At 34.9% G+C, this 115343-nt stretch carries 109 protein-coding genes, 9 pseudogenes and 3 other annotated features (1 of these 121 cut by a window edge); of the genes and pseudogenes, 88 read left to right on the forward strand and 30 right to left on the reverse strand.

Going from position 1 to position 115343, the window contains the following annotated elements; genetic code table 11:
- Positions 1-134: 134 nt before the first annotated feature.
- A pseudogene (locus tag ACIQ7L_RS13655) lies at positions 135-275 on the forward strand (NUDIX hydrolase); the annotation flags it as partial.
- 337 nt (positions 276-612) lie between these two features.
- Here the strand turns inward: ACIQ7L_RS13655 and ACIQ7L_RS13660 are convergent.
- Both ACIQ7L_RS13660 and ACIQ7L_RS13665 read right to left on the reverse strand, forming a co-directional pair.
- Positions 613-846, reverse strand: a pseudogene (locus tag ACIQ7L_RS13660) (sunset domain-containing protein); the annotation flags it as partial.
- A gap of 6 nt (positions 847-852) precedes the next feature.
- Positions 853-1053 (reverse strand): hypothetical protein, encoded by a 201-nt coding sequence (locus tag ACIQ7L_RS13665; RefSeq protein ID WP_400569869.1) that lies wholly within the window; start codon positions 1051-1053, stop codon positions 853-855.
- 209 nt (positions 1054-1262) lie between these two features.
- Here ACIQ7L_RS13665 and ACIQ7L_RS13670 point away from each other — a divergent pair, with 209 nt between their 5' ends.
- The 3 genes from ACIQ7L_RS13670 to ACIQ7L_RS13680 all read left to right on the forward strand — a co-directional run bounded on the left by ACIQ7L_RS13670 (position 1263) and on the right by ACIQ7L_RS13680 (position 2269).
- A complete protein-coding gene (locus ACIQ7L_RS13670) occupies positions 1263-1472 on the forward strand; it encodes a hypothetical protein (RefSeq protein WP_400569871.1) in 210 nt (69 codons plus the stop codon).
- A gap of 147 nt (positions 1473-1619) precedes the next feature.
- Positions 1620-1856, forward strand: coding sequence for a DUF3947 family protein (locus ACIQ7L_RS13675; protein ID WP_400569873.1), 237 nt, complete (start codon positions 1620-1622; stop codon positions 1854-1856).
- Positions 1857-2044: 188 nt separating this feature from the next.
- Positions 2045-2269 (forward strand): hypothetical protein, encoded by a 225-nt coding sequence (locus ACIQ7L_RS13680; protein ID WP_400569874.1) that lies wholly within the window; start codon positions 2045-2047, stop codon positions 2267-2269.
- 242 nt (positions 2270-2511) lie between these two features.
- On the opposite strand, the gene ACIQ7L_RS13685 is transcribed toward ACIQ7L_RS13680, so the two are convergent.
- Both ACIQ7L_RS13685 and ACIQ7L_RS13690 read right to left on the reverse strand, forming a co-directional pair.
- Entirely contained in the window at positions 2512-2676 is a 165-nt protein-coding gene (locus ACIQ7L_RS13685) for a hypothetical protein (protein ID WP_400569875.1), read from the reverse strand.
- A 579-nt stretch (positions 2677-3255) separates the two neighbouring features.
- Positions 3256-4014: a hypothetical protein gene (locus tag ACIQ7L_RS13690; protein WP_400570139.1), complete on the reverse strand. Its 759-nt coding sequence runs from the start codon at positions 4012-4014 to the stop codon at positions 3256-3258.
- Positions 4015-4122: 108 nt separating this feature from the next.
- On the opposite strand from ACIQ7L_RS13690, the gene ACIQ7L_RS13695 reads away from it, so the two are divergent.
- The 9 genes from ACIQ7L_RS13695 to argS all read left to right on the forward strand — a co-directional run bounded on the left by ACIQ7L_RS13695 (position 4123) and on the right by argS (position 13121).
- The gene (locus tag ACIQ7L_RS13695; RefSeq protein ID WP_400569877.1) at positions 4123-4770 is read left to right on the forward strand and encodes an HD domain-containing protein; all 648 of its coding nucleotides are present in this window, start codon (positions 4123-4125) and stop codon (positions 4768-4770) included.
- Positions 4767-6659: an ABC-F family ATP-binding cassette domain-containing protein gene (locus ACIQ7L_RS13700; RefSeq protein ID WP_400569879.1), complete on the forward strand. Its 1893-nt coding sequence runs from the start codon at positions 4767-4769 to the stop codon at positions 6657-6659. Before ACIQ7L_RS13695 ends, ACIQ7L_RS13700 begins: the two co-directional genes overlap by 4 nt.
- A gap of 76 nt (positions 6660-6735) precedes the next feature.
- Positions 6736-7467 carry a Bax inhibitor-1/YccA family protein gene (locus ACIQ7L_RS13705; RefSeq protein WP_400569880.1) on the forward strand — a complete coding sequence of 244 codons (732 nt, stop codon included), beginning with the start codon at positions 6736-6738 and terminating at the stop codon, positions 7465-7467.
- A gap of 158 nt (positions 7468-7625) precedes the next feature.
- Positions 7626-7964, forward strand: coding sequence for a single-stranded DNA-binding protein (locus ACIQ7L_RS13710; protein ID WP_097894757.1), 339 nt, complete (start codon positions 7626-7628; stop codon positions 7962-7964).
- Between the two features lie 308 nt (positions 7965-8272).
- Entirely contained in the window at positions 8273-9400 is a 1128-nt protein-coding gene (locus ACIQ7L_RS13715; protein WP_400569882.1) for a conserved virulence factor C family protein, read from the forward strand.
- 4 nt (positions 9401-9404) lie between these two features.
- Positions 9405-9788 (forward strand): thiol-disulfide oxidoreductase DCC family protein, encoded by a 384-nt coding sequence (locus ACIQ7L_RS13720; RefSeq protein WP_400569884.1) that lies wholly within the window; start codon positions 9405-9407, stop codon positions 9786-9788.
- Between the two features lie 83 nt (positions 9789-9871).
- The gene (locus ACIQ7L_RS13725; protein ID WP_335360145.1) at positions 9872-10306 is read left to right on the forward strand and encodes a BrxA/BrxB family bacilliredoxin; all 435 of its coding nucleotides are present in this window, start codon (positions 9872-9874) and stop codon (positions 10304-10306) included.
- A 49-nt stretch (positions 10307-10355) separates the two neighbouring features.
- Complete coding sequence (locus ACIQ7L_RS13730) at positions 10356-11132, forward strand: class I SAM-dependent methyltransferase (RefSeq protein WP_400569886.1); 777 nt, start codon at positions 10356-10358, stop codon at positions 11130-11132.
- A 40-nt stretch (positions 11133-11172) separates the two neighbouring features.
- Positions 11173-11388: a binding site (T-box leader), on the forward strand.
- Positions 11389-11432: 44 nt separating this feature from the next.
- A complete protein-coding gene (gene argS, locus ACIQ7L_RS13735) occupies positions 11433-13121 on the forward strand; it encodes an arginine--tRNA ligase (protein ID WP_400569888.1) in 1689 nt (562 codons plus the stop codon).
- 278 nt (positions 13122-13399) lie between these two features.
- Here the strand turns inward: argS and ACIQ7L_RS13740 are convergent, their stop codons facing one another.
- A complete protein-coding gene (locus ACIQ7L_RS13740; protein ID WP_400569890.1) occupies positions 13400-13591 on the reverse strand; it encodes a hypothetical protein in 192 nt (63 codons plus the stop codon).
- A gap of 283 nt (positions 13592-13874) precedes the next feature.
- Here ACIQ7L_RS13740 and ACIQ7L_RS13745 point away from each other — a divergent pair.
- Positions 13875-14472, forward strand: a pseudogene (locus tag ACIQ7L_RS13745) (class I SAM-dependent methyltransferase); the annotation flags it as partial.
- Between the two features lie 132 nt (positions 14473-14604).
- Here the strand turns inward: ACIQ7L_RS13745 and ACIQ7L_RS13750 are convergent.
- Both ACIQ7L_RS13750 and ACIQ7L_RS13755 read right to left on the reverse strand, forming a co-directional pair.
- Entirely contained in the window at positions 14605-15783 is a 1179-nt protein-coding gene (locus tag ACIQ7L_RS13750) for an MFS transporter (protein ID WP_400569892.1), read from the reverse strand.
- Complete coding sequence (locus ACIQ7L_RS13755; RefSeq protein ID WP_400569894.1) at positions 15773-16348, reverse strand: PadR family transcriptional regulator; 576 nt, start codon at positions 16346-16348, stop codon at positions 15773-15775. Before ACIQ7L_RS13755 ends, ACIQ7L_RS13750 begins: the two co-directional genes overlap by 11 nt.
- Positions 16349-16772: 424 nt before the next feature.
- Positions 16773-17012 (forward strand) — a binding site (T-box leader).
- A 55-nt stretch (positions 17013-17067) separates the two neighbouring features.
- On the opposite strand from ACIQ7L_RS13755, the gene ileS reads away from it, so the two are divergent.
- Together ileS and ACIQ7L_RS13765 are read left to right on the forward strand one after the other, a co-directional pair.
- Complete coding sequence (gene ileS / locus ACIQ7L_RS13760; RefSeq protein WP_400569896.1) at positions 17068-20169, forward strand: isoleucine--tRNA ligase; 3102 nt, start codon at positions 17068-17070, stop codon at positions 20167-20169.
- Positions 20170-20539: 370 nt separating this feature from the next.
- Entirely contained in the window at positions 20540-22522 is a 1983-nt protein-coding gene (locus ACIQ7L_RS13765) for a methyl-accepting chemotaxis protein (RefSeq protein ID WP_400569898.1), read from the forward strand.
- 150 nt (positions 22523-22672) lie between these two features.
- On the opposite strand, the gene ACIQ7L_RS13770 is transcribed toward ACIQ7L_RS13765, so the two are convergent.
- Positions 22673-23152: a cupin domain-containing protein gene (locus ACIQ7L_RS13770; RefSeq protein WP_400569900.1), complete on the reverse strand. Its 480-nt coding sequence runs from the start codon at positions 23150-23152 to the stop codon at positions 22673-22675.
- 272 nt (positions 23153-23424) lie between these two features.
- Positions 23425-23636: a binding site (T-box leader), on the forward strand.
- Between the two features lie 111 nt (positions 23637-23747).
- Between ACIQ7L_RS13770 and aspS the strand changes: the two genes are divergently transcribed.
- The gene (gene aspS / locus ACIQ7L_RS13775) at positions 23748-25046 is read left to right on the forward strand and encodes an aspartate--tRNA(Asn) ligase (RefSeq protein ID WP_400569901.1); all 1299 of its coding nucleotides are present in this window, start codon (positions 23748-23750) and stop codon (positions 25044-25046) included.
- Between the two features lie 316 nt (positions 25047-25362).
- Here aspS and ACIQ7L_RS13780 read toward each other — a convergent pair whose 3' ends face one another.
- The 3 genes from ACIQ7L_RS13780 to ACIQ7L_RS13790 are packed head-to-tail and all read right to left on the reverse strand — an operon-like array spanning position 25363 to position 27937.
- A complete protein-coding gene (locus ACIQ7L_RS13780) occupies positions 25363-26064 on the reverse strand; it encodes a DUF4097 family beta strand repeat-containing protein (RefSeq protein WP_400569903.1) in 702 nt (233 codons plus the stop codon).
- A gap of 30 nt (positions 26065-26094) precedes the next feature.
- Complete coding sequence (locus ACIQ7L_RS13785; RefSeq protein WP_400569904.1) at positions 26095-27027, reverse strand: ABC transporter permease; 933 nt, start codon at positions 27025-27027, stop codon at positions 26095-26097.
- A complete protein-coding gene (locus tag ACIQ7L_RS13790) occupies positions 27005-27937 on the reverse strand; it encodes an ABC transporter ATP-binding protein (RefSeq protein ID WP_400569906.1) in 933 nt (310 codons plus the stop codon). The genes ACIQ7L_RS13785 and ACIQ7L_RS13790 overlap by 23 nt, the downstream gene beginning before the upstream one ends.
- A gap of 171 nt (positions 27938-28108) precedes the next feature.
- Between ACIQ7L_RS13790 and ACIQ7L_RS13795 the strand changes: the two genes are divergently transcribed.
- Together ACIQ7L_RS13795 and ACIQ7L_RS13800 are read left to right on the forward strand one after the other, a co-directional pair.
- Positions 28109-29887 (forward strand): response regulator, encoded by a 1779-nt coding sequence (locus tag ACIQ7L_RS13795; protein WP_400569908.1) that lies wholly within the window; start codon positions 28109-28111, stop codon positions 29885-29887.
- 155 nt (positions 29888-30042) lie between these two features.
- Complete coding sequence (locus ACIQ7L_RS13800) at positions 30043-30957, forward strand: alpha/beta fold hydrolase (RefSeq protein WP_400569910.1); 915 nt, start codon at positions 30043-30045, stop codon at positions 30955-30957.
- A gap of 48 nt (positions 30958-31005) precedes the next feature.
- Here the strand turns inward: ACIQ7L_RS13800 and ACIQ7L_RS13805 are convergent, their stop codons facing one another.
- A complete protein-coding gene (locus tag ACIQ7L_RS13805) occupies positions 31006-31581 on the reverse strand; it encodes a nucleotidyltransferase family protein (protein ID WP_400569912.1) in 576 nt (191 codons plus the stop codon).
- A 62-nt stretch (positions 31582-31643) separates the two neighbouring features.
- Complete coding sequence (locus ACIQ7L_RS13810) at positions 31644-32441, reverse strand: lipid II flippase Amj family protein (RefSeq protein WP_335359757.1); 798 nt, start codon at positions 32439-32441, stop codon at positions 31644-31646.
- Between the two features lie 194 nt (positions 32442-32635).
- On the opposite strand from ACIQ7L_RS13810, the gene ACIQ7L_RS13815 reads away from it, so the two are divergent.
- The 6 genes and pseudogenes from ACIQ7L_RS13815 (at position 32636) to ACIQ7L_RS13840 (ending at position 37758) form a co-directional block, all read left to right on the forward strand.
- Entirely contained in the window at positions 32636-33301 is a 666-nt protein-coding gene (locus ACIQ7L_RS13815) for an HAD family hydrolase (RefSeq protein ID WP_400569914.1), read from the forward strand.
- 229 nt (positions 33302-33530) lie between these two features.
- Positions 33531-34970, forward strand: coding sequence for a GntP family permease (locus tag ACIQ7L_RS13820; RefSeq protein ID WP_400569915.1), 1440 nt, complete (start codon positions 33531-33533; stop codon positions 34968-34970).
- A 118-nt stretch (positions 34971-35088) separates the two neighbouring features.
- Positions 35089-36294, forward strand: coding sequence for an iron-containing alcohol dehydrogenase (locus ACIQ7L_RS13825; RefSeq protein WP_400569917.1), 1206 nt, complete (start codon positions 35089-35091; stop codon positions 36292-36294).
- A gap of 367 nt (positions 36295-36661) precedes the next feature.
- A pseudogene (locus ACIQ7L_RS13830) lies at positions 36662-36754 on the forward strand (aspartate racemase); the annotation flags it as partial.
- 93 nt (positions 36755-36847) lie between these two features.
- Complete coding sequence (locus ACIQ7L_RS13835; protein WP_400569919.1) at positions 36848-37321, forward strand: SAM-dependent methyltransferase; 474 nt, start codon at positions 36848-36850, stop codon at positions 37319-37321.
- Positions 37318-37758, forward strand: coding sequence for a GNAT family N-acetyltransferase (locus ACIQ7L_RS13840; protein WP_400569921.1), 441 nt, complete (start codon positions 37318-37320; stop codon positions 37756-37758). Before ACIQ7L_RS13835 ends, ACIQ7L_RS13840 begins: the two co-directional genes overlap by 4 nt.
- Positions 37759-37810: 52 nt before the next feature.
- On the opposite strand, the gene ACIQ7L_RS13845 is transcribed toward ACIQ7L_RS13840, so the two are convergent.
- Positions 37811-38335 carry an HAD-IIIA family hydrolase gene (locus tag ACIQ7L_RS13845; RefSeq protein WP_400569923.1) on the reverse strand — a complete coding sequence of 175 codons (525 nt, stop codon included), beginning with the start codon at positions 38333-38335 and terminating at the stop codon, positions 37811-37813.
- 26 nt (positions 38336-38361) lie between these two features.
- Positions 38362-38481: pseudogene (locus ACIQ7L_RS13850) on the reverse strand (GNAT family N-acetyltransferase); the annotation flags it as partial.
- Between the two features lie 333 nt (positions 38482-38814).
- Between ACIQ7L_RS13850 and ACIQ7L_RS13855 the strand changes: the two are divergent.
- Together ACIQ7L_RS13855 and ACIQ7L_RS13860 are read left to right on the forward strand one after the other, a co-directional pair.
- On the forward strand, positions 38815-39540 hold the full coding sequence (locus ACIQ7L_RS13855; protein ID WP_400569925.1) for an ABC transporter ATP-binding protein: 726 nt from the start codon (positions 38815-38817) through the stop codon (positions 39538-39540).
- Complete coding sequence (locus tag ACIQ7L_RS13860; protein ID WP_400569927.1) at positions 39518-40732, forward strand: ABC transporter permease; 1215 nt, start codon at positions 39518-39520, stop codon at positions 40730-40732. The genes ACIQ7L_RS13855 and ACIQ7L_RS13860 overlap by 23 nt, the downstream gene beginning before the upstream one ends.
- Here the strand turns inward: ACIQ7L_RS13860 and ACIQ7L_RS13865 are convergent.
- Positions 40710-40865: pseudogene (locus tag ACIQ7L_RS13865) on the reverse strand (IS4 family transposase); the annotation flags it as partial. The gene ACIQ7L_RS13860 and the pseudogene ACIQ7L_RS13865 overlap by 23 nt on opposite strands.
- A 633-nt stretch (positions 40866-41498) precedes the next feature.
- Here ACIQ7L_RS13865 and ACIQ7L_RS13870 point away from each other — a divergent pair.
- From ACIQ7L_RS13870 to ACIQ7L_RS13880, 3 genes and pseudogenes are all read left to right on the forward strand, one after another.
- Complete coding sequence (locus ACIQ7L_RS13870; protein WP_400569929.1) at positions 41499-42083, forward strand: YpjP family protein; 585 nt, start codon at positions 41499-41501, stop codon at positions 42081-42083.
- Between the two features lie 112 nt (positions 42084-42195).
- Positions 42196-42828 (forward strand): HAD family hydrolase, encoded by a 633-nt coding sequence (locus ACIQ7L_RS13875; protein ID WP_400569931.1) that lies wholly within the window; start codon positions 42196-42198, stop codon positions 42826-42828.
- An 85-nt stretch (positions 42829-42913) separates the two neighbouring features.
- Positions 42914-43171 (forward strand): annotated as a pseudogene (locus ACIQ7L_RS13880) (aminoglycoside phosphotransferase family protein); the annotation flags it as partial.
- A gap of 41 nt (positions 43172-43212) precedes the next feature.
- Here the strand turns inward: ACIQ7L_RS13880 and ACIQ7L_RS13885 are convergent.
- Together ACIQ7L_RS13885 and ACIQ7L_RS13890 are read right to left on the reverse strand one after the other, a co-directional pair.
- A complete protein-coding gene (locus ACIQ7L_RS13885; RefSeq protein ID WP_400569932.1) occupies positions 43213-44496 on the reverse strand; it encodes a S41 family peptidase in 1284 nt (427 codons plus the stop codon).
- A 303-nt stretch (positions 44497-44799) separates the two neighbouring features.
- Positions 44800-46257, reverse strand: coding sequence for a serine hydrolase (locus ACIQ7L_RS13890; RefSeq protein WP_400569934.1), 1458 nt, complete (start codon positions 46255-46257; stop codon positions 44800-44802).
- Between the two features lie 183 nt (positions 46258-46440).
- Here ACIQ7L_RS13890 and ACIQ7L_RS13895 point away from each other — a divergent pair, with 183 nt between their 5' ends.
- The 6 genes from ACIQ7L_RS13895 to ACIQ7L_RS13920 all read left to right on the forward strand — a co-directional run bounded on the left by ACIQ7L_RS13895 (position 46441) and on the right by ACIQ7L_RS13920 (position 54488).
- Positions 46441-49038, forward strand: a complete 2598-nt coding sequence (locus tag ACIQ7L_RS13895) for an alpha-L-rhamnosidase (RefSeq protein WP_400569936.1) — start codon at positions 46441-46443, stop codon at positions 49036-49038.
- Between the two features lie 114 nt (positions 49039-49152).
- Positions 49153-50109, forward strand: coding sequence for a thymidylate synthase (locus ACIQ7L_RS13900; RefSeq protein WP_400569938.1), 957 nt, complete (start codon positions 49153-49155; stop codon positions 50107-50109).
- A gap of 20 nt (positions 50110-50129) precedes the next feature.
- Positions 50130-50618 carry a dihydrofolate reductase gene (locus ACIQ7L_RS13905; RefSeq protein WP_400569940.1) on the forward strand — a complete coding sequence of 163 codons (489 nt, stop codon included), beginning with the start codon at positions 50130-50132 and terminating at the stop codon, positions 50616-50618.
- A gap of 178 nt (positions 50619-50796) precedes the next feature.
- Positions 50797-52782, forward strand: a complete 1986-nt coding sequence (locus ACIQ7L_RS13910) for a penicillin-binding transpeptidase domain-containing protein (RefSeq protein ID WP_400569942.1) — start codon at positions 50797-50799, stop codon at positions 52780-52782.
- A 239-nt stretch (positions 52783-53021) separates the two neighbouring features.
- Positions 53022-53657, forward strand: coding sequence for an FMN-dependent NADH-azoreductase (locus ACIQ7L_RS13915; protein ID WP_098198159.1), 636 nt, complete (start codon positions 53022-53024; stop codon positions 53655-53657).
- A gap of 111 nt (positions 53658-53768) precedes the next feature.
- Positions 53769-54488 carry a lysophospholipid acyltransferase family protein gene (locus tag ACIQ7L_RS13920; protein WP_400569944.1) on the forward strand — a complete coding sequence of 240 codons (720 nt, stop codon included), beginning with the start codon at positions 53769-53771 and terminating at the stop codon, positions 54486-54488.
- 41 nt (positions 54489-54529) lie between these two features.
- On the opposite strand, the gene trhA is transcribed toward ACIQ7L_RS13920, so the two are convergent.
- Positions 54530-55186: a PAQR family membrane homeostasis protein TrhA gene (gene trhA / locus ACIQ7L_RS13925; protein WP_097898613.1), complete on the reverse strand. Its 657-nt coding sequence runs from the start codon at positions 55184-55186 to the stop codon at positions 54530-54532.
- A 214-nt stretch (positions 55187-55400) separates the two neighbouring features.
- Here trhA and ACIQ7L_RS13930 point away from each other — a divergent pair, with 214 nt between their 5' ends.
- The 4 genes from ACIQ7L_RS13930 (at position 55401) to ACIQ7L_RS13945 (ending at position 57860) form a co-directional block, all read left to right on the forward strand.
- A complete protein-coding gene (locus tag ACIQ7L_RS13930) occupies positions 55401-55580 on the forward strand; it encodes a twin-arginine translocase TatA/TatE family subunit (RefSeq protein ID WP_097898614.1) in 180 nt (59 codons plus the stop codon).
- 133 nt (positions 55581-55713) lie between these two features.
- Entirely contained in the window at positions 55714-56457 is a 744-nt protein-coding gene (gene tatC, locus ACIQ7L_RS13935) for a twin-arginine translocase subunit TatC (RefSeq protein WP_400570141.1), read from the forward strand.
- 155 nt (positions 56458-56612) lie between these two features.
- The gene (locus ACIQ7L_RS13940; RefSeq protein WP_141523306.1) at positions 56613-56864 is read left to right on the forward strand and encodes a DUF2535 family protein; all 252 of its coding nucleotides are present in this window, start codon (positions 56613-56615) and stop codon (positions 56862-56864) included.
- Positions 56865-57017: 153 nt separating this feature from the next.
- Positions 57018-57860: a DegV family protein gene (locus ACIQ7L_RS13945; RefSeq protein WP_400569947.1), complete on the forward strand. Its 843-nt coding sequence runs from the start codon at positions 57018-57020 to the stop codon at positions 57858-57860.
- Between the two features lie 334 nt (positions 57861-58194).
- Here the strand turns inward: ACIQ7L_RS13945 and ACIQ7L_RS13950 are convergent.
- Positions 58195-58404 (reverse strand): annotated as a pseudogene (locus ACIQ7L_RS13950) (MBL fold metallo-hydrolase); the annotation flags it as partial.
- 515 nt (positions 58405-58919) lie between these two features.
- On the opposite strand from ACIQ7L_RS13950, the gene ACIQ7L_RS13955 reads away from it, so the two are divergent.
- The gene (locus tag ACIQ7L_RS13955) at positions 58920-59507 is read left to right on the forward strand and encodes an SCO family protein (protein ID WP_400569949.1); all 588 of its coding nucleotides are present in this window, start codon (positions 58920-58922) and stop codon (positions 59505-59507) included.
- A gap of 65 nt (positions 59508-59572) precedes the next feature.
- Here ACIQ7L_RS13955 and ACIQ7L_RS13960 read toward each other — a convergent pair whose 3' ends face one another.
- Positions 59573-60040 carry an Hsp20/alpha crystallin family protein gene (locus tag ACIQ7L_RS13960; protein ID WP_400569951.1) on the reverse strand — a complete coding sequence of 156 codons (468 nt, stop codon included), beginning with the start codon at positions 60038-60040 and terminating at the stop codon, positions 59573-59575.
- Positions 60041-60256: 216 nt separating this feature from the next.
- On the opposite strand from ACIQ7L_RS13960, the gene asnB reads away from it, so the two are divergent.
- From asnB to ACIQ7L_RS14020, 12 genes are all read left to right on the forward strand, one after another.
- Positions 60257-62158 carry an asparagine synthase (glutamine-hydrolyzing) gene (gene asnB, locus ACIQ7L_RS13965; protein WP_400569953.1) on the forward strand — a complete coding sequence of 634 codons (1902 nt, stop codon included), beginning with the start codon at positions 60257-60259 and terminating at the stop codon, positions 62156-62158.
- Positions 62159-62251: 93 nt separating this feature from the next.
- Complete coding sequence (locus ACIQ7L_RS13970) at positions 62252-62611, forward strand: GNAT family N-acetyltransferase (protein WP_400569954.1); 360 nt, start codon at positions 62252-62254, stop codon at positions 62609-62611.
- Positions 62612-62649: 38 nt separating this feature from the next.
- Positions 62650-62985: a hypothetical protein gene (locus tag ACIQ7L_RS13975; RefSeq protein ID WP_400569956.1), complete on the forward strand. Its 336-nt coding sequence runs from the start codon at positions 62650-62652 to the stop codon at positions 62983-62985.
- 100 nt (positions 62986-63085) lie between these two features.
- The gene (locus tag ACIQ7L_RS13980) at positions 63086-64075 is read left to right on the forward strand and encodes an N-acetylmuramoyl-L-alanine amidase (protein ID WP_400569957.1); all 990 of its coding nucleotides are present in this window, start codon (positions 63086-63088) and stop codon (positions 64073-64075) included.
- 198 nt (positions 64076-64273) lie between these two features.
- On the forward strand, positions 64274-65152 hold the full coding sequence (dat, locus tag ACIQ7L_RS13985; RefSeq protein ID WP_400570143.1) for a D-amino-acid transaminase: 879 nt from the start codon (positions 64274-64276) through the stop codon (positions 65150-65152).
- Between the two features lie 103 nt (positions 65153-65255).
- The gene (locus tag ACIQ7L_RS13990; RefSeq protein WP_097898623.1) at positions 65256-65903 is read left to right on the forward strand and encodes a nitroreductase family protein; all 648 of its coding nucleotides are present in this window, start codon (positions 65256-65258) and stop codon (positions 65901-65903) included.
- 394 nt (positions 65904-66297) lie between these two features.
- Positions 66298-66780: a hypothetical protein gene (locus tag ACIQ7L_RS13995; RefSeq protein ID WP_400569959.1), complete on the forward strand. Its 483-nt coding sequence runs from the start codon at positions 66298-66300 to the stop codon at positions 66778-66780.
- 239 nt (positions 66781-67019) lie between these two features.
- Positions 67020-67568 (forward strand): cysteine hydrolase family protein, encoded by a 549-nt coding sequence (locus ACIQ7L_RS14000; protein ID WP_097898625.1) that lies wholly within the window; start codon positions 67020-67022, stop codon positions 67566-67568.
- A 187-nt stretch (positions 67569-67755) separates the two neighbouring features.
- Entirely contained in the window at positions 67756-68874 is a 1119-nt protein-coding gene (locus ACIQ7L_RS14005) for a GAF domain-containing sensor histidine kinase (protein ID WP_400570145.1), read from the forward strand.
- A gap of 14 nt (positions 68875-68888) precedes the next feature.
- Positions 68889-69518: a response regulator gene (locus tag ACIQ7L_RS14010; protein WP_400569961.1), complete on the forward strand. Its 630-nt coding sequence runs from the start codon at positions 68889-68891 to the stop codon at positions 69516-69518.
- Between the two features lie 216 nt (positions 69519-69734).
- Positions 69735-70952: a tetratricopeptide repeat-containing glycosyltransferase gene (locus tag ACIQ7L_RS14015; RefSeq protein WP_400569963.1), complete on the forward strand. Its 1218-nt coding sequence runs from the start codon at positions 69735-69737 to the stop codon at positions 70950-70952.
- Between the two features lie 228 nt (positions 70953-71180).
- Positions 71181-71720, forward strand: coding sequence for an NADPH-dependent FMN reductase (locus tag ACIQ7L_RS14020; RefSeq protein WP_400569965.1), 540 nt, complete (start codon positions 71181-71183; stop codon positions 71718-71720).
- Between the two features lie 235 nt (positions 71721-71955).
- Here ACIQ7L_RS14020 and ACIQ7L_RS14025 read toward each other — a convergent pair whose 3' ends face one another.
- The gene (locus ACIQ7L_RS14025) at positions 71956-73431 is read right to left on the reverse strand and encodes a protein adenylyltransferase SelO (protein WP_400569967.1); all 1476 of its coding nucleotides are present in this window, start codon (positions 73429-73431) and stop codon (positions 71956-71958) included.
- 593 nt (positions 73432-74024) lie between these two features.
- Here ACIQ7L_RS14025 and ACIQ7L_RS14030 point away from each other — a divergent pair.
- From ACIQ7L_RS14030 to ACIQ7L_RS14060, 7 genes are all read left to right on the forward strand, one after another.
- Complete coding sequence (locus ACIQ7L_RS14030) at positions 74025-74579, forward strand: YdcF family protein (RefSeq protein WP_400569969.1); 555 nt, start codon at positions 74025-74027, stop codon at positions 74577-74579.
- Between the two features lie 102 nt (positions 74580-74681).
- Positions 74682-75635 (forward strand): ABC transporter ATP-binding protein, encoded by a 954-nt coding sequence (locus ACIQ7L_RS14035; protein ID WP_400570147.1) that lies wholly within the window; start codon positions 74682-74684, stop codon positions 75633-75635.
- 3 nt (positions 75636-75638) lie between these two features.
- Positions 75639-77150, forward strand: a complete 1512-nt coding sequence (locus tag ACIQ7L_RS14040; RefSeq protein WP_400569970.1) for an ABC transporter permease/substrate-binding protein — start codon at positions 75639-75641, stop codon at positions 77148-77150.
- Between the two features lie 217 nt (positions 77151-77367).
- On the forward strand, positions 77368-78795 hold the full coding sequence (arcD, locus tag ACIQ7L_RS14045; RefSeq protein WP_400570149.1) for an arginine-ornithine antiporter: 1428 nt from the start codon (positions 77368-77370) through the stop codon (positions 78793-78795).
- Positions 78796-78891: 96 nt separating this feature from the next.
- Positions 78892-79152 (forward strand): LemA domain protein, encoded by a 261-nt coding sequence (locus ACIQ7L_RS14050; protein WP_400569972.1) that lies wholly within the window; start codon positions 78892-78894, stop codon positions 79150-79152.
- 109 nt (positions 79153-79261) lie between these two features.
- On the forward strand, positions 79262-81076 hold the full coding sequence (locus tag ACIQ7L_RS14055) for an AAA family ATPase (RefSeq protein ID WP_400569974.1): 1815 nt from the start codon (positions 79262-79264) through the stop codon (positions 81074-81076).
- Complete coding sequence (locus ACIQ7L_RS14060; protein ID WP_400569975.1) at positions 81066-82916, forward strand: hypothetical protein; 1851 nt, start codon at positions 81066-81068, stop codon at positions 82914-82916. The genes ACIQ7L_RS14055 and ACIQ7L_RS14060 overlap by 11 nt, the downstream gene beginning before the upstream one ends.
- Before the next feature lie 202 nt (positions 82917-83118).
- On the opposite strand, the gene ACIQ7L_RS14065 is transcribed toward ACIQ7L_RS14060, so the two are convergent.
- The gene (locus tag ACIQ7L_RS14065; protein ID WP_400569977.1) at positions 83119-83823 is read right to left on the reverse strand and encodes a YoaK family protein; all 705 of its coding nucleotides are present in this window, start codon (positions 83821-83823) and stop codon (positions 83119-83121) included.
- 360 nt (positions 83824-84183) lie between these two features.
- On the opposite strand from ACIQ7L_RS14065, the gene ACIQ7L_RS14070 reads away from it, so the two are divergent.
- The gene (locus ACIQ7L_RS14070; protein WP_400569979.1) at positions 84184-84780 is read left to right on the forward strand and encodes a hypothetical protein; all 597 of its coding nucleotides are present in this window, start codon (positions 84184-84186) and stop codon (positions 84778-84780) included.
- A 106-nt stretch (positions 84781-84886) separates the two neighbouring features.
- The gene (hcp, locus tag ACIQ7L_RS14075) at positions 84887-86173 is read left to right on the forward strand and encodes a hydroxylamine reductase (protein WP_400569980.1); all 1287 of its coding nucleotides are present in this window, start codon (positions 84887-84889) and stop codon (positions 86171-86173) included.
- Positions 86174-86282: 109 nt separating this feature from the next.
- On the opposite strand, the gene ACIQ7L_RS14080 is transcribed toward hcp, so the two are convergent.
- Entirely contained in the window at positions 86283-86753 is a 471-nt protein-coding gene (locus tag ACIQ7L_RS14080; RefSeq protein WP_400569982.1) for a chromosome segregation protein, read from the reverse strand.
- 363 nt (positions 86754-87116) lie between these two features.
- On the opposite strand from ACIQ7L_RS14080, the gene ACIQ7L_RS14085 reads away from it, so the two are divergent.
- Complete coding sequence (locus ACIQ7L_RS14085) at positions 87117-88472, forward strand: hemolysin family protein (RefSeq protein WP_400569984.1); 1356 nt, start codon at positions 87117-87119, stop codon at positions 88470-88472.
- A 168-nt stretch (positions 88473-88640) separates the two neighbouring features.
- Positions 88641-90065 (forward strand): aldehyde dehydrogenase family protein, encoded by a 1425-nt coding sequence (locus ACIQ7L_RS14090; RefSeq protein ID WP_400569985.1) that lies wholly within the window; start codon positions 88641-88643, stop codon positions 90063-90065.
- A gap of 67 nt (positions 90066-90132) precedes the next feature.
- On the opposite strand, the gene ACIQ7L_RS14095 is transcribed toward ACIQ7L_RS14090, so the two are convergent.
- On the reverse strand, positions 90133-90525 hold the full coding sequence (locus tag ACIQ7L_RS14095; RefSeq protein WP_097898643.1) for a YueI family protein: 393 nt from the start codon (positions 90523-90525) through the stop codon (positions 90133-90135).
- Between the two features lie 238 nt (positions 90526-90763).
- Here ACIQ7L_RS14095 and ACIQ7L_RS14100 point away from each other — a divergent pair, with 238 nt between their 5' ends.
- Positions 90764-91897, forward strand: a complete 1134-nt coding sequence (locus tag ACIQ7L_RS14100) for a BA2291 family sporulation histidine kinase (RefSeq protein ID WP_400569987.1) — start codon at positions 90764-90766, stop codon at positions 91895-91897.
- A gap of 42 nt (positions 91898-91939) precedes the next feature.
- On the opposite strand, the gene ACIQ7L_RS14105 is transcribed toward ACIQ7L_RS14100, so the two are convergent.
- The gene (locus ACIQ7L_RS14105) at positions 91940-92689 is read right to left on the reverse strand and encodes a DUF4397 domain-containing protein (RefSeq protein ID WP_400569989.1); all 750 of its coding nucleotides are present in this window, start codon (positions 92687-92689) and stop codon (positions 91940-91942) included.
- 297 nt (positions 92690-92986) lie between these two features.
- Here ACIQ7L_RS14105 and ACIQ7L_RS14110 point away from each other — a divergent pair, with 297 nt between their 5' ends.
- From ACIQ7L_RS14110 to ACIQ7L_RS14160, 11 genes are all read left to right on the forward strand, one after another.
- The gene (locus tag ACIQ7L_RS14110; protein WP_097898646.1) at positions 92987-93133 is read left to right on the forward strand and encodes a YjcZ family sporulation protein; all 147 of its coding nucleotides are present in this window, start codon (positions 92987-92989) and stop codon (positions 93131-93133) included.
- 594 nt (positions 93134-93727) lie between these two features.
- Positions 93728-95038: an aspartate aminotransferase family protein gene (locus ACIQ7L_RS14115; protein ID WP_097898647.1), complete on the forward strand. Its 1311-nt coding sequence runs from the start codon at positions 93728-93730 to the stop codon at positions 95036-95038.
- Entirely contained in the window at positions 95035-95733 is a 699-nt protein-coding gene (atoD, locus tag ACIQ7L_RS14120) for an acetate CoA-transferase subunit alpha (RefSeq protein WP_400569992.1), read from the forward strand. The genes ACIQ7L_RS14115 and atoD overlap by 4 nt, the downstream gene beginning before the upstream one ends.
- Positions 95718-96380 (forward strand): CoA transferase subunit B, encoded by a 663-nt coding sequence (locus tag ACIQ7L_RS14125; protein ID WP_400569993.1) that lies wholly within the window; start codon positions 95718-95720, stop codon positions 96378-96380. The genes atoD and ACIQ7L_RS14125 overlap by 16 nt, the downstream gene beginning before the upstream one ends.
- Positions 96381-96396: 16 nt before the next feature.
- Positions 96397-97665, forward strand: a complete 1269-nt coding sequence (locus ACIQ7L_RS14130) for a peptidase (RefSeq protein ID WP_097898650.1) — start codon at positions 96397-96399, stop codon at positions 97663-97665.
- Positions 97662-98516 (forward strand): putative beta-lysine N-acetyltransferase, encoded by an 855-nt coding sequence (gene ablB / locus ACIQ7L_RS14135; RefSeq protein ID WP_400569996.1) that lies wholly within the window; start codon positions 97662-97664, stop codon positions 98514-98516. The genes ACIQ7L_RS14130 and ablB overlap by 4 nt, the downstream gene beginning before the upstream one ends.
- Before the next feature lie 278 nt (positions 98517-98794).
- Complete coding sequence (locus tag ACIQ7L_RS14140) at positions 98795-100177, forward strand: sigma-54 interaction domain-containing protein (protein ID WP_400569998.1); 1383 nt, start codon at positions 98795-98797, stop codon at positions 100175-100177.
- Between the two features lie 212 nt (positions 100178-100389).
- A complete protein-coding gene (gene kamA / locus ACIQ7L_RS14145) occupies positions 100390-101808 on the forward strand; it encodes a lysine 2,3-aminomutase (RefSeq protein ID WP_400570000.1) in 1419 nt (472 codons plus the stop codon).
- The gene (locus tag ACIQ7L_RS14150) at positions 101805-102077 is read left to right on the forward strand and encodes a YokU family protein (RefSeq protein ID WP_017149664.1); all 273 of its coding nucleotides are present in this window, start codon (positions 101805-101807) and stop codon (positions 102075-102077) included. The genes kamA and ACIQ7L_RS14150 overlap by 4 nt, the downstream gene beginning before the upstream one ends.
- 72 nt (positions 102078-102149) lie before the next feature.
- The gene (locus ACIQ7L_RS14155) at positions 102150-102365 is read left to right on the forward strand and encodes a YozE family protein (RefSeq protein ID WP_400570002.1); all 216 of its coding nucleotides are present in this window, start codon (positions 102150-102152) and stop codon (positions 102363-102365) included.
- A 164-nt stretch (positions 102366-102529) separates the two neighbouring features.
- Positions 102530-103192 (forward strand): hypothetical protein, encoded by a 663-nt coding sequence (locus tag ACIQ7L_RS14160; protein ID WP_097898656.1) that lies wholly within the window; start codon positions 102530-102532, stop codon positions 103190-103192.
- Positions 103193-103196: 4 nt separating this feature from the next.
- Here ACIQ7L_RS14160 and ACIQ7L_RS14165 read toward each other — a convergent pair whose 3' ends face one another.
- Positions 103197-103352: a DUF3930 family protein gene (locus tag ACIQ7L_RS14165; protein WP_097898657.1), complete on the reverse strand. Its 156-nt coding sequence runs from the start codon at positions 103350-103352 to the stop codon at positions 103197-103199.
- A gap of 158 nt (positions 103353-103510) precedes the next feature.
- On the opposite strand from ACIQ7L_RS14165, the gene ACIQ7L_RS14170 reads away from it, so the two are divergent.
- The 5 genes from ACIQ7L_RS14170 to ACIQ7L_RS14190 all read left to right on the forward strand — a co-directional run bounded on the left by ACIQ7L_RS14170 (position 103511) and on the right by ACIQ7L_RS14190 (position 106285).
- The gene (locus ACIQ7L_RS14170; RefSeq protein WP_400570004.1) at positions 103511-103690 is read left to right on the forward strand and encodes a YozD family protein; all 180 of its coding nucleotides are present in this window, start codon (positions 103511-103513) and stop codon (positions 103688-103690) included.
- 129 nt (positions 103691-103819) lie between these two features.
- A complete protein-coding gene (locus ACIQ7L_RS14175) occupies positions 103820-104011 on the forward strand; it encodes a hypothetical protein (protein ID WP_335359261.1) in 192 nt (63 codons plus the stop codon).
- Positions 104011-104814, forward strand: a complete 804-nt coding sequence (locus ACIQ7L_RS14180; protein ID WP_400570006.1) for a serine/threonine protein kinase — start codon at positions 104011-104013, stop codon at positions 104812-104814. The genes ACIQ7L_RS14175 and ACIQ7L_RS14180 overlap by 1 nt, the downstream gene beginning before the upstream one ends.
- Positions 104814-105572 carry a sporulation protein gene (locus tag ACIQ7L_RS14185; RefSeq protein WP_400570009.1) on the forward strand — a complete coding sequence of 253 codons (759 nt, stop codon included), beginning with the start codon at positions 104814-104816 and terminating at the stop codon, positions 105570-105572. Before ACIQ7L_RS14180 ends, ACIQ7L_RS14185 begins: the two co-directional genes overlap by 1 nt.
- Positions 105573-105646: 74 nt before the next feature.
- On the forward strand, positions 105647-106285 hold the full coding sequence (locus ACIQ7L_RS14190) for a phosphatase PAP2 family protein (protein ID WP_400570011.1): 639 nt from the start codon (positions 105647-105649) through the stop codon (positions 106283-106285).
- Here the strand turns inward: ACIQ7L_RS14190 and ACIQ7L_RS14195 are convergent.
- From ACIQ7L_RS14195 to ACIQ7L_RS14205, 3 genes and pseudogenes are all read right to left on the reverse strand, one after another.
- Positions 106272-107153 (reverse strand): cation diffusion facilitator family transporter, encoded by an 882-nt coding sequence (locus ACIQ7L_RS14195; protein WP_400570013.1) that lies wholly within the window; start codon positions 107151-107153, stop codon positions 106272-106274. The genes ACIQ7L_RS14190 and ACIQ7L_RS14195 overlap by 14 nt on opposite strands.
- A 212-nt stretch (positions 107154-107365) precedes the next feature.
- Positions 107366-107680 (reverse strand): thioredoxin family protein, encoded by a 315-nt coding sequence (locus tag ACIQ7L_RS14200; RefSeq protein ID WP_400570015.1) that lies wholly within the window; start codon positions 107678-107680, stop codon positions 107366-107368.
- Between the two features lie 79 nt (positions 107681-107759).
- Positions 107760-108127, reverse strand: a pseudogene (locus ACIQ7L_RS14205) (tyrosine-type recombinase/integrase).
- Between the two features lie 353 nt (positions 108128-108480).
- On the opposite strand from ACIQ7L_RS14205, the gene ACIQ7L_RS14210 reads away from it, so the two are divergent.
- The 7 genes from ACIQ7L_RS14210 to essC all read left to right on the forward strand — a co-directional run.
- The gene (locus tag ACIQ7L_RS14210) at positions 108481-109299 is read left to right on the forward strand and encodes a DUF6414 family protein (RefSeq protein ID WP_400570017.1); all 819 of its coding nucleotides are present in this window, start codon (positions 108481-108483) and stop codon (positions 109297-109299) included.
- A gap of 267 nt (positions 109300-109566) precedes the next feature.
- Positions 109567-109788: a hypothetical protein gene (locus ACIQ7L_RS14215; protein WP_400570018.1), complete on the forward strand. Its 222-nt coding sequence runs from the start codon at positions 109567-109569 to the stop codon at positions 109786-109788.
- A gap of 795 nt (positions 109789-110583) precedes the next feature.
- Positions 110584-110922 (forward strand): YmaF family protein, encoded by a 339-nt coding sequence (locus ACIQ7L_RS14220; protein WP_400570020.1) that lies wholly within the window; start codon positions 110584-110586, stop codon positions 110920-110922.
- Positions 110923-111409: 487 nt separating this feature from the next.
- Positions 111410-112174 carry a vWA domain-containing protein gene (locus tag ACIQ7L_RS14225; RefSeq protein ID WP_400570022.1) on the forward strand — a complete coding sequence of 255 codons (765 nt, stop codon included), beginning with the start codon at positions 111410-111412 and terminating at the stop codon, positions 112172-112174.
- An 11-nt stretch (positions 112175-112185) separates the two neighbouring features.
- Positions 112186-112965 (forward strand): protein phosphatase 2C domain-containing protein, encoded by a 780-nt coding sequence (locus ACIQ7L_RS14230; RefSeq protein WP_400570024.1) that lies wholly within the window; start codon positions 112186-112188, stop codon positions 112963-112965.
- A gap of 24 nt (positions 112966-112989) precedes the next feature.
- The gene (locus tag ACIQ7L_RS14235) at positions 112990-113352 is read left to right on the forward strand and encodes a hypothetical protein (RefSeq protein WP_400570026.1); all 363 of its coding nucleotides are present in this window, start codon (positions 112990-112992) and stop codon (positions 113350-113352) included.
- Positions 113353-113382: 30 nt separating this feature from the next.
- Positions 113383-115343, forward strand: the start of a protein-coding gene (gene essC, locus ACIQ7L_RS14240) for a type VII secretion protein EssC (protein ID WP_400570029.1). 2017 nt of this gene lie beyond the right edge of the window; the window shows 1961 of its 3978 coding nt (coding positions 1-1961); the start codon lies at positions 113383-113385; its stop codon lies beyond the right edge, outside the window.

Genomic DNA, 115343 nt, shown 5'->3' on the forward strand with positions numbered 1-115343 from the left:
TTGTTTAGAAAAAAATGCAATTCACTAGAAAATTATATTAATCATGGAATTTAAAGTAAAGGAATAATTTTGTATGTAATTCGAAAAAACTCATTTATGAAATGAGATAGTAGAGTTAATAAATGTTTTTTGAATTAATTACATATCAAGCAAGGCTAGTACCGGGGATACATAGAGCTTTAGAACATACAGAGTTAAAATGGGTTAACGTTAATAATTTAACGGAGCTGAAGTGGGCACCAGCAGATGTACCAACTGTAGAAAAGCTCGTATAAGGGTATTGTTACATATAGGGAAATGAAAAGTACCACCCCTCTTATTCTATAAGGGGGTGGCACTTTTCTATTTTACAAAACAAACCATCTTAAAACTGCTCATTCGCTATTGATTATTCTGAAGCGCTAAAATATAAAGAGCTAATTGAATAAGAAATAAAACTAAAAGAAGATTTATTTAAAAATTTGTAAAAGAAGGTTTATTTATCAGGGGAAATTATGAAACAAAAGTAGTAATGTGAAAGGGATAGATACCATATCATATGCATCCATTGTTTACATATACACATTATAGAAAGGAAAGCTTAGTGAGCTTTCCTTTCTAATGTAACTGATTTTACTTCTTAGATTTCACATAACTAGCGGCTCGAGCATCAGCCTCCGAACAGAACCATACGATATTATCCTTTGTAGGATCATAATATTGACCACCAGGAACATGGTATTTCTTTGAATTGGCATTTCCTTTAATTTGGCCCTTACAAGTAGCGTTGGATTCTTTGTCATCACTAGGATTATTCTGGAAAGATTGGCCATTAGAACCTCCACGATTACCGCTAGATGAGGAAACTGCAATTTACTTTTTGTTCGTTGTTCTACATACGTCTGAAATTGGTAAATCTACGCCATGTAAATCCTTCTTTTTAACATTGGCGTTATTTGAATTATGTACCTCTTGAGATGCTTCTTGCATTTCTTCTTGGGCCTTACTAGGAGTATTCAGTGCATCGGATGGTACGTGATCGAGTTGTTGATTTAATAGATTTTTTGTATCCATATTATTAGCTCCTTTTTGAATTTAAATATAAAACAAAGTATTTATAAAAAGTTACTTAGATATTTTGTATCTTTAAATGGAACCATATACATAAATTATATTGAGAAATTAACTGATTATAAAAATTAATTGTGATGACAAACTTAAAAGAAATAAAAATTATTAGTTCCTTAATAAAATCGTCATTTGGTAGAAAAGAGGTGTTGAAAATGTCTGTAAATGTACATCTGCAAAAAGTAAAAGAAGTGTTTATTAATAACGGTGAATACGATTTCGATAACGAACAAGATGCAGAACGCTACGCAAAAAAATTACTTTGGAGAATTGAATCTTTGTATCAAGAAGAGGATTTTTACAGAGATTACGAAGATTTGTCTGATTTTATTATTAGTCATTATGCTGGTAGTGAAGTGTATTAGTTGTACGAAAATGGCGATTATTTATTAAAAAATCCTTATTTAGTCGAGAGGTAACGAATGAGATAATTCGTTTTGCTTAACACTTTCAAAAATGAATCCCCATAACATATTTTGTAGTAATTTATTATGAAAGTGAGTTGGCCAATAATGTTTTATCCTTATTTTAATAAACAAATGAGAATTCCTGCTGCGTATGGTGCAGGTATAACGTATAGTGGAGCACAAAGTACAATTCAAGCTGTTCAACAAGCGTTACAGGTACAGCAACAAATGCAGCAAAGTATACAACCTTACTATCCAGTGCAATATGATTACCCAATGTACACTACACAGCATGGAATAACTTTTTCAACGATTCCGTATGGAACGGAATATAACTTATAGCAAACTATAACAAAAAAATCATAGTTATTTGATGGGAACTGATTCATAAGTAATGTAACAAAAACGCTATTTGAGTAGAAAGAGATTTAGGAATTACACGGTAAAAAGTTTCATGAATTATCCACTTTAATTCAATATTCATAGTATGGAAGATGGAAGACAAAAATATTTACAGAGGTGAATAAAGAATGCTTCGCAATTATTTTTACAATGAAACGCAAATGCGTCCTTTACCTGCACAAAGTACAATTCAAGCTGTTCATCAGGCTATACAAGCACAGCAACAAGCATTACAAGCACAACAAATGCAACAAAGTTATTATCCATCATATCCATCACAATCGTACTATTCATTACAGTCTTATTATCCATCACAATCGTACTATCCATCACAATCCTATTATCCGATGTAGATTACACAGGATGGAATGTCTTTTTGGTCGTTTCCGTATGAAACTGTATATGTTTTATAGCGAATAATAATAAAACAGAAATAGCTCTTTGATGGGCAATTATTCAAAAAAAATTTAATGAAGGCATTAATTAAGCTTCAGGTTAACAAAAGAGGATCTGCTACGAATAGCAGATCCTCTTCTAAAATGACAAAGAGTAACTCTTACCCCAAGAAATGGGGATAAGATATCCATTATGTAAATTAAATTAAAATATCTGTTATAAACACTATCATTCCTAAAAGAAACAAGAATTCAATTGAAATCGAGATTACATTTTTCTGTGGCCTTTTAAACTCTTTTATTAAAGTGAAAATGGCACCAATTGCTACAAAGGTGAAAACAATGAGATATACCATATCTGGCATTTTAACCACTCCTAATTAATGTTTGACTAAATATATCATATAACGATTTTTAGATATTATAATAATTATTAATGTAAATTAAGGAAAAATTAAGCGGAATGTAAACAAAATAATCCTTTTAAAAGAAAGGAAGAAATATATTTGCAATCATGCACATTATGTGAAAAAGAAATTAGGAAAGGGTGGCGCTGTAAATATGATGATACATATTACTGTAATATGAAATGTGTTGCAGCGTCCATGAAGTCAAGAAGTCATAATAGATTATTGAAAGAACAAACGTTATATTGGATAGTTTGTAAGAATGAAGAAGAAAAATAAATATTAGTGTCCTACTGGAAGAACCAGCGGACATCAAACCATAAAGAGTAGTAACAATATTGCTTTGTGGTTTGGTGTCCGCTTTTTTAATTTCATTTTTGCTCACATTTTGTTCACGAACTATGTAAAAAAGTATGGGAAACTATAAAAATAATTATTGCACTAAAATTCATGATAAAAATTCAAAAGTGCCAAACCCCTTGCCACACAAGGGGTTTGGCACTTTTATAGTTTTTATGTTTTATCAAATGAACCACCTTAAAACTGCTCATTCTTCTCCCAGGACTCTACAATATAATGGGCAATTGTTGGATTAAATCCTTTTCCGACTAAAAACATAATCGCAGCAACTTCTGTCATGGAGTGTTGAGGGGATGTATATTTTGCTTCATTCATACCGTACTCAACCCATGGTTTTACGAAATCTAATATAGGTTTCTTTAAGGATAAAAATTGTGTACCAACAACTTGCTGAATTTGTTGCTCCGTTGGTTCAGTTGGAATTCCTGTAGTAGAACCCGTTGACAAGGTTTGTGGTTGTGTTGAATTTAATGTTGGTGCTGGTGGTGAAACACGCGGGTCGTGGTATGGTTGATACATTTGTGGTGGCTGATATGGAGCTTGCTGAGCTTCTTGAGTCTGTTGAGCTACATATGGATTTTGTTGATATCGAGCTTCTTGAACTTGCTGAGTTACGTATGAGTTCTGTTGGTGCTGAGCTTCTTGAGTCTGCTGAGCTACATATGGATTCTGTTGGCGTTGAGTTTCTGGGACATGCTGAGTTACATATGGATTTTGTTGATACCGAGCTTCTTGAGTTTGCTGAGCTACGTATGGATTTTGTTGGTGCTGAGTTTCTTGAGTTTGCTGGGTTACGTATGGATTTTGTGAATATTGTAATTCTTGATGCTGTGTTTCCTGCTCTTGGTTTTCCGACAGCTGTTCTTGATATTGTTGCTCTTGATCTTGAGGATAGTATGGTTGGTGCGGATAAGACTGTTGATTATTATAGAACATTTTATTTCCTCCTTCGTAAATGTACATACAAAATAGTCTATGGGCGGACAAGAAAATATGTGATGAAAAAATGAGGGCATGTTACAATAAGAAACTGGGTGAAGATAAATGATAAAACAAGAACAAATTCAAAAAACAGTAACTTTTGTCAAAAATATTTTAGAAAAAGATGCGAGTGGGCATGATTGGTATCATATTGAACGTGTACATAAATTAGCAATCGCTTTAGCAAAGCAAGAAGGTGGCAACCTTTTTGTAATCGAGATGGCGGCATTGCTTCACGATGTAGCCGATGAGAAGTTAAATGAGAGTGAAGAAGCTGGGATGAAAAAGGTTTCTAACTGGTTAGAAGAATTGAGTGTTCCGGAAGAAGAAAGTAAACATATCCTTCATATTATTGCAAATATGTCTTATAAGGGTGGACATGGTGGTAAGATAGAAACATTGGAAGGGAAAATTGTTCAGGATGCGGATCGTTTGGACGCGCTTGGGGCAATTGGAATTGCTCGTACATTTGCTTATGGTGGGGCAAAGGGAAGATTAATGTATGATCCAAATGTTCCTACGCGTGAAGCGATGACGAAAGAAGAATATCGAAAAAGTAATGATCCATCTTTAAATCATTTTTATGAAAAACTGTTAAAACTGAAAGATTTAATGAATACAGATGCTGCAAAGCGAGAGGCTGAAGTTCGCCATCGTTATATGGAAGAGTTTATCGGACAATTTATGAAAGAGTGGAATGCACAAATATGAAAATGTTAACAGTAGAAAACGTATCCAAATCATATGGGGATAAACCGTTATTCAATGGATTATCATTTAGCATTGCAGAGGGACAACGCGCAGGGATTATTGGCGTAAACGGGACAGGTAAGTCGACATTATTAAAAATTATTGCAGGAATAGAAATTCCTGATACAGGGGATATGACGCATACGCGTGGATATACAATTAGCTATTTATCACAGCAACCGGACTTTAATGAAGATTTAACAGTACTTGAGCAAGTATTCCATGGTGATACACCTCTTATTCGTCTTCTTCGTGAATATGAACAAGCATTATTAGATATAGAAAAAGATCCAAGCAATGAAAAAGTACAAGAACAATTATTTGCGATGCAGCAGCGTATGGATGCGATGAATGCATGGGAAGCAAACGCGAATGCAAAATCTCTTTTAACGAAATTAGGGATTACAGATTTTACCGCAACAGTTGGAAATTTATCTGGGGGACAAAAGAAACGTATTGCAATGGCACAATGTTTTATTGAAACGCCTGATTTATTAATATTAGATGAGCCAACGAACCACCTTGATCATGAAACGGTAGAATGGTTAGAAGAGTACCTATCACGTTATACGGGAGCGGTTTTACTTGTAACACATGATCGTTATTTCTTAAATCGTGTTACAAATCGTATCTTTGAATTAGATAATGGTAAACTGTATAGCTATGAAGGAAACTATAGTACATTTTTAGAAGCGAAAGCACTTCGTGAAGAACAAGAATTGGCACAAGAATCAAAGCGTCAAAATCTGTATCGTCGTGAACTAGCTTGGATTCGCCGCGGAGCGAAAGCGCGTTCCACAAAACAAAAGGCACGTATTCAGCGTTTTGAAGAGTTAAAGGGACAAGAAGGGCCAGCTGCGAAGCAATCTGTTGATATTGCACTTAGCGGGAGTAGATTAGGAAAGAAAGTACTTGAGTTAAAAGATGTAACGAAAAAATTTGGTGATAAAACGGTACTCCACAATTTTAATCATATCGTGAAACCAGGAGATAGAATTGGAATTATCGGAGCAAACGGTAGCGGAAAATCATCTCTATTAAATATGCTTGCGGGTAAATTATCTCCTGATAGTGGGGAGATTGAAGTGGGGCAAACTGTAAAGATTGCTTATTATACACAAGAAAATGAAGAGATGAACTTAAATCAACGAATGATTGAATACATTAAAGAAGTCGCAGAAGTTATTCATACGACAGATGGAAAAGTAATTGGCGCATCTCAAATGCTTGAACGTTTCTTGTTTGAGCCGCATTCACATGGAACGCCGCTTGCTAAACTATCTGGTGGTGAAAGAAGACGCCTGTATTTATTGCGTATTTTAATGGGGGAACCGAATGTACTTCTATTGGATGAGCCGACGAACGATTTAGACACACAAACATTAACAGTACTAGAAGATTATTTAGAAGATTTCCCAGGTGTCGTTCTTACTGTATCGCATGATCGTTATTTCTTAGATAAAGTAGTTGATGAATTATTTATCTTTGCTGGTGGCGGGGAAGTTCGTGAGTTTTTAGGTAGTTATAGTGATTATTTAGAGATGCAAAAAACAAAAGAAATAATAGAGAAAGCGGAAGTGCAAAAAGAAAAGAAAGTAGAAGAAGTACCAAAGCAACAACGTAAACGTAAACTTTCTTATCATGAGCAACGCGAATGGGAAACAATTGAAGATACGATTGCAGAGCTTGAGGAGAAACTTGAAACAATCGGAGAAGAGCTTGCAAATGTTGGCTCTGATTTTACAAAGGCACAAGAGCTTTCTGAGGCGCAACAGCAAACAGAAGAAGAACTAGAGAAAGCGATGGAACGTTGGAGCGAACTATCTGACATCGTTGAAGGTTTAAAATAAAAACAAGCTACATATATTGAAATATAAAGAGAAAAACTTTACACTTATTGGTAGAATCTATTTTAGGAGGGAAAAAATGAGAACATCTAATCCAATGTTGAACAAAGAGGCATTTCGTAAACAAGGAGCAAGTGCTTCTACGATGACAATTGGCGGAGCAGTAGGAAAAACATTCATTATGCTTGCCTTGCTTCTTGCGACGTCTGTTTATTCATACATACAGATGATGCAAGGGACAATGAAAATGCCAGTATTAATTGGGGCGTTAGTTGTTGCTGCTATTGTCGCATTTGCATCGATATTCTTCCCGCGCATATCACCGATTGGCGCGCCGATTTATGCGGCAGTAGAAGGTGTTGTGCTAGGAAGTATCTCAGCAGTTTATACAATGAAATTTGGGGATACTATCGTTTTAAATGCTGTATTACTAACAATTTCAATTTTATTTGCAATGTTAGTCTTATATGCAACTCGCGTTGTAAAAGTAACTGATAAATTCCGTACAGGTGTAATGGCTGCAACGTTTGGAATTGCGATTATGTACTTAATCGTTTTTCTATTAAACATGTTTGGCGTGACTGTTCCTTATATTCATCAAGGCGGAACAATCGGCATCATTATTAGTGCAGTTGTCATTGTAGTTGCTGCATTAAATCTATTACTAGACTTCGATTTAATCGAAAGTGGTGCACGTAGCGGAGCTCCAAAATATATGGAGTGGTACAGTGCGATGGGATTAATGATGACATTAGTATGGTTATACTTAGAAATTCTTCGTTTTGTTTCTTACTTTACAAAGAATGACTAATTGGAAGAAATCCTGCATGATTGAAACATGCGGGATTTCTTTTTGTATTTTTTTAGATTTAAAGTGATGATTTCTTTTTAGAAATATATCATTTTTCATTTTTTACCTATCTTCTATTTTTTTCTACAATAAAGAAAAAAATACGAGGTGGTATAAATATGATGAATCGTGTTGTATTAATTGGAAGATTGACAAAAGATCCAGAACTATACTACACAAAGCAGGGAATTGCCTACGCACGTATATGTGTTGCGGTAAACAGGGGATTTCGGAATAGCCTAGGGGAGCAGCAGGCTGACTACATTTACTGCGTAGTCTGGAGAAAATCTGCTGAGAATGTATCGGAATATTGTAAAAAAGGATCTTTAGTTGGAATTACAGGCCGGATTCATACGAGTAATTATGATAATGAACAGGGAAGGAGAGTGTATAAGACAGAAGTTGTGATTGAAAGAATTACGTTTTTGGAGCGGAAGAGAGAGGAAGCATCGCAGTAAAACCTATGTATACACATGAAAGAAGTAAACTTGAAAATTTTTATTTTCAATTCTTATTGGATGGTGGCGTATTCGTTTGCAGCGGAATGAATTAGTTATGAAACAGATTCGGAGTGAGAATAGTGTTTCTAATAGTTAAGTCATAATTTTGTTAGCATATTATCAGGAGTATAGGAGTAATACATCATTTTGGGCATTTTGATTAGAATACCATTGTGATTTGTAAAACCAAGCATCACAGTAGGAGTATAATGGTAGAACATGTTACAATACAGCTAAGAACAAGCAATAAAGGAGAGTATATTTACGTGAAGATTAAAGCAATTGAACCAACGCCAAGTCCAAATACAATGAAAGTTATTTTAAATGAAGTATTACCGTCAGGAGCACGTAATAATTATACAAACGAAAATGCAGAACAAGCACCAGAACAAGTGCAGCAAATTTTAAAAATCGAAGGCATTAAAGGCGTGTATCATGTAGCGGATTTTTTAGCAGTTGAACGAAATGCGAAGTATGATTGGAAAGTACTTTTACAGCAAGTTCGTGCTGTGTTTGGAGAAGAAGTAGCAGCAGAAGATGAACAGGAGCAGCTTTCACATTTTGGTGAAGTGAAAGTATTTATTCAAATGTTCTTTACAATTCCAATGCAGGTGAAATTAACAGATGGAACGACGGAAGAACGAGTTGGATTACCAGACCGCTTTAAAGAAGCGATTATGAAAGTGCAAATGTCTGCACCTAACGTTGTAAAAGAGCGTAAATGGGTGGAGCAAAGTACACGCTATGGCAATTTTGAAGAAATCGGAAAAGAAGTGGTAGAAGAAATTGTTGCTACTTATCCAGAAAATCGCGTTGAACAAACGATAAAAGAGTTATTAGATCAGGCAGGGGCTACAGAAGTAACTGTGGCAAAGCGTGTGCCATATAAAGTAACAGAAGAGATGATGGCAGATTCTGATTGGAAAAAACGCTATGCAGCTCTTGAACAAATGGATCCTACTGAGGAAGACATTCCTGTTCTGAAAAAAGCGTTAGAGGATGAAAAGGTATCTATTCGTCGTTTAGCAACAGCGTATTTAGGTATGGTAAAAGGTGAGGAAGTATTACCGTTATTATATAAAGCCTTATTAGATCGTTCTGTAAGTGTGCGTCGTACAGCAGGCGATTGTTTATCAGATGTGGGCGATCCAGCAGCGATGTTTGTTATGATTAAAGCACTTAAAGATCCAAGTAAATTAGTACGTTGGCGTGCAGCAATGTTCTTGTTTGAACTTGGTGATGAAAGTGCAATTCCAGCATTACGAGCGGCACAAGATGATCCAGAGTTTGAAGTAGCCATGCAGGCGCGCTTAGCATTAGAACGCATTGAGGGCGGCGAAGAAGCAAAAGGTTCTGTTTGGAAACAAATGACGGAGTCTCGTAAAGGAGAGTAATCGTATGATTGTTTTCTATGATAGCTGGTGTCCAATGTGTACAGCAGTTGCGGAGCGTACGAAAAAGTTTGATAAAAAAGGTTCAATGACGTTTGTTTCTTTCCGCGACAAAGATGTAGTAGAAGAGTATCAGTTGTCTGAAGCACTGCAAAGTAAGATGGAACAAAGACTTTATATTTTCAAAAACAATAAATGGTACGATGGAATTGGGAGTATATATGTTTTAGCGAAGTCTATCCCCGTATATTGGATTGCGGTTCCGTTCATTAAGTTATCTATGTTACTTGGATTTGGAAATAAAGTATATGATTATGTTGCAAATAATCGAAAACTTGTCCCTGTTGGGCATTGCCGTGAAGGGGTTTGTGAAATTCCATCAAAAAAATGACGTCATTGCCATCTTTCTTTTGCACCAATTATTAGAGCGTGATATGATGAATTTGGAATGAAAGTTGAAGGAGAGATAATAAGATGTCAAATGCATACGAAGAGTACATGCGTCAAATGGTAATTCCGATGCGTCAAGAGTTAGTACGCGCTGGATTTGAAGAATTAACGACAGAAGATGCTGTAAAAGAATATATGGAAAATGTGACAGGTACAACATTAGTTGTTGTAAACTCTGTTTGCGGCTGTGCAGCTGGTTTAGCTCGTCCATCAGCTGGTCAAGCGGTTGTACGTTCTGAAAAACAGCCTGACCATCTTGTAACTGTATTTGCAGGACAAGATAAAGAAGCGACTGCAACAATGCGTGAGTACTTCGGAGATATTCCTCCATCCTCACCATCTATGGCGTTATTAAAAGGTAACGAAGTTGTTCACTTCATTCATCGTCATGAAATTGAAGGGGCAACAATGGAAGAAATCATTAATAATTTAGAACAGGCTTTTGAAAAGCATTGCTAAAAAGGGGGAGAGTGATTCTCCCTTTTTTCTTTATATATGAGGTGAAAAGATGATTGTAACAACAGCGGGACGAACAAATGAGGAAATGACGGCTTATGCAAAAAGGGTAGCGGAAGAACTAGAATGCTCCTTTGTAGTGCGTAATGATATACCTGTGTACAAATTACATGAACAGTATGAACAAGATGTGCTTGTCGTAGGAAAGAATCGATTAGCAATTTACCCAAAAGGTACAGAAGAATCGTTCTTCTTCCATCCCAACTCTGCAATGTTTCGTGTGAAGAGATTAATGAGAGGAGAACATGATCCATTTGTACAAGCTGCAAAGTTAGAAAAGGGAATGACGGTGTTAGACTGCACGCTTGGTATGGCATCGGATAGTATTGTAGCAAGCTATATTGTTGGGAAAGAAGGGGCTGTAACAGGTCTTGAAGGCAATCAATATATGGCTTATGTAATGGAAAAAGGTTTACAAAATTGGTATTCTGGAGTTTCCGAAATTGATGAGGCGATGCGCAGCATTACAGTAAAGCGAACAGAACACTTCACCTTTTTAAAACAGTGTGAAGATAATAGTTATGACATTGTCTATCTCGATCCAATGTTTGAAGAAACTGTAATTGAATCGGATGGTATTCGAGGTTTAAAACACTTTGCATTATATAATGATGTCACAGATGAAACAATTAGAGAGGCAAAGCGCGTTGCTAGAAAACGTGTTGTCCTAAAGGATCATTTCCGTAGTACGCGATTTGAAAGACATAATTTCTTTGTTTATAAGCGTAAAAGTGCAAAATTTCATTTTGGTGTAATTGAAACTTGCTAATTATTAGAAAAGATGTATAATAAGCAATAATCAATCATATATAATGTCGTAGATGAAGAGAGTAGTCCTTCTTCAGAAGTAAAGCGAGCTAGGGATGGTGAGAGCCTAGTACGGAGAAGAGGATGAAGCGCACTTCGGAGATGCTGCTTGAAATGAATAGTAGAGTAAGCCGGGGCCCCCTGTCCTCGTTATAAACGGGAAAGTGGTTCGAATTGAACAACAAGGGTGGTACCACGGGTGATAACTCGTCTCTTTTTAGAGACGAGTTTTTTGTGTTTTAAAAAATAAGGAGGGAGCAATATGGAGTATAAAATTCAATTTGCAAAAAGTTTATCAAGTATCTTATCCTCAGAGTTATCATTAGAAGAAATTATTGATTTAATTGAAACACCAAAACAAGATGAATTCGGAGACGCAGCATTTCCTTGTTTCATGCTTGCGAAACAATACAAAAAAGCACCAGCAGTTATCGCAAAGGAAATCGCAGAGAACTTAGATGATCCATTTTTTACGAAAGTAGAGGCGGTTGGTCCGTATGTGAATGTGTTTTTCAATCGTCACATAGTAAGCAATGATGTGTTAAAAATGATTTTAGCTGAAAAAGAAGAATATGGACAGGGCCATTTTGGGCAGGACAAAACAGTAGTAATCGATTACTCTTCACCAAATATCGCGAAACCTTTCTCCATGGGACATTTACGTTCAACGATGATTGGGAATTCTTTAAAACATACCGCTGAAAAGTGTGGATACGAGGTTGTAGGAATCAATTATATTGGTGATTGGGGAACACAGTTTGGAAAATTAATTACCGCATATAAAAGATGGGGAAATGAAGAGCTTGTAAAAGAAGACCCGATTCGTGAGTTATTTAAGTTATACGTTCAGTTCCACGAAGAAGTGAAAGAGAATCCAGAGCTAGAAGAAGAAGGGCGTGCATGGTTTAAGAAATTAGAAGACAATGATGAAGAAGCAGTATTTTTATGGAACTGGTTCCGTCACGAATCTTTAAAAGAGTTCTCGCGTATTTATGAACTCCTTGGGGTTGAATTTACGAACTTTCAAGGAGAGGCTTTCTATAATGATAAAATGGATGATTTTGTTGGGATTTTAGAAGAACAAGGGCTATTAGAAGAATCAGATGGAGCGCAAGTTGTTAATTTAGAAAAAGAAGATATGCCGCCATGTTTAATTAAGAAATCAGATGGGGCTACACTTTATGCAACGCGTGATTTAACAGCTGCCTTGTATCGTCAAAACACATATGAATTTGATAAAGCGCTGTATGTAGTAGGAGCAGAACAAAGTTTACACTTTACACAATTTTTCACCGTATTAAAGAAACTTGGTTATAAATGGGTAGACGGAATGGCACATGTACCGTTTGGGCTCATTTTAAAAGATGGTAAAAAAATGTCCACGCGTAAGGGGAAAGTGGTATTACTTGAAGAAGTATTAGAAGAAGCGATTGCGCTTGCAAAGCAGAATATTGAAGAGAAAAATCCAGACTTAAAGCAAAAAGAAAAAGTTGCAAAACAAGTTGGTGTTGGGGCAATCATTTTCCATGATTTAAAAAATGAACGTATGCACAATATTGAATTCTCTCTAGAAAAAATGTTGAAATTTGAAGGAGAAACAGGGCCGTATGTTCAGTATACACATGCACGTGCTTGTTCCATATTAAGAAAAGAAAATGTCGAATTTGAAACAGAAGCTTTTGGATTAAGCGATGATTATAGTTGGAGTACAGTAAAACTATTGAATAGATTTCCACAAGTCATTGAAACAGCCTTTTCCAAAAATGAACCTTCGCATATTGCGAAGTACTTGTTAGATGTGGCACAAGCATTTAATAAATACTATGGAAATGTTCGGATTTTAGAAGATAATCAAGAGAAGGAAAGTAGACTTGCACTTGTTTATGCAGTAACGATTGTATTAAAAGAAGGATTGCGTTTACTTGGAATGGGTGCTCCGGAAGAAATGTAAGAATGATTGTCTAGGATTATCAGTTATCTAAAGCGAAACTTTAATCAGTTGAGGGGATGACTACCCGTTAATGCGGGATAAAAATGAACAACTTTATAGACTAAAATTGGTAGAGGAGAGGATAATATGTTTCGTAGGGAGCATATTATCTTTTTCTCCTTTTACATAATAAAAGGTTTGAATACAATATGTAGGAATATGTCTAATATATACCGAATACATAGGTGAAAATAACTTTGTAAAGAATATGATATAGAAACATTTCAGGGCAGTAGATTTTAAATTTCTAAATATAAAGAAAGAAGCGCACCACTGGAGTCATTGGCATCAATTAAACAATAGATTGGATATTCGTACCCATCATTTCTATCAGTTATATGATGTGAATGAGCCGAAAGAGGCATTACAAATCGAGCGATTAGACTTACTTGAAGGTGAAAAGAAAAAACTAGCAAAAATGTTTGTATCATGAAAAAAGAACCCCTTGTCCCAGTCTCCTACGCTTGTTACCAGGGCAGATAACAGGTCTAGGAACTGGATGCATGACAAGGCGGTCTTCTCCTCGATATAGGAAGAAAGTGGCTATACCTTTTCTGTTTTCCTCAGAAGACAGAAAGAGGTCGTCTTGCCTAAGGACACTACTGAATTTCTAAATCGTTGTATCCTTTTTGTTGAACGAGAGGAAGTGTTTTTGCGAGGGCAGAAACAGTAGAATCTCCCACCTCAAAAGCTCATGTGGAGGTAGGTGGGGGGGAGTTCAATAAGGCAGATGTTACTGAAATTAAATTAGAGAGTAAAGTATGATATAGCAGTTTGTCATGCTTTTTTATTGCATATGAATGATCCGAAAACAATGTTGCAAAAAATGATAGATTCGGTCGTTGATGGAGGAAACATCATTTGTTTTGAACCACACTGGATTTCTAATATGGCTTCGTATAATCTTAATCAACTTGATCAATCCGAAATGATTCAGCTTGGTGTTCTTCAAAAGTTATTTGAAAATGATGAAAAACGGAATGGAAAAGATGGGAACATTGGGATTAAATTACTGGTATATCTAAGTGAATTAGGCATGGAAGATATTGAGTGCCGGGTTAGTGATAAAGTTAATGTTCTTAACGCTAATGTGAATCAAGCAGATAAAAAGCTAAGGGAAGAAGGCGTAGGCAATATTCCTGCTGAAAAGGAAGAGTTCATTAAATGTTTAATAAATAGAGGACTGACGTGTAATGAAGTGATGGCACAGTACGAAGCAGAACTACGATTTTCTAAAAAGTTCAATATGGATTCTTCTTTGGTCTATGCTCCAAGTATGAAGATTACTTTTGGTGTAGTAAAAAAGAGGTAGTGTAGATTTTGAGGTTAAAAATAAAGAACCTCTTTCATATATTAATGTGATAAAGCTTCTAAATATATATGTCTTATATGTTAGAAGCTTTATTTTTTCAGGCTATATTTATTTTTATTCCTCGTATAAGAATCAATGTTGTTTTTTTATTTTCCATAAAAACAAGCAAAGGTAGCATAAGAGTAGAAAACTGAAGATGTAGAACGCATTTGTTAATCCAAATAAATCTGATAAACTTCCGCTTAACATAGGTCCGAAAAACATACCGATTGAATAAGCCGTATTATAGATAGCGAAGAGTATGCCATACGCACGAATTCCGTTTTGATCTGCAAGGTATGTAAGCTCTGGTAAGGCAGATGCTAATAATAGGCTAAAACTGATTCCAAGTATAGCCAATACAACTATTTCAAGGACGATATGAGAAACGATTGCTGTAAATGGAAAACATAAGGAAGCTATGATTATGCCTAATACCATTGATTGTTTCCTGCCTATTTTTGTTGAAAGTGTTCCGATAATTGGTGCAGTCAATCCATAGGCAAGAGTTGGGACTGCAAATAATAGTCCAATTGTTCCTGGGCTAAGGTGTAGGGTGTCTTGTAAGTAGAGAGGAAGAGTTGGTTCTAATGCGCTAGGTAAAGCAGCCCCTAGAATAATAACGCCGATAATTATAAATAGAGAGTGCATCTTAAAAATAGATCGATAGGAAATGCGTTGGTTTGTATTGGATTTTGGTTCATTACGAAGCAATGTCATTCGTAATATGCCATCAATGAGGGCGATAGTTGCTGCCACGATAAAAGGAAGATGATAACCACCCCATTGATAAAGTAAACCACCGATTGTTGGGCCAAGGAGCATTCCAGCTGCTTGACCAGATAAAGCTAACCCCATTGCTTTTCCGCGATCTTGCATAGGGAACACATCAGCTAAAAGTGCTAAACCAGCTGTCCATGTTGCTGCTGCAGCTAATCCTTGTAGCATTCGGGCAAGGACGAGAAACGAAAAATTATTTGCGATCCCGAATAATATAGTTGCTGCTGCTAGTCCAAATAAGCCTAGAATCATAGGGAGTCGCCTTCCGAATTTATCAGAAACTACTCCTAAAATAGGTGTAGCAAGAAGTAGAGTAATAGCGTAACTCCCAAATAAAAAGCCAATCTCTGTTTGGGTAGCGCCTAGCGTTTCTGCATACCTCGGTAAGATTGGGACAATCATTCCGTAGATTAGCATATCTGTAAAAACTGCTACTGCAACAACCCATAACGAAGCTTTTTGTACGCGAGACATCTTTGATTTATTTCCCATCATTTTCCTCCGATTTGTTTTTAGCTTCTAATCGAGATAACATTTTTTCCATCTTTTCAATGAAACGAAGCTGCATCTCACATTGTTCATAAATATTTTCAAAAATAAGGGTGACATGCTCTGGGATATCTATCATTTTTTCTTTAATAGATTGTCCAGCTTTCATATTTTCATACATTTCTATAATTGTCTTTTTTTGATCTTGTAAGGCGGATGAAATGCGTTCAAGAGAAAAAGCATTTGCATTGAAAAAAGTGAGTGCTGTATATAGCTCTGTTGGGAAAGCGACTGAAGATTGTTGGAATGATTGAAGTATGAGTGTATGGAACTCATCTTTTCCAGCAGGTGTAATACTATAAATTGCTTTGGAACGATTACCTGTTTTTTCAACAGCATCAAGCTCTACTAATCCTTCTTTGTCCATTTTTTTTAAAGCATGATAAATCGAAGCGGGAAAGACACCTGCCCAAGTGTCTGTTTGTGCGGATTGCATAGCTTGTTGTAATTCATATCCTGACATAGGGCCGTATTGCATGAGTAAACCGAGTACCATTAATCGTGTCATATATATCCTCCGTTCGAATAGAAAACATTAAATACTAAACGTTTAGTAATTAATTAAAATATATGCGGAAATATTTGTTTTGTCAATAAAAGGGTAGGAATTATTTGATCCTGCATTTTATGGAAAGCAATAAAATGATGTAAAGGTTCAACGTAAGTAAAGAGGCTTAGGTGGGATATGAAAGACCTGTAAAAGTCCGATGCATAAGTAGAGCTCGAAACGGTTCTTTATGAAGATGAAGCGGGATTTTTTGCAGAGATCGCGGAAGAAGATGAAGATTTAGAAGTAGTACGGGAAATGATAAAGTAATGGAAACTTTTTGTGATGTATAAATTTCGGAATGTAGGAAATAAATAAAAATATATTTCTAAATTGATTGACAATTATCTGTTTCGTGGAATAAAATAACTGTTAATAAAAGTATACAAATCTGAAGACGAGAACGAGTAAAATATTGTACTGTTCCACAGAGAGCCGGCGTCATGCTGAAAGTCGGCGTACAGACTGTATTTGAAAATCATCTCCGAGGAGCCGTGGCTGAACAGAGTAAGCTCGGACGGATGTCTACCGTTACAAAGAACGCGTATGTTAGTACGTTGCTAAGTGCTATTAGTTGAGATGCTAGTAGAATTAGGGTGGTAACGCGGGTAAACCCGTCCCTACTTGATAGGGACGGGTTTTTTGTGTGCTTTTAATATATTTCAAAGGAGTGATTGTAAATGGAAAAGGTAGATGTAAAAGAATCAGCTGTAGGGAGAGAAACACGAATTCGCAAGCAGTGGAACAAACAGAATATCTTTGAACAATCCATTCGAAATCGTGAAGGCGCACAATCTTTTGTTTTTTATGAAGGACCGCCAACTGCCAATGGATTGCCACATGTTGGGCATGCGCTCGGGCGGACAATTAAAGATTTAGTAGCGAGATATAAAACAATGACAGGATATAAAGTGCTTCGAAAAGCAGGATGGGATACACATGGATTACCAGTGGAACTAGGCGTTGAAAAGCAACTTGGCATTTCTGGGAAACATGAAATTGAAGAATACGGAATTGAACCATTTATTCAAAAATGCAAGGAAAGCGTATTTACGTATGAAAAGCAGTGGCGTGAATTTACGGAGAGCATTGGATATTGGGTCGATATGGATGACCCGTATGTAACTTTAGAGAATCCTTATATTGAGAGTGTATGGCATATTCTTGGGACGATTCATGAAAAAGGCCTTCTATATAAGGGGCATCGAGTCTCACCGTACTGCCCAAGTTGTCAAACATCACTTAGTTCACATGAAGTAGCACAAGGATATAAAACAGTAAAAGATTTAAGTGCAACGGTAAAATTTAAAGTATTGAATAGTGAAAATGAATACTTTCTTGGATGGACAACAACGCCGTGGACGCTGCCTGCCAATGTAGCACTCGCTGTACATCCAGATATGGAGTATGTGAAAGCGGAGAAAGACGGGGCCGTTTATGTTGTTGCAAAAGAGCGCGCACATTATGTATTAAAAGAAGACTATCAAGTATTATCGACTCATAAAGGAGAAGAATTGGTAGGTACTTCCTATACAGCACCGTTTCCTATGGACGAAGTTACAAATGGCTATCGTGTTATTTCAGCAGATTTTGTTACGGGAGATAGCGGTACGGGACTTGTTCACATCGCACCAGCTTATGGAGAAGATGATTATAAAGTTGTACAGAATCAAGGGTTATCATTCCTTCATGTTGTAGATGAAAAAGGTGAATATACGGAAGCAGTTCCATTCTTACAGGGGAAATTTGTGAAAGAATGTGATGTTGATATTGTTCGTTATTTAGCACAGGAAGGACTATTATACTCTAAAGAGAAATATGAACATAGTTATCCACATTGCTGGCGCTGTGATTCACCACTGCTTTATTATGCTGGGGAAAGCTGGTTCATTCGGACAACTGCGATTAAGGAGACTTTCTTACAGAATAATAATGCAGTCACATGGCATCCAGATCATATGAAACACGGGCGATTTGGAAAGTTTTTAGAGAATATGATGGACTGGAATATTAGCCGGAAACGATACTGGGGAACACCGTTAAATGTATGGCAATGCGAAAGCTGTGATCATCAATTTGCACCGAAGAGCATTGATGAATTAAGAAAGAATAGCATAGGGGAGACAGCAGAGAATTTAGAGCTGCATAAACCATATGTAGATGATGTGAAGGTATGCTGTGAGAAATGTGGCAGTTTGATGGCTCGGACTCCGGAAGTAATCGATGTTTGGTTTGATAGCGGTTCGATGCCATTTGCACAGTATCATTATCCGTTTGAAAATAAAGAACTTTTTGAGGAACAATTCCCGGCAGATGTAATTGCTGAAGGTGTTGACCAAACTCGTGGTTGGTTTTATAGCTTATTAGCGGTAGCGGCTTTATACACTGGGAAAGTACCATACAAACGTGTATTATCCCTTGGGCATGTGTTAGATGAACAGGGGCAGAAAATGTCTAAAAGTAAAGGGAATGCATTAGATCCAGTAGAATTAGTCGAGAAATTTGGTGCAGATGCATTAAGATGGGCTCTTCTTGTTGATAGTGCACCATGGAATGCAAAACGCTTTTCTGAAAGAACTGTCCAAGAGGCGAAATCAAAACTTGTAGATACACTCGTGAATGTATATAGTTTCTATGTTTTATATGCAAATTTAGATGAATACAATCCAAAAGAGAAGTATGAGGTTAAGAGGACGAAACTTGATGAGTGGGTGTTATCACGACTTCATAGTACAACGAAAAAAGTAAGAAACGCATTAGATGAGTATCAATTTACAAATGCAGCTCGTGAAATTGCAGCTCTTGTAGATGAGGTGAGTAACTGGTATGTAAGACGTTCGCGCAGTCGTTTTTGGGAGTCTGGCATGAATCATGAAAAGGCAGCTGCGTACGAAACCCTTCATGAAGTATTGGTTACAATTAGCAAATTACTTGCTCCGTTTACTCCATTTGTAGCTGAAGATATTCATCTTAACTTAGATGGAAGTAGTGTTCATTTAACGGATTATCCAGAAGCAGATGAGACATTTATTCATACAAAGTTAGAAGAAGAAATGGATGCTGTTTTACAAGTTGTTGAGCTTGGGCGTAGCAACCGAAATCAGCATACATTAAAAGTAAAGCAACCATTAGCAGAGCTTGTATTACTCGAGCATCATGAGCAGAAGGTAGACTGGGAATCCTATTGTGATATTATTATGGATGAACTGAATGTAAAAGAATTCCATGTAGAATTAGATGAAACAAAGTATACAACGTATCAACTTAAGTTGAATTTTAAAACTGCAGGTCCAAAATTTGGTAAGGATGTCAATGCTGTCAATCAGTGGTTGAAACAATTATCGCAAGAAGAAGTACAAAACTTTGTTTCAATGGAAAAAGCGTTTTGTAAGCTTGGAGCAGGAGAAGAGATTGAAGTAACGACTGAAGATGTAGTAGTAGAACAAGTATCAAAAGCAGGATTTTCTAACACTACAAATGGACAATATACAGTTATGTTAGATACGAATGTGACAGATGAACTGTTACAAGAAGGGGTGGCACGGGAATTTATTCGAGCTGTTCAAGAGTATCGAAAACAGCTGAATTTACCAGTTAATTTACGAGTAGATGTAATTCTTGATACAGAAGATGAATTACAAAGCACATTAACGAAACATAAAAGATTGTTAGAAGAAAACTTGTTAGTAAAGCAATTTACATTTAAGGAACTAACACAAGAGAATGATGAAATTTCTTTAGGTGAGAAAAAGGTTCGTATTAAGTTGAGTCCAGCTAGCTAAATCTCCTAAAATAATATGTAAATGGAAAGTTCGATCACAAAATCCTGTATGAATCATGCAGGATTTTGTTTTTTGATTAGCTAGAAGAAAATAACCACTTGATTCCAGTATCATTTTATATGAAGCGAGCTATAAAGGCAGCCATCATAGGCTATGAATGTTATATTTTTCGTCTCTAAATTTCGAATAATTTTTAAACGTTTTATTTATATATAGACAAGAAGGAATTATATGTATAAAATTTATGAAGAATTAGCCGAAACATGTCGAATAATTTAATGTTTAATGCGTGCACTATTTTGAGTCATATCGATTATTTTCTTCACTTTGTAAATTTAAATTTTTGCATGAAAAATAGAGGAGGGATTTTATGAGTAAAATAGTAAAGCGATTTCAAAATATGAAAGTAGCTAAGAAGCTGTTGATTTCATTTTTTATTATTTTGATTGCTGCTATTTCGAGCATTGGTGGTATGTCTTATCAAACGGCTAAAAAGAATTTTGAATCGCAAATTATGAATAGTGCAAATGATAATATTAAAATACTAGATAATTTAATTAATCAAACAATTGGTGCGAAATTTAATGATGTTACACATTTGGCAAAAGTAATTGATAGTAGTCTCTATCAAGGAGAAAATCAAGGTGAACTTAAAAAAATATTTTCACAATATATTAATTTACATCCGGAAATTGAACAGGTATATATTGGAGGAAATGATAAGAAATTTGTTCAAGAGCCAGATATACAAATGCCAGCAGATTATGATCCAACAACACGTCCTTGGTATAAAGATGCAGTAAGTAAGCAAGGTGGTATTATTGTAACGGAGCCATATAAGGATGAAATAAATGGTCGCATTATAATAACGATTGCCAAACAAATGGACGATAAAAGTGGTGTTGTTGGGTTTGATTTAAACTTAGATGATTTGTTAAAAACAACAAAAATGATTAACATTGGAAAAAAAGGATATGCTTTTATTCTAGATCAAAATCAAAAAATAATTGCTCATCCACAAGAAAAATCGGGCGAAAAAGCTGCGGATTCTTGGGCAAAACGAATATATCAAGAAAACCATGGGACCTTTACTTATTCATCTGGTGGTAGTGAGAAGGAAGTTGTGTTCGCTACAAATGTAAAAACAGGTTGGAAAATTGGTGGAACGATGTATGCAAGTGAAGTAGTTGAAGCAGCTCAACCTGTATTTTATAACATGTTAATCATCATGGTGATTTCATTACTTGTAGGAGGAGCACTTATTTATTTCGTGACGCTTTCTATTACAAAGCCTCTAAAAAAATTAGTTGTTACCTCAAGTGAAATTCGCGAAGGGGACTTAACACAAACAATTGAAATTCATTCTAACGATGAAATTGGACAGCTTGCGAAAGGTTTTAATGAGATGACGCATTCATTACGCACATTAATCGGTAGAATTAATACTTCAGCAGGTCATGTTGCAGCTGCATCTGAAGAACTAACGGCAAGTGTGAGACAAGCAAGTGAAGCAACAGAACAAATCACAATGGCGATGGATCAAGTTTCAGATGGGGTAACAACTCAAACATCGAGCGTAGAACATGGTGCACTATTACTTTTTAATGTAACAGAAGGAATTCAGCATGTAGCAAATAATTCATCTTCAATTGCCAATGCATCTACATATACACGTGAAAAAGCAGAAGATGGTGGGAAACTTGTAGGACAAACAGTAAACCAAATGCATTTGATCGCAGAATCGGTATCGCAGTCCGATGCTGTAATTCAAGCATTAAATGATAAATCAAAGCAAATTGGTGATATTTTAGAAGCGATTCAAAATATTGCAGATCAAACAAATTTACTTGCATTAAATGCTGCAATTGAAGCCGCACGAGCAGGTGAGCATGGTAGAGGGTTTGCGATTGTTGCTGATGAAGTACGAAAACTAGCAGAACAATCTAGCGGATCATCAAATAAGATTGGGAAATTAATAGGTGAAATACAAGAAGATATGGGCAAGACAGTGAAGTCTATGAGTAATGTGAATGAAGAAGTTCAATCTGGCCTTGTAATAGCGAATGAAACGAAACAGAATTTTGCAGAAATATTGCATTCTACAAATGAAATTGCTACGCAAATTGAAAGTATGGTAGAAACGGCAAATGGAATGTCAAAAGGTGCTAATGAGGTTTCTGTTTCAGTTGGTGAAATTGCCATGACAGTGCAAAATAATGCGACAAGTACACAAAGTGTTGCAGCATCTGCTGAAGAGCAGTTGGCTTCTATGGAAGAAATCAGTTCTGCCGCAAGTACATTGTCACAAATGGCTGAGGAATTACAAGTATTAATTGAAAGATTTAAAGTGTAATAAAGCGCACGTAGGCAGATTGAATTGTACTTTTGATTCAAGAGGATCTTTTTGAAGGTTGTTCATAACTTTTGAAAGTATTTATTATTTGAAATAAGAAAAGAGCGGTGATTTTTATTCAATCACGGCTCTTTTTTTATGGAAACATATTTATTTTACTGTTTCTTTAAAAACAAAATGCTCTTTATATTTTCTTCCTTCAATCTTTTGACCATTTCTCATTACATGAAAAGGATGCTCTTGCCATGTAATCATGACATCTACTTCGTCTGTTTTTACGGAAACAGGAAAATTCGCATGTTCAAACCCTGTTTTCCCACTTGCTAAATGGGGTTCTTCTAAAGAAAACAATTCATATTTTGTCCCTGTGTCTGGTTCGTTTCGGAATACTTCTACTTGTACGTTATATACTTCATCTTTTCCGATGTTTTGTACTGAAAAACGATATGTATGAAAAACACCTTTTGTAGACTGTAAGATGTTTTTACCTGAGTCGTTGACTTCATCAATATTGACTTTCCATTGTTTTGAATGTTGTGAGACTGGCAATGATTGCGGAGAATAAGCGTATACTTGATTTGTCGTTATCATGCATAATAGTAATAGGGAGAAGCTTACAATTTTTCTCATATATAGACCTCCAGAAGAAATTTACTAATATTATGAGTGGAAAAACAATTTGTTATGTAATGGAATTGGAATTTTTGGAGAGGGATGAGAAGTTATGATTCAAAAGAATTTAGAAGAACTTGCAAATCAAAATGATGTTGTTTTAGTGAAAGGATCACGGGGGATGGCATTGGAAGAAATTATAGCAAAATGGATTCGTAATTAAAAATCAGAAAATATCGAAAAAACACCTTGCATTTTCTCTTTTAAAGGAATAGAATACTCTGTAAATATAAAAAGTGATGAGCAGGAAAAGTACATGATGCAAGGGTCTACAGAGAGCAATCGATTGCTGGAAAGATTGCGATACCGCATGATGGAAAGACACCTGTGAGCGTTGCTTTGAACGTGAAAATTAGTAAAAGCAAACGGTACCTACCGTTATCAGGTTTAAGATGGTCAGTATGACAATTTGGGTGGTACCGCGGAAAAATCCGTCCCTATTTATAGGGGCGGATTTTTGTATTCTTTGAAAGGGGGTGAGTGACCGTGGATGATGACGATGACAACAATAATGTAAATGTAAATAAGTATGAAAACATAGGAGGAAAAAATAATGGAAAAAACAATGAAGCGGTCACTCATTTGTGAATGTAAAGTGTCTAGTAAAAGAGTGGTTTTATTACAAGGCTGGGTGAAAAAAATTCGTCATCTGGGGAATGTCAGTTTTTTATTGTTACGTGACCGAACGGGTGTCATTCAATGTGTATTGGAAAAAGACTTAGCGGGATACAAAGTAGACATAGAAAGTGTTGTTCAAATTATTGGCGAACTTGTGGAAACGACAAAAACAGAGTTAGGTGTGGAAGTACTTGTAGAAGAGGTAAAGGTGTTAAATACTTCAGAACCGCTTCCATTTGAAGTGAATAAAAGAAATCTACACGTTGGTTTAGATCAAATGTTAAATGAGCGCGTACTATCGCTTCGTCATGAACGAATACAAGCCATTTTTAAAGTTCAATCTACGCTTGCCCAGGCATTTAGTGAATTTCTAATAGAGAACGATTTCACACGTATATTTACGCCGAAAATTGTTTCTCAAGGAGCGGAAGGGGGAGCGAATGTTTTTAAACTCCCCTATTTCCAAAAAGAAGCATATTTAGCACAGTCTCCTCAATTTTATAAACAAATGATGGTAGCAGGTGGATTGGAACGTGTTTTTGAAATTGCTCCTGTTTATCGGGCTGAGCATCACAATTCTTCCCGTCATTTGAATGAATATATATCATTAGACGTGGAAATGGGGTTTATTAAAGACTTTTATGAAGTGATGGAATTAGAAGCGAACGTTTTACGGTATATGTTTGAACAAGTAGGACAGAAATGTGAGAAAGAATTAAAGCTTTTACAAGTCACAATTCCTGTTATTACAGAAATTCCTAAAATCACCTTACAAGAGGCGCAGCATATATTACGAACAAAATACCGAAAAGAATCACCAGTAGGGGATTTAGACACAGAAGGCGAAAAGTTACTTGGAAAATATGCGAAGGAAACATACGGTAGTGATTTTGTTTTTATCACACATTATCCGAAAGAAGCGAGACCGATGTATACGATGCCGAATAAAGAAAATCAAGCTGTTACGGATTGTTTTGACTTGTTATATAAAGGATTAGAAATTACGTCAGGTGCGCAGCGAATTCATGAGTATGATATGTTACTTGCCTCTTTTAAAGAAAAAGGATTAAAGTCAGAAAATTTTGAATATTATATGGATACATTTCGATATGGCTGCCCGCCGCATGGTGGTTTTGGGATTGGTCTAGAAAGACTTGTATATAAGTTTCTAGAATTATCGAATGTTCGAGAAGCGAGTGCGTTTCCGAGAGATTGTACGCGCCTCGTACCGTAAAATAAAAAGAATCTTCGCAGTGGTTGCGAAGATTCTTTTTTTAGTGATAGAGATTTGTATAGTTAAGTTTCTTTCGTAGTAGCTTTTTGTTTGAAAAGAGAAGAACGCCTCTTTTTCTTTTGTTAAAACGCTTAAGAGCATTGAGTTTGAAGTAGGATCACTGTCTTTTTCTAATATATGTTTCATGCCTGACATCATCATATACAGAGCTAAAATGGTAATGGAAAATAACAAAATATTCAGCGTATTTAAGGGGAAACCAACCGAATTATTAAAAAATGCGGTTAGTTTTTATCCTGTATAAGTAAATTAATTTTTATTTATTAAAAGTTATTTTCCCTTTAACATTATTTACTTTTATTTTATCGCTTTGAGCACCTAAGATGGTAACATTGTTTTCAATATCATTGATATCGGCTGAACCATCGCTAATTTTGGCTCTTATAGATCCTTTTATATCCGTAATAACAACTTTGCCGTTGTTATTGTCAAGATTAATGTCAGACTTTGTATGCACAATATCTACATTTCCATCTCTATTTGTTACACTTACAGTTCCATTAACGTTGGAAATGTCAATATTACCGTTGACATTAAGTATATTTATATCTGAATCGAGGTTATAGACTTTGATATCGCCGTCTCTATGATTTTCTTTAAATTCTACTTTTATATTTTTAGGTAATGATAGTTTGACATCAACCCAAGTTTCGCTATTGCTAAAAAATTGTCCATCAAAAGAAGTGTTTAAAGTTGCAACTCCATTTTTGGCTGAAAGATCTAGTTTTAATTTATCCATGCTGATCCCTTTAGCCTTTGCAGTAATGGAAGCTTCTATTTTATCTGATTTAAGATTTGTTGAAATATTGATATTACCATTACGGTTATCTAGTTTTAAAGTTTTAACATCAGTAGCGGGTAGCTCTAGTTGTTGTTCCTTTGTTTCACTTTCGGAATTTGAACAACCAGTAAGTATAAGAGTTATTAATATACAGAATGTAATCCATCTTTTTTTCAATGAATGTTCCTCCAGTCTTTAATAAAAAATTTAAGCGATATCTTTTTTTACGAATATGGGGTACGCAATTCCATGCATGATAAATATATGGATTAAGATAAATAGTATGGAAAAACTGAAGGTCATGCCCTCTACAGGAGGATTCTCATATACGAAACTTGATAAATCCGTATGAGCGAAGATGAAATATTTTGTCCAACTAAAACCTTTTAATGAGATACTCATAACAAAACCCGCAATTGCTACTAAAAGAGAAAATACGATAGAGAATGTAGTGCTTTTAAACGCCGCTGAAATCATAAATGCTAAAGTTGCAACAATAATTAAGTAAGGAATCTTAAAGAATAAGCTGCCAATTAGTGCCTGAAGGACGCTTGTTTTTTGAACGGCATGATCTTTTACAAATAAGTAGTCGCCATTTATTCCATCAAACCCTAAAAGAATGCCACTAAACAGAATAGAAAGAATAAACGTCATTCCAATTAAGAAAAATCCGAACAATAAAGTTGCAATATATTTGGAAAAATATATTTGTGTGCGGGTAGCAGTTCGTGTTAGTAAAAATTTAATCGTGCCGGATTGAAATTCATTTGCAACAATTTCACCAGCTATTATGAGAGTAAGGATGGAGATAGCTATTAAAAAATTCGTACTTTGTCCAATTGTAAAGAACCATGCATTGTTTGCTGGTTTTATATTACTGTCAATGTAATACTTATTGAGTAAGAGTTTTTTTTCATTTTCTATTTTTTCAATAGGTAATTTTAGAGATTCTTTCTCAACTTGAAGTAATGCATTTTCTTCAATAAGAGATGTCTTCCAGTCATCCCCATAATTAACTTGGCTGGAATGCTTTACGTTTAGGAATTGAACGAGAATAAATAAAACCATAACACCTACCATAATCCAAGTTCTTTTGCGCTTGAAAATTTTCATATTTTCATTTCTTATTAAATGAAGCATTGCGCATTTCACCCCCAGTTATTTCAATGAATTTGTCTTCTAAAGTTGTTTTAATTGTTTGAACACCATAAACATTCACTCCATTTTTGGCTAATGTATCGCTAATTTCAGGGATATGTTCTTTACTAATTTTGATCGTAATTATATTTTGATTTGTTATAATTTCTTCACCTATTACTAATTTTCGTAGGATTGGGATTGCTAAATCTGTTCGATCTACTTCAAATTGAACAGAATGTATCTGTTCTTTTGTAATATTTTTTATATCATGTATACCAAGCAGATTCCCTCTATCTATAATAGCGATGCGATCGCACATCATTTCCATTTCGGCCATGAGATGACTTGAAACAACAATTGCTACGTTTTCATCTGTAGCTAGTTGTTTTAAATGAAGCCTTAAATCACGAATCCCTTGAGGGTCCAGTCCATTAGTAGGCTCATCTAAAATGAGAAGGGAAGGTTTGTGTACGAGAGCAATTGCAAGAGCAAGCCGCTGTTTCATTCCTAAAGAATAAGTGGAAACTTTATTATGAATACTTTTTTCTAACCCAACTAAAGAAACAACTACATCTAAACGTTCTTTAGGAACATTAGGTGTCATTCTAGAGAAGTGAAGAAGGTTATCATAGCCGGATAAAAATTTGTATAAATCAGGATTTTCAACAATCACTCCCACATGTTTCATAGCTTCTTTAAAGTCTTTGTTTGTGTCTTTTTCGTTAATTGTGACTGTTCCACTAGTTTTGGAGATTAAGCCAACAATCATTTTAATTGTAGTTGTTTTTCCAGCGCCATTTGGGCCTAAAAGACCAAGAATTTCTCCTTTTTGAGCATCAAACGATAATCGATTAACAAGTGTGTGCTTTCCAATTTGCTTTGTTAAGTTCTGTACTTTTAACATACACATATTTTGTTCACTCCCTTAATATTAGTGATGCGTTTCGGCTACTAACATAACAAACCGAATGTCATATAGGGCAGTGACAAAATGTCATAACATTGCTATGATAAAAAAGAAAATATAGAAAATTAAGGTAATTTATATTTAATAGTTATTGAGGCAGGAGGTATATGAAAGTTGAATGGCATAAAAAATAAGTTACTTTGGCAGGAATGGGTAATGATACTCATTCGGATTACCTGGATTGTTGCGATTGTTACTTTGACATATCAAGATAACCCAAATTTTCCACTTGAGATTGTTTTTATAAGCACATTTTTGTCTTATGTTATACCTGTCATATTATATAAATTACAAAGTGAATTATATGTAGTAACAGAAATTATCTTAGTAGGGGGACTTTCGCTTTATTTTGCATATACGTATCATTTGGCTCAGTTTTTGTCTCCTGCAATTTTAACGCTTGCATTTTTTTGCCGTGGAAAAGTAAATTTCTATACATTACCTGTAATGATGGTTGTCTCTACATTAGGAGTTTTCTTTAATTTTGGGTTAGATCGCAATAAGCTGCTTCTAAGTATATTTGATGTTCTCTTTATATATGGTGTAGGTCATTTACTACAAAGAGTTGTTTATTCTATGGATGCTATTAAGCAAAAACTGAAATTGATTAAAGATAAGAATGCAATTTTAGAACAATATTCGTCCCAAGTAGAAAGAATCACTTTGCTTGAGGAAAGGGATAGAATGGCAAGAGAATTACATGACACGATAGGATATAAATTTACTTCGGTTATATTGAGTATGGAAACATTAAGGCCACATTTAGCAACCAAAGAGGGAAAAGAAAAGTTACAAGAAATATTAGATATATCACGATCTGCATTAGATAATATTCGAAGACAGGTTCACGAAATGGATCCGCAAGAAGAATCAAGTTTAGATGTGTCTTTATTGAACTTAATAGAAGAGTTTAAAAGTAATACAAATGTTCATGTTGTTTTCCGGACAGTTGGAGAATATTATCCGATTGCCAAGAAATTAAAGAGGACTTTCTGTCGTTGTTTACAAGAGGCAATGACAAATGCAACAAGACATGGGAGCGCAGAAACGATACAAGTTCTTTTACAATATCATAAAAACTATGTGATGCTTCAAATACAAGATGATGGTATAGGGATGGAAGTCATACAAGAGGGATTTGGGTTATCAGGGATGAGAGAACGCCTAAGTGAATATCATGGGAATTTGAACGTTGATTCCACTAAGAATACAGGAACAATTGTGACTTGTTTGATTCCAATCGTACATAAAGAAGAATTATTTGTGCAAGATAAGATTCATATATTAATAGTAGATGATCAGCCTATCATTTCTGATAGTTTAGAGCTTTTATTGGATAAATACGGTTTTCGCGTATCGGTTGCGAATAGTGGGGTACAAGCCTTAAAACAATGTGAAGAAAGGCAGCCTCATGTTGTTCTTATGGATATACAAATGCCTGAGATGAATGGAATTACAACAATGAAGGAAATCAAAAACAGGTGGCCGGATACTAAAATAATTATGGTCACAACTTTTGAGGATACTTTTAGTGTTTCTGAAGCGATTGAAGCGGGAGCAGAGGGATATGTACTTAAATCTGTTCAACCAGAAGAGTTAGTAGCAGCTATTCGATTAGTACATTCAGGTGGGACAATGCTATCTCAGAATGTAGCGACTCGCTTATTTAAAGAATATAGTCCAATACCGAAAAAACTTCCTTATGAATTGACTCGTCGTGAAATGGATGTATTAGGGTGTCTTAAGGAAGGACTTCGATATAAAGAGATTGCAGCAAAGTTATTTTTATCAGAAGGAACTGTAAGAAATTATGCTTCTTCTATTTATATGAAACTGCAAGTCTCAGGAAGAAGAGAAGCAGTAAAAAAAGCGATGAATGAAGCTTTTTTATAAAAAATGTAGAATCTAATTGGGACTATTTAAATTGAAGGTAGTATTTTCAAACGGAAGAAAGATGTATTAGCATATTACAGATGCATAACGGGTACGAATTCGTGGCTCTCCTATTGTATATAGGATCAAGATATGAAAATTAGGAGGAGAAAAAGATGAAACAAGAAAAAGAAGTATTATTACAAGGTAAAATGATGGAAGTACGCGGGAAAAAGCTATATGTGGAGACGTATGGATCCATAGAGAATCCTTCTGTATTGTATCTTCACGGAGGTCCTGGTGAGATGTGTTATGATTTTTCCTATCATCAAGCACATAGATTACAAGATTTTTTTCGACTCATTGCCATTGATCAGCGCGGGGTAGGACGTTCTGAAAAAATTAATCAGCAAGAGCCGTTTGAATTACGAGATCTTATCGAAGACTGCGAAGAGTTAAGGAAGATGTTACAAATTGAGAAATGGTCTGTCATTGGGCATTCTTTTGGCGGATTTTTAGCGCTGTTATATGCAGCAATGTATCCGCAATCTATTCGAAAAATTATTTTTGAAGGACCTACTTTTGATTTTGCATTATCAAGTAGAGCTTTATTAAAAAAGACAGGAATTCTACTAAAGAAGTATGGGAAAGAAAAACAGGGAAACGAATGTATAGCTATTGCAGAAAGTGATGCGAATTCAGTAGAATTACTAGAAGCTTATATAAAATTAAGTGGTGAATTAGAAGAACAAAGAATGGAAATTTATAATTACGTTGAGGATGAAACAGATTATAGTATATATAGTGAGGAAGAATGGGAAGAGTTTTATGATCGTTCCGATATTCATTTTACACGCTTGAAAGAGGAAGGAGAAATTCATCAATCGTTATTATCAAAATTAAAAGATGTGGAGAATCCGATGTTACTAATCATAGGGAAAAACGATGTGGTAACCTGCGAAATACAAATCCAAGCGTTTAACAGAGATGCTCAAAATGGTAAAGTGATTGTCTTCGAAGAGAGTGGTCATACGCCGCACTATGAAGCGGCGGATCAATTTGCAAAAGCTGTGATTGATTTTTTGAAATAGAATAGGAAAAGGTGCTTCATGAAATGAGAAGCACCTTTTGTTCTATATTCAGTTTTTAGGATGAAAGGTTGTAATGTTAGGCCATTTACTTTGCCAGTTCTTTTTTTGTAATCTTTTTTCATACATGTTAGTTCGCTCTTGAGTTTCGAGGAAATGAGATGTTGGCTTTACTTGTAACGTGAGAACATCGTCTATTCCACAAGGAGCTGTTAACACAACGTTATCTCGTTCATCTAACGTAACCCCAAGAGCAGTTGCGGTTTCCGGGAATTTAGAAATTGCATCGACTGAAGATGAATAAGGTGGCATGTTATTGACTACATGCATACGAGCTTGATTTTTCACTGACCATGGGATAGTAGAATCTATACTTTTAAGCTTATTTTCTAATTTTTCTTCGGTAGATTCACTAATATGTAATGGATCAAAATAAATGATATCGATGTCTGGTGTTGGAGTTCTCATTTCATATCCATGAAGAACATCCCAAATTTTAGAACGAACAAATCCAGCACAAACCCACCAGTCAGGTAGCTCTAAAGATTTTGCTATCTGTAATACTTTCATCATCCAAGTATCGTTTTGTATCAGTTTTATAATATCTTGTTCTGTTTGAATATACATTTTTAATCTCACCTTTTGTATAATTGATTTTCTCCACTTTCTAAGGAGAGGATGGCAATCATTTAATGCATAAGTTTAATAATCCACAAAATCCAATGTGCGCCAGGTACAAATAAGAACTGCGCTAATAATGTACCGAGAAATCTTGAAATCATAAGCCAGCCGAACATTTTACTCATTGTATCAGCACCATTTTCTGATTGAAGAGCACGCTCTGTTAAAAGGGCAATGCGCGGATCTAACAGTACAGTTAATAAGATTGTAGCAAAACCATTAACGAGTCCAGAAGCTGTGCTCGCATTCGTTGCATAAGTTGGATTTAAAAAGGAAGCATACAAGGCGGAAAGAACACCCGCTGTATAGATGGCAGTTGCAAACATATTAATTAACATAATACGTTTTGGAATGCCGCCAATTCGCATCCGATGAATCATTTCAAATTTAGGGAAACGAACATACTTTTTCGTATACTTCAATTTTTGTATGTTATTTGTTTTCATCAATCCAATGAATGACCCATCTGTTTCAAAGTTTTGAATTACATAGCCAAACAACTTTGTCAAAGTCGGATATAGAAAAATTGCAAGCAAAGTACCGATAGAAGCTGAGAGTAAAACTAGGCGTATGGTTCGTTCTAAATCAATAGAAGAGTCTAATTTAGCTTGATCGACGATACCACCAAGTAAAAAAGCTTGCAGTAAGTTAGATGTTCGTGCAACGAGTAATACCATCCCAACTACAGATAATGCAACGGCGATCTTTTTTAAACGAACACCAGCTAGCCGAATACTATAAGAGCTTGTTTCGACTGCATGGATGATAATTGTGAAAGCCATTATAAAAATTAATGTTGTCGTCATTTGTTCCACCATTTTTCTCTTAAATTATATTTATAATACAACAGGAACACATTTTTGGGTATATCTATTCGTGGATCAGATTCTGATAGAGAGGTAATAAAATATAATATGCAACTTCTAAAAGAATGAAAATTTTGATAATATAGAAAAGATGGTGATTTTTCTTATAAAATAAAATGAGCGGAGGAGATAAAATGTATACAACATTTCTATTCGATTTAGATGGAACATTAACTGATCCGAAAGAAGGAATCGTAAATTCCGTTTTATTTGCACTACGGAAAATGGGAATAGATGAACCGAACCCAAACGATTTAGATTCTTTCATTGGACCTCCAATCCAACATTCGTTTGCAGATAGATACGGTATGAATGAAAAACAAGTTGAGCAAGCTGTGACGTATTTTCGGGAATATATGCAGCAAAGTGGTCTGTTTGAGAACAGAGTATATGAGGGGATTCCTGATATTTTACAAGAGTTAAAGGATGAGGGGCTGCGTTTATTTATCGCAACTTCAAAACTAACTGTATTCGCAAAGCAAGTTGTAGAACACTTTCAATTAGCTCATTTCTTTGAAGAAATTGTAGGAAGTAATTTAGATGGAACTCGAATCAAGAAAGATGAAATAATTGAGCATATTTTACATACAAACAAAGGACTACAAAAAGAGGAAATTGTGATGATTGGAGATAGAAAGTATGATATGATAGGGGCTAATTGTAATGGGATTGATTCGATCGGTTTATTGTATGGATACGGAAGTGAAGGGGAGCTAAAAGAAGCAGGCGCGACGCATATTGTGAAACATGTCGAAGAGTTACGAAGCTTTTATGTGAAAAATAAAAGTTTAAAAATATAAAGTAAAAGAGGAAAATCCCTTTATAACGAGCGATAGTTAATTCGTTTTCGTTTAAAGGGATTTTTTGTATGTAATAGAATAAGTAATAAATATACTGTTTTAATTATAAAAACTTTGTTAGAAAAAGGGGAGGGATGTCAGTGTTTGAATCGTTATAAAAACGATAGTAATACATAGAAAAAATCCAGAATAAAAAGATTGAATTTTCAATCAAAGGAAGGTGAGAGCATTGGAGCTAGTTATTATTTTATTAGCACTTAGTTTACTTATGTTTGTTGCTTACAGAGGGTTTTCTGTTATTTTATTCGCACCGATTTTTGCTATGTTTGCAGTATTTTTAACAGAATCTAGTTTTGTGTTACCATTCTTTTCGAATATTTTTATGGAGAAAATGGTAGGGTTTATTAAGTTATATTTCCCGGTGTTTTTACTAGGAGCGATATTTGGTAAAGTAGTAGAAATGTCAGGTATTGCGGATTCTATTGCTAAAACGATTATTGAACTAGTTGGTGAAAAACGAACGATTTTAGTAATTGTTTTAATGGGAGCTGTTTTAACGTATAGCGGTGTAAGTGTTTATGTTGTTGTGTTTGCAGTCTATCCATTTGCAGCAAAACTGTTTCGTCAAGCAGACATTCCAAAGCGTTTAATACCTGGGACGATTGTGCTTGGAGCTGTAACATTTACGATGGATGCTTTGCCAGGATCACCACAAATTCAAAATGTGATTCCGACGACATTTTTTAAAACTGATATTTATGCAGCACCTATACTTGGAATTATAGGAGCAATCTTTGTTTTAACATTAGGGTTAATCTATTTAGAGAGTCGGCGCAAGAAAGCAAAGGCAGCAGGAGAAGGCTATTTTGGTTTTGATGATGGAAATTCTGAAATGGCAGCATCTCTAGAGTTAGAGAAAAAGGGAAATGTTTCTTTTCAAAGTATTGAAATTTCAAGAGTACAGCAAGTAGTTGCATTTATACCTCTTATTTTAGTGGGGGTTATGAATAAAGTTTTTACGATGACTATACCGAAGTGGTATCCAAATGGTTTTGATTTCTCTTCAATTGGAATGAAAGCATTTGGAAAAGTTGAGTTAAGCGCAGTGCTTGGAATTTGGTCTGTAGAATTAGCACTTATTATGGGGATTATAGCAACACTTTTATTATATTGGAAACGTGTTGTGACGGGATTTCAAGCAGGATTGAATACAAGTATTGGGGGCGCATTGCTTGCGACGATGAATACAGGAGCCGAATTTGGCTTTGGAGGTGTCATTGCAGCTCTTCCAGGATTTGTAATTATGCGTGATAGCATTTCTGCAACATTCACTAACCCACTCGTGAATGGAGCAGTAACAACGAATATTCTTGCTGGTATTACAGGTTCAGCTTCAGGAGGTATGGGTATTGTTTTAAGCGCCATGGGCGATAAGTTTATTGCGGCAGCTGAACAATACAATATTCCACTAGAGGTTATGCATCGCATTGTCTCAATGGCATCAGGAGGAATGGATACACTGCCACATAACGGAGCAATTATTACAATCCTTACTGTTACAGGGTTAACGCATAAACAATCGTATCGCGATATATTTGCGGTTACAGTGTTAAAAACGGTTGCTGTTTTTTTAGTAATAGCATTTTACACTTTAACCGGAATCTATTAAAATGTTATAAATTATTTTCTATAGTAAGAGGAAATAGCGAAATAAAGTGGAATAGTTAACTTGGTAATTTATGTTGTAGAAACTTCACATTATAAAATATTTATTAGCGAAAGAAGGGGTGAAGTACTTGCAAGAAATCGCGGAGTTTCGTATGCCAAAGACTGTTTTATATGGGAGAAATTCGCTTGGGAAATTAGGAGAACAAACGAGTAAATTTTGGAAAAAAGCTTTTATTATCAGTGATTCTAGCATGGAGAAGCTTGGTTATATTGAAGAATGTATAAAACAGCTAAAGGCGAAAAAAATAGAAGTTGTTACATATACAAATGTGAATGCCGAACCGACAAATGTTCATGTTTTGGAAGCGCTATCGATTTGTGTAGAATCAAATTGTGATTTCATCATCGGCCTTGGGGGTGGGAGTTGCATTGATGCGGCAAAAGCAGTAGCAGTACTGTTTACAAACGGTGGAGAGATTGAAGATTATGTTCAAAATCATATAGAAATAGAAAAAGAACCATTACCGCTTATTGCAATTCCGACAACATCTGGTACGGGATCGGAAGTGACAAGTGTTGCTGTTATTACGAATAAAAAAACAGATGTAAAAATGATGATTAAGCATCCAAGCTTTACGCCACAAGTAGCGATTATTGATCCAGTATTGACGCGTTCTGTACCACCTCATATTACTGCAGCAACTGGAATAGATGCATTATGCCATGCAATAGAAGCTTATATTTCTAGGTTTTCACAACCACTCAGCGATGTACTTGCGCTTTCAGCAATCGGAAGTATTATGAAATATTTACGTATCGCTTATGAAGATGGAGAGAATATGGAAGCAAGAGAAGTGATGATGATTGCCTCCTTACAAGCGGGTATCGCCTTTTCAAACGCATCGGTTGCGTTAGTTCATGGAATGTCTCGTCCAATTGGGGCACTATTTCATGTACCTCATGGTATATCAAATGCGATGTTATTACCAGCTGTTTTAGATTTTACAAAAGTTTGTTCGGTCAAGAGACTTGCAGATATCGGACGCCACATAAATCCAGAATTACATTCACTTTCTGATGAAGAGATGGCAAATCATACAATTGTTGAAATAAATAGACTTTGCTCCAATCTTCATATTCCTAATCTAAAAGAATACGGAATTGATCAAATTGAATTTGAAAATGCCCTTCCAAAAATGGCGAAAGATGCACTTGCCAGTGGGAGTCCAAGTAATAACCCTCGCATTCCATCTTATCATGAAGTGAAAAAATTATATCGTATATGCTTTGATTATCAATATGAAACTTCTGTAATTGATTTATAAAATTTCTGAATTTTCTTCGAGTATTTCCGTGGAAATTAGTTTAAATTTATATAAACAAGACTTTAGAAAAAATATCTAAAGTCTTGTTTTATTGTATTAAAAATATCTATATATACACCAATTACAAAGTCGACATAAACCCTCTCTTTTAGGATGGGAGAGAGCATCTGGCCATGCATAGAAGCGGTCAGGTCCTTTTTCTGCCACATGCGAAGTAAAAACAGAATGAGCAAACGAGTGTAGGTTACTTTGTATTCTACATAGCAGGGATTTAGATGTCGAAAAATTAAAATGGATTTATATAATAAATAGTTGTTAAATATTGATTGAATTGTTGGGTAATTTAGTAATTGGTATTATCGATGGAATGAGCTGGGAGTCTTCTTCTGAGTACTACCAAATTATAAATGAAGAAGTAAAAAAGAGATTAAGTGGATTACATTCAGTGAAAGTAAAACTATAATTTTATTATGTAAATACTAATGGTCATATAGATGGAAAACTTTCAGAAAATATTTTATAATGTAAGTGGTTACAAAAAGGAGGGGGATGAATGTTTTCACTTCAGCCAATTGCTTTTGTACATAATGAAAGAAAGTTGATAAAGGATGACGAGTGGGGAGAAGTGCAATCGACTATTGCATTAACGGACTCTTTTTCGGAAGAAAGTATACAAGGAATTGAGAGTTTTTCGCATATTGAAGTAATCTTTTATTTTCATAAAGTGACAGATGAACAGATTCAATATGCAGCGAGACATCCTCGAAATAATAAGGAATATCCGAAAGTAGGTATTTTTGCGCAGCGTGGGAAAAATCGTCCCAATCGATTAGGAGCAACAATTGCGAAAATGGTAAAACGAGAAGGGAAATCAATTGTAGTTGAAGGATTAGATGCAATTGATGGTACTCCTATATTGGATATAAAACCTGTTATGAGAGAATTTGTACCGAATGAAGAAATTATACAGCCCGAATGGGCAACGAATATTATGAAAGAGTATTGGAAAGGGAGCGGAGTAAAATGAAAATATATGAAGCAACAATTGCAGATTTAGATGGATTAGCAGATGTATTTAATAATTATCGTGTATTTTATAGCCAAGAATCAAATGTAGAAGAAGCGAAAGCATTTTTGCGTAATCGTATAGAGCGAAAAGAATCTGTCATTTTTGTAGCTGTTGAAGATGGAGAATATCTTGGATTTACCCAATTATACCCTTCTTTTTCATCTGTTTCGATGAAGGAATTATGGATTTTAAATGATTTATTTGTACAAGCTAACAAGCGCGGAGCAGGTACTGGAAAGAAATTGTTAGAAGCAGCTAGAACTTTTGCATTAGAAAATGGTGCAAAGGGTTTGAAATTACAAACAGAAATGGATAATATTTCAGCCCAGCGATTATACGCTGAAAATGGATATTTGAGAGATAATCGTTATTTTCACTATGAGCTAACTTTTTGAAAATGAATACATATTAAGAGCCCAGCATACAAGATTCGTATACTGGGCTTTTTTATTGTTTCAATATCCATTTTACAGCTTCCTCAAAATTCGCGGCAATGTAACTCGGGTCAATATGAGCCCATTTATCACGATAGGTATGCAGGGCGTCGTATCCAGCACCTGTTTGGACTAAGATCGTTGTTGCATGAACATTTGCACCCGCAACGATGTCAGTCCAACGATCACCAATGACGATACATTTGGTTAAATCGAGCCCATATTTTTCTGCGGCTTGTAAGAGCATGCCTGTACTTGGTTTACGGCATCTACATCCATCTCCATGCCTGTGAGGACAAAGGTAGACATCATCAAAACCGAATGCTTCTAATTCTTGAATAAAGTCATCTACAGTTGCTTGTCCATCGGCAATACCAGGTTGGTTTGTAAAGGAAAATAGTTTTATATTTTTTTCTTTTAGTGCAAGTAAGGAGTTTGGTGTAAATGGAAACAAGGTAAATTCCCCTGGATAATGTATGGTTGTATCTCCTCCAATTGTTCCATCACGGTCGATAAAAATAGCTTGAATGTTTGTCATAGTAATAGTTCCCTTCAAATAGTAAATTAAAAATATTTCACAAATCGATATCCGTTTACTTCATATCCTAATTTCTTATAGAATGGGTGAGCTTCTGTTCGTTGAGTACCACTTACAAGCCACGTTCCAATACAATTATGCTCTTTCTGTTTTTACTTCGCATGTGGCAGAAAAAGGCCCTGACCGCTGCTATGCATGGCCAGATGCTCTCTCCCACCTAAAAAGAGGTGGTTTTATGTCGTTTTTTTAAATTGATGTATATATATCGTTTACAGTGGCTTTTCGAATGTGAAATGTCATACAACCAACTCCATATGTAATAAATTAAGAATCTCAAACTTTAAATATTCTGTAAAATGATAGCTTTTCCTTCTTTTAAAATCGATAATCATTGAAATAGATGTATAAAGTGATATTTTAGAAGGGAGTATGCTATAATTTTCCTGGAGTTTATTGTAAGTTGGAAGAGGGGAAGCAATTTGTTACAAGTCCATATTCGCTCAGCGGGTTATGAAACAGGAAAAAAAACAATCCATGATATAGCATTTTCAATTGAAAAAGGTGAATTGGTTGCACTCATTGGTGCAAATGGTGCTGGGAAAAGTACGACAATTAAATCAATACTTGGTTTACTTGCAAATATGGACGGTGAAATATCGTTTGGTGAAAAGAACAATCCATATGCATATGTGCCAGAACAGCCAACTTATTATGATTATTTAACATTATGGGAACATATTGAATTGTTAATGGCTGCACGCGGATGTGAAGTAGGAAGTTGGGAGAAAAGAGCAGAGGAATTATTACATATGTTCCGAATGGAAAAGCATAAACATGAATATTTATCCAAGTTTTCAAAAGGTATGAAACAAAAATCAATGCTCATTCTCGCGTTTTTAACAGAATCAGATTTTTATATTATCGATGAACCTTTTATTGGCTTAGATCCAGTAGCGACACAAGATTTTTTGAACTTTTTATATAAGGAAAAAGAGCGTGGAGCAGGAATCTTACTTTGCACGCATGTACTTGATACAGCGGAAAGAATTTGCGAGCGATTTTTACTTATTTCACAAGGTACATTAGTAGCGAATGGCCATTTAGAGACGATCCAATCATTAGCACAAATGCCAGGAAGTCGATTATTAGATTGTTTTGATGCAATCGTAAGGCGGGAACAACATGATGAAACAACAATTTTATAAGCGCTTGCGTCATGAATGGCAAAGAAAATGGAAATCAATTCGTTCTGTAACGGATTGGACAGTAGCATTATATTTTGTTATTCCATCAATTATATTTAGTGGTATTTATTATCGTTCTTTATGGAAAAGAGAGTTATCTGCGGAAGAATCAGTTTATTTTTTACTCGGTTTGTTTACATTTTGTTTTATTACATACTCAAGAGGAACGCGTTCGTTTTTTGAACAAGCAGATAGTTTGTTTTTAATTCAACATCCAGTACATATGAAAAAACTAATGAAATATGGGATATTGTATACATGTATTCGAATTGCTATAACAAATATAGCTGTGACATTAGTTCTGTTACCTATATTTATTAAAAGCATGAATGCGTCTATTTTACAAGTTGTATCATTTTGGGTATCCTTTACTGTTTTTCGATTTATGTTATCACTATTAGTAAGGTATATTGATGTACGCGGGGGAAAGCGATGGGTATTATGGATTGTAAAGATCGTACTATTTTGCCTTAGTTTTATTTGTGTTGGTAGTGGTGTGTTTTTAGGATTCAAAAACCTAGCTTATTCAATACCATTTATTATTGTATTACTTATAAGTAGTGTAGTTTTAATAAAGGAAAAAATGAATTATCAGCGTTTCTTTTTTAAAGAAGTTGAAAAAGAAAAAACAGAGAGTATGCGCTGGACGATGGAAATTATGCAATTTAGCGGTCAAGTAACAAAGCAAAGTACGAGTTCGAAACCATGGTTGTTTCCACGATCGAAACATATACTTGGAAATAAAGCCGATTCGCGTATTATTGAATCATTTTTAAAAGAATATTTTCGATCGGGTGCTTCTTTAAGTTTTTATATTAAAATTATTTCCATGAGTGCAGTCTCTATAAAAATTGCGCCTTGGTGGATTGCGCTTATTATTATTGTATTTTCTTGTGTTGCGATTGCACGTTATTCAGGCGATCAATGGAATGAGTTTACGAAAAAAATGTTTCTTCAATTATATTGTGAACAAGGGAAATTAATATGGTTGAGGAGTAGAGCAGAAATGTATCTATTTATTCCAGCTGTATTCATATATGGGACGGTAATACTTGCTCAGTTTTATTTATTACCAGCTATAATCATAGGGATTGCTATAATAGTATTAATTGGATGGATTGCATTTACACCTTGGAAAATTTATGTAAAATAAGTCTTGCGGGAAGCTTTTGATACATTCCAATATAAATCTTAGAAATTTCATATGTTTCACCAGACTGTAATTGGTCAATAAATTGCTCTATATCTAGTTGAGTGTACTCAGAATGCTTTTTTATTGTTGCATTCTAAGAAGTCTTCAGTACTTAAAAAAATTAAACAATTGATTTAACGGGTATAATAATTTTGTTATCATTTATGAATAGATAATATAACTCCTTGGAAAGGTACCTTGCAGCAGGGGGACCTTTTCTTTGCACCCTCTTAAATAATTTCACATACCATAATTGAAATAAAAAATTTATTTTTGTATTTAAGGGGATTTCATGCTAAGAATATTTTAATAGTACCAGAAGCAAACCTTTACCTATATAATGTATTTTTTAATTCCTTATCTAATAATTGTAGTTTTTCTGTAAGACTCATTGAAGACACAAAAATAGCCAGCCTTTTATGAGTACTTCATGAAAGGCTGGCTATGGCCGAAGTGCCTCTTTTTTAGTCTGTAATGGACTGATAAATAAAATATAATAGAACAAAAATGCTTATGGCGGAGTACATGACATCTAGTGTCACAAAAATTCCTCCTCAAATTTGATGTACTTATATTGTATGAAGTCGTACAATTTCATATTCAAGGGAAAAATATGTGAACGTTAATAAATTTGTAAAGTGCAAAAATTATAATCATTTTGTATAATGGAAGAAACAACCGTTATATAAAGTGAAAATATAATAAGTGAAAGGGGAGGAAATGAAAAATGCCAAATTGGTTTAGAAAGACCTTAGTCGCATTAATTACCGTATTTACATTTGGCTTAGTGACGCCTCCTTCTATTTTGCTGGATAATGCAAAAGCAGCGGACAAGCCTACAAGTACAAGGCAACAAAATTTGGAGCAGACGTCCTATACATATGAAGAAAATCGAGAAAGGTTAACCACAGATACCTTTATCACCTATGCAATGCAAGAGGCTGAAAAACAATCTATGCAAAAGTTTGGTTCTAAAATTGGTCCTGTTATTGAAGATGAGTTTAAAGATATTATTTTACCTAAAATAGAAGAGGCAATTGCTGAACTTACAACAGATGTACCTGAAGAATCATTACAATCATTAGCAATTTCACAGAAACCAGCAGGCGGTAATAACGAAAAGATTTTTCATGTATATGATACGAAAACAGGGAATGATTTACTACGTTTCCATGTAAGGCGGGATCATCCACCACAAGATGGATATTATTTTAATTTTCACTATCATAGCTTCGATGACGGATATATAGCGCATCATGAGTTAGGGGACATTTATTGGAATACGAACGTACCGCCGAAATGGTTGTCATAATGGAAAGAACAAGAGAAAATCTTGTTCTTTTTTATTTGTATTAAAGGTGAAGTGCACTGTATTGTTGAATAAAATATGTTTAGATGAAAAAGAAGCTAGGGGAGTATGTGTAATGCAAAAATACATTGTTTTTGACTTTGACGGCACGTTAGTAGATTCACAAAATATATTTGTTCCGATTTATAATCAACTCGCTGAGAAGCATGGATATAAAACGATAAGTGAGGAAGAGATTGAGCCTTTACGAAAATTATCTATTCCTGAAAGGTGTAAAAAGCTTCATGTACCTCTGTATAAACTTCCTATATTAGCATTAGAGTTTTATAAATTGTATCAACCTGCTATAAAAGACCTTGTTTTATTTCATGGGATGAAGGATGTATTAGATGAATTACATGAAAAAGGCTATGGAATAGCGGTCATATCTTCAAATTCAGAAGAGCATATTAAGGCATTCTTGCATAACAATCAAATAGAAAATATTGAAGAAGTATATTGTTCTAAAAATTTGTTTGGTAAAGATAAAATCATCAAGAAATTTTTGAAAGAAAAAAAGTTAACAGAAGCTGATATGTTGTATGTTGGTGATGAACAACGAGATATAGTTGCGTGTAAAAAAGCTGGTGTAAATGTCATATGGGTTGGATGGGGGTATGATGTGTTAGAGACGGTAAAAGAAGATTCCCCAGATTATATGGTGAATACACCGAATGAAATTTTACATGTAGTTGCATCTGTCTATTAAAATGACAGAAGGGAAACGAAGGGGATGAAGCAGTTTGAACCTAGTATCCATCATATTGAATTTTGGATAGAAAATTTAGAGGACTGAAATTAGTATCCCGTATTCGATTGGACAAATTCAAGGTTATTTTAATGGGGAAATCCCAGAAGAGTTTTGGAGGTTATATTCTGTGTACGTAGGCATGACCATCTTTTCATCGGTTGTATGGTCTTTAAGGGTAGCGCCGCACATATTAGATGACATGTTGGAGCGTCTTTATGTTACTTTAGAAGATCATAAAAACTTCGAATTATTGCAGCCGACATGGTTTCAACCTGAAATGATTTATATGAACAATAGTTGAACAGCGAATGGTAGGTGTGAATTTACACCTACCATTAAAAATTACCATTCACTATCATTTAATAGATATAAAGCTGTTTTTAAATCTACATCTTCCTCTATATGCTCAGGAGTCCATGGAATATATAGGTGCGGTTGTATTCCGATTCCAGACATTCCTTCGCCTTTATCCACAATGGAAAGCCTTGAGGTAGGATAATAAAGTGCAAATGTATCATCCCATTCCATCACGGCTAAATTAGAATAATCATTTACACCAGCTGTTGGGCGTCCGATTACTTTCACTTTAGATGATTTCTTGCATGTTTCTACAAAGGAATCGCCAGAGCTTACACATGTTACATCTGTTAATACAACTACTTTACTGGGTGTTTCTCGTCCGTGTATTTTTAATGTTTGTAGTTCGGGTGGTAATCCAGATGTATCAAATGTAACGAAACCTTTATTATAATTCTTTTTTAAATCATGGATAAACATATCGGAAAATAATTTTGAAACGTCATCTAGAGATTCTTGATTTTCTATTTGAAAGTTTTTCATTCGCAAATCATAGTTTCGTTTTGTATGATTTAGTTGCATTGTATCTGGAGAATCGAAAAGGGGAATTTCTTTATCTTCAAATAAATAAGGAAGTAAGTTGAAATAAGAATCATCACTTCCACCACGATTTTCTCGAACATCGATAATTAAATTTGGAAAAGAGTCTAGTTCATGCTTATGGTTAACAATTAATTGATTGATGGCTTCAGCATTTCCGAAATCTGTTAATTTCATTAACAGTGTATCGTGATTATACTTTTCTAATGAATAGATAGGTACGTATTCACTTGGCAAATATTTTTGTAAAGAGATCGTTGTGATGTTTCCAACTTCATCTATTATGTCACAACTTAATGATTTGGATAAAATATGTCTCCATTTTTCACGTTCATATGTACTCTCTGATAAATATCTTTTATATTTTATTAATAAATCAGGGATTTTTATATGATCTAACGCAATAATTACTTGCCCTTTTGTTACTCGTTTTTCTTGGCCAACTGCTGTAATATATAATCGGTCTTCATATCTTTTCACTTGAAAACCAACACTGTTAAGTGGTTGCTCATTAGAAATAATTCTGAAAAACATATGATCATCTTTAAAGTCAATTAAGTAGTCTTGTACAATTTCGGCAAATTGAAATGGTGATAACTCTCCTCGTTTCTCTAATTTTTCAATCTTATTTAAATATGTAGTAGAATCGTCCCATCCTTTTTTATCAATACATCCTGAATAATCGTGATGAGTAATTGAAACAACTTCTCTAAAAATTTCTGTGTACATAGCTGTTCCTCCTGATAATTTATTTAATCGAATAATAGAATAGTATTCTTCATTATGCTGTTTTTTCCTTTATTCTTCAGAATGTTGGGGAAAGAGGAGTTAGGAGATTTTTGATTTTGGAATTATTTATCGGGAAATCGATATACTTTGTCGAAGCGTTGATATATTTGAATTTATGCCGATATAATTTCATTTACCATTTCTCCATCATAAGAAATTCTCTTTCTTGTTCATTTTGTAACACTTTTTTCAACAGAATCAAAAATAGAGGAAAGATATTCTTCCCTCTATCATTAAGAATTCTTATTTTACTTTTGTAAATGTAAGAGGTTGAGTACTTAAAGTAGCTGGTACATGTAATTGGAGAGTTGGAAATTCCCCGCTCACATTCATTTCATAAGCAAACAACAGATTCATTTTCGTTTGGAATAAGTTAACTGGTGCAGAGAATATATCGTAATGATGATGTTGCAATGGAATGTCCATCTCCATGAATTGTACATATAGCTTTTCATTTTCTTTATACACTTGTAATGTTCCGTAAGCAGGATGTTCAAATGTTCCAGTGTAGTCTTCTAATGTGTGGGAAGGTACAGTCCCTTTTATTTGCTCAGGAAGAGATTCGGTTGCTTCTTTCATCATTTCTTTTATCTTTTCAGTATCTTCTACAGCACGTTTATGCCAGTCAATTGTTTCTAATCCGAGAAGCTCGTCATAAATTTGGGTTGCAAGATAAGTAGGGAGTAATGTACTTCCAGAGTTCGTTAGTATGACAAGTCCTATATTTTCTTTCGGCATGAATGAGACAAGTGCAGTAAATCCATCGATATTTCCACCGTGATGAATTACTTTATAACCGCGATAGGCACTAATAAACCAACCAAGTCCATAGCTGTTTAATGGAGATTCAGGAGTTGATAAAAATGGTTGATCAGGAATTGTATTGTGCGGTGTATACATTTGTTGTAATAATTCAGAAGAAATTAATTCGTGATCTCCAGATTTCCCCTGATTTAAATGGAGAAGTACCCATTTTGCCATATCTTCAATTGTAGAGTTAATACATCCAGCAGCCCCAACTGTATCGATATTTCGGAATGGAATTTCTTTTATCTCACCATTATCTTCAATATAAGGTAATGCGTAGTCATTCGTATTTTGCGAGTCCGTAACAGAGAAGTTCGTTTGTTGCATGTGAAGAGGCTCTAAAATATGTTCCGTCACGTATTGTTCCCATGTTTGGTTTGTGATGCGTTCTACCATATAGCTGATTGTTGCATACATTAAGTTGTTATATAAGAATGCTGTGCGAAATGGTGCATCAAGTGATAAATGTTTTATTTTTTCAACGATATCTTTTCGAGTTAAGGAAGAGCTGTACCAAAGGGCATCATGACGGCTTACTCCAGTACGGTGAGAAGCTAAATCACGCCCTGTAATTTGTGAGCTAGCGAATATATCAGATAAGGAGAAGTTAGGTATATATGATTGAACGGGAGTATCCCAATCAAACTTTTTTTGCTGTGCTAATAGACTTAAAGAAAGCGTACCAAATGCCTTTGTCGCAGACCCAATTGCAAAATGTGTTTGCGGTGTAACAGCTTCTTTTTTCTCTACATTACGATAGCCAAATCCCTCTGAAACAATGACTTCCCCATCTTTTATAATTGCTACAGCAGCCCCAGGAACACGTAAATCTTTCATCATTTTTTCAACTGTCTCTTGTAATGTATTTAAAACAGGAGTTTCAATTTTAGACATACCTCTAACCTCCAAATATAATTTTTACCTTCCGCACTATACTTTCTGTAATAGAAAATAAAAACCTTTTAAAATATTGAAAGTTAATAATTTTGTAATAATAAATGAAATTATTATTTATTTAGAATTTTATTTTTATTATAATTAATTTAGATAAAAAATGAGAGGAGAAGGTGAAGAAGTATGCTAACGATAAAGAAAACGCTTTGTGATAATAAAGTTAATCCGATAGGGATAGATTCAAAAGTCGTAAAAATTAGTTGGCAACTGAAATCTAATAGACGAAATGTTATACAGAGTGTATATCAATTGCAAGTAGCGGCTGATATGGAATTCCAAACGCTATTATTTGATTCTCATAAAGTAAAATCAGATCAAAGCTTACATATGCCAATAAATTCGTTCCAATATAAAGCGGAAACACGTTATTTCTACCGAGTAAAGGCGTGGGATAATCAAGGAGAGGAATCAGCCTGGTCAGAAGTTGCTTTCTGGGAGACTGGATTGCTTATGGGAGAAAACTGGGAAGGGGAATGGGTTGCTTCCCAAAAAGAAAGAACACAAGTTATGTCTTTTAACAAAACATTTCATGTTGAGAAAATAGTAAAAAGAGCGCGATTGTATATTACAAGCTTAGGGTTATACGAAGCTTGTTTAAACGGGGAGCGTGTAGGGGATTATTACTTTACTCCTGGATGGACGAGCTATGATAAACGAATACTGTATCAAACTTATGATGTAACAAAAATGCTCCAAAGTAAGCAAAATGATATTTGTGTATTAGTTGGAAATGGGTGGTTTAAAGGGCCGCTTACAATGCGTGGTGTACGTAATAATTATGGAAATCAAGGTGCAATAATTGCCCAAATTCATATAACATATGAGGATGGAACAAAAGAAAAAATTGTAACAGATGAAACGTGGAAAGTAACAAAAAGTCCGATTTTGTATTCAGAAATTTATAATGGGGAAGTTTACGATGCTAGATTAGAAGAAATTGAGCAAGAAATAGAAGATGTGAAAACGATAAACCATTCAAAACAAACCATAGTAGCACAAGAAAATGAGCCAGTTCGTCAAATGAAGAGAATAAAACCAATTGCTATTTCAAGGCTGCAAAATCATGAGTGGTTAATTGATATGGGGCAAAATATGGTGGGATGGGTACGTTTTACAATCCATCATGCTTATGCCGGGCAAAAAGTAGAACTGCATCATGCTGAAATATTAGATAAAAACGGTGTTTTTTATACAGGGAATCTTCGAAAGGCAAAGCAACAAATTGTGTATATTGCGAAAGGTGAAGAAATAGAAACATTTGAGCCTCATTTTACGTTCCAAGGCTTTAGGTATGTGAAAATAAGTGGTTTAACTCACCGACCTGAAATTGAAGATTTTGAAGGAATTGTTTTGCATACTGATATGAAGAGTGCGACACAATTTGAGACATCCAATTTACTTATAAATAAGCTACACCATAATGTAGAATGGGGACAGCGCGGGAACTTTCTTGATGTACCAACAGATTGCCCGCAGCGTGATGATCGGCTTGGATGGACGGGAGATGCACAAGTGTTTATTGGAACAGCGACGCAAATAATGGATGTGCAATTATTTTTTAAAAAGTGGTTGGAAGACTTATTGTTGGATCAAAATAAAAATGGTGCAGTTCCGCTTGTTGTTCCAGATGTGTTTGGAAAGCGTGAAGACTTCAATCTTGATACTTCAGGTGGATGGGGAGATGTAGCAATTATTTGTCCTTGGGTGCATTATTTACATTATGGAGATGTAGCGATTTTAGAAAATCAATATGAAAGTATGAAAAAGTATATAGATTATATAAGAGTACAAGGAGAAAATGAGTACATTTGGGATACTGGATATCATCTAGGGGATTGGCTTGCCTTAGATACAAAGGAAGGGATATATGAAGGTGGAACAGATAAACATTTCATTGCAACAGCTTTCTATGCCTATTCAACATCAATATTACAGCAGATTGCAGCTATTTTAGGAAAACGAGAAGATGAGCAGTTTTATGAAAATTTGCACATGAATATAGTAAAGGCGTTTCAAGATGAGTTTGTTACACAAAATGGAAGACTAACTTCTGATACGCAAACTGCACATGTATTAGTACTAATGTTTGATTTAGTAAATGATAAAATAAAGAAGAGGGTATTAAAACGATTGATTGAGCTACTAAAGGAAAATAAATATCATTTAACAACTGGATTTATAGGTACGCCGTATTTGAATTTGGTACTAAGTAAATTCAATCGTCATGACCTTGCATGTCAGCTTCTATTTCAGGAGGGTTATCCCTCTTGGTTATATCAAGTGAAAAAAGGGGCTACAACAATTTGGGAACACTGGGATGGAATAAAAGAGGACGGTACACTTTGGAGTGACGATATGAACTCTTACAATCATTATGCGTATGGCTCCATTGCAGACTGGATTTATCGATACGTCGTTGGATTGGAAGTAGATGTGATGAAACCTGCATATAAACATTTTTATATTCAGCCGCATTTTAATTCTAAGTTAGAGTGGATAAAGGTAAGGCGTGAAACAGCTTATGGAGAAATTAAAATTGAATGGCGTATAGAAGCTGAACAAGCAATATTAAATATTTCTGTGCCAACTAATACAACGGCAACGTTGCGAATAGGGGAAGATCAATGGAAGCCATTACATACATTAGAAGAGAAATTAGGATCGGGCGATTATGAATTTAGATTTTGTAAAAACATAAATGCATTCGCAGAATTCTGTTAATTATAGAAATGTTTTTTTTATTAATTAGGCTTGTTAAATCTGTTATTATTATTGTGGTTGTTAATAATATGATAAACTCCATATAGAAAAGATTGAAAGAGGGTTTTCTTACATATGAAACATGCTGAATATGAATACTTAAATTTGTGCCGCCATGTTATGGAACATGGTACAAAAAAAGAAGATCGCACAGGGACAGGGACTGTATCTGTATTTGGATATCAAATGCGTTTTGACCTTAGCAAAGGTTTTCCTTTATTAACGACAAAACGTGTTCCATTCCGCTTAGTAGCAAGTGAACTTCTTTGGTTTATGAAAGGTGATACGAATATTCGTTATTTACTTCAAAATAACAATAATATTTGGAATGAATGGGCGTTTAAAAGCTGGGTAGAAAGCGATGCTTATAAAGGGCCAGATATGACAGACTTCGGACTGCGCTCGCAGCAAGATGAAGAATTTAAGAAACAATATGATGAGCAAATGGAATTATTTAAAAAGAATGTTTTAGAAGATGATGACTTTGCGAAGAAATATGGATATTTAGGAGATGTATACGGAAAACAGTGGCGTGCTTGGAAAACAACAGCAGGTGAGACAATTGATCAGTTACAAGATGTAATTGAAATGATTAAGAAAACACCAGACTCACGCCGTTTAATTGTTTCGGCATGGAATCCTGAAGATGTGCCAAGTATGGCATTGCCGCCTTGCCACACACTATTCCAATTTTATGTAGCAGATGGAAAGCTTTCATGTCAGTTATATCAAAGAAGTGGTGACATTTTCCTTGGCATTCCATTTAATATTGCAAGTTATTCACTGTTAACGCACTTAATTGCACATGAATGTGGTCTAGAAGTAGGAGAATTTGTTCATACAATTGGAGATGCACATATTTATACAAATCATTTCGAACAAGTAGAGAAGCAGTTAGCGCGTGAACCGCGCCCATTCCCGACACTTACATTAAACCGAGATGTGAAATCTGTGTTTGATTTTGAAATGGAAGATTTAACATTAGAAGGATATGATCCACATCCAGCAATTAAAGCACCAGTTGCAGTGTAATTGTAAAAGGAGATGAAAACATGATTATTTCATTTATGGTCGCAATGGATGAAAATAGGGTAATCGGTAAAGATAATAAATTACCGTGGTATTTACCAAGTGAGCTACAATATGTTAAGAAAACGACAATGGGACATCCACTTATTATGGGGAGAAAAAACTATGAAGGAATCGGAAGACCGCTTCCAGGAAGACGGAATATTATCGTAACACGCAATACGGATTATCACGTAGAAGGCTGTGAAATCGCGCATTCTGTGGAAGAAGTTTTTGAACTTTGTAAGAATGAAGAAGAAATTTTTATTTTTGGTGGAGCTCAAATTTATGAGTTGTTTTTACCCTATGTAGAAAAGTTATATATAACGAAAATCCACTATGCATTTGAAGGGGATACGTTCTTCCAAGAGATTGATATGAAAGATTGGAAAGAAGTGTTTGTAGAGAAAGGTGTGACGGATGAAAAAAATCCGTACACATATTACTACCATATATATGAAAAGCAGCAATAACAAAAAGATTGATGTGAATGGGAATGTTCACATCAATCTTTTTATTTACATAACTAGATAGAACTTTATGAGTAGGTTTCGTTGATGCTATAATGAGAGCTAGCATGTGTGTTATATTATGGGATTAGAAAATAATTTGAAGTACAATTTCTTTGTTTAGCAAAAGGAGGAGAATCGGTTGAAAAAATTATGGGGGTTGCTTTTTCTATGTTTTGCACTCGCACTAGTTGGATGTAGTAAAGAAGAAAAGCCAGAGCAGGCATTTGATACATATGCAAAAGCATGGAATGAGCAAAAATTTGCAGATATGTATGATCAGTTGTCAGAAAATGCAAAAAAAACCATTTCAAAAAAAGAATTTACAGAGAAGTATGAAAAGATTTATGCAGGTATAGAAGTTAAAAATTTAAAAGTAGAAACAGGAAAAGTAAAAGAGGATGAACAAGATAACGGACCTGTTCCTTTTAAAGTGAGCATGGATACAGTGGGCGGGAAAATTTCCTTCTCACATGAGGCAAAATTAGTGAAGGAAAAAAATGGAGATAAAGAATCTTGGAAAATAGATTGGACTCCAGATTTCATTTTTCCAGGTATGACAAAAGATACTAAAATACGTATGCAAACATTCCAAGCAAAGCGCGGGGAAATATATGATCGTAATGGAAAAGGACTTGCTACGAATGGAAAGGCGTCTGAAGTCGGCATTATTCCGGGGAAATTAGGAGATACTGCAGCACAGACAAAAGAAACAATAGCAAAACTATTAAATATGTCAGTAGAAGAAATTGATCAAAAGTTAAATGCGAAATGGGTAAAACCAGATTACCTTGTGCCAATTGGTATTTTACAAGAAGGTGCAATGCAGAATGATTATATTAATTTACCGGGCGTTGCAACGCGTTCTGTAAATGTTCGTACCTATCCATTAGGCGAAGCTGCAGCTCATTTAACAGGTTATATAGGAAAAGTAAATGCTGAAGATTTGAAGACGCTTGCAAAAAAGGGGTATCAAGCTGATGACCCTGTGGGGAAAGCTGGTTTAGAGCAAGTGTTTGAAGAGAAGCTACGTGGTAAAAAAGGGGGCCGCGTCTTTATGGAGGATGCACAAGGGAAAGAGATAAAAGATTTAGTGAAAACAGAAGCGGAAGATGGACAAAATGTTACTTTAACAATTGATAGCACAGTGCAGGAGAAAATCTTCAATGAAATGAAAGGGGAAGCAGGTTCAAGTGCAGCGATAGATCCACAAACTGGTGAAACAATTGCTCTTGTAAGTAGCCCAGCTTATAACCCTAATGTAATTGTGAGAGGTGCATCAAAAGCACAGCGTGAAGCGTGGAATAATGATCCGAAAAAACCGATGACGAATCGATTTACACAATTATCTGTGCCAGGTTCCGTATTTAAGCCTATTACAGGTGCAATCGGTCTTGAAACAAAAACACTTGATCCAAAAGAAGAATTAAAAATTGAAGGGCTGAAATGGACGAAAGATTCTTCTTGGGGAAATTATTATGTAACACGTGTGAAAGATGCGAGTCCAATCGATTTTGATAAAGCAATGAAGTATTCCGATAACATTTACTTTGCACAACAAGCTATAAAAATTGGAAAAGATAAATTTATGAGTGAAGCAAAGAAATTTGGATTCGATGAAAAATTACCAATCGAATACGGATTCCCAGTTTCAAAAATCGCAAAAGATGATATTAAAAATGATATTCAAATGGCTGATACTGGATATGGACAAGGCCAAGTGTTAATGACACCTCTTCATTTAGCGTTAACGTATGCACCAATTGTGAATGACGGGAATATACCGTCTCCGCATCTTATTAAAGATGATAAACAAACAAAACCTTGGAAAGAAAATGTAATTTCTAAAGGAAATCAGGAGATATTAAAAAATGCGTTAACAAAAGTAATTAATGATCCAGATGGTACAGGGAAAATTGCTAAGATTGATGGAATGACTCTTGCTGGTAAAACTGGGACAGCTGAGTTAAAAGAATCAAAAGAAGCAGAGGGCAAAGAGCTTGGGTGGTTTGCTGCATTTGATGTGAACTCACCAAATATGATTGTTACAATGATGATTGAAGATGTAAAGGGTAGAGGTGGAAGTAACGTTCCAGCTGAAAAAGTAAAACACGTTTTTCAAAAGTAATATGTGATAAAAAGCTATCTCTCTGAAATGTAGAGATAGCTTTTTTATAGGAAGAATTTTTAAATTCATATACTAAGCTGAGGTGAAACAACGTAGCTTATTAACTTACGAAAAAAAAGTAACTATTTTTCGTTGACAAATAAAATATATTTTTGTATTATACTTACATAAGGTAAGTAATTTACTTTTTAAAAATAAATCTCGAATTAAAGATAAAATGAATAAAGGGAGAGAACAAAATGACAAAAGTACTATTTATTACAGCAAATCCAAATTCAGCAGAAGCATCTTTCGGTATGGCAGTAGGGGAAGCTTTCATTGAAGCGTATAAAAATGAACATCCACAAGATGAAGTTGTAACAATTGACTTATTTAACACGACAGTACCAGCAATTGATGCAGAGGTATTTGCAGCTTGGGGTAAATTTGCGGCAGGTGAAGGTTTTGAAGCATTAAATGAAAGTCAACAACAAAAAATTGCAGCAATGAACACAAACTTAGAAACATTTATGAATGCCGATCGTTATGTGTTTGTAACACCAATGTGGAACTTCAGCTATCCACCAGTAGTAAAAGCATACTTAGATAATTTATCTATCGCAGGTAAAACATTTAAATATACTGAAAATGGTCCAGTTGGATTACTAGAAGGTAAAAAAGCACTTCACATTCAAGCTACAGGTGGTATTTATTCTGAGGGAGCATACGCAGCAATGGACTTCGGACGTAAACATTTAAATGCAGTATTAGGATTTATGGGTGTGTCTGATGTAGAATATCTTGCAGTTGAAGGCATGAATGCAAATCCTGAAAAAGCACAAGAAATTAAAGAAGCAGCAATTGCGAATGCGCGTGAATTAGCAAAACGTTTCTAATATAGAAAACTCAAAAATGTCCAAACGCTTGTCGTTTGGACATTTTTTCTTCTTTTTCCTTCGTTTGTCTAGTATAATGAAGGACGGAATGATAATAGGTGGGGGTTCTGTATGATTCAAACGTTTTTTAAAATCTTTTATTTAATTTTAATTGTAATTGGCATTACACCGAGGTTATGGCGAATACAGGGTAAAGTAAAAACACTATCGCCACAAGAAAAAGATCGCCTTGTGTATAAAACAACAAATTGGTTTGGTAAGAAGATGGTTCGTGTAGCGGGATCGACTGTACAAGTAAATGGACTTGAAAACGTGCCGAAAGATCAACCGGTACTTGTTGTAAGTAATCATCAAAGTGATATGGATATCCCAGTTTTACTAGGTTACTTAAATAAACCAATCGGATTTGTTTCAAAAGTGGAAATTAAAAAATTTCCGATTGTACGAACTTGGATGGAATTGATGAATTGTGTGTTCATGGATCGTAGGGATCGTCGTCAATCTCTACAGGCTATTAAAGATGGAATTGAACGGTTAAAGAGCGGCCATTCTATTGTAATTTTTCCAGAAGGAACGCGTAGTAAAGGTGGCGAAATAGGAGATTTTAAAGCTGGTAGTTTTCATCTTGCTGTAAAATCTGGTGTGGCTATATTGCCAGTAACTTTAGATGGAACATATACGATGTTTGAAGCAAATGGAAATCGAATGAAGCCAGCACATGCAACGATAACAATTTCGAAACCAATTACACCTGAGCAATATGCAAGTATGGATGTTAAAGAACTAACACAGCATACAAAAGATATTATTGCGGCTCAATTACATAAATAATAACAAAGTCTCAGCTTGAAAAGCTGAGACTTTGTTATTATTTATGCGACAGGTAAGACATAAAATAGTACGCAGAAAAACATCATTGCACTACCGCCTAGTACGAAAAGGTGCCAAATTGCGTGATTGAAAGGTAGCTTTTCCCACAGAAAGAAGATAGCTCCTACTGAATATAAAATTCCACCTGTTAAAAGTAAGGAAAATCCGTGTCCAGTTAAATTTTCATAAAGTGGTTTAATGGCAACAATAATGAGCCAGCCCATAATGACATAGCACAGTGTTGACATTTTAATAAAACGACGTACAAAGAAAATTTTAAAGATGATCCCACCGATGGCAAGGGTCCAAATAATTGCAAGTAGTGTCCATCCAAGGGGACCGCGCAGTGTAATGAGTAAAAAAGGTGTATATGTGCCAGCAATCAATAAATAGATAGCAGAGTGATCTAAAATGGTAAATAATTTTTCTACTTTTGGATGATGGATACTGTGTAGTAGTGTAGAAAATAAGTATAGTAGAAACATGCTCACACCATAAATAGTAAATCCAACAATAGCAGAGGCTGTACCATGTTTGGAAGCATGAATAATTAATATAATTAAGGCCGGGATACTTAAAATAGCCCCGATTCCATGAGTAATCGCATTGGCAATCTCTTCTTTTACGAATTGTGTCATTTTTGTTATTTTTTGCGTCATGATTTGAATCCTTTCTATTATGATGAAATAAGATATCATTTCTTTTACCATACCATATGCAATAAAAATAGAAAATGAAATTTGTATAACCGACTATATTTTTTGATTTTTTCGACAAATGATATCGGATACATTGACGTTTACAGACTTTTTTGACAAAATGAAATTATGGGATAGTAGAATAAGAAATCTACTTATAAGGGAGATGGGAAAAATGTTATCAAATATCGGCTTTCCAGGGTTAATTTTAATTTTAGTAGCTGTACTGATATTATTTGGTCCTAAAAAATTACCAGAAATCGGACGTTCTTTAGGTGAGACGTTAAAAGAATTTAAAAAATCCACAAGAGAATTAACGGATGATACGTTTCAGGACAAAGAAAAAAATAAATAAAAGCTAGGTGTAAGGCGCTTAACTTTTTATACTCACTTTCCTACTTTATGGAAATGATAATAAACGATTTGTATTCATTCTTCTAGGGGAAATAGCAGAATTTGGATTGGATGAGAGAAGTGTGGTGAAAGAGATGGAAGATCGAGAGATGAGTATAGTAGAACATATTGTGGAACTTCGAAAGCGCGTAATAATTACTGTCTTATCATTCGTAGTATTTTTGATAATTGGTTTTGTTTTCACCAAAGATATTTATTTTTGGCTTGTAAAAGATTTACCGATGAAATTGACAGTTCTCGGTCCAAGTGATGTATTATGGATCTTTTTCTCGATTGCTACTGTATTTGCCATTGTTTGTACAATTCCGCTAGCAGCGATGCAACTTTGGTTATTTGTGAAACCAGGTTTACACCCACGTGAACAAAAAATGACATTAATGTACATTCCTGTATTATGTGTATTGTTTATAGCAGGTTTATGTTTCGGATATTTTATTGTGATGCCTTTCTTATTTCATTTTTTAACGACAATAGGTAATGAAATGTTTCATACAATGTTTACGACGGAAAAATATTTTCATTTTGTATTAAATTTAACAGTTCCATTTGCAGTTATATTTGAATTGCCAGTTGTCGTTATGTTTTTAACAAGCATTGGGTTATTAACGGCTGGATTTCTTCAGCAAGTTAGAAGATATGCTTATGTTATATTGATTGTTATTGCTTCTTGTATATCTCCTCCAGATTTTTTATCACATAGTTTAGTAGCGGTACCGCTAATTTGTATTTATGAAATAAGTATCGCGTTATCAAAAATTGTAAGTAAAAGAAAACGAAGACGAGAAGAAGAAATGCAGTCAAAAAGTGCCTCATTATAAAGGCACTTTTTTTTATTTATTTGTTATACTATATTTATAATCGTATACAATATAAAGAAGAAAAAAAATATAGAATCTCCGAAATTTAGACAAACTTTTCACCATTGTAAGTTTATACTGAAGTTATAAATCCAATGAAAAAGAGGATTGATATCGTGATCATGAAAAGTTTTTATTTCACTCATTCAACAGGGAATTGTATTAAAATATTTGAAATTCCTGTCCTACAAGCACAGCATCCGTTAGCATTTCTAATTCAGTCGCGTCTTCAATTATTTATCGCTAAAATTCAAAAACAAAAACAACCGAGATTCTCATACTCTTTTCGCGAATATTTACAAAGCTGCTTAAAGTGGAATGATTATTCGAATGTGTATAAAACAAATACTCTTGAAAAAAATGCATAATTGAAAGTAACGACAGCGTAAATGCACCCTGTCGTTTTCTTTTTAGGCATAAAATAGAAGATTTTTATTGAAAAATGGTTTCAAATGGTTGAAAGCATTGGGAATGCTAGTATAATAACAAGGAGAGCGTATTGGAAAGGGAAGAAGTAGAATATGCAAAAAATTAAAATTGTTACAGACTCAACGGTGGATTTATCACAAGACGTGATTGAAAAATATGATATTCATGTTATCCCATTATCCATTTCTGTGAATGGAAAAACATACTTAGATCGTGTGGACCTACAACCGGATGAATTTATTGAAGAAATGGAAAAGTCAGAAGAATTACCAAAAACATCACAACCGGCGGTCGGATCATTTGTTGAAATGTACGATCGTTTAGGAGAGGACGGTAGCCAAGTTCTATCCATTCACTTAACACACGGTTTAAGTGGATCAGTTGCGACAGCTAACACTGCAGCAACAATGACTGATACAAAAGTTACAGTAGTAGATTCATTGTACATCACGCATGCTTTAGCCTATCAAGTAATTGAAGCAGCAACAATGGCGCAAGAAGGACATTCTTTAGAGGATATTTTAAAACGTGTTGAAGAAGTGCGAAAAAACACACGTTTATATGTTGTTGTAGATACGTTAGAAAACCTTGTAAAAGGTGGCAGAATCGGAAAAGGAAAAGCGATGATTGGTTCTTTGCTAAACATAAAGCCAATTGCAATTGTTGAAGACGGTGTCCTCAATCCAGTTGCAAAAGTACGTAGCCAAGGCCAAATTGTAAAAACATTGATGAAAATGTTTGAAGAAGACACAGCTGGTAAAACAGTAAAATCAGTAGCTGTGCCGCATGCAAAAGCATTGCCATTAGCGCAAAAAATGAAGGAAGCTGTTGAAAAAATAAGCGGTTTTACCCAAACGGAAATTTTTTATACAACGCCAGTTATTAGTACGCACACGGGTGCAGGTGCAATTGGATTTTCATATTTTGCTGAATAGAAAAAGAGCTGCCTGAGAGTAGCTCTTTTTTATTTTGCTATTCACGGGCAGTAATATCCAAGTAAAAAAGATAGGTGGGGTATTACTGCCCGTAAAAGTCCAGTTCGTGAAGGCTAATAATCAGTGAGGGGTGAAAAAAACATTAGTTGCGATGTCATGACTGGTAGTAATATACAATGATTATCGTGATGATGGCACTTATTGAAATCATAAAGCGCCGTTGTAAATATTCCTTCATATAATATTCCTCTCCGCTTTTACAGATTTATATGAACAAAAAACACTTGATTATTTAGAGTTCTCTTTCATTATATGCATAAAAGAGGAAGGGAATTTATAGCTTTATGTGCTTTTTTACAGATTCTTTTATTTCAGAAGACATTTTTTCTGAAATAAAAGTTTGCCCTAGAAATAACACATGAAGTTTTTTCAAAGGCAACATACGTAAATTCCAGTTATTACGAAGTCTTATTATGGCTTCTCTTGGTGTCTCATCTGCAAGTGCAAAAGCACCGTAATGCATGGGAATGAAATGTGTAGCATTGAAAAACCTGTTTTGTTTTCGTTCTTTACACCATCTTAAAAATGAACGAATCTTTTTTTGTATTAATATTATCCATGTTTTCATAGCGTTTTACTATGAACATCACCTTATTTGAAATCTTTGTAGCGGTATTGTACCGAAAGGTTGTAAAGGAAAACAGTGAAAAAAGTTGATTAACAATTAAAAGATTGTAAAAAATGGTGCGAACATCTTTATAAAATAGAAAGCTAGCATGTGAACTACTCACTATCTATGCTAACGCTTAGAGGAGGGACACTTCTTACCTAAAGTTAGTTAAAAGAGAAGATAAAATGTTATATAAAGAGGTAACAAAGAAATAATAATTAGTAAACAATGGAGCATTTGTCTATTAATTCGCTTGAAAATAGGAAGTGATATACTTAATTTCGCACGATTTCGTGAACAAATAGGATAAACAATTTTCTCATAGTGTTTACTTTTGTTATGATAGACATAACTTACATAAATTAAGGGAAGAGAAGAGAGGTTTGAAAATGAAGCGTTATCAAAAGCTGATTGGTCTTTTAGTTGTTTTTTGCTTCTTTATACTTGCAGGATGCGACTCAGGATCAAAACTCCGTAAACCATTAAATTGGGATTTAGAAACTTTCCAATACATAAATCAAGATGGTAAACAGTTTGGAACGAAAGATTTAAAGGGGAAAGTATGGGTAGCTGATTTTATGTTTACTCATTGTAAAACGGTTTGTCCACCGATGACTGCAAATATGGCCAAGTTACAAAAAATGGCGAAAGAACAGAACTTAGATGTTCAATTTGTTTCGTTTAGTGTAGATCCTGAAGTTGATAAGCCAGAAGATTTGAAAGCATTTATACAAAAATTCACAGAAGATACGAAGAACTGGAATTTGCTTACAGGATACTCATTAGAAGATGTGAAGAAGTTTGCAAAGGATAACTTCCAAACACTTGTAGATAAACCAGATAGTGATGATCAAGTTATGCATGGTACATCATTTTATTTAGTTGATCAAAATGGAAAAGTGATGAAGAAGTATAGTGGAATTAGCAATACGCCATATGAAGATATCTTACGTGATATGAAACGATTATTGGAATAAAAGAAGGATGCTTCGGCATCCTTCTTTTTGTAACTGTATTTTGGGATTTAGATATATAGTAAACATTAATCTATGGATAAAATATCATGTTGCTGTGGAAGCTTTGGTGCACGAATTTCTAATACGCCGTTTTGATAAGAGGCTTTTGCTGTCTTTTTATTAATTAAATATGGTAATTTAATAATGCGAGAAGCTTCTGACATTGAGCGTTCACGGCGATAATAGTTATGAGATGTATGCTCTTTCGTTTCCTCAGGAACGTCTTCTGTTACAGAAATTTTTAAGTATTCACTCTGTATTTCGATTTGTATTTGTTCTTTTTGAATCCCTGGGAGTTCAGCTTTGACAACGAGGTCTTCGCCGACTTCATATAAATCTACAGGAAATGTTAATAAACGGTTTCCTTTTTGAAAAAAATGATTTAAATCAGCAATTACATTACGAAGAGGTGTTTGCTCGAAAAAATCGTCAATCTGCTTTAAATAACTACGAACAGGTGGACGAGAAGAGGAATCTTTTTGTTCTTCACTCATGGTATTCCCTCCTAGAAATCAATTTGCAATATCATATGACAAAAGCGAGTGAATGTGAGTGCCTATTTTTCATCTTTGCAGAAAAAAATGCTAAAAATGTGAAATGGAGTGATTTTTTTATAGTTTTTGTCGCCATATTGAGGCGATTATGCTAGTATAAATAGGGTTGATATAGTAGTATAGAAACAGAATGAAAACTGAAAGAGGGTAAGAAGTATGTGTGGTTTTGTAGGATGTTTATGTGAAAACCCTAGAGAGTTTTCAGAAACAGAAAAACATCAATTTGAAAATATGAACACGATTATTTTCCACCGTGGTCCAGATGACGAAGGATATTTTCGTGATGAACATGTACAATTTGGCTTCCGCCGTTTAAGTATCATTGACTTAGAGGCAGGACATCAGCCGCTAACTTATGAAAATGATCGATATGTAATTATTTTTAATGGTGAAATTTACAACTATGTAGAATTACGTGAAATGCTACTTGAAAAAGGTGCAACATTTGCTACGCAATCTGATACAGAAGTTATTATTGCATTGTATGCACATATGAAAGAGAAATGTGTAGACTACCTTCGCGGTATGTTCGCATTCATGATTTGGGATCGTGAAGAGAAAAAACTTTTTGGAGCACGTGACCATTTCGGTATTAAGCCACTATATATCGCACAGCAAGGTGATACAACATTCTTTGCATCTGAGAAGAAAAGTATCATGCAGGTTATGCAAGATAAAGATGTAAACCCAACTTCTCTGCAACATTATTTTACGTACCAATATGGACCAGAACCAGAAACGTTAACAACTGATATTAACAAAATTGAACCTGGTCATTATTTTGTGAAAGAAATCGATAAAGAGATGGAAATTCATCGCTACTGGAAACCGTATTTCAATGCTTCAAGTGCAACGAAAGAGGAGCACATTCAAGCAATTCGCGATGTATTGTATGACTCTGTAAAAGTGCATATGCGTAGTGATGTACCAGTAGGTTCATTCTTATCTGGTGGTATCGATTCATCTATCATTGCGTCTATCGCAAGAGAAATGAATCCAAACCTTTTAACATTCTCTGTTGGCTTTGAACGCCGCGGCTTCAGTGAAGTTGATGTAGCAAAAGAAACGGCAGAAAAATTAGGTGTTACTAACCATAGTGTCTTCATTACAGCAAAAGAATTTATGAATGAATTCCCAAAAATTATTTGGCATATGGATGATCCTTTAGCTGATCCAGCTGCTGTGCCGTTGTACTTCGTAGCAAAAGAAGCACGCAAGCATGTAACAGTAGTTCTTTCTGGTGAAGGTGCGGACGAGCTGTTTGGTGGATATAACATTTATCGTGAGCCGAATTCTTTAAAAATGTTCTCTTACATTCCTACTCCAGGAAAGAGCGTATTAAAAGCATTAAGTGGTGCGCTTAAAGAAGGCTTTAAAGGGAAAAGCTTCTTAGAGCGTGGATGTACACCAATTGAAGAACGTTACTATGGAAATGCGAAAATCTTCCGTGAAGAAGAAAAAGCTGAATTAATGAAGTATTATAATGAAAGTATTAACTATATGGATATCACGAAGCCATTGTATAATGAAATCAAAGATTATGACGATGTAAGCAAAATGCAATACATCGACATGTTCACATGGTTACGTGGCGACATTTTATTAAAAGCTGATAAAATGACGATGGCAAATTCATTGGAACTTCGTGTACCATTCTTGGATAAAGAAGTATTTGACGTTGCGTCTAAAATTCCAACAGAATTAAAAATCGCAAATGGAACAACAAAAGCAATTTTACGTGAAGCAGTGCGCGGAATTGTTCCAGATCACGTGTTAGACCGTAAAAAACTTGGCTTCCCAGTACCGATTCGTCATTGGTTAAAAGATGAAATGCACGACTGGGCTGTTAATATTATTAAAGAAAGCAAAACTGAGCATTTAATCGACAAACAGTATGTACTAAACTTACTGGAAGCACATTGTGCAGATAAAGGCGATTACAGCCGTAAAATTTGGACAGTACTAGCATTTATGGTATGGCACCAAATTTATGTTGAGCATAAATATGATACGAATCATTTTCATGAAGAAACAAAACGTGCGTATAGCTTAGTTTAATTAGGAAAACCTTAAGATCGCATTCGATCTTAAGGTTTTTTTCATAAATATGTATGGTACTTGATACAATAATAATAAAAGGATGGACAAAGCGTGATTACATTTGAAAAAGTGAATTTTGAAACAGAAAAAGTTGTTGAGGAAATGTTTGCGTCACATAGCTTAGTGAAAAAAGATGTTCAATATTGTATAAAAGCTGATGATACATATATTGGTGTAATTGATTATTTGACACAAGGTGAGAGTGCTATATTATCTAATTTAATCATTCATTTTGATTATCAAGGCTATGGATATGGAACGAATGCTTATTTTACATTTGAAGAGATGATGAAACAGAGAGATATGAAGGATATCAAGGTGTTACAAGGAGAGTTAACCGAGCAAGCCAAGTCTTTTATAGAGAACTTAGGTTTTGTATTGAACAGTGAAATATATATGAAACGCTTCTAGTAACTAGGCAGAGAAATGAATAGAAGGCAGGTGAGTGTATGACGATGACAACTGGTCTTTTTCTAGTTGGAGGCTGTTTTGTAGTAGCAGAACTATGTCAAATTCTCATTCGGAAAATGATGCGTAAAAAGCGCAAACCGTATGAATGGCAATACATTCCAGTGTTTTTTATTTTGTTTTGTACTTTGTTTTTCTTGCAACATACAGCTCACTTTCCACCAATTTTAAATATTTTTTTGAAGTTTGGCTTATTATATAGCGGCATTGGGATTGCGATTTTATTTAGCTTATTTTGTATACGTCATATTCATTATCAATCTTACATATTTATTTTAAATTGGTTAAATCGAGCTGATAGAAACCGCCTTATATAAGGCGGTTTTTTATCTGTTTTTGTAACCAATTCTTTATGATTTACATAGAATAGGACGAGCATAAATATATGCTCTATTAAATAGAGGAAGGAAATGATATATGAAGCTCGTTATAGATGCAGGACATGGTGGATATGATTCTGGAGGTGTTGGAAACAGTCTAGTTGAAAAAGATTTAACACTGCAAATTGCGAAGCGTGTTCGAGATATTTTACTTGCAAACTATACCATTACTATTAAAATGACACGTGATAGCGATATATTCATCTCGTTATCCGAACGTGCAAATATTGCTGATTCTTTTGGGGCAGACTTTTTTATCTCATTTCACATTAATAGTGGTGGTGGAACAGGTTTTGAAAGTTATATTTATAACGGATTATCAGATAGCAGCTCTGCAGCAAGTAAGCAACAAAAGATGCATACAGCAGTGAAGTCTGTACTAACAAAATATGGTCTTCACGATCGAGGAGCAAAAAAAGCGAATTATGCAGTGTTAAGAGAAACTGCAATGGATGCATTATTAACAGAAACCGCTTTTATCGATACAACATTTGATGCGAACTTATTAAAAAACCAGCAGTTTATAGAAGATTTATGCCAAGCATATGTAAGCGGAATTACTACAATTTTGGGATTAACATCAAATCCTCTCCCTCCGATTCAGCCTAATCCACAACCACAAACGAAAGGGGTTGCTTATATTCGTGGAAAGGACGTGAATTTAAGAAGTGGCCCATCAACATCATCTTCAGTTATTCGAAAGTTGAATGCTCCAGAATCGTATGTAGTTTATCAGGAAAGTAATGGATGGCTAGATTTAGGAGCGGGACAATGGATATATAATGATCCATCATACATTGATTATGTTAAGTATGGAAATAGCGATGGCAGTCCAATTGGAGTGGCATATATTCAAGGAACGAATGTGAATTTAAGAAGTGGTCCATCAACATCATCTTCAGTCATACGTAAACTAAACCCTCCTGAAGCTTATTTAGTATATATAAACCAAAATGGATGGCTAAATCTTGGAGGAAGTCAGTGGATTTATTATGATCCATCTTATATTAAATATGATAAATATTAAAATATAAGGGATTACCAATAAGAGTGAATCATAACTTTTCCTTGAATGTTTTACAAACGGTAAAACTTAGAGGGAATTTTTTTTGTTAGAAAATTATTTTATTAAATAGGTGTTTTATTGGTTTAAATGACTGAAAATTCTTTGTATTTAGTGTGGATGGGTTGTAAAATGAAACTATTATTAGGAAAGGAGTGGAGAATGGTGAAAGGAGCTCATAAAGATTGGATTTTGTTTAATGGAAGAATTGTGAATACGAAGGAAGAACAGCCGATGGTTGCGCTAGAAGAACGAGGTTTACAATTTGGTGATGGAATATATGAGGTGTTCCGTTTATATAATGGGAAACCTCACTTGCTAGATTTGCATTTAGAAAGATTCTTTAAATCCATGAAGGAAATTCATCTTAATCCACCTTTTACAAAAGAGGAATTGATTGAACAACTTCAGCAATTAATTGAAAAAAATCAATTTCAAGAAGATGGGAATGTGTATGTCCAAATTTCAAGAGGAGCTCAGCCGCGAAATCATGTATATGATTCGAACTTGAAGTCAATGTACTTTGCAAATATTGTACCGTTTCCAAGACCAACTGAACTTATGGAAAATGGGATTAAAGTAACGGTGGAGGAAGATATTCGTTGGAAGTTTTGTCATATAAAATCCTTAAATCTTCTTCCGAATATTATGATTAAAAATAAAATTAATGAAGAAGGATATCAAGAGGCGATATTAGTTCGAGATGGAATTGTAACAGAAGGTTGCCATTCAAATTTCTTTATTATAAAAAATAATAAAGTGATTACGCATCCAGCAGATCACTTTATCTTACATGGAATTACTCGTCATCATGTCATTTCGTTAGCAAAGTCTCTACATATTGAAGTAGAAGAGCGAGAATTTTCATTACAGGAAGTATATGAAGCGGATGAATGCTTCTTTACAGCGACGCCTCTTGAAATATTTCCGGTTACTCAAATTGGAGATGAGCAATTTGGTAATGGAGAAAGAGGAGCAGTTACGAAAAAACTACAAGCTGCTTATGAAGAAAGTATTGCACCTTTAAAAGTAACAAATTGAGTATATAAGGAAAAGAAAGCTGGTATTCCACCAGCTTTTTTTCATGATATAATGCAAGCGTAGGACAAATTTTAAAAATGCTGTAAAAGGGGATTTTATGTATATGAATTATGAAGCATTTAAAGAAATAATTCACGGACGCCGTAGTGTGCGAAAGTTTATAGAACAAGAAGTATCTGTTAGTGACATAGAAGAGATTATTGATTGTGCTCGTTATGCTCCAAGTGATACGAACTCACAAACGTGGGAATTTATTGTCATTATGAATCGAGATAAAATTAAAGATATCGAAAAAATGACATGGGATGCATTACATACGTTAGCTGAAAAGGCGGCAAAAAATGGAGAAGAAAAAGCTGGGAAGCTATTAACTCGTTCATTTGGGCCATATGCAACCGCCTTTTCTGAAGCACCAGTGCTAATTGTATGTTTAGCAACTCCGTATGAATCAAAGTTTCGTGAAAAAATATTTGATCCAATCAAATTCGTTCCAGATGCAGTATGGGAAGAAGAGGGGATTAAAAGTAGCTGTTTAGCGGCTCAAAATTTAATGCTGGCAGCACATGCAAGAGGTCTTGGGACTTGTCCGATGACAGGACCCGTTTTATTAGCACAAAATGAATTGCGAAAATATTTACAAATTGACCCAGAGAAACAAATTAATATGGTAATTTCGCTAGGATATCCAAAAGATAAGCCAAAGAAGCTTGCTCGAAAAGAAGTAACAGATATTACAAAGTTTATTTATTAGGATATTTTTGTGATAAACGTGAAAAAGACATTGGACATACCAATGTCTTTTTATACTGGAGTGAAATGATGAATTTTGTTCAAAATTTTACTGTTCTAGGTTATAAGGTGAATGAGTTATTAAAAGAGTTTTTTACTGAATTCAATATAATGAAATTTTTTTCTTGAGAAGAAACCTTTTTAGATTGGAATATTTTCTAATAATAATGGGTTAAAATAAAGAATAAGAAGGAATTGCTAATTATTTTTTGAAAAAATTTATGATATAAAAAAGAAAATGTGATACAGTTATGATGAGCGGAAACATTTGTTCACGGAAGTGTTGAAAAATAAACTTAGAATAAGAAATTATTTTTGTATAATAAATAAGAATTGATTTACAGGGGGGATGAATTTTGAAAAAATTCATAATCACTGGATTGTCTGCTTTGTTATTAGTAGGATGTGGGGTTTCAAAAAGGGAAGTAGAACCTAAACAAGAAGGACAAGTTGTAAATGCAAGTGATGAGAGTATGATTCCTTTTCCTGAAGGAGTAATGCCAATTGGTGAAGGTAAAATAAAGATAGTCACACCAGATGGCACTTCTGAAAATGGTAATATACCAACTGTGTTTATAAAGAGAGACACCCTAATTCAGCAAGTCGAAATCGAACTTGCTGATTTTCAAAATGATAAAGAAACGTTTGTATTTGTAGATGATATGTTTGAAGAGAAATATCAAGTTACCAGCAAGACGCAGACAACAGTAGAATTAAAACAAAAAACGTTAGAAACTGGATCTCATACAGTAACTGCAGTCCAATTTGAGAATAATGATCCGAGTGGAAAAGTTATTAGCTATACGCAGGCGAAACTTGAAACGAAACCAGCATCTTAAAATAGCTGAAATATTATAATAATAAAAAATACATTACTTTTCTAAGTAATGTATTTTTTTATTTTGACTTTGGACGTATGAATATGATTTGCGAATTCCAATGAAAATATATATACCTATCATTTGACAGGTAAATATTTTGTAGGGATTTTGTTTGAAAATGTCGAATACAATATACTGCGTCGTAAAAACACGTTTTCCATTGTTTAGTGTGAAACAAATAGGGAGGAGAAGCTGTAATGAAACGTGCTCTTATAAATATTGATTATACATATGATTTCGTAGCTGAAAAAGGTGCATTAACATGCGGAAAGCCAGGCCAAGAGATTGAAAAGCATCTGGTAGAAATTACAAAGCAGTATATTGAAAACGGAGATTATGTTGTATTTGCAATTGATAAACATGAAGAAAAAGATTTGTATCATCCTGAGACGCAGTTATTTCCACCCCATAATATAACTGGTACAAAAGGAAGAGATTTATATGGAGAGTTACAAAGTGTATATGAAGAATATCAAGATAAGGAAAATGTGTACTATATGGACAAAACACGTTACAGTGCTTTTGCTGGAACAGATCTAGAAATGAAGCTAAGAGAAAGAGGGATACAGGAAGTACATCTTGTTGGCGTATGTACGGATATTTGCGTTCTTCATACAGCAGTGGATGCTTATAATAAAGGGTTTCATATCGTTGTACATGAGAAAGCGGTAGCTTCTTTTAATGAGCAAGGGCATAAATTTGCCTTAGGACATTTTAAGTCTTGTTTACATGCAGAAGTACAGTGAATATGGAAAAAATGAGAGCCATGTAAAGAAAGAGACCTTAATGAAAAGGTCTCTTTCTTTACATAGTTACAACTTGCTGTTGAATCAGGTTTTTAATAAACGGACTAATATTTAATGAATGGTTTGACCTTTTTTGTTTGTAGTATTTAGAAATTTCTTAATGTTATAATGGTAGTTGGTGATGAAGGTGAATTATGCTGAAAAGGAAATGCGGCGTCTAGAAGCATTAAAAGAAATTGCAGAATTATTAAATGAAGCAACAAATTTGCAGGAAATGTTAGAGAGAGTATTACATACATTATTGCAAGTTATGAATTTACAAACAGGCTGGATCTTTTTTATTGATGAAAAAGGAATGCATCGTATGCTTGTTGATAGAAATCTGCCACCAGCACTTACATGGAAGGGAAAGAAACCGATGTGTGAAGGAGATTGTTGGTGTGTCGATCGATTCGTGAATGGACGTTTAGAAAAGGCAACAAATATTATTGAGTGTAAGCGAATTGAAGATGCTATTGAATATAATTGGGGAGAGACGGAAGAGATTACGCATCATGCGACGATTCCTCTTCGTGCTGGAGCTAAGAAGTTCGGTCTATTAAATGTTGCTTCACCTCATAAAACACATTTTACGGAGGAAGAATTAGCCTTGTTAGAAGCAATTGCATTTCAAATTGGAACAACGATACAACGAATTAGGCTAGTTGAGAAAGAGCGTAAATATGTAGTTGTAGCGGAGAGAAATCGACTCGCACGTGATTTACATGATTCGGTTAAACAATTGTTATTTTCCATTATGTTAACGGCTAGAGGGACTCTTGATATGACAAAGGATACAGAATTGCAAGAGATGCTAAGTTATATAGGAGAATTATCGCAAGAAGCATTGCAAGAGATGACGCTATTAATTTGGCAATTACGGCCAGAAGGATTAGAAAAAGGGCTTGCAGAAGCGGTGCAGAATTACGGAAAGTTATTAGGTATTCAAGTAGCAATTCGAATCGATGGGGTTATTTCAATTGGTGATGAGATAGAAGAAGTGCTGTGGCGTGTGAGCCAGGAAGCTTTGCATAATTGTAAAAAGCATGCTTCATGCGAGAGGGTGCTTGTTAACTTAAAAACAGAAAATAGTAAGTTAAACTTTCAAATTGAAGATGACGGTATTGGGTTTGTTAAAGACAAAGTAAGAGATTCAGCACTTGGTTTAAAAAGTATGAAAGAACGAATTGAATTGATGAAAGGAACATTTCGAATAAGAACGAAGCCGGGACAGGGAACAAAGATTGAGATTCAGTTACCGGTTTGAAAGGGAGAAAGTCATTGAAAATTAAACTATTACTTGTAGAAGATCATCATATTGTTCGAAGGGGGCTTGTATTCTTCTTAAAAACGAAAGAGGAATTTGAAATTATAGGGGAAGCAGAGAATGGGGAAGAGGCGTTAGACTTTGTTCGAAAAGAAAGACCAGATGTAGTATTAATGGATTTATCAATGCCGAAAATGGATGGGATTGAAGCGACAAAACGATTGAAACAATATGACGCTACTATTAAAATCCTGATGTTAAGTAGTTTTTCAGAACAAGATTACGTTTTGCCAGCACTGGAAGTTGGTGCAGATGGCTATCAATTGAAAGAAGTACAGCCGGATCAGCTTGTTGCTTCCATTATTGCGGTATATCAAGGAAATACAAACTTTCATCCGAAAGTAACCCCTGCTTTGTTAGGACGACCAGTAGTGAAAGAGGAAAAGCAAGATAGTTTGTCTATGCTGACAAAAAGAGAAAAAGAAGTCCTTCGTGAAATTACGAAAGGAAGAAGTAATAAAGAAATAGCAGCAGAGCTTCATATTACAGAACAGACGGTTAAAACGCATGTTTCAAATGTACTTGCTAAGTTAGACGTAGATGATCGGACGCAAGCTGCTTTGTATGCTGTAAAACATAGTTAACTGTTTCAAAAAAGAAACTTGTACAAGAGTATGAGTTTCTTTTTTATTTTTATCGTTATTTCTGTTGTAAAGAAACTCTTATTGGTTTTGTGAATAAAAATCAGAATAAATAAAATGAAATTTTCATAAATAGTAAAAGAATGTCTTGTGTGGCGTGAAGTATAATAGTACATATCGTAAGTTAAAAAGCAGTTTCACAAAATTTGAGGTGGTAAGATGGTAAACCAACAAGAAAAAAAATTATGTCTTTGCATGATTGTAAAAAATGAATCGAAAATAATTGAAAGATGTTTGAATGCAGCTAAACCAATCATTGACTTTGTTTCTATTTGTGATACAGGTTCCACTGATCGTACGCCTGGAATTATTGAAAAATGGTGTAAAGAAAATGGAATACCTGGAACGATTCATCATGAACCGTTTCGGAATTTTGGTTATAACCGAAGCTTAGCTGTATCATTGGCACAAGAAACGTATCCAGAGTCTGATTATTTGTTGGTGCTTGACGCAGATATGGTTTTAGAAGTTACACCTGATTTTGATAAACGTAGTTTAACTAAGGATCATTATCTGACGTTGCAATACGATATTCATATTAAATATTGGCTTACTCGTCTGCTAAAAACATCTTTACCGTGGAAATCAGTTGGAGTTACACATGAATACTGGGATATAGATCGTTCTAAAGTAGCTGCTGATTATAATACAGGAGTAGATAGACTAGATGGCCTTATTATTAATGATCAAGGAGATGGTGGAAGTAAGGTTGATAAATTTGAAAGGGATAAACGATTATTATTGGAAGGGATACAAGACCTGACAACTACACCAGATTTAAAAGTAAGGTATTTGTTTTATTTGGCCCAAACTTATTATCATCTAAGTGAATTTGAGGAATCAATTAAATGGTACAAGAAAAGGGTTGAAGCTGGAGGATGGGCGGAAGAAGTATTTTATTCGTTACTAAGAATTGGTCTTTGTTATGAACAGTTGGCGAATATCTCTTCATTCAAACAAAGACAGCTTAAGAAAGAGGCGGAAGAAAATCAGTCTGAAATTGAAGGTTTTATTCAGCAGGAAGAACAGTTTTTTGCACTAGCTATTACGTATTTTCAAAATGCTTGGGAGTATAGACCAACTAGAGCAGAATCTTTATATCAACTTGCAAGGGTATATCGAACGATGTCTAAAAACCATATAGGTTTAATGTATGCATTGCAAGGAAAAGAAATCCCTTTTCCGAAAGAAGATCTTCTTTTTGTAGATTACCACGTGTACGATTATTTATTTGATTATGAGATTTCCATTTGTGCCTATTATATCGAAAGTAAGAAACATTTAGGCGCAAAGGCACAAAAGTATCTCGAGTCTAAAATAAAAGAGTTACCGATGCATATAGCAAGCGCAGTGGAGAAGAATACGCAGTTTTATTAAAAAAGAAATAAATCGCAAGAATCATTGAGTTTACAGTAAACAAGAGCGATAGTGTATTTAGATCATTAACAAATAGAACGGTCATTTCTAGAAACTCATACAAAAGTATGAGTTCTTTTTTGATTCTTCATACTATTTTCTCAAAGAATTTCCCTCTTTTGATTGTGATTTGTATATAAATTTCTGATAATATATAGATAGAATTTAAAACAAAGGGGAGAAATATTCATGAAATTAGTCGTAATTAATGGGACACCACGAAAATTTGGTAGAACACGTGTTATTTCGAAATATATTGCCGAGCAATTTGAAGGAGAATTATATGATTTAGCGGTTGAGGAATTACCTTTATATAATGGTGAAGAATCACAGCGTGAATTAGAAGCAGTAACAAAATTAAAAACTTTAGTGAAAGAAGCGGATGGTGTAGTGCTTTGCACACCTGAATATCATAATGCAATGAGCGGTGCGCTTAAAAATGCATTAGATTTCTTAAGTAGTAGTGAATTTATTCATAAACCGGTAGCTTTATTAGCAGTTGCGGGCGGAGGGAAAGGCGGAATTAATGCATTAAATAGCATGCGTATTGTAGCGAGAGGTGTGTATGCGAATGCAATTCCAAAGCAAGTTGTATTAGATGGTTTATACGTACAAGATGGTGAGCTTAGTGAAGATGCAAAACCATTGATTCAGGATCTAATAAAAGAACTAAAAGGATACATGAGTGTATATAAAGAGGTAAAGAAACAATTAGGGGTCGAGGGATAAAACGCTCTTTACCATAATATTGACGAAGAAGGTGTACGATTAAATCTATATTTTTGTGATAAAGATACAATCGTTAATTCGTACTAAAATTCTAAACTATGTCCATCAAATGTATCTATAAATTAAAATAATGCTACCTCAAGTAACGAGGTAGCATTATTTTGTACCAATAGTAAAACAAGACAAGGCGTTCATGCAATTATAGAAAAACAGAACCATCCCTAATGCTTCTATGTTATGTACCGCAAAAAGTTCGGTAAGGACAGGATGATGGCGCAGGCGGTGTGGCGTAATCAGCCTGTTCCGGGGAGTGCGCGTAGGGGCGTGAAAGAACATCAAGAAGTTGCTTCATCACGCTGTAATCTCCTTGTTTCACTGCGGCTTCTAGTGCGGCTTCTACCCGGTGATTCCGCGGGATTAGTGCAGGATTGCTGTTTCGCATTAATTGATGTGAGGAAGCTTTCGATTCCTGCTGTCTGTCTAGTCTCGCTTGCCACTGCTTATACCATTGAGTAAATTCTAGGGTCCCAAACAAGACTGTATCCTCTAGTGTATCAAAAGTTAATGTGAGGAAGGTATTGGTATAGTCCGCACGATACTTCTGCATCATACTAAGGAGGTCTTCAATAAGGGATTCATCCTGTATTTCTTCGTTAAATATTCCTAGTTTAGCTCTCATTCCCGTGAGCCAATTAGACTGATACAACTTAGTAAAATCTGAAATCGCATCCTGGGCCAGTCTGATAGCCTGCGTCTGATCTGCATGCAGCAGTGGCAATAGAGTTTCAGCAAATCGTGCGAGATTCCACCCGGCAATATGGGGCTGATTGCCATAGGCATATCGACCTTGAATATCAATGGAGCTGAATACCGTTGCCGGATCATAAGTATCCATGAAGGCGCAAGGGCCATAATCAATAGTTTCTCCGCTAATGGTCATGTTATCCGTGTTCATCACTCCGTGAATAAAGCCAACAAGTTGCCACCCGGCAATTAGTGTGGCTTGACGCTTAATCACTTCTTGAAGCAGGAAAAGATAGCGGTTCGGGGCAGCGCCAACGTCTGGATAATGGCGTTGCAATGTATAATCAGCGAGGATTCGGAGATCTTGAGCAGTGCCCCATTTTGAAACGTATTGAAAGGTGCCGACGCGCAGATGACTTGCAGCTACACGGGTCAAAATCGCACCAGGTTGCTCGGTTTCACGAATTATTGACTCACCGGTAGTCACCACCGCTAGACTACGGGTAGTAGCAATACCAAGCGCATGCATTGCTTCACTGATGATGTATTCGCGCAGCATCGGTCCAAGTGCTGCGCGACCATCACCTCGGCGGGAGTATGGTGTTTTACCAGAACCCTTAAGCTGAATATCAACCCTCTTATCTAGGGGAGTAATCTGCTCGCCAAGTAACAGAGCTCGGCCGTCTCCTAACAAGTTAAAGCGTCCGAATTGATGCCCCGCATAAGCTTGAGCAAGGGGCAAAGCACCTTCGGGAATCCGGTTACCAGCAAGCACCGCTATGCCATCTTCACTTTGCAGCGCCTGAGCTTTCAACCCGAGGGATGCTGCCAATGGATCATTGAGAATGCATAACTTAGGTGAACGTACAGGAGTTGGGCTGTGGGTGGTAAAAAATGATTTTGGCAGACGGGCATAACTATTGTCTAAGTTCCATCCTGTTCCTGCTATTTCTTTTCTCTTTGTCATTGTATCTCCCTTTCTTTTTTGTTTTTTACATAAAATAAAATTTGTTATGAAAAAATCTTCAAGCAGGTCCTCTTTTCTTGTCACATAGCAATATTTTTAGGAGAAAGATCAAAATTATACTCAAATTGGAAAATGAAAAAATACATTGAAATCTGAAATCACACAAGAGTTTAGCGCACAACTTGGTACAATTATAACATCTCGTGCAAACGATTTTGTTGGTGGGTTCTCTTCCTTATTTTATCAGAAAAAATAGTTAATTTCAGTAAACGGAAGATATAGACCTTCTCTTGTTGGTTGTATTTATGTGAAAAGAACATGCAAAAAAGAGGAGGAACTTCCAGTAAATCCATTGCATGATGGGAGCAAAAATACAAAAGTTATAAGGGAATCATATAAAAGAGGGTGTGAATTAACATGGGAAAAACGAAAGCACTAGGATCAGCGAAGCATAAAGGTAATCAAATGCAGGATCATACGTCTTCAAAAAAAGCACGAAATCCTCAAAATGCAGGACAACGTAGTCACTAAAAATACTTCTGTCTCCCTTTCTTTTTCGATATAATGTAAAGAAAGGGAGTGTAAATTTATATATGAAATGGATTTTATTTTTACTTTGTTTATTACCACCACTATATATTATGTATATAACATATCGTATGAATAAAGTAGCTCATGAGAAAGTAAGCAATTGCGCTCCGTACATATTAATTTTAGGAGCAAAACTATTTGGGGATAAGCCTTCTTTATCTCTTCAAAATCGATTAGATGCAGCTTTAGAATATTTGCATGCTCATCCAGAAACAAAAGTGATTGTGTCGGGTGGCCAGGGGGAAGATGAGGATATTCCAGAAGCACATAGCATGCGAAATTATTTATTGAGCCACGGTATTAAAGAGGAATTTATATTACTTGAGGATCGTTCGACAAGCACATATGAAAACCTAAAATTTAGCATAGATTTATATGGTGTGAAGCACGCTGTTGTTGTAAGCAATACGTATCATTTATATCGGACGAAGATTATTGCTGAGCGTTTAGGTATGAGGATGGAAGCATTAGCTGCCCTGACGCCAGCGCGTTCTAAGAAAAAGGCATACATACGAGAATACGCCGCGATTATGAAAACAATATTATTCGATCACTAGAGCCTAAGCAAAGGGCTCTTTTTCATGGGGATAAGCGTATCATTTGAAAAGCAGGCTAGATTCCATCAAAATGAAAGAAACAATAATAAGGGAGTTGTATTTGTGATTCAATTTAATCATGTGTCAAAAGCATATGAAGATGGTACGAAAGCAGTGGATTCATTGCATTTAGAAATTAAAAAAGGAGAATTTTTTGTTCTCATTGGACCGAGTGGGTGCGGGAAAACGACGACAATGAAAATGATTAATCGTCTAATTGAAACGACAGAAGGATCGATTTCTATTGATGGAAAAAACATTCAAGATTATAACATTCATGAATTGCGTTGGGACATTGGATACGTCTTGCAGCAAATCGCTTTGTTTCCTCATATGACAATTGCTGAAAATATTGCGATTGTACCTGAAATGCGAAAATGGAGTAAAGAGAAAGTCCGGGAACGGGTAGATGAGTTGCTTGATATGGTTGGATTAGATCCAGATGTATATCGGGATCGTATGCCGGATGAACTATCTGGTGGACAGAAGCAGCGTGTGGGAGTTGTACGGGCACTAGCAGCCAATCCGAAGATTGTTCTAATGGATGAACCATTTAGTGCACTAGATCCATTAAGCCGTGAACAGTTACAAAAAGATATTGTGAAATTACAGAGAAAAATTCAAAAAACAATTGTTTTCGTAACGCACGATATGCAAGAAGCATTATCACTTGGTGATCGTATTTGTGTAATGAAAAAAGGGAAAATTGTTCAATTAGATACACCAGAAGGAATTATACATAATCCAGCGAATGATTTTGTAGAAGAGTTTATTGGGAATCGTGGTCGCCCTTGGTATGAAGGGAAGAACGTTGACGATATACTGCCATTTGAGAATAGTGAACAAAGACAAAATGACATTTCACCTCTATCTTTATTGTCTCCTCTGCAAGAAGCGTTGATTCGCTTGCAGACAGAAGAATCTGTACCAATTGAAAAGGATGGACAATATGTTGGGACATTAACAAGCCGCCATATTGTGAACTATATAGTTAGGCAAATGAAGGAAAGGGGCTAAATAGTGTCTGCATTATTACAAGTCTTTCAAGAACGAAAATTAGAATTATTTCATGCATTAATTGAACATCTTCAAATTTCACTCATTTCTTTATTTTTTGCAGTAATAATTGCAGTTCCACTCGGTATTTTGTTAACAAGAAGAGAGCGAATTGCCGAGTTTATTATAGGAACATCAGCTGTTATGCAGACGATCCCTTCATTAGCTTTACTGGGGCTTTTAATTCCACTAGTAGGTATTGGGAAGCTTCCAGCAATCATTGCGTTAGTTGTGTATGCGTTATTGCCTATTTTACGAAATACTTATACAGGAATTCGTAAGGTAGATGAATCGCTTATTGAGGCTGCAAAAGCAATGGGAATGAATAGCTGGAGAAGATTATGGAAGGTAGAACTTCCACTCGCATTGCCAATTATTATGGCGGGTATTCGTACAGCGATGGTATTAATTGTTGGAACAGCGACGTTAGCTGCATTAATAGGGGCTGGAGGACTCGGAAAACTTATTTTACTTGGTATTGATCGAAACGATCATGCTCTCATCGTTTTAGGGGCTGTACCAGCTGCGCTATTAGCTTTATTCTTTGACGGAGTACTTCGGATGTTTGAAAGTACAAAACGTTCTTCAGGGCGTATTATATCAGCTGTATGTATTGTAGTCATAGTTATAGTTACACCCTTTATTGGGAATACGCAACAGAAAGATATTGTGATTGCCGGGAAACTTGGATCTGAACCAGAAATTCTAATTCAAATGTATAAACAACTTATTGAACAAGATACAGATTTACATGTAGAACTGAAACCTGGGTTTGGGAAAACAGCATTTGTTTTTGAGGCTTTAAAATCAGGAGAAGTTGATATATATCCTGAATTTTCAGGAACTGCTTTATCTACTTTTGTGAAAGAAGAACCGAAGAGCACGAATCGTGAAGCAGTATATGAACAAGCACGTATAGGTATGGAAAAGAAATATCATATGAAAATGTTAAAACCAATGGAATATAATAATACATATGCACTAGCAATGCCAAAAAATATTGCGGAGCAGTATCATGTCAAAACAATTTCAGATTTAAGAAATATTTCCGCGAATGTTAAGGCAGGATTTACATTAGAATTTGCCGATAGAGAAGATGGTTATAAGGGATTGCAAAAATTGTATGATTTTCAGTTTGCAAATATAAAAACGATGGAACCCAAATTACGTTATAGCGCAATTGAATCAGGTGATGTTACAGTTATTGATGCGTATTCTACGGATAGTGAACTTGAGCAATATGGGCTTCAAGTATTAGAAGATGATAAAGGGCTCTTTCCTCCATATCAAGGGGCTCCATTATTAAGGCAAGAGACACTTGAAAAATATCCTGAGCTTGAAAAGGTATTGAATAAACTTGCTGGAAAGATTTCAGATGAAGAAATGCGAAAAATGAATTATGAAGTAAATGTAAATGGTAAAAGCGCTGAAAAAGTAGCAAAACAATTTTTACAAAAAGAAAAGCTAATCCATTAATTTTTACAAGAAATATACAATTATATGTTTGGAAAATGACCGTTCATTACAAAATGAACGGTTTTTTCGTGCATACTTATACATTTTTTCAAAAAAGTATTCCCTTTTTGTTCATTTTCTTTTAGAATAAGTAATGTTTTCCTGAAAAAATATAATAGAAACGTCTATTAGAGAAAAGGTGACTTTAATAGTTGAAAGGATGAACATAACACCTAGAATGACAGATGGGGTGGTACCGATAGAAAAGAAATTAGGATTTTTTCCATTAATCGCATTAGTAGTTGGAACGATGGTCGGCGGTGGCGTATTTAGTCTACCGCATGATTTAGCGGTAGGTGCAAATAGTGGCGCCACAATAATTGGATGGTGTATTACAGCAATGGGAATGATTCCGCTTGCACTTGTATACCAAACATTAGCAAGACAAAAACCAGAGCTTGAGGGTGGAATTTATAGTTATGCACGCGCTGGATTTGGTGAATATATTGGTTTTAATAGTGCATGGGGATATTGGCTTGCAGGGATTTTAGGAAACGTAGCAACAATTATGCTATTGTTTAGTACGCTTGGATATTTCTTCCCTATTTTCAAAGGAGGAAACAATGTAGCTTCTATCATTGGTGCATCTCTTTTATTATGGACACTTCACTTTCTGATTTTAGTTGGAATTCGTGAAGCGTCTATTATGAACTTTATTGCAACAATTGGAAAGCTAGTTCCCATCCTATTATTCATTGTAGTGATGGTTACAGCGTTTCGTTGGGATACGTTTACACATGATTTCTGGGGTGAGGGAACAATTTCTGTTTCTTCTGTACTTGGGCAAGTGAAAAATACGATGCTTGTTACACTTTGGGTATTTATTGGAGTGGAAGGAGCAGTCGTATTATCTGGAAGAGCAAAAAATAGCCGAGATGTCGGAAAAGCAACAGTGTTCGGACTCATTTTAGTCATGTCCATTTATATTTTAATTTCAGTGCTTTCAATGGGAGCTATGACAAGACAAGAGCTTTCTGCTTTAGAAACTCCGTCAATGGGACATGTATTAGAGCACGTTGTTGGACCTTGGGGCGCAATTGCTATTAATATTGGATTAGTTGCGTCACTTGTTGGGACATTAATCGGTTGGTTCTTACTTGTTTCTGAAATATCTCATGTAGCAGGGAAAGATGGTGTATTTCCGAAAGTCTTTACGAAAACAAATAAAAAACAAACACCACATATGGCATTATGGATTTCAAATGGTGTTGCACAAACGTTATTTATTATCGTTCTGTTTTCGGCATCAACGTATCAAATGATGTATTTTATTGCATCTACATCCATTTTACTACCATACTTATTATCAGCACTGTATCAATTGAAATTAGTTGTTACAAAGGAACTGAAGCGTGCCAGATTAAAAAATGGATTATTGGCTTTAATTGCATCTGCGTATTCTATATGGTTGATTTACGCAGCGGGCTTAAAGAACTTACTACTTGTCTCAATTGTATATGGTATTGGACTTGTTGTTTATATATTTGCACGAAAAGAAAAAGGAAATCGTTGTTTTTCAGGTATGGAGAGATATGCAATGGCTGTAATTGTTATTGCAGCAATCGTATCACTGTACATGCTTATTACAGGTAATATCAAAATGTAGAAAAGTCCTCTTGAAGGACTTTTTTATTTTGATTACAAGGAGTTCGCATTTATTTACAGAATATCTAATATATAAGATATTTTAGGAGGGATGAAAATGGAAGAGAAAGAACAATTAGTAAGAATTATGGAATTGGCAAGTGAATTACGGAAAGTTCTAGTACAAGAGTCATTTTTTAATCATCATCCCGAATTGCGTGGAGTTATTGAAAATTTAGCTGGTTCTGTAGAGACTTTGGCGGATTTACAGCATAATAAGGATGAAAATGCTGAAGATAGACTACGGTATGTACTTGCTAAAATGAAGATCGCTCACAATGCTATTTTGCAAGAGAAAAAAGCTTTTCCTTCTCACTAATATAAGTCTTACTTTTTGTAACCTGACGGATAACGTCAGGTTTTTTGTTTCTAGTTTTCTGCGGGAGTTCATACAATAAGAACAGCATGAAAAAAAGAAGGTGAGTGTGTTGAAGCTACATAAAGCTCTTCATCCAAGTTTTATAAAGCGAATGTATCACATGAGATTTCTTGGGAGGTTTGTAGAAGGTGTGGAAGAGAAAGCGAGGGATACTTTTTTTGTACAATGTCTTTCTCCAATCCCTTCCGTTTTGCAATCACAGTTTGCCGATGAACCATATCTTTTTGAAGGTGTATATAGTAATAAAAAAAATGAGAAAGTTTTCGCTGACTTAAAGAAAAGAAAATTAGAAAGACAGTTGGTATTGTTTCGGCTTTATTACGAAAGAGGGAATTTATATGTTGAGTTAATATGTACAGAGCAGAGAGAAATATTAGATGCATATAAGATTGTTCCTTCACCAAGACTACCTGGATATAGAAAAAGAGAATCCTTAGAACGTAAACTGGGCAATGGTTACTTATCTTTTCTTATGCCGAAGTTTCCGCAAGATTTTGATGTGCCAGAGTTATTGTGGCATGAGGGAAGACTATATGGAAATTTGTCATTAAAACCTTCTGTTAGTTCAATTGCATATTATGAGCAAAGAAAGGAATGTAAATATATCGAAATTGATGATTGGACCAAGTGTGTAGAGTTAGAAGTAGATAATCACTTGTATTTTGTGAGAGCGAATATATATGAGCAACTTGTAAAACGTGTTGTAGAAGAGGGGAAACTAGTTGAAGTGATAGATATAAAAACGCAGAAAGAAGAGAAAGAATGGGATGAGCGTGAATCTTCTTTTTTACAGTATGTACAGGACGTAGTGTATGCTAAAGATTTATATATAGATGCAACTGATGTCTTTAATTTTCATATTAGTGTCAAAACAAATATGTTAACGATTCTTGCGGGCATACCGGGGGTTGGAAAATCACGTTTTGTGCAAGCCTATGCGGAAGCGCTTGGGTTACGTTATGGCGAGGAACTAGTATGGATTCCTATATCCCCATCATATCAAGAACCACATGATTTACTTGGTTATCTTCATCCAAATGGAACTTTCATAGAAAGTGACACAAAGTTAGTTCGAACATTATTAAAAGCAAAAGAAAATCCGAATCAGCTGTATATGGTTGTATTCGATGAAATGAATATGTCACATATTGAGCATTGGTTTACACCGTTTTTATCTATCCTTCAATTAGAAAAGAAAAATCGTATTCTCACTTTATATGAGGAAGTACCTGAAATAGAAAACACAATTCCATCCAAAATTGAAATTGGTGGGAATATTATTTTTATTGGCACTGTAAACTTTGACGAAACAACGAAAGAATTATCCGACCGCTTATTAGATCGAACAAATCTCATTACCCTTCAAAAAATTCCATTTTGTGAAATGAGTATGGAGCAAGATAAAGAGACACAACTTTTGCCTTTTAAAGTAACAGCTGGAGAATTTCGCGTAAATTGGTTACGAAATAAAGCAATGATTGACGTTTTTTCAGAGGAAGAATTGGAGTTGCTAGATAAATTACACGGCGTATTATCGTCATATGATGCATCGAAAGGTATTTCTTTTCGATGCGCAGCTGCGATTGCTACGTATTTGCAAAATATCCCACTTCAAAATAATCACACCTATATGATTAGCAGGGAAGAAGGATTTGACTTACAAATAAAGCAACGTGTGTTAACAAAGTTACGTGGAACAGAAATGACGATTGGTGCTCTTCTTTCTGAAGATGAAAAGAAAGGCGCAATGCTTATACCACTGTTACAGTCGCCGCTTGCAAATGATGTTTCTACATTTGAACATTCTTTAGCCTATATAAGGCAAAAACGGCGTGAACTGGAGTTGTATGGATATGCAAAATGAGGAGTGTTATGAGACTGAAATTGTTGATACAAAGGAGAAGCTCCCATTTGTATTAAAATTGATCGTAGGGATTGAAGCAAAAGGAGAGTTTATTCTTTTGAATCGTCTTTGTACCTCTACTATAGCGCTCTCACAGTGTGTTTATAAAGTGCAGGAGTTAAAATCATTACGCTTATGTTTACATTATCAAAAACCAGCTCATATTACATTTATATGGAATAAAGTATATGAGGGACAAAAAAACTTAAAGGAATCGCAATATGAATTACATGAAAAAAGGAAAAAAGTATTAGTATATGAGCATGGAAAAACTGATTTTTTTTATCCGTGGCGCTGTGGTTTATATCACTTTGAGGTACAAGTGGAAGAAGAAATATATTATGGAGCGTTTCAAATTGTTCCCAAAAATTTCTTGGATGATCAATTTGAAATGATTCAAACTTATGTGAAATCAATTTTAAATGAACTGATTTTAGATAGGGGGTATTATAAAAAGACATTTTCAGCACTTAGTGACATTGAGGATTCTTCATATTTAATACTACTTCGAATGCTTCCGCAAAAAATGAAAAAAATAAAACAAATTTATAAGGAAGTGGAAATGAATACGAAATATATGAATAAGTACGATTGGGAAATAAGAGAAAGAAAGGCTACGAGAAAAAGTGTAATAGTTGGTGAAAGAAAGCCTTGGGGAAAATATTACAATCGTAAGTTTGTTGAACAAAAAGATAGTTTGGAAAATGCTTTTCTGAAATTTAAAACGAAACAATTTTATTATTATTTGTTAGAAATGCAGAGTTTTTTACAAAAGACGATCGAAATATTAGAAGGAACAAAGCACATGAAAAAAGAGGAATACCAAGCTGTGAAAACAATTATGCAAACGATTGATCGTAATGGATCCGTGACGGATAGAGAAAAACAAAAATATCGGAATATACATTTGTTGAAAGAAGCAGATGTACGAAAAAGTTCTTTGAAAATACAAGAATATACAATACTATATCGTATTGTATATCAAAGTGCACAGTATTTTCAAAATTTGTTACACTCTCCATTTTGGAGAGATATTTCTGAAAAAGCCAACATCACTTTACATGCTTTATCGGTACCTCATCGCCAATTAATCTCTCACTTAGAGTTGTTACCACATCATAATCAACAATCTCCAGCGTTATTATTTGTATATAAGCCAACATTTTTAGTGTATGAGTATTATGCTTTTTTTATTGTTATTTCTATATTACAACAGATCGGATTTATAGACGAAATTCCAATTCGTGAACAAATACAAAAATATTTTTATTTAGATGGATTACAAGATGGTACGACAATTATTTTAAATCGTGATGATTTTCAGATTCATATTGCATTTAATGATCTGATTGAAACACATCCTCTTATTGCACTTAGTAAGGGAAGTCATTTTTATAATGGAGAGGATACGAAAAAACCAGATATTCGTTTAGATTGTTATGTAAAACAAGGAGAAAGGTATGAATATGAATCGTCTATCATTATTGAAGTGAAATATAGTCCCATGTATAATATTTTTCAGCCTGTTGGTAATACAAAAGCAACGGAACAAATGTATAAATATTGGTCTATTAAATATGTAGATGAAAAAGATGGGAAACGTATTTTCAAGAGAAGAGCGATTCACGAAGTGATTTGTGTTTATCCAGGAAGCCATATGCATGGCAAGAAAATTGAATCTGGTTGCGGTGTTTTCTTGCAATTATATCCATATAAAACGAAGCAAGGTAAAGAAAAGTTAGCTGGAAAACACGGGCTTGTACAAATTTTTGAGAAATGGCTAAAGAATACCGTTTTATAAAAAGGACTCCTTGCTTTTTGAATAAAAGAAAATCCTGAGAATCATTATTTCTCAGGATTTATTGTCAATTTGAAATAATTTTTTACCGAGCTACCATTTTAATGTTGTCAACGCGCAGCACCCCACATAAATCGTATGAGGAAACTGGCAGTGAATCAATTGCGATAATGAGGTATTATCAAAGTAACATTTAAAAAAACTTTTATTTCAATGTTAAGGGTTTTCTCAAATAACCTCTGTCCCTATGATACAAAATAAGAGCAATCACTAAAATTCCTGATGCAATCCATATAGATGTGTTCCCTATATGAGTGGTGGAAAATGTCCCTAACGATGCACCAAATAAAAAAGAAAGAATGATAACAAAGAATTCTTTAAATTGTTTTTTCGCTTCTTGATTGTGTTCTATGAATGCCAAATATGCTGCCTGCGTTGCAGTTCGAAGGTTTCCTGTTGTCATCGTTGAATTGTAGGTCCACTTGTCTAGTTTGTTAAAAGTAGAGATTTGTAAAGATGATACAAACGAAATACATACTGTTATCACTATGTTAGGTACACTTTTTGGCAAAATACCTACAACGGCTAAAATAATGCATTCTAATATAAGGATAGAACGTCTATAACTATGCAATAGTTGTCTTATATGAGGAATCTTTACTACTTCTGATACCAAAACACCTAATATAAAAGCTAAAATAGGCGGGATATAAAGTAAAGCACTTTCCCATTCCCCATTAGCTGCTCTTACAGCGAATAGTACTATATTTCCTGTCTGTGCATTGGCAAATACTCTGTCTCTGCTGACGAATGTATAAGCATCTAAAAAGCCTCCAACTATAGCTAACAAAACACCCAAACGAACAGAGTTTGAAGATAATGAAGGAATCGTAGTTAGTTTATCTTTCATAATATGATCTCCTTGTATCTTATATTGAAGATATTTATTTATAATTAATATTCTGCTTAGATGAAAAAGGCATTCCTTTAAAATCTTTCACAGCAGATTAGCAATACTTATCTTGATTTCGCTTCTTTTTCCTATATTATATATAATGTATAATCCTACCCATTTTTTTAACCATAATCAACACTATTATTTAACATATTTTATTCGTTTTATAAAAATAAAAGTCGAATAGGAATTCTGGTTACTTTATAGAATGTATAAGTAGTAAATATTTTTAGTTGCATACGAAGGTTTGTTCTTATATGATAGATGATGAAAGCGTTGTCAAAAAAAGAACGGCGATGGGAAAGGCGGGTAAATATGTTCCAGCGTGTTCAAACAAAGGAAGAACATTTTTGGTTCGAGCAACTGTGGGGAGATTTTTGTGAAGAAAGAGATTTAATGTTCGTAGAACGTAATTTAAATCCATCACGATTTTTATTAATAGAAGATCAGCACTATATCGGTACTGTAGAGTGTATTCGATATGTAGTGCCTGAACAATCAAATTCTGAGTTTTTCTATCCGTTTTCTGAAAATGATTTAGTGAAAGACTTAAAAAATGTTTATGAAATAGGAAAGTTAAGTATTGCGAAAACCTCTCGGGGAAGAGGACATTTTAAAAGGCTAGCAGCTATTTTATTTATGCATGCTTTAGAAATGAAAGCGGAATGGTATATTGCTGTCGTTACAAAACGGATGTATATGTATTTATTTACACTTGGTTTTCCGATTGAGCCAATAGATAATCCCTTTAATTTTCATGATACGTTGCAAGGTGTACCTGTACGGATTCATGCTCGAAAGGGAATAACACATCTATATTCATTGAAGGAATTTCGAGATATTATTCAAGGAAATGCTCATGCCCAAGCACTTATTAAGGAATACAGTAAAAATATTATGTTAACAAATTAAATTGTCACAAATTTTTATATATTATTGTGATTGATATCACATCCTTCTCGTTCAATATACATTACGCTTTATTTGTAAGAATTGATTGAGGAAGGGATGGGATTGTATGTTTTGTTACCAATGTGAACAAACACCAACAGGTGGATGTAAAGTAATGGGTGTTTGCGGAAAAAACGAAACGATTGCAAGTTTACAAGATACAATTGTATTTGGATTAAAAGGAATTGCAGCTTATCGTACTCATGCAGCTCAGCTTGGATATACAGATTCGTTTGTAGATGCTACAACGCATGAAGCATTATATATGACATTAACAAATTCAAACTTTAATGAACAAGAACATTTGGAAATGGCTATGAAAGTTGGGAAAGCTGCCTTACGAGTGATGGAATTGTTGGATGAGGTGCATACGAATCACTTTGGTGTTCCTGAACCTGTTCATATTACGCAAAATCGTGTAGAGGGTAGAGCGATTGTTGTTACAGGTCATAATCTATTTGCTTTAGAGGAATTGCTCAAGCAAACAGAAGGGAAAGGGATTCATATTTATACGCATTCAGAAATGCTCCCAGCTCATGGATATCCACAGTTAAAAAAATATAAACATTTAAAAGGGAACATCGGTAAAGCATGGTATGATCAGCGACGTCTTTTTGACAAATTTACAGGTGCGATTTTAGCTACAACGAATTGTGTAATGCCTATTAAAGGGTCGTATGCTGATCGTTTCTTTTCTTATGATATTGCTGGGCTAGAGGGCGTTCAAAAAATTGAAAATGATAATTTTGACCCATTGATTGAAAAGGCCTTGGAGTTACCAGAAGTATATATGGAGTCGGACGAACAGTTGTTAACAGGTTTTCATCATAATACGGTATTATCGTTAGCGCCAGAAATTATTGAAGCAGTAAAAGCAGGAAGAATTAAACGGTTCTTTGTGATTGCAGGCTGTGACGCTCCAGGAAAAGGTGGGGAATATTATCGTGAATTAGCGATGTCACTTCCGATGGAAACGGTTATTTTAACAACTTCTTGTGGGAAGTTTCGTTTTAATGATGTAGATTATGGGGTTGTACCAGGAACGCAGATTCCACGCTACATTGACTTAGGTCAATGTAATAACTCGATTTCAACAATAAAAATCGCAGCTGCTTTAGCGGATGCTTTTCAATGTGAAGTGAATGAATTGCCGATTAGTATTGTGTTATCTTGGTTTGAACAAAAGGCAGTTGCCATTTTACTTGGGTTATTTAGCCTTGGAATTCAAGATATACGTATTGGTCCAAAAGTACCTGAATTTATTTCACCTGGTGTACTTCAAGTGTTGCAAGAGACATTTGGATTGAAAATGATCACGACTGCCACTGAAGATATGAATATGATGTTATCATAATAAAAGGATGCCTTGTTATAAGGCATCCTTTTATTATGAAGTAAAAAAGCGTATTCTGATTAACTAGGGGGAAGTCAATCAGAATACGCGAACTCATAAGTGAAAAATATTAAAAACCAAATATACTTAAAATCATTTTACGACGCTTTGGTTTTTTTTCCCGTTCATATGTTGGCTTAATATCAGGTGTAATGTACAGTGGTTCTTCTTTCTTAAGATCCGCCTCTAGTTTCTGGATTCTGTCTAGCATTTCTTCTATTTCACGTCGATGTTGTAGCAATTGATAAGTAACAACATCATTTGCTTTATCTTTCATTTGTTCTTCCATTTGATCTAATCGCCGGTTAATTGCATTTAATTGTGTCACGAATTGCTCAAAATCATTTGAAGATTTTGTTTGAGAATCTGGATCTACATGAGAGCAATGATGCTCTAACATTTGATCTAAGTCACTTTGTGTAAAAATGTAATGGCCATATTTGTTTTTTTCTATCTCGAGATTTAATTGTTGTGCAATCCGGACCACTGCCTTTGGGCTAATACCTAATTTTTTGGCAATAAAGGGTGTTTTATATTCCAAGATAATCCCTCCTATATATATCCTGTTGAATGATTTCGAGGTAATAAGCTTGTTACCTTCAAGAATGACAAAAGAAGTGCGGAATCGGCAAAGAAAGTGCTTTTTCACAAAAATGAGTTTATAAGCATATAAAGCTTCTAAAAAGAAAGAATTTTGTCTGAATTTTGTAAGTATTCTTATTTGACGGAGGGAAAACATTTAGATTATCATAAATATAAATATCTTCTTTTATGTATGCATATAATGTATAAAAAGGTGATTGCGAATGTAGAATTTTGTAAGATTATAAGTAAGGGTACTTCACTTGAATAAATTTAAGTAGGAGGTGGCTTCCTTGCTTACACCGTAAGTAAGGACACATATTTGGACATATATAGTATAAGTATGGTGATTGTTTTAATTGCCTTATCTGCATTTTTCGTTGCGGCAGAATTTGCAATTGTGAAAGTGAGAGGCTCACGCATCGATTATTTGATTATAGAAGGTAATAAACATGCAAAGTCAGTAAAAACAATCATTACAAACTTAGACGAGTATTTATCAGCTTGTCAATTAGGAATTACAGTTACAGCTCTCGGGATTGGTTGGTTAGGTAAACCAGCGTTAAAACACATGTTTGATGTGCTGTTCGCAAGTTGGAACGTGTCTCCCCAGCTTGCAGAGATTATGGCTGTGATTCTAGTGTTTATGTTCATTACTTTTTTCCATGTGGTTGTGGGAGAGTTAGCGCCAAAAACATTTGCAATTCAAAAAGCAGAACAAGTAAGTTTGCTTGTTGCAAAGCCACTAATTTTCTTTTATCGGATTACTTTTCCTTTTATTTGGCTGTTAAACGGATCAGCTCAATATGTAACGAGAATATTTGGTTTGCAAAATGCGAAAGATCATGAGGAAGTACATTCGGAAGAAGAATTACGTCTATTAATGTCAGAAAGTTACAAAAACGGGGAGATTAATCAATCTGAATTTAAATATGTAAATAAAATCTTTGAATTTGACGATCGGATTGCAAAAGAAATCATGGTACCACGTAAAGAAATGTATATTTTAGATAAAGATACACCAGTGAAAAAAGCATTACAAATAATGTCAAGTGAAAAATATACAAGATATCCAGTTGTCGATGGGGATAAAGATCATGTGATTGGTTTTGTAAACTTTAAAGATATTTTCACAGACTTTGTGAAGCATGGTACTGTTAGTAAAGAAAAGGTAGAGCAGTATATCAGGCCTATTATTCTTGTTATTGAGTCAATCCCAATTCATGATTTATTTTTAAAAATGCAAAGGGAACGAACACATATTGCGATATTAATTGATGAATATGGTGGAACATCAGGGCTCGTAACAGTTGAAGATATATTAGAAGAAATTGTTGGAGATATTCAAGATGAATTTGATACGGATGAACAACCAGAAATTCAATGTGTCAGTGAAACAAAGACAATTCTAGAAGGAAAAGTGCTTGTTAGTGAAGTCAATACATTATTAGGTTTAACCATTGATGATGATGGTGTTGATACGATTGGTGGTTGGATTTTAACAAAGAACCTCGGGGTTGAGGAGGGAGATATTGTTGAAATTGAAACCTATAAATTTTGTGTGAAAGAGTTAGATGGTCACTATATTAAGAGGATAGAAGTGACGAAACCATCAGTGCCTATTCTCATTTCAGAAACTGAAAAAGCTATATCATTACAAGAACAAATTAGCTCGTAAACTCTGCTTTTAGCAGAGTTTTTTTAGTGAGCAAAATGTTTTTTTATGCCAGAAGGCCGTGTTACAATAAAATAAGTCAGACCTTTAATGAGGTGAAGTATTTTTCGAATAAAATGAATGGTACTTAAAAAGTTTTAGATTATACATATATTTGAAAGGAGCGTTTATATGAAGCAACATTTATATATAGATGGAGAGTGGAAGGGAGTAGAGACGTATAAAACGTTGTATGCACCATACTCAGAGGAAGTACTAGCGGAAATTGCTCAAGGGACAGAGGAAGATGTTCAAAAAGCAATTTCTTCAGCGAAAAAGGCGACGAAAGAGATGGGGAAATTATCAGCATATGACCGCGCATCCATTTTAGAAACAGTTGCCCAAAAAATGCACGAGAGAAGAGAGGAATTTGCAGAAATTATTGCAAAAGAAGCGGCGAAACCTATTCGTGCAGCACGTGGAGAAGTAGATCGTACGGTACAAACATATAAGTTTGCAGCTGAAGAGGCAAAGCGTATATATGGAGAGACTTTACCGTTAGATGCAGCACCAGGAGCAGATGGTCGTATTGCTTATACTGTTCGGAAGCCAATCGGTGTTATTGGGGCCATTACACCATTTAATTTCCCGTTAAATTTAGTTGCTCATAAAGTTGGACCTGCAATTGCTGCAGGTAACACAATAGTTTTAAAGCCGGCTGATCAAACGCCACTGTCATCGTATGCCCTTGTTGAATTATTTGAAGAAGCTGGATTACCAAAAGGGGCTTTTAACATTGTATCTGGACGAGGCTCAATTGTTGGTGAAGCATTGGTAAAAGATGACCGTGTGGCTTCAATTACATTTACAGGAAGTCCAGAGGTTGGCATCGGTATTAAAGCAAAAGCTGGATTAAAACGTGTAACATTGGAGCTTGGTTCAAATGCTGCAGTAGTGATTGATGAAAATGTAGAATTAACAGAAGAAGTAATTGAGCGTGTGAAATGGGGAGCTTTTGTGAATAATGGACAAGTTTGCATTTCCGTACAACGTGTATTTGTTCATGAAAATAAAATGGAAGAATTCACTGAGAAATTAACAAAGGCGATGGAAAAGGTAGTAGTAGGCGACCCGCTTCATGAAGATACAGATGTTTCTGCGCTTATTTCAAAAAATGATGTTAATCGTATTGAATTATGGATACAAGAAGCGGTAAAAGAAGGGGCAACTGTTTTGTGCGGTGGTAAAAAACGCGACGCGCGTATATTTGAACCAACTGTATTAACAAATGTTCCAAATCACGTTTCTGTCCAGTGTCAAGAAGTGTTTGGACCGGTTATGACGGTAAATATATTCCAAACATTTGATGAAGTATTAGAAATGGTAAATAACTCACGATATGGCTTACAGGCCGGAGTATTCACAAATGATTTAACGAAAGCAATGCGAGCAATTGATGAACTAGAAGTAGGTGGCGTCATGATTAACGACATTCCAACATTTAGAGTGGATCATATGCCATACGGTGGTGTGAAAGAAAGTGGCACAGGACGTGAAGGAATTAAATATGCGATTGAAGAAATGACAGAGATGAAATTAGTTTGTATTAAAAAATAACTGGCATAAACAGTAACAAAAGGTACACTTGCAACTTGGACAAGTGTACCTTTTGTGTTCAATTGTGTTATTTCATTTCTTGTTTAAAAATAGCATCTTCAACATAAATTTGTTCTTTATCTATAGCTGTATTACGAGCTAAAACTAAACCAATTGGTGTATGTGTACCTTTATTTTGAACAATTGTGAAAGGGACATTTTTTTCGTTTGCTAATTTAATGTATTTTGATAAATGTGGGTAAGTAATGCTGCCATTTATAAATAGCTGTAATGATTGAGAAGAGCGCATGTTAGTGGCTACTTCTGTATACACATTGCTTTGCATCACTTGACCGATTGTTAAAGCGACTTCTACACGCTCACGTAATGTGCCTAAATACATATTACGTTCTTCTGGTTTGTTTTGCTTTTGGCCATAAATGCCTTCTTGGAGATAATCTTCCACATTTTTATTTGCCATATTTTTCACACCTTTCATTCTTATTGTACGCAAGAATCAAAAAGGATGCAAAAAAAGTCATTTTAAATATATGGTAGTTGATGTAGGGAGAAGGAAAATACCTGCCATTAATCAAAGGTATAATGAGTAATAAAAATAAAATTAACTTTATCAACAGAAATTAACAAAATGTGACAATAATCTCTTAACGAAATGTATTTTTTGTGTTAATATTCAAAATATATAGGGTATGTATCGCATGGAAATGGAGGGAATGGGGGTTTTTCCAATCGATAAGGATATTAAAGAAGTATTTTGTTCGCATTTAAAAGACAACAGGCACCAATTCGTAGAGAACTGGAAAAACAAAATGGTAATTTCTGAAAAAGATCCATTTAAGCAAGAAGTAGCTCGAAATGGAGAGAGTGTATTAGGGTTAATTATTGAATTTATTATGGAGGATAAGGATATAGCTTATCTTCAGCCGGTATGTGAGAAGATTGCGATTGAGCGTGCAGGGGCAGATGTGAATATTGGAGATTTTGTCTATAATGCAAATGTCGGAAGAAATGAACTATTTGAGGCGATGTGTGAATTAGATGTTAATGCTCGTGAACTGAAACCAATTATGACAAAAATACATACTTGTTTTGACAGATTAATTTATTATACCGTTTTAAAGTACTCGGAAATTATATCAAGAAATTTAGAGGAAAAACAGCAATATATAAATGAAACACATAAAGAAAGATTGACGATTTTAGGACAAATGTCGGCTAGTTTTGTTCACGAATTTCGAAATCCATTAACCTCAATTATGGGATTTGTAAAATTGTTAAAATCAGAACATCCCAATCTATCATATTTAGATATTATTTCACATGAATTAGATCAATTGAACTTTCGAATTTCGCAATTTTTACTTGTTTCTAAAAAAGAAATATGGAATGAATCTGAACGTTTTTGGCTTAATGACTTATTTCATGATATTATTCAGTTCTTATATCCAAGTATAGTAAATGCCAATGTTTCAATTGAAAAAAACTTACCATATCCTATCCCATTTGTCGGGTATCGTAGCGAAGTGAGGCAGGTTTTTCTAAACATTTTAATGAACTCAATTGATGCTCTCGAAGCGATTAAAGAAAATCGTAAAATTATTATCGATGTACGTGAAGATGAAGAAATGATTTATATTGTGATTAAAAATAATGGGCCAATGATTCCGGTGGAAAGTATTGAAACCATTTTTGAACCATTTGTCACCACTAAAAAATTAGGAACGGGTATCGGATTGTTTGTATGTAAACAAATTGTTGAAAAGCATAATGGATCGATTACGTGTCAATCAAATTTTGAGTGGACAGAATTTCATATTACATTTCAAAAATGAAATTAAAAAAGTCCGCACCATAATACTATGGTGTAGACTTTTTTAATTTGTAAGAATAACGGCTTCTACGTTTGGAGATTGAGTAGAATAGCTTACAAGTGAAATTGTGTAGATTGTATTTGGTTCAACTTTTACTTTCGGAATTGTGACAAGAATTTTTTTTGTATCAGCAAGTGAAATCTCAATATCAGCTGTACCGGGGCTTACTTGTAAATAATCTGTTATTTGTTTAAAGAGTACGTTTTCGAATAAATGATCACCATCTTTTAATGAAACGTTAACAACAGGGGTGTCAGGTGATAAGTGTGCAAATCTTATTTTTGCTTGACCAGATGGTAAATGAGTATTATCAAGCATTGGCTGTAGCTGGATATGTGAATTGTTACCGAGTACGACAAGCGTATAGGAATGGTTTCCCATCATGGGTACAAGTGCTGAAAAAATAGGTGTTTCATTACCAACAGGAACAATATCAATGCGGTATTGTCCTTGTGTTAAGGAAAAATAAGGACTGAACTGTTTAAAAGAAATATTTTTGATTACTCTCTGTCCATTCACTAAAACATCAATAGGTGGTGTATGAGAAGATGCGTGGAAAGTTCTCATATGGGATGGTAATGTTGCTTCTTGAGACTCACGTTTTTCATACGCATGTACAAGCTGTGTGATTGCATGATGATACTTCATAGATAATTCTATATATTTTTTAGGATTTGTATATTGATAGTAGCGAGCAAGTTGCTCATAACGAGCTGCTTCTTGTCCGTATTTTTCAATTTCAGATTGAGCCATGGAAACTCCTCCTTTGTCATCACTATAACTATATGCTTATTGGAAAAGGTGTTATGCAAAAAACTTGCTTTTCCAAAAGGAAACCGTTATCCCAAGTGTTAAAATGACAACAGCTAGTTTGTTTGATGTCACTAATTTTAAATATATACAAATTGCACGATTCAATGTAAGTAAAAGAAGTCTGAGCTAAACTATGAATTTTTTCATTTCTAGGCAAATACACATACAAAATAATGGTTGTCCTACATAATGTAAAAATGAAATGTAAATTTAAGTTATGGAGGAGAGGAATAAGTAATGTGGGGCTATGGATATCCCGGTAGTTATTGTGGATATGGTTATGGCGGATATGGTGGCGGAGGCTGTGGTACGGGTTATGGATTTGCGTTATTAGTTGTACTGTTTATTTTATTAATTATCGTTGGAGCATGTTGGGTGCGTTAATAATCGATAAAGAGCGTCATGCTGAACTGGTTAATATGGTTAATCGGTTCTTTTTTTTTTCTAGAAAAAAGAACCGATTAAGGAATAAGGATATTTATCATTTTAACCGAGAAGCCCCCTTTCTCTAAACGAAGTGAAGGGGGGGGGAGTTCAATTTGGGAATAAGTGATTTTAGAGTGGAACAAGTTAAATGTTTTGTGATGGCAAAAAATAGAATTGTAAGAAATTTGTCTAATTTTGTTTAAAAGTATGAAATATAAACTACATAAATAGGAAGGAAATTGACGGGAGTTTCGTCGAAGTTTACACAATGTCAGCGATTTTGAGAGGCTGATGTTATGATAAGAAAATAATTTGTTAGTTTGTTTTTAGGTTCATTTTTTATAAGGAGGAGGGATGTTTAGGCCGTAAAGCGCGTTTAGTTTTCAAGTATATTTCTGAATCTTCTTTTTTATTTTCGTTTTTTAGCACTTATTTGTATATTTTATAATAGTTTTTTCATAGATTCACTGCGCTTGCAGAGGATTCTTTTTTATGAAAGAAACGTCAATTTTCTTCATATGTATATACAAATTGGAGAAATGGGGGAGCGCTATGCGCGATTACTTAATTAAACCACTTGTTGGTCAACCGTATCCGATGATTTCACATGGAAAAGGTGTATATTTGTATGATCAAAATGGTAACAAATATTTTGATGGTTCGTCAGGAGCGATTACGGCTGGTATCGGACATGGCGTAACAGAGATTGCGGAAGTGATTAAAAAGCAGGCAGAGGAGATTGCTTTTGTCTATCGATCACAGTTTACGAGTGAACCAGCAGAGAAGTTGGCAAAGAAGTTAAGTGATTTAAGTGTAGGAGATTTAAACTGGAGTTTTTTCGTAAATAGTGGTACAGAAGCAAATGAAACGGCTATGAAAATTGCAATTCAGCATTTTCAAGAGCGAGGCATTCAAGGGAAACATAAAATTTTGTCAAGGTGGATGAGTTATCATGGCATTACGATGGGCGCTTTATCAATGTCTGGACATCCACTTCGTCGGCAACGGTTTGTATCTATTTTAGAAGATTATCCAACTGTGCCAGCACCTTATTGTTTCCGATGTCCTGTGCAAAAGGTATATCCAACTTGTCAGCTTTCTTGTGCAACAGAATTAGAACGTGCAATCGAGCGGATTGGAGCAGAACATATTGCAGCTTTTATAGCTGAACCAATTATTGGTGCTGCTGGCGGTGCAGTTGTACCACCAAAAGAATATTATAAGGTAATTAAAGATATTTGTAACCATTACAATATTTTATTTATTGCTGATGAAGTTATGACAGGTCTTGGCCGCACGGGTGCGTGGTTTGCGATGGAGCATTGGGGTGTGGAGCCAGACATCATGACGCTTGGAAAAGGCCTAGGTGCAGGTTATACACCGATGGCAGCGACAGTTGTAAGTGATCGTGTGATGGAACCGATTTTACGGGGGTCACGCTCTGTTATGAGTGGGCATACGTTAAGTGCAAATCCATTATCAGCAGCGACAGCTTTAGCTGTTATTGAATATATGGAAAAACATAATCTACCTGAAAAAACAGCTGAAAAAGGAGAGTATTTAATTAAAGGGTTACAAAAAATTCAACAAGAATCGACGATTATTGCTGATGTACGCGGAAAAGGATTCTTGATTGGAGTAGAATTGCAACCGTTTACAAAATCATCTGAACTTATTTCAGTTGCAGCGAAAAATGGACTTCTCTTATACCAAGCTGTTTCAGGGCAAGCAGGAAAAGAGGATAGCGCACTGCTTGTTGCACCACCAATGACAACTACATATTCTGAATTAGATGAATTACTTTCAATTTTTGCAAAAAGTGTGGAAGAGATGATGCAAAAGGGAGGGCATAGTATCGCATGACAACCATAACAAATACATTTGGTAAATTAAAAGAAATTGACGAGGTTATTTCGTTGTTTCATGATGATATGACATTAATGTTTGGGGGATTTGGCGGGGTTGGATCCCCTCCTTCACTCATACAAGCCATTGTAGAGAAAGGGATTACAAATTTACATTTAATTGGAAACGATACAGGGTTTCCGGATGTAGGAATTGGTCGTCTTGTGACAAATGAGAGAGTAAAATCACTCATTACTTCTCATATTGGTTCGAATCCAAATGCAGGAAGACAATTAAATGAAGGAAGATTACAGATTGAGTTTTCACCACAAGGAACATTAGCAGAGCGAATTCGTGCAGGCGGTGTAGGGCTTGGTGGAATTCTTGTTGATGTCGGTATTGACACAATTGTGGAGGAAGGAAAGCAAACAGTCGAGATGAGTGGGAAAACCTTTTTAGTGGAAACAGCTTTAACCGCTGAAGTAGCGATTGTATATGCTAAAAAAGCAGATCCGTTTGGTAATCTTGTATTCGATAAAAGCGCTCGCAATATGAATCCACATGTGGCAATGGCTGGAGATATTACAATTGTTGAGGCAGAAGAAATTGTCCCACTCGGAAGTTTAGATCCTGAAGAGATTGTTGTTCCAGGTGTTTTTGTAAATTATATCGTGCCATCGGAAGGAGTGAACTGGAAATGGGTATGGGAGTAGAAGTGAGAGATAAGATTGCAAGGCGTGCAGCGAAAGAGATACAAAATGGGATGATTGTTAATTTAGGAATTGGTATCCCTTCTCTTGTGCCTAATCATTTACCAGAAGATACGCATGTGATGTTTCATGCAGAAAACGGTATTGTTGGAATGGGCCCAACGCCTAGTAAAGGAAGAGAAGATGGAAACTTATGTAATGCGGCCGGATTGCCGACGTCGCTTATTACAGGAGCAAGTTATTTCGATAGCTGTATGGCATTTGGGATGATTCGAAAAGGATTGCTTGATATAACCATTCTTGGTTCCTTGCAAGTGAGTGAGAACGGTGATTTAGCCAACTGGATTGTACCAGGAAAACGCGTTCCGGGTATTGGCGGAGCGATGGATTTAGCACAAAAAGCAAAGCGGGTTGTTGTTGTGATGAATCATGTTGATAAATATGGAAACGCAAAAATTGTTTCAGAATGTACATTACCGTTAACGTCGAAAAAATGTGTGGATTTAATTATTACGGATATGGCTGTAATGGAAGTTACTTCTGAAGGTTTAGTACTTCAAGAGCTAATGAGCCCTTATACAGTAGAGGATGTGAAACAAAATACGGAGGCATCTTTTCATGTAAGTTCTAATTTACTTGTGATTGAATGAGAGGAGCTAACAAATTATGAAGCAATTAAAAAAACAAGTATGTGACTATATTGAAAGTCATGAAGGAGAAACTATAAAGCTCTTACAACGATTAATTCAAGAAAAGAGTGTATCAGGTGATGAAAGCGGTGCACAAGCAATTGTAATTGAAAAGCTACGAGAATTAGGCTTAGATCTCGATATTTGGGAGCCTTCTTTTACAAAAATGAAAAATCATCCTTATTTTGTATCCACACGAACAAGTTTTTCAGATAGTCCGAATGTTGTTGCGACTTTGAAAGGAAGCGGCGATGGAAAATCCATGATTTTAAATGGACACATTGATGTTGTACCAGAAGGTGATGTAAATCAGTGGGAACATCATCCATATAGCGGTGAAAGAGTAGGAAATCGTGTATATGGTCGTGGAACTACGGATATGAAGGGCGGAAATGTAGCTCTTATGCTGGCGATGGAAGCGATTATAGAACTGGGTATTGAATTAAAAGGAGATATTTATTTTCAAAGTGTAATAGAAGAAGAGAGTGGCGGAGCGGGTACTTTATCGGCAATTTTGAGGGGGTATAAAGCGGATGGCGTTATTATTCCTGAGCCGACAAATATGAAGTTTTTCCCGAAACAACAAGGTTCCATGTGGTTTCGCTTGCATGTGAAAGGGAAAGCAGCTCATGGTGGTACTCGTTACGAGGGAGTTAGTGCAATTGAAAAAAGCATGTTTGTTGTTGAGCATTTAAGAAAGCTAGAACAGAAGAGAAATGAACGGATTACAGATCCATTATATAAAGAAATCCCAATCCCAATTCCAATCAATATTGGGAAAATTGAGGGCGGTAGCTGGCCAAGTTCTGTTCCGGATTCGTTAATTTTAGAAGGAAGATGTGGAATCGCGCCGAATGAGACTATAGAGGCGGCAAAAGAAGAGTTTGAAAATTGGGTGAGTCAATTAAAAAATATTGACCCATGGTTTGAAGGATATCCAGTAGAAGTAGAATGGTTCGGAGCAAGATGGGTTCCTGGTGAATTGGATGAGAAGCACGTGCTTATTACAACGCTTCAAGATAATTTTGCCCAAATTGAAGGGAAAAGTCCCGTTATAGAAGCAGCTCCTTGGGGGACAGATGGCGGGTTATTTACACAAATCGCTGATGTGCCAACGATTGTATTCGGGCCAGGAGAGACAAAAGTAGCTCATTATCCAAATGAATATATTGAAGTCGATAAAATGATTACCGCAGCAAAAATTATTGCATGTACGTTACTAGACTGGTGTGAGGTGAAAAGATGAAATATTATGAATCATTTAGAGAACAGACGAAGCATTATACTGTAGAAGGAGTGTTAGATTATTTTAATAAGCGCATTAGAGTAGATCATTATACAGGAAATGTTGGAAGCATTACACAAACAATAGATGAATTAACAGAGAAGCACTCTTTCACAAAATGTATTATAAAAGGAAAGGGAGAGCATGTTTCAACATGGCTCTCCTTTGGTTTCTTATTGGAAGCAACGATACCGCATTATTTTCAAGGGCATGATGCGTACTTTTTCGTGAAGTATCGTAATGATGAAAGACGAAATAGTATTCATTGGGTGGAAGAAGACAATATTATAAGCGGTGTAAGAGCAAAAGAAGTAAAGGAAAAAGAAATTCCTGAGAAATTTGTGTTAAGAAAAGCGACAGAAGCAGACGCAGAAGAGTTAGCAGATGTGTTCGGAAAAGTGTTTGAAATTTACCCAACACCTTTAAATGAAGCGGGTTATGTGAAGCAGACGATGAAGGAGGATACAATTTATTACGTATATGAATTAGAAGGACGCATTATTAGTACTGCTTCTGCTGAAATGAACGTGAAAGAAGGAAATGCAGAATTAACGAATTGTGCTACTTTACCTGAATATCGAAAACATGGATTTATGAAAAGTTTACTTGTTAAGTTAGAGGAAGAACTTCAAGAGAGAGCTATTTTTTACTCCTATACGATTGCTCGCTCTCTTTCTTTTGGAATGAATGCGGCCTTTCACCAGTTAGGATATACGTACACAGGAAGACTTGCGAATAATTGTTATATTTTCGATAAATTAGAAGATATGAATATATGGACGAAAGATTTATCCCGCATGAATGGGCAGTAATACCCACCTTAAGATTCAGAGAAAAGCGAAGAAGATTGGTGGGGGATAAACTGCCCGTAAAAGTCCGATTGATGAGAGCTTTCCATCAGTGAAGGATGAAGAAAACCTCCACTGATGGAAGTTTCACTTTATCTAGCCATAAAGTAAAAAAATATGAGTAAGGCGTAAAAATATATAAATTTCACTAAAAAATAGAACAGAATCGTCATGCTTACAATCGCACACAGGGATGCCAAAATTTCGGCATATAATTTGCTGGATTTTTGGCAAGAGGGGGGATGACATTGCTGGCAGTTTCGACACAAGAAGTCATTGAAGCGATTTTAGGCAGTATTGATGAAGCCATCCATGCAGTGGATGAAAATGGTATTACAATTTTTTATAATACGGTTGCTGCGAAACATGATGGATCAAAGATTGAGAATGTATTAGGGAAACATTTATTAGAGGCATTCCCATCGTTATCGCGAGAAACGAGTACACTTATGAAAGTTTTAGATACACAAAAGCCAATCTTACATCAAGTTCAGCGCTATCAAAATTTAAAGGGAGAAGATGTTTGTACTGTAAATACAACGTTACCTATTTTCATAGAGGGAAGTATTGCAGGTGCTGTTGAAATTGCAAAAGATTATTCCACGATTCAAAAATTAACGGATACGATTGTTGATTTACAGTCAAAAATGAAGCGTTCTTCCAGTAGAAGATCTACTAAAAAGCATGTTGCGTTTAATACTATTGTGACGAATGATTCACGTTTTAGTCAAACGAAAGAGTTGGCACAAAAAGTAGCACCGACAGACGCAAATGTTTTAATATATGGTGAAACAGGAACAGGAAAAGAATTATTTGTACAAGCGATTCATGAGGCTTCAAAGCGAAAAAACAAACCGTTTATTGCACAAAACTGTGCCGCTCTCCCAGAATCACTATTAGAAAGTTTATTGTTTGGAACGACAAAAGGTAGCTATACTGGAGCGATTGAACGGGCGGGATTATTTGAACTTGTAGATGGAGGGACATTATTTTTAGACGAATTAAATTCGATGCCCCTTGATCTGCAGGCAAAAATGCTTCGTGTATTAGAAGATGGGGTAATTCGCCGCATTGGTGATAATAAAACGAGAAAAGTAGATGTCCGTGTCATCACTGCGATGAATCAGCCTCCAGAAGTATGTTTACGTGAAAATAAAATTCGTACCGATTTATATTATCGATTAAATGTATTTTCTTTATATATTCCACCACTTCGTGAACGAAAAGAAGATGTATTATTGTTGGTATCTTACTTTTTAAGAGACTATAACAAGGAATATAAAAAAGAGGTACTTCATATTGATAAGGAAACGAAAGAAAGGTTACTAGCGTATCATTGGCCTGGAAATGTGAGAGAATTAAAACATACCATTGAACATGCAGTCATCATTGCAGAAGGAACTTCGTTAAACACTTGTTGTTTGCCGCGTACATTGCAGAAGGACCTTCCAAAGAAGAAAAATATTTTACCGTTACGTGAAGCACTCCACCAAACAGAAAAAGAATTAATTGATAGCGCCTTAATAGAGACAGAAGGGAATATCTTGCAAGCTGCTAAATTACTAGGTATTCCAAGACAAACGCTGCAATATAAATTGAATAAGTATGACAAAACCGCCGAATAATCGGCGGTTTTTTATGAGTTTGCACCAATAAAAGAGCGTTTACATATATAAAGAGTACCGAATATGATACTGAATACTGCGCTATAACAAAACTAGAAAAATATTTTCTTCCATATATAATAGGATATTTTTCATGATAACGTACCGAGAATATAGAGTTGGCATAGTTATTGCTTATATAAAAAGTGAGCGTAAAAAAAGGGGGAATAGCAATGTTACACGATGTATATAAACCAAATCGTCATTGGAAAGATATTGAATTATGGAAAGATATCACAGAAGAGCAATGGAATGATTGGGTTTGGCAATTAACGAATACGATCAAAACGTTAGATGATTTAAAGAAAGTAATCAATTTAACACCAGAAGAAGAAGAAGGTGTTAAAATTTCAACGAAAACGATTCCGTTAAATATTACACCGTACTATGCTTCTCTTATGAATCCTGATGATCCGCGCTGTCCGATTCGGATGCAATCTGTACCGATATCGGAAGAGTTATATAAAACGAAGTATGACTTAGAAGATCCGCTTCATGAAGATGAAGATTCACCGGTTCCTGGTTTAACACACCGTTATCCAGACCGCGTTTTATTTCTAGTGACAAATCAATGTTCGATGTATTGTCGCTACTGTACACGTCGTCGTTTTAGTGGACAAATTGGGATGGGCGTACCGAAAAAGCAATTAGATGATGCGATTGCTTACATTCGTGAAACACCACAAGTACGAGACGTATTAATTTCTGGTGGTGATGGTCTTCTTATTAATGATAAAATCTTAGAATATGTATTAAAGAACTTACGAGCAATTCCGCATGTGGAAATTATTCGGATTGGAACGAGGGCTCCAGTCGTATTCCCACAACGTATTACAGAAAATCTATGTAATATTATTAAAAAATATCATCCAGTATGGTTAAATACGCACTTTAATACTTCTATTGAAATCACAGAGGAATCCAAATTGGCATGTGAAATGCTTGCAAATGCAGGAGTCCCAGTTGGAAACCAAGCGGTTATTTTAGCAGGAATTAATGATAGTGTACCGATTATGAAAAAGCTGATGCATGATTTAGTAAAAATCCGTGTTCGTCCATATTATATTTATCAGTGTGACTTATCGGAGGGAATCGGTCATTTCCGTGCTCCAGTTTCAAAAGGTTTAGAAATTATTGAAGGATTACGTGGACATACGTCTGGTTACGCAGTACCAACGTTTGTTGTCGATGCGCCAGGCGGAGGTGGAAAAATTGCCCTTCAGCCAAACTATTTAATCTCACAAAGCGCCGATAAAGTTGTGCTTCGAAACTTTGAGGGAGTTATTACAACGTATCCAGAACCAGAAAACTATGTGCCAGGAAGAGCAGAAGGTTACTTTAAAGAGATTTATCCAACATATGAGGAGAAGCGCTCTGACATAGGCGTAGCAGGATTGATGAGCGATAAGAAATTCAATCTTGTTCCGGATGATTTACAACGTATGAATCGCCGGAAAGATTATGAAACAAATGAAACACATTCTTCTTTAAAAGATAAACGAGATAAGCGTGATCAGTTAAAAGATAAAAAATATCAAGCCCAAATGGCGAAGTTAGAAGAAAATAAAGAAGCTGAGGGTGACGCAGTATGAATTGTATGTGGTGTGACAGTACAGAAGCGAAAGAAAGTCTGAATACTGTTTATTGGGAATTGCCAGATGGTACAAAAGCCATTGAAATTCAAAAGACACCATGCATCTCTTGTTCATCATGCGGAATGGACTATCAACCCGATCATGTTGTAAAAGAAATAGAAGATCAGTTGTTTTTAATTTATACAAAAGATTTACCAAAACAATTAACATATGAAGAGTTAATGGAACGACCGCGCCTATTAAAGAGAAATTATTTTGACTTTTAACCAGCGATTATGCTGGTTTTTTTCTTTTTACCCTTGTATAATGTACCCAAGTTAGAAAGGTAGGGAATATTTTTGAAAAAGTCATTTTACCACTATATGATGAAGCATCGTGCATCTTTAATCAAAAACGAAATATCTGATTTAGCTGAAGCTATGTATGATGATTTAAGTTTCCCAAAACAATCAGAAGATTACGATGAAATTAGTTCGTACTTAGAACTAAGTGGATTACTGGGAAGTATGTCTATATTTGATGAAGCATGGGAGCTGTATATACAAGAAAGATAACTATCAAAACATATACAAATATATTTGTATTGGTACATCACTCTATAAAAGTGATGTATTTTTTATGGAAAAAATTTTTCGAATATAAGCTCATGTGATAAGCGTTTTTCTATCGTTTGCATATACTGTTATCAAAATCACGGCTTTGAAAAGGAGAGATATAGATGTCCAGCAAAAAACAACCTAAATATAATGTCGGAGATATAGTCGTGATTACGCTATATGGAACCGTTGGTAAAATCACAAATATGAAAATGTTAGATGGCGTTTATGTATATGAAATTAATAATCATGATGGATATTATGTGGAACAAACTCTGCAACATGTTACAGAACAGGAAATGAAAAAAGGTGAAACAGAATGGATTGAATTACGCTATCATTTTACGTTCGGTGATCTTGTGCAAGTGACAGGTTATGATAAAGACGTCTTTCGCATTGTTGGTTTTCGTACAGAAGTATGGCGATATAAAAATGATGCGTGGGAAGATACAATATATGAGTTATCAAGAATTACAGACGGCGAGTGGCTTGAGGCTGATGAATCCGACTTAACATTACTCGCAAATGCACAAACAGCAAACGCTATTTTAAAGAAAATGAAACAAGATAAAGCTGGAATGAATAAATTAGACTTAGGAAAATTGAAGTCAATAAATAATTCGAAAAAGGTAAGTATTAAAACGAATAAGCAAGAGATTATTGATGGGTTATTAGATATTTATAATGACTATCAATTATTATATGAAACATTTCAGGATGAAGAATACAAAATTGTAATGGATGTTGTTCATAGTTATTTAGTCAAATTAACAGAGAAGAAATAGTGAACTAGAAAGTAAGAAGGAATTGAACAAAAATATATGCTGTATAAGGTATACCCACAATGATTAAAAAAATAAAAAGCCATTTAATAAGAGAGTCTGCCCATTTGTCTTCATGCATGAACTCTTCTTTTCTTTGTTCTATTTCGTATTGATAGTCCATTGTTATTTCCTCCTTTGGATAGCTTGTACTACATCGTATGTTGCAACCTTAGGCAATATGACTGATACCTGTAATATAAAAAAGAAAATCTATTTTTCTAATCTCATATACATAATTTTGAAATTCCTTCATAAAACAGAAATAAAGGAGTGATGCTCATGAAGGAAATTGAAGTCGTGATTGATACGGAAGAAATTGCGGAGTTTTTTTATGAGCAACTAATCGAAAGAGGGTATGTACCGAAACGAGAAGAAATTGAAAATCTTGCTGACATTACATTTGAGTATTTACTAGAAAAATGTATGATTGATGAAGTATTTGAAGAAGATGAAGAGTGAAAGTAACGGCGGGATAGACTCGTCGTTTTTTTACTCTTTAAAACATTGACCTTCTTTACAAATTTGTCACAGCACCTAGGGGGAATTATTGGTATAATAGAAAGGAAATTTTATACAAGAGGTGAAGGGATGTTCAAAAAAATTATTGATTCTGTATTCGGAAAGAAGAGTAGACATCGTTCGTATTCAAGTAGCGATTATCGCCATAGAGGGCATTCATATTCAAGTAGCGACTATAATAAGAGACGTCCATCTCATGGTTATGGGCATCAGCACTATAAAAGAAAGCGTAAGAGTCGTAGTTTCTTTTCAAGTAGTTGATGAATTGGCGTAAAATAATAGCTTGGTTTGATAGACCACTGCGTAAGAATACAATTGTTGCACAGCGTTATAAAATTGAATCAGTAATTGGAATGGGGAGCTATGGGTTTACCTATATCGTGAACGATTTACAGACAGACGAGAATAAAGTATTAAAACAATTGAGACAAAGCAAACAAAGATATATGTCTGGCAGAAAATCATTTACGCAGGAGCAAGAGATTTTAGCGAAGTTAGATCACCCAGCAATCCCAAGTTTATATGATCACTTCATATGGAAGAAGCAGCCATTTTTTGTAATGGAGTACATGCCGGGGAAGAATTTTGAGGATTTTATTTTCTTAGATGGTCATGTATATGAAGAATATGAAGTTTTTTGTATTTTAGATAAAGTATTGGAGATTGTCTCCTATTTTCATAATAAAGGTATTATTCATAGGGATTTAAGAATTCCTAACATTTTAATGGAAGAGAATCAGATTAGTATTATTGATTTTGGATTAGCGAGATTGAAGGGAGAAGTCGATGAACGAGCGTCCTCCTATGAAAGCGAACAAGCTTTTATGAGAGAGATTTATTATCGTAGCGACTTTTATGCACTTGGTCATTTTACATTGTTTTTGCTATACGCTGGTTATGAATCTAATAATGAAAAAGAAAAACCGTGGTATGAAGAGTTACAATTAGAAGAAGAAAACCGCGAAATTATTATGAGAATGTTACAAATGAAAGTTCCATATTATGAAAATGCACAAGATGTTAGAAAAGATGTACGCTATGCATTAGAGAGGATGGAAGATTAATGTTTCAAAAGTTTTTAGCAAGCGTTGGAATTGGAAACGCAAAAGTGGATACAGTTCTTGAAAAAGATGAATATATGGTAGGAGAAGAAATTGCTGGTGTGGTTCAAATTACTGGAGGATCGGTTAGCCAACAAATTGAAAGCATTTACTTAATATTATCAACATCTTATGTGCGAGAAGTAGATGATAAAAAGGAGAATGTGACATTTGACTTAGAACAAGTGCGTTTAACAGAGCCTATTAGCATAGAACCGAATGCAAGAATGGAAATTCCATTTTCATTCTCGATGCCCATTGAAGCCCCACTTACTTTTGGAATGAAGACGGTTTGGATCTATACAGGTCTTGATATTAAGCGAAGTATTGATCCATGTGATCTTGACTACATTCAAGTATTACCAAATGCATTATTAAACAGCGTATTAGATAGTGTAAAACAATTGGGATTCGAGTTTCGTCATGCAGAATGTGAAGAATTACCACATCGTTTGCGCAATCATATCCCGTTTGCACAAGAATTTGAATTTGTACCAGTTTCTGGACAGTATTATGGAGAATTAGATGAACTGGAATTATTGATTCTACCACGTGCTTATGATCGATTGGACATCATTATGGAAGTAGATAGGAAAGCACGTGGATTGGCGGGCCTATTTTCCGAAGCGTTAGATTTAGATGAAAAAGTAATTCGTTTTACTGTGACTCGCGAAGACATTCCATCGATGCAACAAAAAATTAACAGTTATATTTCTTACTAAATCATGCATAAAAAAGAAATGGAGAGGAAAACTAAAACAACCGCTCCATTTTTTTATATTGTGAGGTTATGTATGTGAAACGATATCGACATTTATACTTGTTAAGTTGTACGTTGCTCATTTGTTTTGTCGTATTATCACTTTCGTATCATACCGCTTGTATTGAGAAATTTGATGATGTTATTACACAATTTATTCAAAGTTTCCGGAACGAGTATGTAACATCGTATTTCATTTGGATGTCTTATATCGGTTCAAAAAGAATATATTTTCCATTACTCATTATAATGGTAATGTATTTTCTCATACGAAAAAAGTTGTTAAGTGCGTTATTTTTAATGATTAATTATTATGGATCTCGTTATTTTAACAACATGCTCAAGTTATGGTATGAGCGTCCAAGACCCGATGTGTCGCAACTTGTTACAGCGACTGGATATAGTTTTCCGAGCGGTCATGCGATGAATGCTACGGCATTTCTAGGGTTTATTGCTTATGTAACCATTACTGAACATCGTATTGCATTGCACAAAAAGTTATTGATTATTTTTATCACATGTTTCCTAGTATTTTCAATTTCTGTTAGCCGTGTCTATCTTGGTGTCCATTATCCATCTGATATATTAGCTGGATGGGCAGCGGGGGGGAGTTGGCTCATTTTATGTATTATATTTCACCAAGCATTCATCAAAAAAGAACCTATGTCGTCATAGGTTCTTTTTGCATAGGCTCAACATGAATATGAGTATATAAAATTCCAAATTTTTGTCGTAACATATCTTCAATTTCATCAGTAATGTAATGGCTCTTGCTTACTTCCATATGAGCATCTACTTCAATGGTAATATCTACATACGTTTGATTTCCATACATACGGGCACGAATATCGACAATATGTTCAACACCTGAAACAAGCTTGACAGCTTGCGAGTATTCTTCCATTTTTTCGGGGTCAATTCCATCTGTTAACATATGGGAAGCTTCTACAAAGATGTCCCATGCAGTTTTACAAATAATCAACCCTACAACTAAGGCGGCAATTGGGTCAAGTATAGGCATATTGAATTGTGATGCTAAAATACCAATCAATGCACCGATACTAACGAGTGCATCTGATAAATTATCTTTTGCAGCGGCTTCCAATGCTTTACTTTTGGTTTGCTTCGCAATTTTATTCGTATACATATACACGCCATACATGATGACAGCACAAAATAAGGCAACCCATGCTGCTAGTACATTAGGTGCCGTCTGTTCGGGAGTAAAAAACGATCGAATTGCACTTATGATAACTTCTAAACCGACTGTTGCCATAATAAAGGAAGCAACAAGTGAAGCGATTTGTTCTGCGCGTGAATGTCCATATGGATGATCCGGATCACGAGGCTTACGGGAAATTTTAAGACCAATTAAAACAGCTAAAGAGGCACCTATATCCGTTAAGTTATTTAAACCATCCGCACGTAGTGCGCTGGAAAGGGCAATATAGCTAATGATAATTTTCATTGATGATAAAAATATGTAAGCAATAATGCTGACAATGGCACCCTTATCAGCTTCTTTGTTAGAAAGTGAATTCATAAAGATCACTCACCTTTCTATTAGGAATTTCTTTCTATAAATAGAGTATCAAACGAAACTCATGTGGGTCTATACAAACATTGTTGACGGCTTATAGCTTTTTGAGTAGGGGATAACAAAGTTTCGCAAAGGAAAAATATGTTGAAAAGTACAAAGTTAGGAAAGATAAAAAAATGCCACTGAAACAATATATTTCAGTAGCATTTTTTATTTCAGTACGCTTCTAAAAACTCAGTAACTTGTTCTTCTGTTTTTGCGTTTGCGCTATGTAAGTGACCTAGTTTTTCACCGTTTTGGTATACAAGTAAGCTTGGAATTCCCATTACTTGATACTCTTCTGCAATATTTGGGAACTCATCTTTATTAATAGAATACCATTCGAATTTTTTGAACTCTTCCATTACATCTTCGATAAAGTTGTCCATACGAACACAATCTGGGCACCATGTTGTAAAAAACTTAATTACTACTGGCTCCTCGCTTGCGATGATGTCTTTGAATTCCTTGTCAGACTTGATTTCTCTCATGTTTTTGACTCCTTTCATTGTCATACGAATTTGCTATTATTTTTATGCAAAATCCGTATTTGCAAACATTTTGCAAACATTAGTGTTTTTGAAATAGATTATTTGCAAAATCTTCAACTGCTTTTTCTTGTAGGCCTGGTACAACAGGTGAGTAGGTGTCTAATATGATACCTACTCTTTTATGTCCTAACCGTTCACTTACAATCTTCGGATGAATACCTTGTTTTAACATTAAAGTTGCATGTGTATGTCGAAGATCGTGAAACCGAATATCAGGAACCTCACTTTTCTTTATAAGCTTTTTCTAGAGCTGTGTCAAACTTCTGAATTTACAGGGATTACCGTTGAAGATAGGGCAAACCAAATCATAATCGTTATATTCGCTACTGTAACGTTTTTTTCTGCATTTATTCGCTCACGATGTTCTTCTAAAGCATGTAGTGTAATTTCGGGAAGTATGATTAAACGTTTCCCAGTAGCTATTTCTGGTCAAATGTTATGTTCACCCCCACTTCAAAACATGTTAGCGTTTAAGTGATGGGTAGTTGACTTCGGACGGGGTATTCATCTAGCTAACCTAGTTGCACTTTAATACGAGTGATACATTACATTGAAAATTATTTGTTGCTATCATTAGATTCATCCTTTTTAATAGATAATTTCTTTATAGTATATATTATCATCATAATTCTTGTTCTAGATGTAACTTTAGAACAAACTTTGATTTTTTCAGTATATAAGTATACGAAAAAATATTATAATAACTGAATGAACAAATGTTTTTTTAGGAGGAACTATTTTTGAAAGAGTTGGTATATTTAGATAAGGACTTTATACATTCTTTTATTGCGCAAATAAATCATGAATTAATAGGTGCTAAAAGTAAAGAGATTCAAGAACACAGAATGGAGGCAAAGGAAAATACGCTAGGGCAGCAGTATAATGCTCTAAATCAATTTGAAGATTATCTTCTTAAAAATTCTTCATTAGTTAATTTTAATGAACTGAAAGACAGCGAGGAAGTGAATCCAGGTTCATATATTAAGTTTACTTCAAGTTTTCAACCGATAAATTTTGATGTTGTTCAAAAAATGATAAATGATAAATTTATTAAGTTTCTTTTTAATAAACTAGAAGAAGCAAAAAATGTAGAAGTACAAAATATCCTTGAACAAACATTAACACTCGAACAAAGGACTGTTTTTCTGAATGAACTCGAAAAAACATACGAGAATATGGTGAGTGTTCAAAAGAATAAGATTCATTCAGTTAAAGATATGTTGGTATATATTAAAGAGGCTATTCCATTTAGCTCGTTTATAAAGATGGATAATTGTTTAATACCAGTTAAGGAGTGCTATTTAAGTGAGAGCATCGGAGAACTCGCATTTAAATACGGATCAGAAGACACATCAGTCGAAATCACCCTAATTGGAAAAATAACAAAAAAAATAAATAAAAAAGAAATACATGCTCTTGATTATTCGAATTTGGTAGATAAGCAGCCAAATGAAATTTTAAATAAATTTTTAGGATTTCCTACAAATTTACTAGGGGGATTTAAAGTAGTAGCAGCGAATAATTATATCATTTCACCAGTTGCTATGTATTTTGAATAAGGCTACATTTTACCTTTATATTACCAGGAATGGGGCTTTAATCCTATTTTTGGATATTGAGAAATAAATTAGAAAGGTGTTAATAACAATTTCATTTTGTAGTAAATTCGAAACTCCCTAACTTTGAATAGCTAGGGAGACGGTATAACAGCCAACGAAGGCTTAGTTGTAAGATATCATAAATTTTTAAAAATGTATCTATGTAAATTTTTGGAAAACAAAGAGTCGCTAGAAGGGTATCAAGGACTAATGGCTCAGATGGAATATTTGGAATGTAGGTCAATCGATAATTTTATTGAGATGAATTACATTGTGGTAAATAGAAAGCAATCTATAGTATCCGTAAAATATCGTGCATGTGAATCTATAAAAATTGATTTAGCAGCAATAGAAGAAGATTTAGAAAGGGAACATCAATCGATTATGATACCAGAAGTAAAACTAACCTTTAAATACAAAGGTGGTAGTAAAAATCTTACAGATTGCTAAAACAATGGTGATTTTTATCTAAATAATTTTAGTCCGGCTAGAAAACTAGAGGACACCAATTTTTTAGAGCAGCAATTAAAGCTGTTTTAAGAATGGTGTCCTTTTTATTTTGAAAAAGAGAGATGTGAGGAATGAAAGTATTAAGGATCAATTAAGGGAGTGGAAAAAGCAGTTTAATCAAGCCAAAAAATAAGAAAAAGAGAAAAGAAAAACTAAGTTAACGTGATATTGAGGATTCAATGGGGATTTATGGTCCGCGATTTGGGGTACAGTTCAGGATTAGCAAACAGATTCTCTTTCTTTTTTGTGTATATAAATCCATTTTAATTTTTCGACATCTAAATCCCTGCTCTGTAGAATAAAAAGTAACTTACACTCGTTTGCTCTTTCTGTTTTTACTTCGCATGTGGAAGAAAAGGGCCCTGACCGCTTCTATGCATGGCCAGATGCTCTCTCCCATCTAAAAGAGGGGTTTTATGTCGTTTTTTAATTGATGTATATATAGAAAAAGGAACTCATAAAGAATTCCTTTTCTAGTTCGTGTGTGAGTTATAAATAGATAGTAAGATAATATAATATTACATTCTAATATAAAGAATTACAACAAAAAATTTAAAATATATCGTGAGACAGTGTAAGTACAAACAAAACTTTATTTGTGAAATCTTCAACTGCTTTCCCTCTTTAATATGCAATACATTTCATGACGTAGACCAAGCTATTGTGAGGAATTGTTACAGGTTTATAAGCATATAAGTTTATAAAATACATCTTTATGTACAAGGAGTGGGTAGAGTGAATAGAGTAGGAAAGGATGATTTTGTTTCTGGATTTGTACCAAATCATAATCATGGATCGGTGGATTATACATCTGTTGAGGCGGGGCATGTGCATCAATGTCTTGATGTAACATCTCCACCAATTCCCGCACAAGAAGGTGGGCATATACATTATACGGAAGGATATGTTGTCTTTGAGGATGGACATACGCATTATTATAAGGCATACTCAGGACCTGCGATTCCTGTAGGAAATGGAATGCATGTTCACTATTATGATTTTTATACCACTGAAGATAATGGACATAAACACCGTGTTAAAGGAGTGGATCAACCTGCTCCAGGTAATAAATAAAGTTAATGCAGAGGATGGAAAATTCCAGATTCGCCTGATATATATATGATAACTTCTCAAATGATTTTATAATCCTTGATAAAGATGGGAATTTATATACCTTTACGAGTAGTGCTCCTAATATAGATGGTTCATACCAATCTATAATAGCTATTGGCGATGATTATACAGAAACCGCATGTACGAAAGATAGTATGCAAGTACCTAAATCGTTTGAAGCTAAATTAACAGATAGAGAAAAGAAAGAAGCGCATGATATTTAAAAAAATAATCTTGATAAGACAGAAAGATGGATTGAATTGTGTTGATGCAATCGAATAACTTTTGAGAAAAGAGGGACAAACGTCTCTCTTTTTTTATTTTAACTAAAAATAGTTAACCAAAAATTTCTATAAAATATATAGAAATTGAAAATTCTTACGATATAATATAATGGAAATATAAAGAATAATGATTGTAATAAGATTATATTGAGAGGGTATGGAAAATGTTATATCAGAAACAGGCAACACAACAAACGCCAGCATATATCATTTATTTACTTGATGTTAGCGCTTCTATGAACCAAATGATGGATGCTGGAAGTGAAGAGAAGCGTCGGATTGATATTGTTACGGATGCACTTTCATTAGCTATTCGCCAAATGGTATTCCGTTCGACGAAAGGAAGTCGATTATTACCACGCTATCGATTATCTATTTTAGCTTATAGCGATCAAGTATATGATTTGTTAGGTGGTATAAAGACAATTGATGAGGTTGCTAGATTGCGACCGTTAGAGAATATACAAACACAGCGATTAACAGATACAGCGAAAGCATTTTCTGTTGTGGAAAAGTTATTACATGATGAATTGCCGAATCTTCAAGAAGGACCCGCTCCAGTTATTTGTCATATGACTGATGGAGCGTCGACTGGAGAAGACCCTGAGCCAATTGTAGAGCGAATTATGAACTTATCTGTTCCAGACGGTAAAGTACTTGTTGAAAATATCTTTATTTCAAATGAAATTTTACAAGAGAAAATTATAGATATGAAGAAGTGGTCAGGAATTATGCCTCATACTGAAATTCAAGATGAATATGGTGCGAAATTGAAAAAGTTATCATCTCCAATCCCAGAAAGTTATCGAGAAATGATGATGGAACATGGATACAAAATTGAAAAGGGAGCAATTATGATGTTGCCCGGAACAAACGCTGATTTAGTTTCTTTAGGGTTTCAAATGTCGGCAGCAACTCCTGTTCGATAGAAGGTGAAAAGATGAAGTTACAAGTTGTCTCTCAAGTTGAAGAAACACCCTTACAGCTAGTGAAAAATGATAATTTCATATGTAAATATGGATATTATCGTGCGAGGGAGTCGCAAGAATTACAGGAAAGTGGACAGGATTTCCTTGCTTTTCACATGAATGATTCTTCGATTACTTTTGCAGTATGTGATGGTGTTGGCATGTCTTTTTGTGGAGAATTAGCATCGGCATTTATAGGGAAGAAGCTCATGAATTGGCTATCTAATCTAAAGGATCCTTATGAGTCAAATTCTCTTCAAAAAGAGTTACATGAGCTTCTTCAAGTATGGACAAATGAAGGAATGGAGATTGTTAAGTCATTTCCATTACCAGATAATACAGTGTGGCTTCTTGCTGAAGTACTTGAAGAAAAACGTAAACATGGAAGTGAATCTATGTTTATTTGTGGGAAAGTTGAATTAGTAATGTCTGAAAATAAAGCTAGAGTATTATGTGTTATGCATGGGGACTCGTATATAAACTTTCTGAAAAATGATAAACAACATATGGAATATATACAGAAAGAACGAGATACTCATAAAAGATGGTCAACATGTAAGGGGATAATTGGAGAACCAGTTGAAGTTTTGTGTAAAACTGTGCCTATAAATGAAATGAATCGCATCATTGTTCATAGTGATGGGTTACCAATGCTTAAACAATATGAAGAGGCTAACTTGAAGGAAGAAATTGCACGTACACAGGAATCTCCTACTAGTGACGATATAGCGTATTTTGATATTTCATGGTAAAACGAGGCGAGAGGGTGATAAACATTGGAGGGAATTATTGTAACCTATATTACACAATCAAACGAAGAGGTGGATATCGCAATTCCAAATGATGTGAAAACAATACAAATTATTGAATCTATTTTACACTATGAAAAAATCGAAGAGAATCAAAGTTTGTTATATGAAATACGTGCAACGAGAGATAAGGAGGAGTGGTTGTCTGTTCTACAAGATGAAACATTAAGGGATCAACATGTATGGGACGGATATTATATCATGCTGCACAAAAAAGGTACGTTAATTCCTTCTTTAGAATTTATCAAGACACAAGAAATAGAAGAGAGACAAGTTGCTGTTCAAGAAACGGGTAAAGAAGATGGTTATGTATGGAAAGTAATTGAATAAATGTTTGAGAAAAGGAAAGAGGGAAATATTGTGCAAACATCACCATATTTTCAACGTTCACCTCGTGTGAGAGTTGACATTCCGACGGGGAAGGTCGTTGTCCATGATCCACCTAATATGCCAGAAGAACCAAAGTTTTCAATCGAATCAATGCTACTTCCAGGTATTATGACAGTTCTAACAATTGTTCTTTATTTTTTTGTTATGAAGAATATGAGATCAAGTTCAAGTTTTTTACCATTTATGATGATATCTAGTATACCTGTATTAGGTACTTACATATTTACAATATTAGCATTCTTTCGTAAGAAAAAAGAACATCGCTTAATGCTAGAACAACTACAAAATAATTACTTAGAGCAATTACAAAAACACCGGATGGAGTTGGAAAATTTAAAAGTAGAACAAGCAAAATACTTAATTATAAAAAATCCAAGTCCTTTAAAAAGTATCGGCCGGATTAAAAATAGAGAAAGTAATCTTTGGGAAAGAACTCCTGAAGGAGAGGATTTTTTAGATATTCGTATTGGTACAGGAATAAGGAGCTTTTTAATAGACTTAAAAGTTTCTGAAAAACGAGGTTATGATGATAATCTATTAATTACAGAAGCACAAAATATTGCAAAGGACTTTAAATATATTACAAATGGGCACATTTCTATTTCTCTAAAAAAGCATGACGTGATAGGTGTAGTTGGGAACGAGGAGGATATTTCAAACTTTGTACGGATCGCAACAACACAAATTATGACACATCATGCACCTAATGAAGTGAAAATAGCGGCATTTTATCATCAAAAAAATAAGGAGAATTGGAATTGGATGAGATGGTTGCCCCATGTATGGGATGAGCAACATAATATTCGTTTTTTAGCGGATACAGAAGACGCTGCCCAAAAGTTAGCAGAATCTTTGTTTATACCGCTAAATATGCGAAGAATCTTTAATTCCTCACATCAAAAGGATATAAACGTACCACTTGTACCTATGTATATCTTCTTTTTAGAGGCTCGAGACTTTTTAGAGGAAGATCCATTATTACCGATGTTATTAAAAGAAGGACAAAGTGTTGGTGCTTCAACATTTGTGTTTGCTCAGCGTAAAGATCAGCTTCCAATGGAGTGCGATCTTATTATAAATGTAAATGGGGATGAAGGTGAAGTTTTTGAAACCTTTTCGAGCACATCTGAAGGAGAGGAGAAAACATATACACAATTTAAAGTAGATAAACTATCGTATAAAACGTGTGAGCAAGGAGCGAGGAGCCTTGCATCAATTCGTCTTAAAAGCTCAACAGCTGCTAATATTCCAAAACTTTTAACGTTTTTAGATTTATTTAATGTGAAAAAAATGGAAGAGTTAGAAATCTTGAATCGCTGGGAGGAAAACCGATACCCAACAGCATTACCTGTACCGATAGGAGTAAGAGAAGGGGGTAAACCCGTTGTTTTAAATATTCACGATAAAATTGAAAAGAAAGGACATGGTCCACATGGATTGATGGCTGGTACGACAGGCTCTGGAAAGAGTGAAGTTATTCAATCTATAATTGCGTCATTGGCAGTTACTTATCATCCTCATGAAATGGCCTTTATGTTAATTGATTACAAGGGAGGAGGAATGTCTAATACATTTGTGGGATTGCCGCATGTAGTTGCTTCCATCACAAACCTTGAGGATCCTAATTTAATTGAACGAGCACGTATTTCATTAAAAGCAGAATTAGAAAGAAGGCAAAAGCTATTCATACAGGCAGGTAACGTACAGCATTTAGATGAATATTATGAGACAAATTGGCGCGAAAAAGAGCCATTACCGCATTTGTTTATTGTAATTGATGAGTTTGCACAGATGAAAAAAGAACAACCCGAATTTATGGATGAATTAATTAGTGTAGCTGCGATTGGACGTACATTAGGTGTGCACTTACTACTTGCTACACAAAAGCCATCAGGAGTTGTAAATGATAAGATTTGGAGTAACTCTCGTTT

The sequence above is a fragment of the Bacillus sp. NPDC094106 genome, from assembly GCF_044764345.1.
Taxonomy (GTDB): Bacteria; Bacillota; Bacilli; order Bacillales; family Bacillaceae_G; genus Bacillus_A.

What these genes read in the sequence shown, in the direction of transcription:
- ACIQ7L_RS13665 (WP_400569869.1), bottom strand. Translation starts at nt 1,053, where the DNA reads ATGGATACAAAAAATCTATTAAATCAACAACTCGATCACGTACCATCC.
- ACIQ7L_RS13670 (WP_400569871.1), top strand. Translation starts at nt 1,263, where the DNA reads ATGTCTGTAAATGTACATCTGCAAAAAGTAAAAGAAGTGTTTATTAAT.
- ACIQ7L_RS13675 (WP_400569873.1), top strand. Translation starts at nt 1,620, where the DNA reads ATGTTTTATCCTTATTTTAATAAACAAATGAGAATTCCTGCTGCGTAT.
- ACIQ7L_RS13680 (WP_400569874.1), top strand. Translation starts at nt 2,045, where the DNA reads ATGCTTCGCAATTATTTTTACAATGAAACGCAAATGCGTCCTTTACCT.
- ACIQ7L_RS13685 (WP_400569875.1), bottom strand. Translation starts at nt 2,676, where the DNA reads ATGCCAGATATGGTATATCTCATTGTTTTCACCTTTGTAGCAATTGGT.
- ACIQ7L_RS13690 (WP_400570139.1), bottom strand. Translation starts at nt 4,014, where the DNA reads ATGTTCTATAATAATCAACAGTCTTATCCGCACCAACCATACTATCCT.
- ACIQ7L_RS13695 (WP_400569877.1), top strand. Translation starts at nt 4,123, where the DNA reads ATGATAAAACAAGAACAAATTCAAAAAACAGTAACTTTTGTCAAAAAT.
- ACIQ7L_RS13700 (WP_400569879.1), top strand. Translation starts at nt 4,767, where the DNA reads ATGAAAATGTTAACAGTAGAAAACGTATCCAAATCATATGGGGATAAA.
- ACIQ7L_RS13705 (WP_400569880.1), top strand. Translation starts at nt 6,736, where the DNA reads ATGAGAACATCTAATCCAATGTTGAACAAAGAGGCATTTCGTAAACAA.
- ACIQ7L_RS13710 (WP_097894757.1), top strand. Translation starts at nt 7,626, where the DNA reads ATGATGAATCGTGTTGTATTAATTGGAAGATTGACAAAAGATCCAGAA.
- ACIQ7L_RS13720 (WP_400569884.1), top strand. Translation starts at nt 9,405, where the DNA reads ATGATTGTTTTCTATGATAGCTGGTGTCCAATGTGTACAGCAGTTGCG.
- ACIQ7L_RS13725 (WP_335360145.1), top strand. Translation starts at nt 9,872, where the DNA reads ATGTCAAATGCATACGAAGAGTACATGCGTCAAATGGTAATTCCGATG.
- ACIQ7L_RS13730 (WP_400569886.1), top strand. Translation starts at nt 10,356, where the DNA reads ATGATTGTAACAACAGCGGGACGAACAAATGAGGAAATGACGGCTTAT.
- argS (WP_400569888.1), top strand. Translation starts at nt 11,433, where the DNA reads ATGGAGTATAAAATTCAATTTGCAAAAAGTTTATCAAGTATCTTATCC.
- ACIQ7L_RS13740 (WP_400569890.1), bottom strand. Translation starts at nt 13,591, where the DNA reads ATGATACAAACATTTTTGCTAGTTTTTTCTTTTCACCTTCAAGTAAGT.
- ACIQ7L_RS13750 (WP_400569892.1), bottom strand. Translation starts at nt 15,783, where the DNA reads ATGGGAAATAAATCAAAGATGTCTCGCGTACAAAAAGCTTCGTTATGG.
- ACIQ7L_RS13755 (WP_400569894.1), bottom strand. Translation starts at nt 16,348, where the DNA reads ATGACACGATTAATGGTACTCGGTTTACTCATGCAATACGGCCCTATG.
- ileS (WP_400569896.1), top strand. Translation starts at nt 17,068, where the DNA reads ATGGAAAAGGTAGATGTAAAAGAATCAGCTGTAGGGAGAGAAACACGA.
- ACIQ7L_RS13765 (WP_400569898.1), top strand. Translation starts at nt 20,540, where the DNA reads ATGAGTAAAATAGTAAAGCGATTTCAAAATATGAAAGTAGCTAAGAAG.
- ACIQ7L_RS13770 (WP_400569900.1), bottom strand. Translation starts at nt 23,152, where the DNA reads ATGAGAAAAATTGTAAGCTTCTCCCTATTACTATTATGCATGATAACG.
- aspS (WP_400569901.1), top strand. Translation starts at nt 23,748, where the DNA reads ATGGAAAAAACAATGAAGCGGTCACTCATTTGTGAATGTAAAGTGTCT.
- ACIQ7L_RS13785 (WP_400569904.1), bottom strand. Translation starts at nt 27,027, where the DNA reads ATGCTTCATTTAATAAGAAATGAAAATATGAAAATTTTCAAGCGCAAA.
- ACIQ7L_RS13790 (WP_400569906.1), bottom strand. Translation starts at nt 27,937, where the DNA reads ATGTGTATGTTAAAAGTACAGAACTTAACAAAGCAAATTGGAAAGCAC.
- ACIQ7L_RS13800 (WP_400569910.1), top strand. Translation starts at nt 30,043, where the DNA reads ATGAAACAAGAAAAAGAAGTATTATTACAAGGTAAAATGATGGAAGTA.
- ACIQ7L_RS13805 (WP_400569912.1), bottom strand. Translation starts at nt 31,581, where the DNA reads ATGTATATTCAAACAGAACAAGATATTATAAAACTGATACAAAACGAT.
- ACIQ7L_RS13810 (WP_335359757.1), bottom strand. Translation starts at nt 32,441, where the DNA reads ATGACGACAACATTAATTTTTATAATGGCTTTCACAATTATCATCCAT.
- ACIQ7L_RS13815 (WP_400569914.1), top strand. Translation starts at nt 32,636, where the DNA reads ATGTATACAACATTTCTATTCGATTTAGATGGAACATTAACTGATCCG.
- ACIQ7L_RS13835 (WP_400569919.1), top strand. Translation starts at nt 36,848, where the DNA reads ATGTTTTCACTTCAGCCAATTGCTTTTGTACATAATGAAAGAAAGTTG.
- ACIQ7L_RS13840 (WP_400569921.1), top strand. Translation starts at nt 37,318, where the DNA reads ATGAAAATATATGAAGCAACAATTGCAGATTTAGATGGATTAGCAGAT.
- ACIQ7L_RS13845 (WP_400569923.1), bottom strand. Translation starts at nt 38,335, where the DNA reads ATGACAAACATTCAAGCTATTTTTATCGACCGTGATGGAACAATTGGA.
- ACIQ7L_RS13860 (WP_400569927.1), top strand. Translation starts at nt 39,518, where the DNA reads ATGATGAAACAACAATTTTATAAGCGCTTGCGTCATGAATGGCAAAGA.
- ACIQ7L_RS13870 (WP_400569929.1), top strand. Translation starts at nt 41,499, where the DNA reads ATGCCAAATTGGTTTAGAAAGACCTTAGTCGCATTAATTACCGTATTT.
- ACIQ7L_RS13875 (WP_400569931.1), top strand. Translation starts at nt 42,196, where the DNA reads ATGCAAAAATACATTGTTTTTGACTTTGACGGCACGTTAGTAGATTCA.
- ACIQ7L_RS13885 (WP_400569932.1), bottom strand. Translation starts at nt 44,496, where the DNA reads ATGTACACAGAAATTTTTAGAGAAGTTGTTTCAATTACTCATCACGAT.
- ACIQ7L_RS13890 (WP_400569934.1), bottom strand. Translation starts at nt 46,257, where the DNA reads ATGTCTAAAATTGAAACTCCTGTTTTAAATACATTACAAGAGACAGTT.
- ACIQ7L_RS13895 (WP_400569936.1), top strand. Translation starts at nt 46,441, where the DNA reads ATGCTAACGATAAAGAAAACGCTTTGTGATAATAAAGTTAATCCGATA.
- ACIQ7L_RS13900 (WP_400569938.1), top strand. Translation starts at nt 49,153, where the DNA reads ATGAAACATGCTGAATATGAATACTTAAATTTGTGCCGCCATGTTATG.
- ACIQ7L_RS13905 (WP_400569940.1), top strand. Translation starts at nt 50,130, where the DNA reads ATGATTATTTCATTTATGGTCGCAATGGATGAAAATAGGGTAATCGGT.
- ACIQ7L_RS13915 (WP_098198159.1), top strand. Translation starts at nt 53,022, where the DNA reads ATGACAAAAGTACTATTTATTACAGCAAATCCAAATTCAGCAGAAGCA.
- ACIQ7L_RS13920 (WP_400569944.1), top strand. Translation starts at nt 53,769, where the DNA reads ATGATTCAAACGTTTTTTAAAATCTTTTATTTAATTTTAATTGTAATT.
- trhA (WP_097898613.1), bottom strand. Translation starts at nt 55,186, where the DNA reads ATGACGCAAAAAATAACAAAAATGACACAATTCGTAAAAGAAGAGATT.
- ACIQ7L_RS13930 (WP_097898614.1), top strand. Translation starts at nt 55,401, where the DNA reads ATGTTATCAAATATCGGCTTTCCAGGGTTAATTTTAATTTTAGTAGCT.
- tatC (WP_400570141.1), top strand. Translation starts at nt 55,714, where the DNA reads ATGGAAGATCGAGAGATGAGTATAGTAGAACATATTGTGGAACTTCGA.
- ACIQ7L_RS13945 (WP_400569947.1), top strand. Translation starts at nt 57,018, where the DNA reads ATGCAAAAAATTAAAATTGTTACAGACTCAACGGTGGATTTATCACAA.
- ACIQ7L_RS13955 (WP_400569949.1), top strand. Translation starts at nt 58,920, where the DNA reads ATGAAGCGTTATCAAAAGCTGATTGGTCTTTTAGTTGTTTTTTGCTTC.
- ACIQ7L_RS13960 (WP_400569951.1), bottom strand. Translation starts at nt 60,040, where the DNA reads ATGAGTGAAGAACAAAAAGATTCCTCTTCTCGTCCACCTGTTCGTAGT.
- asnB (WP_400569953.1), top strand. Translation starts at nt 60,257, where the DNA reads ATGTGTGGTTTTGTAGGATGTTTATGTGAAAACCCTAGAGAGTTTTCA.
- ACIQ7L_RS13975 (WP_400569956.1), top strand. Translation starts at nt 62,650, where the DNA reads ATGACGATGACAACTGGTCTTTTTCTAGTTGGAGGCTGTTTTGTAGTA.
- ACIQ7L_RS13980 (WP_400569957.1), top strand. Translation starts at nt 63,086, where the DNA reads ATGAAGCTCGTTATAGATGCAGGACATGGTGGATATGATTCTGGAGGT.
- dat (WP_400570143.1), top strand. Translation starts at nt 64,274, where the DNA reads ATGGTGAAAGGAGCTCATAAAGATTGGATTTTGTTTAATGGAAGAATT.
- ACIQ7L_RS13990 (WP_097898623.1), top strand. Translation starts at nt 65,256, where the DNA reads ATGAATTATGAAGCATTTAAAGAAATAATTCACGGACGCCGTAGTGTG.
- ACIQ7L_RS14000 (WP_097898625.1), top strand. Translation starts at nt 67,020, where the DNA reads ATGAAACGTGCTCTTATAAATATTGATTATACATATGATTTCGTAGCT.
- ACIQ7L_RS14015 (WP_400569963.1), top strand. Translation starts at nt 69,735, where the DNA reads ATGGTAAACCAACAAGAAAAAAAATTATGTCTTTGCATGATTGTAAAA.
- ACIQ7L_RS14020 (WP_400569965.1), top strand. Translation starts at nt 71,181, where the DNA reads ATGAAATTAGTCGTAATTAATGGGACACCACGAAAATTTGGTAGAACA.
- ACIQ7L_RS14025 (WP_400569967.1), bottom strand. Translation starts at nt 73,431, where the DNA reads ATGACAAAGAGAAAAGAAATAGCAGGAACAGGATGGAACTTAGACAAT.
- ACIQ7L_RS14030 (WP_400569969.1), top strand. Translation starts at nt 74,025, where the DNA reads ATGAAATGGATTTTATTTTTACTTTGTTTATTACCACCACTATATATT.
- arcD (WP_400570149.1), top strand. Translation starts at nt 77,368, where the DNA reads ATGACAGATGGGGTGGTACCGATAGAAAAGAAATTAGGATTTTTTCCA.
- ACIQ7L_RS14050 (WP_400569972.1), top strand. Translation starts at nt 78,892, where the DNA reads ATGGAAGAGAAAGAACAATTAGTAAGAATTATGGAATTGGCAAGTGAA.
- ACIQ7L_RS14060 (WP_400569975.1), top strand. Translation starts at nt 81,066, where the DNA reads ATGCAAAATGAGGAGTGTTATGAGACTGAAATTGTTGATACAAAGGAG.
- ACIQ7L_RS14065 (WP_400569977.1), bottom strand. Translation starts at nt 83,823, where the DNA reads ATGAAAGATAAACTAACTACGATTCCTTCATTATCTTCAAACTCTGTT.
- ACIQ7L_RS14070 (WP_400569979.1), top strand. Translation starts at nt 84,184, where the DNA reads ATGTTCCAGCGTGTTCAAACAAAGGAAGAACATTTTTGGTTCGAGCAA.
- hcp (WP_400569980.1), top strand. Translation starts at nt 84,887, where the DNA reads ATGTTTTGTTACCAATGTGAACAAACACCAACAGGTGGATGTAAAGTA.
- ACIQ7L_RS14090 (WP_400569985.1), top strand. Translation starts at nt 88,641, where the DNA reads ATGAAGCAACATTTATATATAGATGGAGAGTGGAAGGGAGTAGAGACG.
- ACIQ7L_RS14095 (WP_097898643.1), bottom strand. Translation starts at nt 90,525, where the DNA reads ATGGCAAATAAAAATGTGGAAGATTATCTCCAAGAAGGCATTTATGGC.
- ACIQ7L_RS14100 (WP_400569987.1), top strand. Translation starts at nt 90,764, where the DNA reads ATGGAAATGGAGGGAATGGGGGTTTTTCCAATCGATAAGGATATTAAA.
- ACIQ7L_RS14105 (WP_400569989.1), bottom strand. Translation starts at nt 92,689, where the DNA reads ATGGCTCAATCTGAAATTGAAAAATACGGACAAGAAGCAGCTCGTTAT.
- ACIQ7L_RS14110 (WP_097898646.1), top strand. Translation starts at nt 92,987, where the DNA reads ATGTGGGGCTATGGATATCCCGGTAGTTATTGTGGATATGGTTATGGC.
- ACIQ7L_RS14115 (WP_097898647.1), top strand. Translation starts at nt 93,728, where the DNA reads ATGCGCGATTACTTAATTAAACCACTTGTTGGTCAACCGTATCCGATG.
- atoD (WP_400569992.1), top strand. Translation starts at nt 95,035, where the DNA reads ATGACAACCATAACAAATACATTTGGTAAATTAAAAGAAATTGACGAG.
- ACIQ7L_RS14125 (WP_400569993.1), top strand. Translation starts at nt 95,718, where the DNA reads ATGGGTATGGGAGTAGAAGTGAGAGATAAGATTGCAAGGCGTGCAGCG.
- ACIQ7L_RS14130 (WP_097898650.1), top strand. Translation starts at nt 96,397, where the DNA reads ATGAAGCAATTAAAAAAACAAGTATGTGACTATATTGAAAGTCATGAA.
- ablB (WP_400569996.1), top strand. Translation starts at nt 97,662, where the DNA reads ATGAAATATTATGAATCATTTAGAGAACAGACGAAGCATTATACTGTA.
- ACIQ7L_RS14140 (WP_400569998.1), top strand. Translation starts at nt 98,795, where the DNA reads ATGACATTGCTGGCAGTTTCGACACAAGAAGTCATTGAAGCGATTTTA.
- kamA (WP_400570000.1), top strand. Translation starts at nt 100,390, where the DNA reads ATGTTACACGATGTATATAAACCAAATCGTCATTGGAAAGATATTGAA.
- ACIQ7L_RS14150 (WP_017149664.1), top strand. Translation starts at nt 101,805, where the DNA reads ATGAATTGTATGTGGTGTGACAGTACAGAAGCGAAAGAAAGTCTGAAT.
- ACIQ7L_RS14160 (WP_097898656.1), top strand. Translation starts at nt 102,530, where the DNA reads ATGTCCAGCAAAAAACAACCTAAATATAATGTCGGAGATATAGTCGTG.
- ACIQ7L_RS14165 (WP_097898657.1), bottom strand. Translation starts at nt 103,352, where the DNA reads ATGGACTATCAATACGAAATAGAACAAAGAAAAGAAGAGTTCATGCAT.
- ACIQ7L_RS14170 (WP_400570004.1), top strand. Translation starts at nt 103,511, where the DNA reads ATGAAGGAAATTGAAGTCGTGATTGATACGGAAGAAATTGCGGAGTTT.
- ACIQ7L_RS14175 (WP_335359261.1), top strand. Translation starts at nt 103,820, where the DNA reads ATGTTCAAAAAAATTATTGATTCTGTATTCGGAAAGAAGAGTAGACAT.
- ACIQ7L_RS14180 (WP_400570006.1), top strand. Translation starts at nt 104,011, where the DNA reads ATGAATTGGCGTAAAATAATAGCTTGGTTTGATAGACCACTGCGTAAG.
- ACIQ7L_RS14185 (WP_400570009.1), top strand. Translation starts at nt 104,814, where the DNA reads ATGTTTCAAAAGTTTTTAGCAAGCGTTGGAATTGGAAACGCAAAAGTG.
- ACIQ7L_RS14195 (WP_400570013.1), bottom strand. Translation starts at nt 107,153, where the DNA reads ATGAATTCACTTTCTAACAAAGAAGCTGATAAGGGTGCCATTGTCAGC.
- ACIQ7L_RS14200 (WP_400570015.1), bottom strand. Translation starts at nt 107,680, where the DNA reads ATGAGAGAAATCAAGTCTGACAAGGAATTCAAAGACATCATCGCAAGC.
- ACIQ7L_RS14225 (WP_400570022.1), top strand. Translation starts at nt 111,410, where the DNA reads ATGTTATATCAGAAACAGGCAACACAACAAACGCCAGCATATATCATT.
- ACIQ7L_RS14230 (WP_400570024.1), top strand. Translation starts at nt 112,186, where the DNA reads ATGAAGTTACAAGTTGTCTCTCAAGTTGAAGAAACACCCTTACAGCTA.